General features: G+C 50.9%; 90 protein-coding genes and 3 tRNA genes (1 of these 93 running past the window's edge). 53 read left to right on the top strand and 40 right to left on the bottom strand.

The window, feature by feature from the left end:
• Nucleotides 1-1450, bottom strand: the 5' portion of a protein-coding gene (locus FMR86_RS12665; protein WP_163351773.1) for an acyltransferase. 1145 nt of this gene lie to the left of the window's left edge; the window shows 1450 of its 2595 coding nt (coding positions 1-1450); the start codon lies at nucleotides 1448-1450; its stop codon lies beyond the left edge, outside the window.
• A gap of 129 nt (nucleotides 1451-1579) precedes the next feature.
• Between FMR86_RS12665 and FMR86_RS20755 the strand changes: the two genes are divergently transcribed.
• The 11 genes from FMR86_RS20755 (at nucleotide 1580) to FMR86_RS12610 (ending at nucleotide 16218) form a co-directional block, all read left to right on the top strand.
• Nucleotides 1580-3181, top strand: a complete 1602-nt coding sequence (locus FMR86_RS20755) for a glycosyltransferase family 4 protein (RefSeq protein WP_163351772.1) — start codon at nucleotides 1580-1582, stop codon at nucleotides 3179-3181.
• On the top strand, nucleotides 3178-5508 hold the full coding sequence (locus FMR86_RS12655; protein WP_163351771.1) for a methyltransferase: 2331 nt from the start codon (nucleotides 3178-3180) through the stop codon (nucleotides 5506-5508). Before FMR86_RS20755 ends, FMR86_RS12655 begins: the two co-directional genes overlap by 4 nt.
• Nucleotides 5502-6479, top strand: coding sequence for a hypothetical protein (locus FMR86_RS12650; protein ID WP_163351770.1), 978 nt, complete (start codon nucleotides 5502-5504; stop codon nucleotides 6477-6479). The genes FMR86_RS12655 and FMR86_RS12650 overlap by 7 nt, the downstream gene beginning before the upstream one ends.
• On the top strand, nucleotides 6476-7291 hold the full coding sequence (locus FMR86_RS12645) for a hypothetical protein (protein WP_163351769.1): 816 nt from the start codon (nucleotides 6476-6478) through the stop codon (nucleotides 7289-7291). Before FMR86_RS12650 ends, FMR86_RS12645 begins: the two co-directional genes overlap by 4 nt.
• On the top strand, nucleotides 7237-8172 hold the full coding sequence (locus FMR86_RS12640) for a sulfotransferase (protein WP_163351768.1): 936 nt from the start codon (nucleotides 7237-7239) through the stop codon (nucleotides 8170-8172). The genes FMR86_RS12645 and FMR86_RS12640 overlap by 55 nt, the downstream gene beginning before the upstream one ends.
• Nucleotides 8173-8244: 72 nt before the next feature.
• Nucleotides 8245-10206, top strand: coding sequence for a radical SAM protein (locus tag FMR86_RS12635; protein WP_163351767.1), 1962 nt, complete (start codon nucleotides 8245-8247; stop codon nucleotides 10204-10206).
• Between the two features lie 12 nt (nucleotides 10207-10218).
• A complete protein-coding gene (locus tag FMR86_RS12630) occupies nucleotides 10219-11103 on the top strand; it encodes a glycosyltransferase (protein ID WP_163351766.1) in 885 nt (294 codons plus the stop codon).
• A gap of 8 nt (nucleotides 11104-11111) precedes the next feature.
• On the top strand, nucleotides 11112-12404 hold the full coding sequence (locus FMR86_RS12625; protein WP_163351765.1) for a hypothetical protein: 1293 nt from the start codon (nucleotides 11112-11114) through the stop codon (nucleotides 12402-12404).
• A 4-nt stretch (nucleotides 12405-12408) separates the two neighbouring features.
• Nucleotides 12409-14013, top strand: coding sequence for a hypothetical protein (locus tag FMR86_RS12620; protein WP_163351764.1), 1605 nt, complete (start codon nucleotides 12409-12411; stop codon nucleotides 14011-14013).
• Between the two features lie 99 nt (nucleotides 14014-14112).
• The gene (locus FMR86_RS12615; protein WP_163351763.1) at nucleotides 14113-15042 is read left to right on the top strand and encodes a GNAT family N-acetyltransferase; all 930 of its coding nucleotides are present in this window, start codon (nucleotides 14113-14115) and stop codon (nucleotides 15040-15042) included.
• A gap of 9 nt (nucleotides 15043-15051) precedes the next feature.
• Complete coding sequence (locus tag FMR86_RS12610; RefSeq protein WP_163351762.1) at nucleotides 15052-16218, top strand: radical SAM protein; 1167 nt, start codon at nucleotides 15052-15054, stop codon at nucleotides 16216-16218.
• A gap of 44 nt (nucleotides 16219-16262) precedes the next feature.
• Here FMR86_RS12610 and FMR86_RS12605 read toward each other — a convergent pair whose 3' ends face one another.
• Nucleotides 16263-17135 carry a class I SAM-dependent methyltransferase gene (locus FMR86_RS12605; protein ID WP_163351761.1) on the bottom strand — a complete coding sequence of 291 codons (873 nt, stop codon included), beginning with the start codon at nucleotides 17133-17135 and terminating at the stop codon, nucleotides 16263-16265.
• Between the two features lie 150 nt (nucleotides 17136-17285).
• Between FMR86_RS12605 and FMR86_RS12600 the strand changes: the two genes are divergently transcribed.
• Genes FMR86_RS12600 through FMR86_RS12580 form a run of 5 tightly spaced genes read left to right on the top strand, consistent with a single transcriptional unit; the run spans nucleotide 17286 to nucleotide 23759 of the window.
• Nucleotides 17286-18224, top strand: a complete 939-nt coding sequence (locus tag FMR86_RS12600) for a polysaccharide deacetylase family protein (protein ID WP_163351760.1) — start codon at nucleotides 17286-17288, stop codon at nucleotides 18222-18224.
• Nucleotides 18205-18966 carry a formyltransferase family protein gene (locus FMR86_RS12595; RefSeq protein WP_163351759.1) on the top strand — a complete coding sequence of 254 codons (762 nt, stop codon included), beginning with the start codon at nucleotides 18205-18207 and terminating at the stop codon, nucleotides 18964-18966. The genes FMR86_RS12600 and FMR86_RS12595 overlap by 20 nt, the downstream gene beginning before the upstream one ends.
• 21 nt (nucleotides 18967-18987) lie before the next feature.
• On the top strand, nucleotides 18988-21426 hold the full coding sequence (locus FMR86_RS12590) for a formyltransferase family protein (protein ID WP_163351758.1): 2439 nt from the start codon (nucleotides 18988-18990) through the stop codon (nucleotides 21424-21426).
• A complete protein-coding gene (locus FMR86_RS12585; RefSeq protein ID WP_163351757.1) occupies nucleotides 21426-22382 on the top strand; it encodes a methyltransferase domain-containing protein in 957 nt (318 codons plus the stop codon). The genes FMR86_RS12590 and FMR86_RS12585 overlap by 1 nt, the downstream gene beginning before the upstream one ends.
• A gap of 45 nt (nucleotides 22383-22427) precedes the next feature.
• Nucleotides 22428-23759 carry a class I SAM-dependent methyltransferase gene (locus FMR86_RS12580; RefSeq protein WP_163351756.1) on the top strand — a complete coding sequence of 444 codons (1332 nt, stop codon included), beginning with the start codon at nucleotides 22428-22430 and terminating at the stop codon, nucleotides 23757-23759.
• A gap of 30 nt (nucleotides 23760-23789) precedes the next feature.
• Here FMR86_RS12580 and FMR86_RS12575 read toward each other — a convergent pair whose 3' ends face one another.
• Nucleotides 23790-24554, bottom strand: coding sequence for a sialate O-acetylesterase (locus FMR86_RS12575; RefSeq protein ID WP_163351755.1), 765 nt, complete (start codon nucleotides 24552-24554; stop codon nucleotides 23790-23792).
• Nucleotides 24555-24771: 217 nt separating this feature from the next.
• Here FMR86_RS12575 and FMR86_RS12570 point away from each other — a divergent pair, with 217 nt between their 5' ends.
• Nucleotides 24772-25539 carry a sulfotransferase gene (locus tag FMR86_RS12570; RefSeq protein WP_163351754.1) on the top strand — a complete coding sequence of 256 codons (768 nt, stop codon included), beginning with the start codon at nucleotides 24772-24774 and terminating at the stop codon, nucleotides 25537-25539.
• A 7-nt stretch (nucleotides 25540-25546) separates the two neighbouring features.
• On the opposite strand, the gene FMR86_RS12565 is transcribed toward FMR86_RS12570, so the two are convergent.
• From FMR86_RS12565 to FMR86_RS12555, 3 genes are read right to left on the bottom strand one after another with little or no spacing between them, the layout of a single operon-like run.
• A complete protein-coding gene (locus FMR86_RS12565) occupies nucleotides 25547-27523 on the bottom strand; it encodes a glycosyltransferase family 2 protein (RefSeq protein ID WP_163351753.1) in 1977 nt (658 codons plus the stop codon).
• The gene (locus FMR86_RS12560; protein WP_163351752.1) at nucleotides 27520-28668 is read right to left on the bottom strand and encodes a glycosyltransferase family 4 protein; all 1149 of its coding nucleotides are present in this window, start codon (nucleotides 28666-28668) and stop codon (nucleotides 27520-27522) included. Before FMR86_RS12560 ends, FMR86_RS12565 begins: the two co-directional genes overlap by 4 nt.
• Complete coding sequence (locus FMR86_RS12555) at nucleotides 28665-29840, bottom strand: glycosyltransferase family 4 protein (protein ID WP_163351751.1); 1176 nt, start codon at nucleotides 29838-29840, stop codon at nucleotides 28665-28667. The genes FMR86_RS12560 and FMR86_RS12555 overlap by 4 nt, the downstream gene beginning before the upstream one ends.
• Before the next feature lie 323 nt (nucleotides 29841-30163).
• Here FMR86_RS12555 and FMR86_RS12550 point away from each other — a divergent pair, with 323 nt between their 5' ends.
• Both FMR86_RS12550 and asnB read left to right on the top strand, forming a co-directional pair.
• Nucleotides 30164-31114: a glycosyltransferase family 2 protein gene (locus FMR86_RS12550; protein ID WP_163351750.1), complete on the top strand. Its 951-nt coding sequence runs from the start codon at nucleotides 30164-30166 to the stop codon at nucleotides 31112-31114.
• A gap of 10 nt (nucleotides 31115-31124) precedes the next feature.
• Nucleotides 31125-33065 carry an asparagine synthase (glutamine-hydrolyzing) gene (asnB, locus tag FMR86_RS12545; RefSeq protein WP_163351749.1) on the top strand — a complete coding sequence of 647 codons (1941 nt, stop codon included), beginning with the start codon at nucleotides 31125-31127 and terminating at the stop codon, nucleotides 33063-33065.
• Here asnB and FMR86_RS12540 read toward each other — a convergent pair.
• The 3 genes from FMR86_RS12540 to FMR86_RS12530 all read right to left on the bottom strand — a co-directional run bounded on the left by FMR86_RS12540 (nucleotide 33052) and on the right by FMR86_RS12530 (nucleotide 36928).
• Nucleotides 33052-34218: a UDP-N-acetyl glucosamine 2-epimerase gene (locus FMR86_RS12540; protein ID WP_163351748.1), complete on the bottom strand. Its 1167-nt coding sequence runs from the start codon at nucleotides 34216-34218 to the stop codon at nucleotides 33052-33054. The genes asnB and FMR86_RS12540 overlap by 14 nt on opposite strands.
• 2 nt (nucleotides 34219-34220) lie before the next feature.
• Entirely contained in the window at nucleotides 34221-35792 is a 1572-nt protein-coding gene (locus tag FMR86_RS12535) for a Gfo/Idh/MocA family oxidoreductase (RefSeq protein WP_163351747.1), read from the bottom strand.
• An 89-nt stretch (nucleotides 35793-35881) separates the two neighbouring features.
• Entirely contained in the window at nucleotides 35882-36928 is a 1047-nt protein-coding gene (locus FMR86_RS12530; RefSeq protein ID WP_163351746.1) for a radical SAM protein, read from the bottom strand.
• A 234-nt stretch (nucleotides 36929-37162) separates the two neighbouring features.
• Here FMR86_RS12530 and FMR86_RS12525 point away from each other — a divergent pair, with 234 nt between their 5' ends.
• From FMR86_RS12525 to FMR86_RS12480, 10 genes are all read left to right on the top strand, one after another.
• Complete coding sequence (locus tag FMR86_RS12525) at nucleotides 37163-38176, top strand: glycosyltransferase (protein WP_163351745.1); 1014 nt, start codon at nucleotides 37163-37165, stop codon at nucleotides 38174-38176.
• Nucleotides 38177-38364: 188 nt separating this feature from the next.
• The gene (gene torT / locus FMR86_RS12520) at nucleotides 38365-39540 is read left to right on the top strand and encodes a TMAO reductase system periplasmic protein TorT (RefSeq protein WP_163351744.1); all 1176 of its coding nucleotides are present in this window, start codon (nucleotides 38365-38367) and stop codon (nucleotides 39538-39540) included.
• Complete coding sequence (locus FMR86_RS12515) at nucleotides 39541-43104, top strand: response regulator (RefSeq protein WP_163351743.1); 3564 nt, start codon at nucleotides 39541-39543, stop codon at nucleotides 43102-43104.
• Nucleotides 43105-43109: 5 nt separating this feature from the next.
• Complete coding sequence (locus tag FMR86_RS12510) at nucleotides 43110-44030, top strand: diguanylate cyclase (RefSeq protein ID WP_163351742.1); 921 nt, start codon at nucleotides 43110-43112, stop codon at nucleotides 44028-44030.
• Between the two features lie 171 nt (nucleotides 44031-44201).
• On the top strand, nucleotides 44202-45710 hold the full coding sequence (locus FMR86_RS12505) for a sodium-dependent transporter (protein WP_163351741.1): 1509 nt from the start codon (nucleotides 44202-44204) through the stop codon (nucleotides 45708-45710).
• A 2-nt stretch (nucleotides 45711-45712) separates the two neighbouring features.
• Nucleotides 45713-45808 (top strand): MetS family NSS transporter small subunit, encoded by a 96-nt coding sequence (locus FMR86_RS12500; protein ID WP_163351740.1) that lies wholly within the window; start codon nucleotides 45713-45715, stop codon nucleotides 45806-45808.
• 265 nt (nucleotides 45809-46073) lie between these two features.
• Entirely contained in the window at nucleotides 46074-47132 is a 1059-nt protein-coding gene (locus FMR86_RS12495) for an extracellular solute-binding protein (RefSeq protein ID WP_163351739.1), read from the top strand.
• A gap of 83 nt (nucleotides 47133-47215) precedes the next feature.
• Entirely contained in the window at nucleotides 47216-48298 is a 1083-nt protein-coding gene (locus FMR86_RS12490; RefSeq protein WP_163351738.1) for an ABC transporter ATP-binding protein, read from the top strand.
• Between the two features lie 2 nt (nucleotides 48299-48300).
• A complete protein-coding gene (locus FMR86_RS12485) occupies nucleotides 48301-49155 on the top strand; it encodes an ABC transporter permease (RefSeq protein ID WP_163351737.1) in 855 nt (284 codons plus the stop codon).
• Nucleotides 49152-50006 carry an ABC transporter permease gene (locus FMR86_RS12480; RefSeq protein WP_163351736.1) on the top strand — a complete coding sequence of 285 codons (855 nt, stop codon included), beginning with the start codon at nucleotides 49152-49154 and terminating at the stop codon, nucleotides 50004-50006. Before FMR86_RS12485 ends, FMR86_RS12480 begins: the two co-directional genes overlap by 4 nt.
• Before the next feature lie 546 nt (nucleotides 50007-50552).
• On the opposite strand, the gene alr is transcribed toward FMR86_RS12480, so the two are convergent.
• From alr to FMR86_RS12460, 4 genes are all read right to left on the bottom strand, one after another.
• On the bottom strand, nucleotides 50553-51698 hold the full coding sequence (alr, locus tag FMR86_RS12475; RefSeq protein ID WP_163351735.1) for an alanine racemase: 1146 nt from the start codon (nucleotides 51696-51698) through the stop codon (nucleotides 50553-50555).
• A gap of 144 nt (nucleotides 51699-51842) precedes the next feature.
• Complete coding sequence (locus tag FMR86_RS12470; RefSeq protein ID WP_163351734.1) at nucleotides 51843-53228, bottom strand: sodium:alanine symporter family protein; 1386 nt, start codon at nucleotides 53226-53228, stop codon at nucleotides 51843-51845.
• Nucleotides 53229-53469: 241 nt separating this feature from the next.
• Complete coding sequence (ald, locus tag FMR86_RS12465) at nucleotides 53470-54591, bottom strand: alanine dehydrogenase (protein ID WP_163351733.1); 1122 nt, start codon at nucleotides 54589-54591, stop codon at nucleotides 53470-53472.
• Nucleotides 54592-55072: 481 nt separating this feature from the next.
• Nucleotides 55073-56698, bottom strand: coding sequence for a sigma-54-dependent Fis family transcriptional regulator (locus FMR86_RS12460; RefSeq protein WP_163351732.1), 1626 nt, complete (start codon nucleotides 56696-56698; stop codon nucleotides 55073-55075).
• Between the two features lie 253 nt (nucleotides 56699-56951).
• Between FMR86_RS12460 and FMR86_RS12455 the strand changes: the two genes are divergently transcribed.
• Together FMR86_RS12455 and FMR86_RS12450 are read left to right on the top strand one after the other, a co-directional pair.
• Nucleotides 56952-61502: a response regulator gene (locus FMR86_RS12455; protein ID WP_163351731.1), complete on the top strand. Its 4551-nt coding sequence runs from the start codon at nucleotides 56952-56954 to the stop codon at nucleotides 61500-61502.
• The gene (locus FMR86_RS12450) at nucleotides 61502-62413 is read left to right on the top strand and encodes a diguanylate cyclase (protein ID WP_163351730.1); all 912 of its coding nucleotides are present in this window, start codon (nucleotides 61502-61504) and stop codon (nucleotides 62411-62413) included. The genes FMR86_RS12455 and FMR86_RS12450 overlap by 1 nt, the downstream gene beginning before the upstream one ends.
• A gap of 3 nt (nucleotides 62414-62416) precedes the next feature.
• On the opposite strand, the gene FMR86_RS12445 is transcribed toward FMR86_RS12450, so the two are convergent.
• The 3 genes from FMR86_RS12445 to FMR86_RS12435 all read right to left on the bottom strand — a co-directional run bounded on the left by FMR86_RS12445 (nucleotide 62417) and on the right by FMR86_RS12435 (nucleotide 66921).
• Nucleotides 62417-65092, bottom strand: coding sequence for a PAS domain S-box protein (locus tag FMR86_RS12445; RefSeq protein ID WP_163351729.1), 2676 nt, complete (start codon nucleotides 65090-65092; stop codon nucleotides 62417-62419).
• The gene (locus FMR86_RS12440; RefSeq protein WP_163351728.1) at nucleotides 65092-66204 is read right to left on the bottom strand and encodes a substrate-binding domain-containing protein; all 1113 of its coding nucleotides are present in this window, start codon (nucleotides 66202-66204) and stop codon (nucleotides 65092-65094) included. Before FMR86_RS12440 ends, FMR86_RS12445 begins: the two co-directional genes overlap by 1 nt.
• 72 nt (nucleotides 66205-66276) lie before the next feature.
• Nucleotides 66277-66921: a queuosine precursor transporter gene (locus FMR86_RS12435; RefSeq protein ID WP_163351727.1), complete on the bottom strand. Its 645-nt coding sequence runs from the start codon at nucleotides 66919-66921 to the stop codon at nucleotides 66277-66279.
• Nucleotides 66922-67196: 275 nt separating this feature from the next.
• On the opposite strand from FMR86_RS12435, the gene queF reads away from it, so the two are divergent.
• From queF to FMR86_RS12395, 8 genes are all read left to right on the top strand, one after another.
• On the top strand, nucleotides 67197-67700 hold the full coding sequence (gene queF / locus FMR86_RS12430) for a preQ(1) synthase (protein ID WP_163351726.1): 504 nt from the start codon (nucleotides 67197-67199) through the stop codon (nucleotides 67698-67700).
• 132 nt (nucleotides 67701-67832) lie between these two features.
• On the top strand, nucleotides 67833-68162 hold the full coding sequence (locus tag FMR86_RS12425) for a helix-turn-helix transcriptional regulator (protein WP_163351725.1): 330 nt from the start codon (nucleotides 67833-67835) through the stop codon (nucleotides 68160-68162).
• 87 nt (nucleotides 68163-68249) lie between these two features.
• Nucleotides 68250-69401, top strand: a complete 1152-nt coding sequence (locus FMR86_RS12420; protein ID WP_163351724.1) for a permease — start codon at nucleotides 68250-68252, stop codon at nucleotides 69399-69401.
• Nucleotides 69402-69531: 130 nt separating this feature from the next.
• A complete protein-coding gene (locus FMR86_RS12415) occupies nucleotides 69532-69948 on the top strand; it encodes a putative zinc-binding protein (protein ID WP_203544878.1) in 417 nt (138 codons plus the stop codon).
• A gap of 109 nt (nucleotides 69949-70057) precedes the next feature.
• Entirely contained in the window at nucleotides 70058-71296 is a 1239-nt protein-coding gene (locus FMR86_RS12410; RefSeq protein ID WP_163351723.1) for a diguanylate cyclase, read from the top strand.
• A gap of 154 nt (nucleotides 71297-71450) precedes the next feature.
• The gene (locus FMR86_RS12405; protein ID WP_163351722.1) at nucleotides 71451-71753 is read left to right on the top strand and encodes a late competence development ComFB family protein; all 303 of its coding nucleotides are present in this window, start codon (nucleotides 71451-71453) and stop codon (nucleotides 71751-71753) included.
• A gap of 145 nt (nucleotides 71754-71898) precedes the next feature.
• Complete coding sequence (locus tag FMR86_RS12400; RefSeq protein ID WP_163351721.1) at nucleotides 71899-73077, top strand: efflux RND transporter periplasmic adaptor subunit; 1179 nt, start codon at nucleotides 71899-71901, stop codon at nucleotides 73075-73077.
• A gap of 64 nt (nucleotides 73078-73141) precedes the next feature.
• Complete coding sequence (locus FMR86_RS12395) at nucleotides 73142-76279, top strand: efflux RND transporter permease subunit (protein WP_163351720.1); 3138 nt, start codon at nucleotides 73142-73144, stop codon at nucleotides 76277-76279.
• Nucleotides 76280-76396: 117 nt separating this feature from the next.
• Here FMR86_RS12395 and FMR86_RS12390 read toward each other — a convergent pair whose 3' ends face one another.
• From FMR86_RS12390 to greA, 4 genes are all read right to left on the bottom strand, one after another.
• On the bottom strand, nucleotides 76397-77584 hold the full coding sequence (locus FMR86_RS12390) for a PAS domain-containing sensor histidine kinase (RefSeq protein ID WP_163351719.1): 1188 nt from the start codon (nucleotides 77582-77584) through the stop codon (nucleotides 76397-76399).
• A 21-nt stretch (nucleotides 77585-77605) separates the two neighbouring features.
• On the bottom strand, nucleotides 77606-78040 hold the full coding sequence (locus tag FMR86_RS12385; protein ID WP_163351718.1) for an META domain-containing protein: 435 nt from the start codon (nucleotides 78038-78040) through the stop codon (nucleotides 77606-77608).
• Nucleotides 78041-78120: 80 nt separating this feature from the next.
• The gene (locus tag FMR86_RS12380; RefSeq protein ID WP_163351717.1) at nucleotides 78121-78879 is read right to left on the bottom strand and encodes a hypothetical protein; all 759 of its coding nucleotides are present in this window, start codon (nucleotides 78877-78879) and stop codon (nucleotides 78121-78123) included.
• Between the two features lie 113 nt (nucleotides 78880-78992).
• Entirely contained in the window at nucleotides 78993-79478 is a 486-nt protein-coding gene (gene greA / locus FMR86_RS12375) for a transcription elongation factor GreA (RefSeq protein WP_163351716.1), read from the bottom strand.
• Between the two features lie 408 nt (nucleotides 79479-79886).
• Between greA and FMR86_RS12370 the strand changes: the two genes are divergently transcribed.
• The 3 genes from FMR86_RS12370 (at nucleotide 79887) to FMR86_RS12360 (ending at nucleotide 82582) form a co-directional block, all read left to right on the top strand.
• Nucleotides 79887-81077, top strand: coding sequence for an HD-GYP domain-containing protein (locus tag FMR86_RS12370; RefSeq protein WP_163351715.1), 1191 nt, complete (start codon nucleotides 79887-79889; stop codon nucleotides 81075-81077).
• 230 nt (nucleotides 81078-81307) lie between these two features.
• On the top strand, nucleotides 81308-81826 hold the full coding sequence (locus FMR86_RS12365; RefSeq protein WP_163351714.1) for a class I SAM-dependent methyltransferase: 519 nt from the start codon (nucleotides 81308-81310) through the stop codon (nucleotides 81824-81826).
• 138 nt (nucleotides 81827-81964) lie between these two features.
• Nucleotides 81965-82582 (top strand): TetR/AcrR family transcriptional regulator, encoded by a 618-nt coding sequence (locus FMR86_RS12360; RefSeq protein WP_163351713.1) that lies wholly within the window; start codon nucleotides 81965-81967, stop codon nucleotides 82580-82582.
• Nucleotides 82583-82591: 9 nt separating this feature from the next.
• Here the strand turns inward: FMR86_RS12360 and FMR86_RS12355 are convergent, their stop codons facing one another.
• Nucleotides 82592-82891: a hypothetical protein gene (locus FMR86_RS12355; RefSeq protein ID WP_163351712.1), complete on the bottom strand. Its 300-nt coding sequence runs from the start codon at nucleotides 82889-82891 to the stop codon at nucleotides 82592-82594.
• An 896-nt stretch (nucleotides 82892-83787) separates the two neighbouring features.
• On the opposite strand from FMR86_RS12355, the gene FMR86_RS12350 reads away from it, so the two are divergent.
• The 3 genes from FMR86_RS12350 to FMR86_RS12340 are packed head-to-tail and all read left to right on the top strand — an operon-like array spanning nucleotide 83788 to nucleotide 88881.
• Entirely contained in the window at nucleotides 83788-84924 is a 1137-nt protein-coding gene (locus FMR86_RS12350) for a glutamate synthase (protein WP_163351711.1), read from the top strand.
• Complete coding sequence (locus FMR86_RS12345; RefSeq protein WP_163351710.1) at nucleotides 84888-86522, top strand: glutamate synthase-related protein; 1635 nt, start codon at nucleotides 84888-84890, stop codon at nucleotides 86520-86522. Before FMR86_RS12350 ends, FMR86_RS12345 begins: the two co-directional genes overlap by 37 nt.
• 31 nt (nucleotides 86523-86553) lie before the next feature.
• Nucleotides 86554-88881 carry an FAD-dependent oxidoreductase gene (locus tag FMR86_RS12340; protein ID WP_163351709.1) on the top strand — a complete coding sequence of 776 codons (2328 nt, stop codon included), beginning with the start codon at nucleotides 86554-86556 and terminating at the stop codon, nucleotides 88879-88881.
• A 280-nt stretch (nucleotides 88882-89161) separates the two neighbouring features.
• Here FMR86_RS12340 and FMR86_RS12335 read toward each other — a convergent pair whose 3' ends face one another.
• The gene (locus FMR86_RS12335; RefSeq protein WP_163351708.1) at nucleotides 89162-89806 is read right to left on the bottom strand and encodes an RluA family pseudouridine synthase; all 645 of its coding nucleotides are present in this window, start codon (nucleotides 89804-89806) and stop codon (nucleotides 89162-89164) included.
• Nucleotides 89807-90407: 601 nt separating this feature from the next.
• Between FMR86_RS12335 and FMR86_RS12330 the strand changes: the two genes are divergently transcribed.
• Nucleotides 90408-90740, top strand: coding sequence for a NirD/YgiW/YdeI family stress tolerance protein (locus tag FMR86_RS12330; RefSeq protein WP_163351707.1), 333 nt, complete (start codon nucleotides 90408-90410; stop codon nucleotides 90738-90740).
• A 161-nt stretch (nucleotides 90741-90901) separates the two neighbouring features.
• On the opposite strand, the gene FMR86_RS12325 is transcribed toward FMR86_RS12330, so the two are convergent.
• The 4 genes from FMR86_RS12325 to FMR86_RS12310 all read right to left on the bottom strand — a co-directional run bounded on the left by FMR86_RS12325 (nucleotide 90902) and on the right by FMR86_RS12310 (nucleotide 96284).
• On the bottom strand, nucleotides 90902-93223 hold the full coding sequence (locus FMR86_RS12325) for an ATP-binding protein (RefSeq protein WP_163351706.1): 2322 nt from the start codon (nucleotides 93221-93223) through the stop codon (nucleotides 90902-90904).
• Between the two features lie 51 nt (nucleotides 93224-93274).
• A complete protein-coding gene (locus FMR86_RS12320) occupies nucleotides 93275-94264 on the bottom strand; it encodes a BMP family protein (protein WP_163351705.1) in 990 nt (329 codons plus the stop codon).
• A gap of 195 nt (nucleotides 94265-94459) precedes the next feature.
• Entirely contained in the window at nucleotides 94460-95401 is a 942-nt protein-coding gene (locus FMR86_RS12315; RefSeq protein WP_163351704.1) for a DMT family transporter, read from the bottom strand.
• Between the two features lie 67 nt (nucleotides 95402-95468).
• On the bottom strand, nucleotides 95469-96284 hold the full coding sequence (locus FMR86_RS12310) for an AraC family transcriptional regulator (RefSeq protein ID WP_163351703.1): 816 nt from the start codon (nucleotides 96282-96284) through the stop codon (nucleotides 95469-95471).
• 160 nt (nucleotides 96285-96444) lie between these two features.
• Between FMR86_RS12310 and FMR86_RS12305 the strand changes: the two genes are divergently transcribed.
• Both FMR86_RS12305 and FMR86_RS12300 read left to right on the top strand, forming a co-directional pair.
• Nucleotides 96445-96768, top strand: coding sequence for an MGMT family protein (locus tag FMR86_RS12305; RefSeq protein ID WP_163351702.1), 324 nt, complete (start codon nucleotides 96445-96447; stop codon nucleotides 96766-96768).
• Nucleotides 96761-97606: an aldo/keto reductase gene (locus tag FMR86_RS12300; RefSeq protein WP_163351701.1), complete on the top strand. Its 846-nt coding sequence runs from the start codon at nucleotides 96761-96763 to the stop codon at nucleotides 97604-97606. Before FMR86_RS12305 ends, FMR86_RS12300 begins: the two co-directional genes overlap by 8 nt.
• Before the next feature lie 60 nt (nucleotides 97607-97666).
• Here FMR86_RS12300 and FMR86_RS12295 read toward each other — a convergent pair whose 3' ends face one another.
• The 4 genes from FMR86_RS12295 to FMR86_RS12280 form a co-directional block, all read right to left on the bottom strand.
• Complete coding sequence (locus FMR86_RS12295) at nucleotides 97667-99814, bottom strand: methyl-accepting chemotaxis protein (protein ID WP_163351700.1); 2148 nt, start codon at nucleotides 99812-99814, stop codon at nucleotides 97667-97669.
• 141 nt (nucleotides 99815-99955) lie between these two features.
• Nucleotides 99956-100258: a nucleotidyltransferase domain-containing protein gene (locus FMR86_RS12290; protein WP_163351699.1), complete on the bottom strand. Its 303-nt coding sequence runs from the start codon at nucleotides 100256-100258 to the stop codon at nucleotides 99956-99958.
• Complete coding sequence (locus FMR86_RS12285; RefSeq protein WP_239057230.1) at nucleotides 100258-100737, bottom strand: nucleotidyltransferase substrate binding protein; 480 nt, start codon at nucleotides 100735-100737, stop codon at nucleotides 100258-100260. Before FMR86_RS12285 ends, FMR86_RS12290 begins: the two co-directional genes overlap by 1 nt.
• Before the next feature lie 125 nt (nucleotides 100738-100862).
• Nucleotides 100863-100939: transfer RNA gene (locus FMR86_RS12280), tRNA-Asp, on the bottom strand.
• A gap of 262 nt (nucleotides 100940-101201) precedes the next feature.
• Here FMR86_RS12280 and FMR86_RS12275 point away from each other — a divergent pair.
• The gene (locus tag FMR86_RS12275; protein ID WP_163351698.1) at nucleotides 101202-101924 is read left to right on the top strand and encodes an acyltransferase; all 723 of its coding nucleotides are present in this window, start codon (nucleotides 101202-101204) and stop codon (nucleotides 101922-101924) included.
• Here FMR86_RS12275 and FMR86_RS12270 read toward each other — a convergent pair.
• Entirely contained in the window at nucleotides 101921-102757 is an 837-nt protein-coding gene (locus tag FMR86_RS12270) for an MBL fold metallo-hydrolase (RefSeq protein ID WP_163351697.1), read from the bottom strand. The two genes, FMR86_RS12275 and FMR86_RS12270, sit on opposite strands and share 4 nt — an antisense overlap.
• Nucleotides 102758-103039: 282 nt before the next feature.
• Here FMR86_RS12270 and FMR86_RS12265 point away from each other — a divergent pair, with 282 nt between their 5' ends.
• A complete protein-coding gene (locus FMR86_RS12265) occupies nucleotides 103040-105457 on the top strand; it encodes a PAS domain S-box protein (protein ID WP_163351696.1) in 2418 nt (805 codons plus the stop codon).
• Between the two features lie 71 nt (nucleotides 105458-105528).
• Here FMR86_RS12265 and FMR86_RS12260 read toward each other — a convergent pair whose 3' ends face one another.
• The 6 genes from FMR86_RS12260 to FMR86_RS12235 form a co-directional block, all read right to left on the bottom strand.
• A complete protein-coding gene (locus FMR86_RS12260) occupies nucleotides 105529-106323 on the bottom strand; it encodes a DUF3226 domain-containing protein (RefSeq protein WP_163351695.1) in 795 nt (264 codons plus the stop codon).
• A gap of 2 nt (nucleotides 106324-106325) precedes the next feature.
• Nucleotides 106326-107405, bottom strand: a complete 1080-nt coding sequence (locus FMR86_RS12255; protein WP_163351694.1) for an ATP/GTP-binding protein — start codon at nucleotides 107403-107405, stop codon at nucleotides 106326-106328.
• Nucleotides 107406-107536: 131 nt separating this feature from the next.
• Nucleotides 107537-107613 (bottom strand) — tRNA-Asp (locus tag FMR86_RS12250).
• A 42-nt stretch (nucleotides 107614-107655) separates the two neighbouring features.
• Nucleotides 107656-107731 (bottom strand) — tRNA-Val (locus tag FMR86_RS12245).
• 70 nt (nucleotides 107732-107801) lie between these two features.
• Nucleotides 107802-108158: an STAS/SEC14 domain-containing protein gene (locus tag FMR86_RS12240; RefSeq protein ID WP_163351693.1), complete on the bottom strand. Its 357-nt coding sequence runs from the start codon at nucleotides 108156-108158 to the stop codon at nucleotides 107802-107804.
• Between the two features lie 3 nt (nucleotides 108159-108161).
• A complete protein-coding gene (locus tag FMR86_RS12235) occupies nucleotides 108162-109310 on the bottom strand; it encodes an ATP-binding protein (RefSeq protein WP_163351692.1) in 1149 nt (382 codons plus the stop codon).
• A gap of 182 nt (nucleotides 109311-109492) precedes the next feature.
• Between FMR86_RS12235 and FMR86_RS12230 the strand changes: the two genes are divergently transcribed.
• Both FMR86_RS12230 and FMR86_RS12225 read left to right on the top strand, forming a co-directional pair.
• Nucleotides 109493-110569, top strand: coding sequence for a class I SAM-dependent methyltransferase (locus FMR86_RS12230; protein WP_163351691.1), 1077 nt, complete (start codon nucleotides 109493-109495; stop codon nucleotides 110567-110569).
• Between the two features lie 121 nt (nucleotides 110570-110690).
• Entirely contained in the window at nucleotides 110691-112808 is a 2118-nt protein-coding gene (locus tag FMR86_RS12225; RefSeq protein ID WP_163351690.1) for a heavy metal translocating P-type ATPase, read from the top strand.
• 60 nt (nucleotides 112809-112868) lie between these two features.
• Here the strand turns inward: FMR86_RS12225 and FMR86_RS12220 are convergent, their stop codons facing one another.
• On the bottom strand, nucleotides 112869-113387 hold the full coding sequence (locus tag FMR86_RS12220) for a DUF2087 domain-containing protein (RefSeq protein WP_163351689.1): 519 nt from the start codon (nucleotides 113385-113387) through the stop codon (nucleotides 112869-112871).
• A 252-nt stretch (nucleotides 113388-113639) separates the two neighbouring features.
• A complete protein-coding gene (locus FMR86_RS12215) occupies nucleotides 113640-114137 on the bottom strand; it encodes a lactoylglutathione lyase family protein (RefSeq protein WP_163351688.1) in 498 nt (165 codons plus the stop codon).
• Nucleotides 114138-114286: 149 nt separating this feature from the next.
• On the opposite strand from FMR86_RS12215, the gene FMR86_RS12210 reads away from it, so the two are divergent.
• The gene (locus FMR86_RS12210; RefSeq protein WP_163351687.1) at nucleotides 114287-114625 is read left to right on the top strand and encodes a helix-turn-helix domain-containing protein; all 339 of its coding nucleotides are present in this window, start codon (nucleotides 114287-114289) and stop codon (nucleotides 114623-114625) included.
• A 30-nt stretch (nucleotides 114626-114655) separates the two neighbouring features.
• Here FMR86_RS12210 and FMR86_RS12205 read toward each other — a convergent pair whose 3' ends face one another.
• Nucleotides 114656-115081 carry a hypothetical protein gene (locus FMR86_RS12205; RefSeq protein ID WP_163351686.1) on the bottom strand — a complete coding sequence of 142 codons (426 nt, stop codon included), beginning with the start codon at nucleotides 115079-115081 and terminating at the stop codon, nucleotides 114656-114658.
• Nucleotides 115082-115343: the final 262 nt, after the last annotated feature.

The raw sequence follows: 115343 nt of genomic DNA, 5'->3' as shown, positions 1-115343 counted from the left end.
TGATATCCTGATCAGCGGTCAAGGCCAGAAAGCCGCTCAACACGGGAGAATAACAATAGGATGCGCTGTTGCTGCGGTTGCGGATAAGGCCGGTCTCCGCATCATACATATCTTCGCTCAGCAGCCGGGACAGGATCTGCTGGTGGATTTCGGTTTCCCCATGCATAACAGCCGCAAGCCCGTACAGGCCGAGGACCGGCGGAACGGGAGTTTTCAACAGCCGCTGTGCCCGCTCTTTCCAGACTGCCCGGAGCAGGGTGCGGCAGCGCAGGCATAAGGCGAAAACAATTTCATGGCTGCTGGAAAAATATTTTTTGCAAATCCGGGCCGCTACGCTTGCGCCGCCGGGAAATCCTGCAGCGGTGAGAGTGGTTAAAAGCGTCCGTTTGAGTCTTTTTTCTCCATACGCTTTGTCCAGTATTTTCCGGATCAGGCTGTTTGTGGTCGGCTGTGTGTCCAGCCCGTGCGGTGCCGCAAGGCGGTCCAGAAACGGTTCCAGAGAAGTGGAGTGTTGTCTGGCAAAGGCCCAAAGGAGTATAAGCAGTTCCTCGGGAGCGTTTGCCGTGCCTTTTTCCGCGCGTTTGAGCACTGCCCGCAGGCTCAGGATCGCTGCCCGCGTTTCCGGGGCGGTGTTTTCGGGAATCGCCGGGTAGACAAGGTGCTGTCCCGTGGACGGCAGGGGCGTGTCCGCCATGGAAAATGGATGGGTCAACCGGGCGTCGCCGTCCAGAATACGGCCAGGCAAGGATATGCTCCACTGGTCGTCTTCAGCTTCGCTGCCGTCCAGCCGGAGTGTGGCATGGACGGAGTCGGGTATTGGGCTGTCCGGGGCGAAAACCCGGACCTGCGGCAACCCCAGCGAGGTGACGAGCAGGCGGGCGGCTTCTGCTTCGCGGCTTTCAGGGGCGGCGATGACGGCTATGGCGGGTGCTTCATGCCATTCCGGAGTGGGGCGGGGACGGGGTCTGGCCGGAACCCCTGTCAGGAAGGAGTTCTGTTCGTAAAGCCCTCTGGGTACGACCCCTCCGCAGGAGACAAAGCAGCCTGCCCCGAGACGCGCGCCGGGCAGTATGGAAACGTTGGCGGAAATCAGGCAGTTGTCGCCGATTTCAACCCGCTCGTATTCATATCCCCTTTCAAAGAAGGCTTCTGCAGAGGGAGAAATGTCATGGTTGGCACTGTGGATGAAGGTCCTCGGCCCGATTCGGCAATGCCGCCCCAGGCGGATGCCGCCGCTTCCGTAAATGAGCGCGCCCTGATTGATGCGGGTATCGTCGTCCAGAACGATGCGTCCGGGGTGGGAAAAACGGCAGCCTTCCTCAATGCGCACCCCCCGTCCGAAGCGCAGAAAATATGGTTTGTATGCTTTGGACCGTGCAAGAATTCCCGATTCTCCTGACTGGTCGGCAAGTTCTGTCTGAACCTCTTCCCATGAGCGTTCATTATGCATCAGCGACTCCGTATAACCGTTGAATAGATGACGATATGCCAAGGTCTTGTGGAAAATGGTATTTATTTTGCTTCATAAAAGGTGTAGGTACAATTTTCTGACATTTTCGGTTTAGGAGGTCACTTCTCTGTGATAAAAAATAACGCCATTGGGATGGTTGTTCTTAATTCTGTAAGCCATGACGCCCGAGTGATCAAGGAAGCAGAAACTCTTTCTGCGGCAGGGCACAAGGTTACCATCTACGGCATTCAGGATGTGCGGGACAGCCGGGCGGAAAATCTTCTGCCTGCAGGAACCCGGATTGTCCGCGTCCCATGGCAGGAAAAGAAGGACAAGCTTCTTCTGCTGCGGGGGGCGGCGTTCACCTTTGCTGCGGGAACCGGGTTATTCTGCCTGCTGCTTCTCGGCGTAATCCTTAACAGGGATTTCACTGCGGCCGTTCAGGATATCGTCTACCGGGCTGTAGGCTCTATCGGTCCGCTTTTCATACTGCTTTACGTTGTTGGCGTGCTTTTTTTTGCTCTGGCTACCGTCAAGGGAGCACATTTTATGCTCAACCGGTATGCCAGCTATGACCAGAGTAAACGAAACCGGAAAATCGGGGCCGCCACTGCCGCACAACCTTCCGCTTCCGCGCAGTCTTCCGAAGCTCCCAGGTCCTCCGCAGTAAAAAAAACTGCCGTTTCAAAACCTCCGAAAGTAAAGGCCGTTTCGAAGCCGTCCCGGCTGGCGGCTCTGATGAATGCTTTTCCCTTGCAGAAGTACCTTTCGCAATATGTCTTTTATCGCATTGTCGGACATGAAATCCGGGGTGCGTTGAAAAAAGATGCGCCCGGAATTGTGCACTGCCACGACCTCAACAGCATGCCTATCGGGGTGGCGCACAAGAGGGAGACCGGCTGTGAGCTTACCTATGACAGTCATGAGATTTATGAAGAGCTGAGTCTGTTCACTCCTTTTCAACGCTGGTATTACGCCCGTCTGCAACGGCAGATTGCGCCTTATGTTGACCGTTTTATAACGGTTAACGATCATATTGCTGATTTTCTGACCGCTAAATATCCGGCCCTGCCGGAGGCCGTAGTGATCAGGAATGCGACCTTCCCGGCCGAGGTTGTTCCAGCGGACGGACGGCTGCACCGTGCAGCGGGGCTTGAATCCGGCACCCGCATTCTGCTCTATCAGGGAGGGTTCGCCCGGTTTCGCGGGTTGGATGTTCTGGTGCGTTCCGGGCCGCTGCTGCCTGAAGGATGGGTGCTGGTCATGATGGGATGGGGTGCTTATGAATCCGCTTTGCGCTCCATTGCCCATGAAGTAGATCCGCAAGGAACCCGTATCCGTTTTATTCCTCCCGCTGCGCAGTCGGAGCTGCCTTTGTGGACCAGCGGTGCCTCGCTTGGGGCCATTCCTTATGAAAATGTCTGCCTCAATCACTGGTTTTGCTCCCCCAACAAATTGTGGGAATATCCCAATGCGGGTGTTCCTATTCTGGCCAGTCCTTTTCCCGTATTGAAAGACGCGGTGGAAGAGTGCGGCATAGGGATGCTGCTGGATGACCCGGTGACAGCGGAAGGTATCGCCGCAGCTGTGGCCCGCTTTGACGAAGGTGCAGAGCAGAAAATGGTTGCCAACTGCCGTGCCTTCATTGCCCGCGACAACTGGCATGTTTACGCCGAACGTCTGCTTAAAATGTATGAATTCCCTGAGGTTCAAAGGAGGGCCGGAGTATGACGGCAAACTCTGTCCCGGCTCTCATTCTGCCGTCCCGGCAGGAAATTTTGCGCCTTCAGGAGCATGAAAACGCATGGTATCTGAGCGGCGCGTTCGATCTGGTGGTCAGGAAGCATGGACTGTTGGGGGTTGACCCTTTTTATGGCGATCTTCGGGGGGCTGCGTATGGTTTTCTGGGGCGTAATACGGTGTGGCGGTCAGAATGGGAGAACTCTCCTTTAGTTATTGAAGCTCCGTTGGACGCGAGTGTCTGTGCGGCTTTGGATGTGAAATGCATTGAAACCAGCGCGGCAGATATTTTTCTGGAGGAGCTTAACATCGGTTGCGGTTATTCCAGCTGCAAAGTGCGTAAGATTCCTGCCAAAGGTAAGGATTATTCAGACCCGTTCTCATTTAGTCCCCAAGATTCACGTTGGTGCCGGGGTGAATTCTCCGTGAAGTTTTTCCAGCCCGATGAGAGATGGAAACCGTTGTTGCACGGGGTGACCCCGGACGGCAAAAAAGGCATCGTCGCCGTGACGGACGGAGTGCGGCTTGTTCTAGGATTTCCTTTTTTTGATATATCCGTGTACCAGCACAGCCTGCCTCCACTGGGAGATACGGGGTACTACTCCATGGAAGTCAACCGTCCCACATGGAAGCTGGAAGGCTGGCTCATGGATCAGGCTGAGCGTCTTTTTTCAGAGGCGGGATGTCCTGTACTGCGCGCTCATGACTGGCCTGAAGGATATACTGCTGCTTTTTCTGTTCGTCATGATATGGACAGGCCGGTCGGTGCGGATGATCTTGCGTCCATTTTACAAACCTATGACGAGCTGAAACTGCGGGCATCGTTCTTTTTCCTGACCCGGACGGCCAAGGCCGGACTTATATCTCTGCTTCGGGAGCGCGGGCATGAAATTGCGCTGCACACCGAGGCCTCTTCAGCGGTGGGGCTGGGTGAAGAGAAGCAACGTCTTGAAAATATCATGGGCGAGCCTGTGTCCGGTTTTACGACGCATGGGGGGCGCGGAGGTGTAGGATACCTGGGTGCGACCCATTATGCATGGGGAGAGGAAAACGGATTCGGTTACGGAGAATTGCTGGGCAAGGACAACAAATTGCCCCACTGCGGGTTTAATCTGGGGAGCGGGGTGCCGCGAGCCTCTGGAATTATGGTTCCCGGTGTTCACAGCAGTCTGGATACCGGCATGAAGCCGGAGGCGCATAACCTGGAGCTGCTGCTGCGTTATCTTCCGACCCGTTTGCGGGAAGGAGCGCACTGTGTGGTCATGAATCACCCTGATATCCACCTGCCGCAGTTGGCGGAACTGCTGGGTGAATTGGATTTTGGTTCCGTCTGGAAGGCACCGCTCGGCACTGTCTGCCAATGGAACGCAACCTTAAAAGCGAGCAGCCGGGTCAGCCATGACGGTGATCGAATCGTGCTGGAGTTCGAGCGGCCGCTGAGCCACGCTGCTGCAATAAGATTTTCTGACCGCGTCGGGAGCAAAAATTTTTCTATCCCGGAGGGAGCTGTAAGGTTTGAGGTGGATCGTAAAACAGGCAAGGGGCAGGTAATGCATGAAGAGGATCGGCTGCAGCGTTTTTTTCCGACCATTGAGCGGCTGATTGTTCAGGATTTCGAGGCTCAGGGTATGACGCGGGAGCAGGCAGCCGGAACATTGCGCGTGAATACTGAAATGCTAACGGGGCGAACCCGCATGCTTGTCGGAGGGCTTCGGTTGTCGTCCGGGCATCATGTGGCGGAGCTTGGCTGCGGTTTTGGATTTTGTGCTCTCGGCCTGCACCGGGTGAGTGGAGCGCGGGTGACCGGATTTGACATTAATCCACGTTTTTTGAAACTGGGTGACGCATTGCTGGAAACACATCCCGAATTGAACCGGTTTCTTTCTTTCCGGCAGTTGGATTATGTGGAGGATGCACCCGGCGAAAGGGAATATGATGCTGTAATCCTCAACAATACTTTTTGTTATATCGTAGGGCGCGAGCGTCAGCGGGCAGCCATTGAAAATATTCGCAAAAGTCTTGTGCCCGGCGGAGCGGTCTGCTTTTACCAGTTTAACCCGTGGTTTTTCCGCGAGCCGTTTACCAAGTTGCCCTTCGTGCATTGGCTGCCCAGAACAGCTGGGGATATGGTTGCCCGCAAGCTGGGGCGGCGACAGCTTTCCGATCTGGATTATGTTTCCCCGGTCCGGTTGCGCACCATGTTGCAAAAAGCCGGGTTCGGCAATGTCCGTTTTTTGCCGGGAGGATCACCTTTTTCATGGCGTCGCCCCAAGCGGTCCTTTTTTCCTTACTACGCAATGACGGCGAGATTATGTTAAAGAAATTTTTGCGATGTTTTTCCCGCTTGAACCAAAGAGCGGAGCGGTTGTTTTTTCTGCTGGAACAATTGCGGGATGAACGGGCCGAATTTATCTTATCCCGCTCTCTGGACAGGAAAGCAAGGGGTGAGGCCTCCCCCTTTGTCCTGCTGCGTTGTGATGTGCATGCCGTCGGACCGAAAGAGCTGATCTGTTTCGGGCGTGAGCTGGCTAAACGTTCACTGCCTGCGGCCTTCCTTTTTCTTGCTCCGGACCATCCTGCCAATCTGGGCAGACTGTCGCCGCAAGAGCAGTTAACGGCCATGCGCGAGCTGGAGGGCATGGGACATGAAACAGGTGTGCATCTGGATCCGCATTATCTCATCTCCGGACAGGAATGCTCATTGGAAGATATCCTCCGGGAAATGCTCTCGGTTTTTTCCGCCAATGGAATTAAGCCTGTCACGGGCAGCATTCACGGAAATTCCCGTTATAAGGGATTGGATGAGAATGGCTTCGGGACGGCCTTTGATTTTTTTGCGGAACTGGGGCGGCAGCCTGATTTTCCGAAGCTTTCCAATGTGCATCCCGAGCTTGCAGAGTCCATCCGCAGGAACCGGATCAGCCTGGAGTCTTTGAATTTTGACACCTGGATCGACCAGCCGCTATGGACCCGGAAAAACGGTTTCATGGTAACTAACTATATATCTGACAACGGGCTTGCCAAGAGCGGGACTTTGAGTGTGACCCTGCAGCCTGATTCCATGAAGCATTTGAAACTGGCCGATCATCAGCCTCCGGGGGCGTTGACCTGTACTGCGGCCCGTGAGCTGGTTCCGCTGAAAGGCGGTGGTATGCTGGAGCCTCCATTTACCGGGACCCGGAATCTGGATTTTTTTAGTGCTGGGCTGGATGGGCTCGTCAAGGTGCTGCCTTCGGTGCCTCTTCTTTTTCTGCTGCATCCACAGCATTATGTGGAGGGTGCTCCATGATCTGGAACCGTTTGTTTTCCCGTTTTAAAAAAAAGCCCCAACGTTTCCAGAAATTAACTGAAGATGATCTGGCCTTGTACGGCAAACCTGAGGTTATCGCATTGTCACCGCCGGAGACAGATGATCCCCGCTGCCGGGAAAAAGCAGACAACTGGATTGCGTGGAAGGGGGCACCGTATCCGGCGCAGCGACATTCCGAATATCTTGATGTTCCCGGGGCTTCGGATCGTATTTTGCTCTCGGCTATTTTACGCCCACCAGTGGATGTGCAAACCTATCTTGCCGGGGTTGACAGAAAAACCCGGTATCGTCTTCGAGGTGTAAAGGCTGAAAAAGAAGGGTATATCTGCCGCCGCATCAACCCTGCCGAACATGCCGAAGGCATCTGGGAAGTGGTGCAGTCCGCATCCGTCCGGCAGGGGCGGCCTATAGAGAGTGGGATTCTTGCCCGCGGCCCTGAACATGATTTTCCGGAATATGTGCCCTATTCCCAGCCCATGTATCAGGACATTTGTATAGGGGCCTTTTCTCCGGACGGAGTTCTCGCTGCGTATATTTTGGGTAAAAGGGTAGGTCAACATGTGCAGTATGATGAAATCATGGCTCATGCGGCGCATCGTAAATACGATGTCATGCATTTGTTGCATCTGTGTTTTCTTGATGCCTGCATGACGCTTTCCCTCCCGCCGGGTATACTGCATTACGGCCCATGGTACAGCGGTGCGAATCCGTTTTCCCCTGAAGGAGGACTCAATAAATGGAAACGAAAAGTGGGATTCCGGCCAGCCTATCTGGTACTCCGGTCCTCATAGGCGGCTGGCCGCGCTCCGGGACTTCTCTGCTCACAGCCATGCTCGGTTGCGCTCCCGGACATGTGCAGGGTTATGAATTGCATCTGCGCAAGCCGAGCTTTGTGACCGGACTTTCCGGGAGGTATACCCGGAATATTTTTTCCTCGCTGGGGCTTAACGGCGAAGAATACGACGCTGTCTGCGCCGGGATTGACCTGACTCCAATGAATCTGGGGGCGTGGACCGGGCCTGTTGACTTTGTTTCGGGTGAGGAAGCCACGGGGCTGGAAACAGGTAATTTCTCCGGCGAATTTTTCGCCCGCGCGTATCTGGCGGATCGGCTCATGAACAGGCTCGCTGAATTGCAACAGGCCGGTTCATGGGGCTTCAAGATTCTGGGCGATGCGGCATATGCAGAAGAATACTCCCGCGTTTGGCCAGAGGCCCGGTTTGTCATGATCCACCGGGACCCCCGGGATTCCCTGCCGTCAACACTCAAGCACCTCATGCCTCAGTTGTGCGCTGAGGACGGGGATAATTCTTCCGGGCTGCGCCGCTTGGCAGAAGATTGGCTTTTTACGGTCACCAGCTGGCTGAAATTCTCCGCCCGACCGGACGTACAGAGCATGGATATCCGGTATGAAGATCTGGTTACCCTTCCGGGGGAAATTCTCGAAGGCTTGGCTTCTTTTTTGCAGATGGATCTTTCAGGGGCACTTGATTTTTACTGCACGGATGACACCGCGCGTCAGGCCGGACGGTATGACCATCTTGCCGGATTGCGCCGCCCTCTGCATGCTGATGGTATCGGGAGCGGCAGGCGCGGGCTGAGCAGTGGAGAAGAAGCCGCCATACTGGATGTTTGCGCGGATACAATGAGCATCTTGGATTATGTGGATTGAGAGTTGATTTCGTGGTGCATGCATTTAGCGTGTTTTTGGTAGCGATTATATTTTTCGGAGGTTTTGCCGTTGTTGAACAGCCCCAGTATACCCATAATTTCCCGTATTGCGATTTTTGCGGCAGGCCGCTCTCCCGCATGCCGCCGCGCGCTTGAGGGGATGAGTGACAGTCTGCCTGTTCTGCCTCGTTGGGCGCGGGAAGGCCGGGAAATTTTGCATGGCTGGTTTAGGCGGAGCCTCAGCGCGGAACAGACTGAAAAGCGGGGCGGCGATCCCGAGACCATGGAACGAAATTGCCTGACCAGCTATTGTTCGGTGAGTGCCTTTGCAGCTTTGGATAAAAAAATGACCTATGTGGCGCAGAAACTCGGGCGGTCGCATGTCGGAGGACTGACGGGAGCGGTGCTCGGCTGTGACTGGGGATATGATGTGCTGTACGCGGCACATAGATGGAATCCCGCCTCCCTTCTGGGTTTGGATTCCAACGGCAAGTACGCCATGCATGCTCAGGATTTGCTACAACGCTGGCGCAAGAAAGGGCTTTTTCATAATGTGGAAATTGTTGCCGGAGGCGAAGATCATCTGGCGCTGCAGCCGGAATTTTTTGACTTTATCATCATAAAAAAAAGTTTTTCCCTGATGGACATAGGTTCCTCCCGGCAGGAGCTTTTCACTGCGTGTGCCGCACTGAAAAAGGGCGGCGTGCTTTTGATCCTCTGCGCAGATAAACAGGATATGGCGCAAGAGGATATTTTTCAAACGCTGGAGGTTGCCGGATGTCCGCATGCCGAGGTTGTTTCGGTTCCCGGAACTAAACACGCGATTGTGGTCGTCAAAGCCCGCCATGAAGAACTTGGCAGAATGGACGAATTGCTGGCAAAGGCCGGACAGGATGATTATTCACTTGTCAGTCGGCTTGATGACAGCGGTCTCCCGGATGATACGGCCGAAGAGCGTGAGCGGAAACTGCTTTCCCTGATAGATGCGAAGCAAAGCGTGCTGGAAACGCTGCCGCTGAATTATATGCTGAAGGTAACCAGCCGCTGCAATATACGCTGCCGTTTTTGTGATTATTCGGACATCAAAAGACATTATACGGTTTCACCCATCCACCTGCATCAGATAATGGCAACCCTTGGCGGAACAAAGAGTCTTTCGCTCAGCGGCGGAGAGCCGCTTTTGCACCCAACCACCAGACTGTTCATGGAAAAAGGGGCGGAGTTTCCGGACCTTAAGATTTCGCTGGCTTCCAACATGCTCTTGGCGTCCCGGGATATCGATGTGATGGCCGAGAGTCTGTACCATGTGGCCTGCTCGCTGGATGCCGCTACGAAAGGAAATTACGAGCTGGTCCGGACCAGAAGCAATTGGGAAACAGTTGTCGGCAACCTTTCCGCCCTTACGCAGCGCAGGGAGAAACTGGGGTATACCCATCCCACGCTTTCCCTCAGCTTTATTGTCATGGGACATAATATCGATGAGATGGCTGATTTTGTTTCTCTTGCCGGAGAACTGGGTGCTGGCGGGGTTACTTTTCACTGGCTCTGCTGGACTCTCACCCCACGCTCCTTTCACTCGATGATGGTCGATCTGACCGATGATGATGTTGCCCATCGGTTGTGTGCGGCAATAGTGGAAGCGGTGCAACGGGCTGCCCGGCTGGGGCTCGACTGCCTGATCGGCAAAGTTGCAACGAGGGTTCTCCGGGAAAGGCCGGAACTTTATGAAGAGTACGGGCTGGCAAAGCACTGCCCGCCCGCCGGATTAGCGTGGGGAGGCGGTGATATTGAACTGAAAGGTTACCCGTGCGCCATGCCTTTTACCTGGATGCGGATGACTTCGCCGATTAATGCCTGTTTTTGTCATAACAGTCTGCCGAAATTCCGCTACATTCCCATCAAGTCATCGGGATCATTACTGGAAAATTGGAACAATGATCTTTTCAGGGAAGCCAGAGAACATTTTTATGCCGGATCATTTGAACAGGTCTGTTCACCTGATTGCCTTTATTATCAGAAATTTTTGAAGAAATAAAAAGAGGTGAATATGGCTGAGTCTGCAATGAAAATTCCGGTTGTTTGGGTTTTACTGCCCGCCTTTAACGAGGAAAAATCTTTTGCCACTTTATTCAGTCAGCTTGATGATGTTTTTAAAGAGCTGAAGCAGGAATACCGGATTGTGGTGGTGAATGACGGAAGTACTGATGACAGCGCGCCCCTGCTTGAGCGGCTTTCCGGAGAATATCCTCTGGAAGTGCTTACCCATGTTATCAACAGGGGGCTAGGCGAGACTGAGCGGGACGGCTTTGAATTCATTGCGCAGAAGTCCGGGGCCGAGGATGTCATTGTCCGTCTGGACTGCGATGTTACCCACGATCCCATGTTCATTAAGGCTCTGCTCGACAAGATGGCTGAAGGGTACGACGCGGTCAATACTTCCCGCTTTCAACCGGGTGGAGGGCAGACCGGGGTAAGCGGCTACCGTGCTTTTATCAGCTATATGGCTAATCTTTTCATGCGCGTCATTTTTAACCTGCCGCAGGTAAAGGATTATTCCTGCGGGTTCAGGGCTTACCGGGCATCCATAATCAAGGATGCCATAGGGATTTTCGGTAATGGCTTTATTCAGCTCAAAGGGTTGGGGTTTACCTCTACACTGGAAATGATCGTCAAACTGAAACTGCTCGGTTGCCGTTTTGCGGAAGTGCCCTTCGTACTCCGCTACGATTTGAAACCGTCAGAGAGTAAAATGATCACCAGCCTGACCACTCTCGGCTATCTGGTCATGGCCTTTATATATCACTGGCCCTTTGGCGGCTGGAGAAGCTATTACAAAAAACTGGCACCAACATATAAAAAATCGCGCGAACAGGCATTTTCCCGGTATGCTGTTCCTTCGGACCGACCTGCGATTTGCCGTATCGGCGGATAGTCCGGAATATGCAACCGCGCGACGCAACCCTTTTGGCCCTTGAGCGTTACTGGTCTGCCATGAGCCGGGGGCCAGCTTCCCTGCCCATTCCTGATCGGTTGGAGCAGACGCTTGACGGCAGTGGTTTTCCTTTGCGCTATGTCGCGCTGCCCCAGTGGGCGAAAGGCCTTTCCCCGACGGGAACAATTCCCGTTCCCCAAGGATGTGTCGAGCCCGGAGAAGGGGAACCGTGGCGGCTGACGGACTGGATCGGAGCCTCTTTCTGGTATCTGCATTGTCAGGCGGAACGGCGTTTTGAGGATGATTTCGGTCCGGTCCATTCGCAAAGCTCACGGCTTGATACGATTGATCCGGTCATTTGGGAGCGTTGCTGGGTTAACCGCATGGCTCTTTTTCTGCGGCGGTGGCTTGCCCGTGAACTTGGCTGTGACGAGGAAAAACTCGGCCCGTTGCCGGATGTGGAGATTACGTTGACCTGCGATGTGGATGCTCTGGAAAAAACATGGGCTATTCGCGGTAAACAGACGGCATTCAGGCTTCTGTCCGCTTGCCGGTCTGCCGGGAAGAGCCGGGCGCGGGCATGCTTCTCACATCTTGGCGATGCGTTTTGTTTTGCTTTTTCAACGGGCAGCTACGATCTGTTTGAAATAATGGCAAAGGCGGCTGCTCCGCTTTCGTTACGCAAAATTTGTCATATTCATGCCCGGCAGGACGATACTTCATTTTTACAGCGCACCCTGTTCGACCCCGCGTACGGGCTGGACGATCCCCGGACACAGCGACTGCGGGAATTGTGTCGCACCTATGGCTGGGAAATCGGATTGCATCCTTCGTTCGGCAGCTGGGGAGATTTGCAAAAGTTGTTCCGGGAGCGGGAAGCGTTGGAAAAGTATGCCGGGGCACGGGTTGCCGCATGCCGTCAGCACTGGTTGAGATTTTCGTTTGCAGAGACATGGAAAGCACAGGAACAGGCAGGATTGCTTGAGGATTCCACCCTCGGCTTCAATGATCTCTCCGGTTTCCGCAATGGCGCGGCCCTGCGTTTCCATCCGTGGGATGAGAGTGGGGGGCGTTTACTTCGTCTCAAAGCTCAACCCCTTGTGTTGATGGATTCGCAGTTGTTTAGCGGGCGGTATGATAATGCTCAGGACAGACGTTCTCGTGTGGCGGAACTGGTGCAGGAAGTGCGCGATGTGCGTGGACAGGCTTCCTTTTTGTGGCATCCGCACACCCTCGGCAGTGATTTTAATTGGGGTGATGATTTTTTGTTTTTAATTGAACAGCTTGGAGTGGAAGGATAAAACGATGATTGGTCTCTTTACCCGGCTCCAGCCACATATAGGTGCGGCTAAAGCCCGCCGTCTATGCATGGTATTGGCCCCGCTCACGTCCCTGGTTACTACGCCATGGCAGTTGGCCCGTACTCTATGGAATTGCCGCGTCCTTCTGGACGGAAAGGTGGGCGAGTATAATCGTTTCAGTGTCCATGGCGGTCTCAACAGTCTTTATTATTTTACTCCGGCAGACGCCTTGCGTCTTTATGGGCGGACCGGGACCTGCCCCACCATGGGGTTGGGAGCCTATCCTCTGAGTTCCAATTTTCAATATTCTCTTCCGTCCCTGTACGCCTACCGCAGCGCATCGTGCATGGTAGTGCTTCTGGGGATGGGGATGTGGCTGCTGTCCCATCTGGCCTATGGCGATGCTCACGGCTGGGCATTTACCGGAATGGTCACGCTGCTGGCGGGGATTTCCACTACTTTTTATGCAAATACTTTTGCGCTCCAGCATTACAACGCCCTGTCATGGGCTTGGTTTCCGCTGGGGTTGTTCGGGTTGGTCTCCCAGCAATGGGGATTGGCAGCCCTTGCATGGCTGGGTGTTTCTCTGGGGGGGCCTAACGTGGCAGTTCTCGCCTATCCGCTTTCTCTGGTACAGGCCGTGGCTCTGGGCAGTATCGCGCCGCTTCTGGCTCTGATTCCGGTTACGGTAAAGCTTGCCTTGCACCTGCTGCCTTTATTTCACGCCCGTTCTCTCCGCGCCACATTAAAGGCCGTATTTCTTCTGGTCGGTTTTAATAAAAGCAAAGGGCAATACCGCAGGTCCGCCCACCTCACTTTTACTTCCCGGAATAAATACCAGTTCGCTATCTATGTTTTTTTTCTTGGAGGGCTTTTTTACACCACGGGTCACATAGGCATTTTTACTATCACTGCTTTGGTTCTATTTGTAATCAACCGCACCCGCTGCCGCGTTGGGGACGACCAGACCTTCCAGATGTTGCTTCTGTCCACAGCCACCATGGAAACGTTGGCTCTGGGGCAATTCTGGACCATTCCTTTCTATTGGATCGCGGCATCCCCTCTGGCCCGGACAGCCAATTTTCCTTCCATTCGTGGGGTACTCGATATGGTCCCGGCTCTTGCCCCTTTTGCTCTCAAAGAGCCGTTGCGCGAGATGGAAGCCTTTTTGGCTCCTGTCCGGACGGGCGAGCGTATTCTTATGGTCTTCAATGATCCTGACCACGATTTTGGCAGGATATTTGACGGCTTCCGCGTGCTTATCGAGCTGCCTTGTTTTGTTGCACAAAAAAAAGGTGTCCACTGTTTTCCTGACTGGTGGGCCGTAGTGGAGACCAATGTCGAGTCACCTCCTACTATATGGGGCAGGGACGTGAGCGTAGCTTCCGGCAATGCCGCTTACTGGAAAGCGGATTATCTGCTCATTTACCAAGTGGAAAATGCAACTCTGGATGTAGAGTGGACCCGGAAGGGGTACAGTCAGGCGGGCTATTTTTTCTGGGGTGACCGGAGTTGGATTCCCGAAGGTAATGAATCGTGGAACGGTCCGGCTCCGCACTGGTTCCTGCTTAAAACACCGGAAAGTGTGCTTTCCGAGACTAATACATAGTTACGGACAACACGAGCCATGCATGTTTTTCTCGTATCCCACATTAATCCCGGACAACGGGACGCGCTTCACGGTTTTTTAAAGGACCGGGAGGGTTTGTTGTCTCCCTATCATCTGCCATGCTACGCTGAGGCGGTGGGGTACGCCTTCGGGTTGGAAGACCTTTCTCTGGCTGCATTTGATGATCAGGGAAATGTCGTGGGGTATTTGCCGCAATGGCGCAAGGGAAACCGCATTGAATCCGTTCCGTGGCGGGATAAGGGCGGTCCTGTGCCGGATCACGGTCCTCATGTGTCGCTGTTTCTCAATAAAACCAGAGCCATGGTGCGGGAACAAAATCTTGCCGGGTTTATCTGGAAAGATTGCCGGGTGGACTCCTTGGATTGCCGGGAATGCGGGGTCAACGTGAATCTTCCTCTCAAGGGGCGGACCCGTGACGATCTGTGGGGTGCTGTTTCAAAGCGCAGGGCTGTGCGACAAGGAAAAAAAAACGGTCTTGTTTTCACGGTCCATCCTCCGGGGATGGATGCGGTGACCCGGTTTTATGAATTGTTTGTGCTTACGCGCAAACGTCTGGGCGTTCCAGCATATGCACAGGAGGTATTTGAAGCCTTGCTTCCCTGCATGGAACAGGGCCACGGCTCAATTCTCAGCGCGGACAAGGACGGCCGGATGCTTGCGGGCATGATCCTGCTTCATACCCGAAAAACAGCCATCTATGCCTATGGCGGGTCTTCGGATCAGGGCCGGGCATTGCGGGCCAATGATTTTCTTATGTGGAACGCTATCCTGCACAGTCTCAATCTTGGAGCGGAGAAATTTGAGTTCGGATCGGATTCACCCTGTCAGGAATCCCTGATCAGGTTCAAGTTGAAGTGGGGCGGCAGCAAGCGAATTGTTTCAGATGCGGTTGAAGGCGATATCAGCCATCTGGATCATACTACAGGCATCTACGCTCTTGCCGGAGCCGTTTTCCGCAGGCTCCCTCTTCCTTTATTTAAACTGGCATCCCGCCTTGTCATCAGATAGGATAGCACTATGTCCGATTCTTCTTTTATTCCCTATCAGGCTGTGGTCAACGCCTTCAGGCATGTGGGCGCGGGGCGCAATTTCAACCTGTTGACCATGGCCAGAAACGGCTTGCCCGCCTACCTGCCCATGAATGGTTTTGCTTTTTCGCCCTTGACCATCTTTCTGTCAGTCAATTCTGTGTGCAACCTGCGTTGTAAGATGTGCGATTTTGGTCAAAAAAACGAGGACAGCTCGTTTTTCCATAATCTCAATCCCGGTGGTGCTTCAGCTTCCCTTGATTTTGACAGGCTCAAAGATTTGTTGCAGGAGGCATCATCGTTCAGGCCCAAGCCGCGTATTTCCGTGACTACCACCGAGCCGTTTCTTTATCCCCGCCTTTTTGAATTGGCCCGCTTAACAACCGACCTTGGTATGGACTTTCAAACCACGACCAACGGGTTGCTCCTTGAAAAACGGATTCCGGAAATAATGGAGTCAGGAATCAGTGAACTGGGCGTTTCCATCGACGCTGCAGGCGCACTTCATGACGAGATTCGGGGTTTGCCCGGACTGTTTGACCGTATCATCAACGGGCTTAAGTTGTTGCATGAAGCCAAAAAGCGGGCTGGAACCAAATTTCCCACGGTGACTATTCTGACCACGATCAGCAATTTTAACTATCATGCCCTGGCCGACCTTTTTGCCGTTCTGCCGCAGCGTTTGTATGATCGGGCCATCATCAGCCATATGAATTTTGTCTCTCCGGCATCCGCAGAGGAACACAATACTCATTTCGCTGGAGTGGGTGAGGCACAGGTGGCAGGTCTTCCCGGTGATACCGATTTTTTACAGGTGGATGTGGGCATGCTGCACGAGCAGATCTCGCGCATCAAGAAAACAACTCCCGGTGCTCACTTTGCCCCTGATTTCAAACTGGCTGATCTAAAATGTTTCTATCGTGAGCCGGAAAGATTTGTCTGGCCCACCCGGTGTTATATACCATGGTTTGTGATGGAAATTCTTGCTGACGGGGGAGTTATTCCCATGACCCGGTGCATCCAGCTTCCTTTAGGCAATATCAATGAGCAGGGATTGGCAGAAATCTGGAACGGCCCGGCCTACCGTAAATTCCGCAGGCAACTGAAACAGCATAAACGTTTTCCGATCTGCCGCCGGTGCCGGGGACTTTTGTAGTCAAGTCCGTGTTGCTAATTGATTCTTCTATTGTTGTTGGGAAGTCAGGATGCCAACTTGCAGTGATAGGTTTTTATCAAAGAAAGAGAGTTGGGCATGTAAGGAAGAGGAAATCCTGTAGCCTTTTCAATTCTGAAGTGACGCTTTATAGCTTTTTCAAGTTGCCAGATACAATTGACATGTTCCAAAGAGGTAGCTTTCAGGTAATCAAAGTCAGCTTCACTAAAATTTTTAGCGGTGGATAGATATCTCCCAAAACTCCAGGCAAAGCCGCCTTCACAAGGAACGCTAATAAAGATATCGCCATCTTTTTTGGCGACTCTTGCCATTTCTTCAAGGCACAAGTCACAATATATCATGTGTTCAAGATTATAAACGTTGATAACAGCATCAAAACTGTTATCCGCGAATGGAAGATCGTAGCCGTCTGCTCTTATGGCGGGAATTTCCGGATATCTGTTTACCAGCGTCTCAAGAATATGCATATTGATATCTGCTGCCAGATAAATATCTGCTGGCAGCATGAACGGAATGTGGGCACCGTCTCCACACCCCAGATCAAGAACAAAAGAGGTTTTGTTTTGCGCTGTCGCCAGTTTTTGCCTGAAAGACCGGATGGTTTTGTGTCCAGATTCTTCCACTAAGGACACCAACGGGTGCTGATGGCTATAGTCAAAGACGGCCTGACGGTGTTGGTTGAATCTAATCAGATCAGGGTCTTTTGCAAAATTTGGTAATTTTAATCCCTCTGACGGCGTGAAGTCAGGTGTTGCTGTATCAGGAGAAATCCATGTGCAGGAGGTGCAGCGGTATTGGCGGGAAGGCTTTGTGTCTTGATCGCTTTGCAGCGTGACTTTGTTTTTGCATTCCGGGCACCGGAGAGTCTCCAAAATTTCTTTCCTAAACGGCTTGAACAATACCAACTCCTATTAATACACCAATCCAAATTATGGTGTATTGATTAGCATATTTGCTTTATACTTTATTGCAGGATATCGCTAGTGTAAAAAAATATATTTGGATTATTACTCATTGTTAACACTATGTAAATATGTAATCTCCTTAAGATGAAATCATCGCTTGCCATAGATCCTGTTTCTTGTTCCGCACTATCTGAATCTGCCGGGAATACCGTTTCATTTTCCGTGGATTGTGACGGGATACAGGATTACCGGAATTTCGCTCCGCCGGGGAGTGTTTTGCCGGAAGACCGCTGGACCTATCGCGTCTGGCTCCCCGCCATGGCTGATATTTTTTCCCGCCTCGGCATCCGGGCGACGTTTTTCTGTATTGCCGAGCGGCTGAACGATCCGCATGCCAGAGCATTTTTTGAAAGGGCTGTGGGGCAGGGGCATGTCATCGGCAACCATACGTTGACCCATCCTGTTATGGCTGCTCTTGATGATGACGGCATCCGCAAAGAAGTGGAAGCGGGGCACACGACCATTGAAAAAATTCTCGGCGTATCTCCTAAGGGTTACAGGGCTCCTGCATATCACGTGACCGGACAGACCCTTCAGGTGTTGTCAGAGCTAGGTTATTCCTATGATTCAAGCGTGTTCAACAGCCTGCTGGGGCGTTTGTCGCTTATAGGGCTGCGCCTTTTGCGCCGGGATTACCGGCACGGAGGGATCGGTGACCTGCATAATCGGTTTCACGGGCAGGGACCTTGGAATATAACGGTGAACGGCGGGAAACAGCTTTGGGAATGGGCCATCCCCAGTGCCTTGGGGTTGGGTTTTTACGGCACTCAGCATACTGTTCTGCCACGGGCTTTTTTTTATGCGCAGGCGGCATTGCTGTTGAGGCAGGGGAAGCATGTGCATTATGAACTGCATCCCATCGAACTGGCCGCAGCTGATGCAATGAGCACTGTTCCATGGTTGCCGACCGTATCCATGAAGTATTATTGCGGACACCGTGATCCCGTTGAGTGGCTGGAAGAGCGTTTGGGTGTGCTTGTCCGAAATAGAAAGGTGGTGACTCTTGAAGAACTCAGCACCTAGTATTTTTCTTTTCTGCTCCGGGGAGAGCCTTTTTCATCCGGCCATGTATGATCAGCTTTTGGAGCAGTGGGGTGGTGCTATTGTCGGTGCCGCTGTATTCCCTGTTTCCGGCAGGTCCGGGTTTAGGAATGCGTTGAAGCTTGACGGCCCTCCGGCCCTGCCCCGCATGGCTGCGCGTTGGGCACGAATTCGTGCCGGACAACTGGCGGCGGGACGGCCATGGCTTCTAAGCGTGCGCCGGACGTTTAAGCGTCACAACCTGTCTGTGGATTTTTTTGATTCTCCCAACGCGGGAGCTTGTACAGCCCTTGTCCGCAGGCTTGGGGTGGATATCGTATACAACAATCAGCCGATACGTTTAGGGGACGCAATCCTTTCTGAGCCACGCATGGGTTGCATCAACCGCCATTGCTCCGCGCTGCCGCAGTATCGGGGAGTGGAACCGGTTGTCCGGGCTTTGCTCAACCGAGACCGGAGCATAGGGGTGAGCATCCATACCATGACCCCTGAATATGATTGCGGACGCATCGTGGCCCAGGCCTCTGTTGAGGCCGTGCCCAACGTCTTTGAATGTTATGAGCGGGCTTTTGCCGTCAGTGTTGAACTTTTTGACCGGGCGGTGGATAATCTGATGTGCGCGAAAGATTTGGGCAGGGTGACGGCAGGGAACTCCCCGTACTACGGTCAACTGACCGGGGAAGAAGTGCTTTTGTTTAAAAAACTTGGTTTGCGGTACATCTGATTCGTGTTTTTGGGAGGAGGCATGTCCGGTTACGAACACACATACACTCAGGCAGGACTCACGGTTATTCCCCGGATTCTGGCCCATATGGACCGCAACGCCCTTTCCCGGACGCAGGGCGTCTTCAAGCGGGATTTCTGGGCGTGGAAAGTTGCGCCTTTTCCCGATGCCAGCATGCAGTACGCTTTGAGACTGTTTGCTCAGGCGTATATTTTTGATGTGGATGGAAACCGTTTCTTCCAAAGCTCCCGCCTGCTGTCTTATATTGAGCAGGGCTTGTCGGCGTGGGCTGATATGCAGCACCGTGACGGTTCGTTTGATCAGGTTTTTCCCCACGATCATTCCTTTGGCGCAACTGCATATACGGTTTCCGGGGTTCTGGACGTGCTCGACATGGTCGGCGAGTACCTGCCCGGGCAGGCCGTGAAACGTGTTGAAGCGGCTCTTTCACGGGCCGGAGAGTTCCTGCTGAAAAATGAAGAGGGATATGCCAGCATCGCCAATCATATGGCCTTGTTTGCGCTGGCTTTTGACCAGTTGTACCGCCATACCTCGGATGAGCGGTACAGGCAACGGGCGCGTGAATTTGTGCGGGAACTTCTGAAGATATTTTCGCCGGAAGGCTGGTTCGCGGAATACGAGGGTGCTGATCCCGGCTATCAGACGCAGTGTCTTCATTACCTCGCCCGGCTTGCGCATCGGGGCTATTCCGAACTGGAACCGGCCATGCTGGAGGCTGTGACCGGGTTCATGCCCTATTTTGTGCATCCGGACGGTTCACTGGGCGGACATTACGGAGCGCGGCTAACCTGCGTTGTGTATCCGGGAGGAGTGTCCCGGCTGGCAGCCAGCCATCAGGAAGCTTCGGCTATGCTGGACCTGCTGGCAAAGGGGGTTGAGAATGGAACCACCCCTATCCCGGAATGGCTTGATCTGCCTAATGCTGCAAGATTGGCTTCCAATTATCTGGATGCAGCCCGTTATCTCAGGGAACGTCCGGCAATGGATGTTGCGGGCTACACACTTCCGTGCCTGCGTGGTTCGGTCTGGAAGGAATTTTCCAAGGCCGGGTTACTTATAGCCGGAACGCCGTCTTACTACGCGGTTGTTTCAACTGGGGGCGGCGGGAATATCGTCGCCTTTGACAAGGCTACTGGAAAACGGGCCTACGAGGACCGGGGATACTGTGCCCTCATTCAGGAAAAGGAGCACTGCACTCAGGCTCCGGGCTGTTCATCCGGGCGGGTCAAAGAGAACAGCGTAACCATAACGGCACCTTTTTCGCGGCTTGCGATGCAACGCATGACTCCGGTTCGCCACCTGTGCCTGCTCATGGCCGGGCTGACCCTGTTTCGTTTCAAGTGGTTGCGGGAATCGGCCAAGAAGCTGCTTGTTAAGCTGCTTGTACGACCGGGACCGCAGAGCAGTGCCCACATGCTGCGGGAAATTTCGTTTTCAGAAAACAAAATTATTTTCCGGGACAGTTTTACAGGGCCTGCCGGAATGCAGACGGTGCGCCGGGTGGGTGAGGGAACGTCTATTCACATGGCCTCTGCTGATTTTTTCGATTTTTCACAGCTGGCGGCAAAATTTGATTCTGCCGTGCCTGCGCCCGGTTTTTCCGCTGAAACGGTCTGGAATTTTCCGGCGGCTGAAAAAGACCCGCAGGCTGCTGAATGCGGAAAAAAGGTTGTTGTTCTCTGCGATAACTCCACTCCATCGGTTGCGGCGGTGAATCATCTGGCGGAACGTCTTTCCGGTTGCAATCTGCTCATTGTGGAGGAGAGGCCGCTTACTCCTTCGCGAATGGTCCGCACGCTTGCGCGGACGGTTAAGCGGCGCGGTGTGCTGAAGACTCTGGATATAGTGGCTTTGCAACTGGTGTTGCCGCTGTACAATTCCCTTTGCGGACGGCATGAAGCACGAAAGTTTACTCCGGATTTCTCAACGACGGATGTCAACCGGCCGGAGGTTCTTGCCCGGGTCTCAGGGTTTAGCCCGGATTTGATCGTTACCTGTCGGTGCGCGATTTTAACTAGGGAAACTCTTGCGGCGTTAGGTTGCCCGATTATTAATGCCCATCCCGGCATCACACCCAGATTCCGGGGTGTGGGGAACCTGTTTGCTTTGGCGGAAAAGCGTTTTGATTGTTTGGGAGCCACTGTACATCGTGTGGATGCGGGAATTGATACCGGAGAGGTTCTTGTCAGGAAGGTTGTCGATCCTGCGGTCTGCGGCGTTCCGTTTGTCGCACAGGAAATTTTTATTATGAGAATGGCGGCAGAAATGGTGGCAGGCTACATCCTGTGCGATGAACCGGAGGATGTGGACGAAGCACCGGACTGTGAAAGCCGGATCTACCTACGGGCGGGATTAAACGATTGGCTTGCCGCCCGCCGGGGGTACCGGGAGCTTGTGAAGCAGTCTGCTTCAGCAAAAAATATTATGGAGAAGTTATAATGAAGTCGTTGTTAAGGCGCGTATTTCAGCAGAATAAAAAAGTGGATTCAGGCAAGGAAGATGAAGAACGGAAATTGCTGCAGAGTCCGCTGGTAAGCGACAAGCTTCAGGGATTACCCAAGGAGTATATCCAATTCATGACCTGGTCGTGTTTTCAGCCGGTGTCAGGGTTTCTGAATTATGCCAAGACCAGAGCGTTTGCTTCGCTGGACATGACTGGGCCGAGCATAGATATCAGTTGCGGTGATGGATCCACATCGTTCATAGCCCTCGGTGGGGAACTTGCTGTGGATGGTAAAACTCCTGTCCGGTTTCCGCAAACTACATTTACCCATGGGACGGACTACAATCCCAGATCCCTTGAAGTGGCTTCTTCATTTAGGGCTCATGATGCATTGACTTTACATGACAATGACGCTGCCGATTTTCCTTTTGATGATGGGGCCTTTCGTACAGTGTATCATAATGCCCTTTATTTTGTTAAAGATCCGGTGGCATTTTTGCGTAATGTTTACGCGAGCATGCACGAGGACGGGATCGGCCTGTTCCAAGTGTGGACAGATAAATTTTATGCGGCTTATGATGAAATGGGGGAATGTTTCTCTTCTGAAATGATTCATGAATCGTCTCCTTTTTCTATTACTGACACCTTTCATACCCGCTGGGACGTGAAACAATGGGAGGATGTTTTTTTACAGGCGGGATTTAAGGTTCAGCAAATAGAGTCTGCTTTTCCGCATGCAGATATATTTAAACAGAATGTCATCGAACGTACTTTGTGCCTCCGAAACGACTACTGGCGGTTATTGAATGAAGTTTCTCCCAGAACACAGAGAGAAATCCGCACGGAGTGGATCGAAAAGCAAGCCCGTTTTTATTATTCTTGTGTGACTGAAGAAGCACTGAAGGTCCCGGTTGAGGATGCCGTTTATTTAAGCATCTATGTGACTAAGTAAAAAAGCAAGCGCGTCTATCATGTTCGTAGGATGAGGGAATAACTATTGATCGAATTACTGCGCATTATTGTCAATAAACTGAGAAAACAACATAACCGTTTCAGTGCCCGTGGCGAGCTGAAGCGGTTGTGTTCTTACACCGGGCCGACCGCATGTGTGTTTGAAAGGGCTGAGGAAAGCCTTGTGACGAATTTTTCTGCACTTAGTGCGGCGGAAAAAGAGACGCTGCTGCGGTTGTGTCCCATGTCGAAATCCCTTCTTCCGGATCTTTACGCAGCTGAGCGGGAAAACTTCCGGTTTTATCTTTCTCCCGTAGTTCCGCACTCCCTGAACCGTCTTGTTTTTTCCAGAGGGATTACCTCGTTCAGGACCAACTGGTGGAAAGGAGTGCTGCATGCGCAGGGGAATACTGTGTGTTCTGATGGCGTGATGACATTGCCTTTTTGGGATGAACGGTCCGCGAAGGATAAAGGCCGGTGGTCTCTGGAATGGTTGAGCAGTTTCATGGGCGAGCCGGTGGCTGTGTATGCGGAAAGCGGGTATGCTGATTTCAATCCTCCTGTGCCTGCCCCGGACCTGCGCTCTGTGGCTGCGTGGTATGCAGAGTGGATCGGGGAAGGCGGGGATTTGCCGCATCTTTTTCTAAATGGGTATTCAGGGGTGATCGATACAGCAATCGCGCAAGATATAGTGTGTCTTCCGGCTCAATCCCAGCATGCCGACATGACCGTGCATCTTGAGAAACTGTATGCTCCTGAACGTTTTGATACGGAGCGTTTTTTTGACTACTTCGACTACAACCTGCGTCCCGTGGCTTCGCGAAGCGGACTGTTGAGCCATTTCGTGAAGACCTACTTTCCCGGCAGGCAGGATCTGCGGATTGTGGATTGCGGCGGAGGGGCCGGGTTCAATCTCATGGAATTGGATTTCGATTCCGGGCGCATCGGGCGGACACTGAACGTTGATGTCTCATTCAACAACATCCTTCCTTTTCTTCGCTGCCGCAACGCATTTTTCAAGGCCGGCGACACCCGGCACCGCATGCGTATAGAAGCTGCGCAGGATCATGCCTTTGCTGAAGAATGTGATGCCGTGCTTTTTTTGACCTCGTTGTTGTATGTTCCCAGAGAACTTCTTGAGGCGACTCTGGACCGGGCGTGGGAAAGTCTGAGTCCCGGAGGAATGCTGGTGGTCCTTGAACATGCCAAGTCTCCATCATTCACGCGGGACAGCCATTGCATGTTCACGGTAGACGAGCTGGACGGAGTTCTCGGGCGGTACGGTAGAATTGACCGCTGGCATTGTCAGGCGACTCTGCCTCTGACTGCGGAGCAGGCACATGGAAAAACCGTGTACAGGGTTGTGGTTAAAGGGTAATCGGATCCGATTTTGTTGTGGGAATGATCGTCATAGGATCACGGAAAGCGATTCCAGCCACAGCCGGGCAACTTCAGTCAGTCCCTGATCTGAGAAATGAACACCGTCATGACGCAAGTCTCCGGTCAGGGGATCTGTCTCCGGACCGGGAAATATGGCCTTGGCGGGGTCCGTGATTTGTCGTTGGGCCGCTTGGATCGGGGGGCTGAGCAGCTCCCGGGAGCGGGTGGTCACTGAAACGAAGAACGGAAGCTGTCCGGCTTCGGCGCGGAGGTCGCTGATCAGCGTTCTGAGACGGAGGCTGTATTCGTCCGGCGGGGTCTCGCGGTCTGCCTCGCCCTGATGCCAGAGCACGGCGTTTACCGGAAGATTGTTTTTGGCGAGAAACTGCATTTGGAAAATCGCCGCTGCCAGCAGGCCACTCCCTTTTTCCCAGAACCGGATACTGGTGCCTCCGGGAGCCACGGGAGCGATGACTACGTGTTCATAGTCGGTTTTTTCGAGCAGCAGATCGCCCAGACGGGTCCAGACGCTGCCGCCAGTGTTGGCCCCGCCCAGCAGGGGATCTCTGGCCGGGTATATTTTTGCATTAAAGGCGTTGTAGACTCCGGGGCCGCAGGTTCGGCGGGTTTCCCCGAAATTAGCAGCGTTGGATTGGCCGAGGCAGAGCAGGACGAGTGTTTTTTCTCCGCTAAGGTCGCGCGGCTTAATGCGGGGCCTTCCGTTGGGGTTAACGTTGAAACCCAGCCGTTCGGCCCTTCTCAAAAAGGGTGATTTGAAGATTCTATCCAGCATGGTAATGAATATGGTTTTTCCTGTCGTAATTGCTAAGCCGACCATTAACATGTAATGTTTTCAGGGTAGTGCGGATTAGAACACTTTTGTTCTAAATAGTCTATTGCCGGATCAGTTTAGCGTATTTCAAGTTTGAAAAAATCTTCAGAGCCTTTAAACATTTTCAATGTTGGCATGCTCTGACGATATAACCCCTTTGATTTCAGGAGCAGACCTGATGACGGAAATCTTGCCCCGTTTCCCTTTTATCGTTCTGGGCGGCGCACGCTGCGGCACAACTCTGCTTAAAAACCTGCTTCGTTCTCATCCTGACCTGATCAGTTACAGTGAACTTTTCTGTCCGGGCCGTATCTACTGGGATTATCCTGACATGGAGCGTCTCAATGCTCCGGATACCATCGCCTGGCGGGATGCCCATCCTGTCCCGTTCATTCAGTCCGTATTCGGCTCGGATTATGACCCGAATGTCCGGGCCGTGGGTTTCAAGCTTCTCTATAACCAGCTTTTCAGTCCCGACCTTAAACCTTTGGCTCGTTACCTTTTTGCTTTGGACGGTTTGCGCGTGGTTCATATACGAAGAACCAACCTGTTCAAAATGTATGTCTCCCGGCTCATTGCCGCCAAACGCAAGGAGCGTGGAGCCACTCTTAATGCAGCCAGTGCCGCGGATGTGGAAACCGATATCCGTGTCCGGGCAGACGTTGATGAGTGTGCGGTTTTTTTTCGCTCCACGCGTGATCTTGAAAAACGGGCCCGTGAATTTTTCGCCATGAAACCGATCATTGAAGTCTCATACGAAAACATCACCCAAAATATGCAGCAGGAAATGGCGAAAGTGCTTGAATTCCTGAATGTGCGGGAAGCGGAGCTGACAACCACATCCCACAAGGTCCGCAGCCGGCCTGTTGCCGAGGTTGTGGAAAATTACGCTGAAATCCGCGAATCTTTTTCCGGCAGCGAGTACGCGGAGTTTTTTACTGATTAGTGAACCGTCACTGGCCCAGCCATTTTTCCCGCACTTTGGCCAGAGCGGCTAGCACGGCGCGTACCTGATCCGGGTCGTGCTTGTAGAGCATTTTTATCTGGTTGCCGAGCACGTTTCCTAAGCGGGCCGGAGTCATGGGCTGTCCGCCGCCGGACCTGAGGTGTCCGATCTCAATAAAACCGTTGTAGATAATCTGTCTGCCGCTCAGGCGGACACGCAGATGATGATCCACATCCACGCGTTGACAGGGGGATAGGCCCGGATCGAACATGCCGATCTCACCGAAGAGGACGTCGCTGCGATAGATGTGCAGGCAGCCGATGACGTGGTCCACCATGTCGATGTAATCCATCTGGCCGTAATCCAGTTCATCCTTGCCGCCGCTCAGGACCAGATCCTCGCGGTCCATCCAGATAATATTGCGTACGCCGCCGTGGATGGTTCTGTACTGTTCCGGGCCGTAGGCCTTGCCGCCCACCACTCCTGCTTCCGGGAATAGCTGCATGGTTTTGACCATATCGGTCAGCCAGCCCGGTTCCATGGCAAAGAGATCATCGTCAGCAATGCATATGTATTCAGCGGCGGAATGATCGTGATCCGCCAACAGCCAGTTATGGCCGATGGGACGGCCTATGTTTACGGGAAAGCGTTGCAGGTGCGTTTCTATGTGCTCCGGGAATTCAGCCAACACTGTTTCGCAACGGGCATAGGTCGCATCCGAGGAGCCGTTGTCCGCCACGTAGATGGCGTAGTTGCTGTAATCAGTTTTGGCCAGTTCGCGCAGGGCCGGACCGACTTCTTTCTCCCGGTCGCAGGCCAGCAGAAGCACATGCACGCGGGGTTCTTTTTCAAGAGGAGCTTCCATGGCGGAGAGGAGCTCTGCAGACTTGCGTTTGAGGCGGACCTCTTCGTTTTCCGGCATTTGTTCAAGATATGTTTTGGCCTCGGCGTAGCGGCCTGTCTTCAGGAGCGCGGCACTGACCATGCTTGTGAAGACGGGCTGGCGGGCATCTTTGAAATGTTCCAGCAGCACCGGGAGGTTGCCCTTGGCCTTGAGCATGAGGCCGAGGTCCAGCTCTTTGTTCCCAAGCCGGATGGTGTTTCGTGCCGGCAGTTCCAGCCCGGAGCGCAGTCCTTTGACGCGGTCGTTTTCCGCCATGGCCTGCCGGGCCTGCACAGTGGGCCATGCCTGTGCGGTGGCTTTGAGGTATGCGCTGTCCAGCTGCATGAGTGCTTCACGTTCTGCCCATTGATTTTCCGATGCGGCCCAGTCGCGCCGGATCACAACATCGGGACGGTAGGCCATGCGGTTTTCGGCTCCTGCGTTGCTCAAGGCGCAGGCCAGCCCAAGCCCGGCTCCTTCGCTCAGCAGCGGATTGAATCCGCCCAGTTGCACAAATGCTTCCCGGAGCACGGCCAGATTGACCGGCACTTCCAAAGCCGAAGCGCAGTCTGCCGGGCCGAGGTCCAGATGGTCAGCCAGTTCATTGAATTTACAAGCTCCCCTGGCCGGAATTCTGCCGCGCAAGGCATAGATGTCCAGTTCAGTGAAAGCGGCGGCCAGCCGTTCCAGATAATCGGGCGGTACGCTGCATCCAGTATCGAGAAAGGTCAGGATGGTGCTTCGGGCCATGCTGGCGGCAGCATTGAATTGTTCGGCCATGGTGAAGGCGGGGGGACAGAGCAGCATGCATGTTTTGGATGCCGGGGTGATGTCAGTGTTCGAAGCAGCCATGATGATCTCGAAGTCCTGCACGGTCTGGGCTGTGATATCCCTGAGCAGCAGGGCGGGATCGTGTCCCGGTGCGAGAGTGACGATGATACTGAACAGCGGAGTGCCGGGCTCCCGGTTGTCTCCTGCTGTCAGTGACTGGAAGTCGCGGTTGGCCGTGTATGCGTTCAAGGCTTCGGCGGCCTCGGAAAATGCGCCTTTGCGGTGCAGAGTGACGGCATGACTGAGCTGGTCTGGGCTGTTTCGGGTCATCCTGTGCTCCTTGGTAGAAGATTTGTCAGCAGAGAACGGTATCGGCTGTTGACCTTGGTCCAGGAAAATTCTCGTATCATAAGTTCGCGGCCTGCGTGGCCCATGGCCCGTGCGCGGTCCGGCGCGGAAAGAAGCGTACTCAATGCGTGTGCCAGCTCTTTGGAATTGTCCGGTTCCACGAGCAGGCCGGTCTCCCGGTCCCTGATCGCATCCGGGCATCCTCCGGCTCTTGTCGTCAGCACTGGCAGCCCGCTGGCCGCAGCCTCAAGCAGAACATTGGGGAGACCTTCGTCCCGTGACGGCAACACAAAGATGTCAGCCTTTTGATATTGCCTGCGCAGGGCTTCACCACGCAGATAGGAATGGAACGTGACCCGGTCCGCCAGCCCAAGCTGCTTTGCCTGCGCTTCCAGAGCAGCCCGTTCGTCGCCATTCCCCACAATATCGAGCCGCACATCCCTGCTTATGTTGGAATATGACAATGCTTCCAACAGAATATCCACTCCTTTTTGCCGGGTCAGGCGTCCTACTAAAAGGAGTTGCGGCGGGCCATCCGCGCGCTGCGGGGCCGGATGGTGGGAGTCTGTGTCCACACCGTTGGGAATAATGTTGACGGGCAGGCCGGGCTCGGTGCGTTGTGTCAGGTCGGCCAGCCAGCGGCAATTGGTCGTTACGAAGGCGGCCCGTTTCCAGAGAAAGCGTATAAGGGGCGTGGTCAGCCTGTGGTAGCCGGCCAGATCGTCCGGAAGAAAGCCCGGCACGTCACCGCCTCGCAGGGAGAGGGCATAAGGCACTCCGGTCAGACGGTTTAACAACCAGGCCACGGGCGCACCCGGGATGGAGAAAAAAGCCAGTGCCGCATCCGGTTTCCAGGTGCGGAAAAGTTTCAGCGCCGAGTATGCGCCGCCCGCCATGAAGGTGCTCATCTCCAGCGGGGTGCAGCGGTCTGCTCGCTTTCGGCGTGACGGCACCCGGATGATCTCATATCCGTCCCGCCATTCCCGCGCGGGGAGGTCTCCGTGGGCCATGGTCAGCACCTTGACCTCGTCGCCCATGGTTGTCAGGTCTGCGGCCAGATGACGGGTCGCGTTGCCAGCACCGCCGCCCAGCGGGGGAAATTCGTAATTGACCAGCAGTACTTTCATGGTTGTTCTGTCCTGATCTGTTGTATAAATTCAGTGACCTTTTGTGCCGCTTTGTCCCATGAAAAATGGGTTTCGGCATACTGTCTGGCCGTTGTACCCATGGCTGCCAGCCTGTCCGGTCCGCTGAGCAGTTCGTCCAGAAGATTAGCCAGCCCATCGGGTTCATCGGGGGACCATGTGACCAGCCAGCCGTGTTCTTCCAGCTCGGTCAGACCACGAACCCGTGTGGCCGCCACAGCCAGCCCGGCAGCAGCGCAGTCGCGAACCTTGAGGGGCGAATATCCGATATGGGCGAGAGAGACGCTTTTGGGTACCACAGCCAGATCAAACAGGTTGAGCCAGTCGTTCATCTTTTCGTACGGCACATCCCCGGCAAAACGGATGCGTTCACCCTGTCCGGTCTGCTTGGCCATGGCCTTCAGTTCCGTAAGATAGGGGCCGTCCCCTGCAATGATCAGCTTGGCATCGGGATGATTTCCGGCAATGGCGGCAAATGCCCTGATGAGGTCATCCACGCCCTGCCAGCGGGATATGTTGCCCGTAAAGCCGATGATCGGTCCTCCTCCTTTGCCGAGCAGGCTGCGTTGTAATGATTGTTTTCTTCCCATGGGGTGAAAGCGGTCCAGATTGGTACCGTTGTCCACCACTACGGTTTTGTGCCGGACATCTTCGGGCAACCGTTCTGCAATGCCGTCCACCACGGCCACCACTCCGTGGGCTGAGCGTCCGTCCGCAATCTGCAGGAGCCGTGCAATCCGTTCCATCCAGCCTTGACCGTGCTGGACGCGGACTTCGTCTTCCACCCAGCCGTTATGCTCAGTAATAACAACGGGGGATAATCCCTTGAGTCTATTGATAAGTCGAAAACATATGGCCGGGAACATGCGCCAGCGCACATATACGGCATCGGTTTCAGGTGTGACCGTGCGCGCGTACCAGAGGATCTGGATCAGGGAGAGCAGGAATACGTGCCACAGGCTTTCACGATATTGAAACGGCAGGGTTGTCAGTGAAAGCCCCGGTGTCAGGGGAAGGTCTCCGGTCCGGCATGCGGGTACCAGCATGGTTACCCGGTGTCCTTGTCGGGCAAGAGAACGGGCCACTTCGTAAAAATGGATTTTGCAGGCGTCATTTTTGGCCGGGTCGAACAGGCCCGGCATGAGGATGTTCATGCTGTTTCTTTCTCTTATTTCGCCATGATGGCACATATTTTCGAGCGTGGTTCTGGTGATACATATATGTCAGCACTCGGTTTATAGGCAAGTCATTTTATTGAATGGCGGAGAGGGGCAGCACCACGTTTTTGCCGGAACTGCCGGGACCGCTCAGGATCACAAAGAAGTGGACCTCAAAATAATATCCATGTAAGGTCGTTGGGTAATATATTGTCCACCTTGAATTTTTTATACAGGTCTTGCACATGGAATCCCGAAACAACGCTTCGAATATCAATCCCGGTCCGGAGGGTTCCGGCTCACATGACAAAGAGCCACAGTTGGATCTTTCTATTATCATACCCATGCGCAATGAGGAAAAGAACGTGGCTATCCTGCATCAGGAGATTACGGAAGCCGTGTTCGACATGGGGCTGACATATGAGGTCATCTATATCAATGACGGCAGTACCGACAAGACCGGAGCTAGACTTCAGGAGCTGGAGGAGTCGGACAAGCATGTTCTAGTCATCGAATTCAAGAAAAATTACGGACAGACGGCAGCTCTCAGGGCCGGTTTCAATTTTTGCAAGGGAGAAAAGGTCATCACATTGGATGGTGATCTGCAAAATGATCCTGCAGATATCCCCATGATGCTGGACAAACTGGACGAAGGATATGATCTGGTCAATGGCTGGAGAAAAGATCGGCATGACGATCTTTTTACACGCAAAATTCCGTCCATGGCAGCAAACAAGATTATTAACCGGCTTATCGAAGGTACCGGGGTCAGGATTAATGATTACGGCTGCTCACTCAAGGCATACAGGCATGAAATTGTGAAAGATCTCAACCTGTATGGCGAAATGCACCGCTTCATTCCTGTGTTCGCCGCATGGTTCGGCAGCAGGATCGTGGAAATTCCGGTCAATCATCGTCCCCGGCTGTATGGGACAACAAAGTACAATCTTTCGCGGGTGAGCACTGTCTTGCTTGATCTGCTTGTGGTTCGTTTTTTCTCTGATTTTCTGACTCGGCCGATTCAGTTTTTCGGCAAGATAGCCAGCAAGGTGTTCTTGTTGGGAGTGATTCTGACCATGATTCTGGGTATGCTCAATTCTTTCTCCATTATGGACATCGACTGGGGAATGCTGACCATGATCATGATTCTGACAGGACTGGGGTCCTTCCAGATAGTGGTCATGGGTTTGGTCGGCGAGATGCAGATTCGTTCATATTTCGAGATGAGCCGGCAGGATACATACGTTATCCGAAGAGTCACCCGACGCTGACAGGCATAGTATGTGCGGAATTGCAGGTATCGTCAGTTTTGATTACGTCCCGGACTTGGAGCTTACTGTCCGTCGTATGACCGATTCGCTGGCCCACCGCGGGCCGGATGCTTCCGGTTTGCACGTGCGTGAAACAAGAGGGGCATGGGTCGGTCTCGGTCATCGCCGCCTTTCCATCATTGACCTCAGCGAAAATGCCAACCAGCCTCTCGGAAATGAAACCGGTGACATCCAGCTGGTTTTCAATGGTGAGATCTACAATTACAAATCCGTAAGGGCGGAGCTGGAAAGAGCCGGGCATAGGTTCAGGACCAATACTGATTCAGAAGTTATTGTCCACGGTTATGAACAGTGGGGGGATGCGCTCCTGTCCCATCTCGACGGCATGTTCGCCTTTGCCGTCTGGGATGGTTCGAATCAACGGTTGTTCCTTGCCCGGGACAGGTTCGGTAAAAAGCCTTTGTATTGGTTTCGAACCTCCAGAGGGATTGCTTTTTCTTCCGAGATAAAGGGGCTTCTCAAGCACCCTGAATGTCCGCGTGAGATAGACCGCAACAGCGTCTGTCGATATCTTTTGCATGAATATGTCCCGGCTCCATATACTCTCCTTGAAAATGTTTTTAAAGTGATGCCTGCCCATTATGCGTCGTTTGATCGGTCCGGGTACAGCGAAACCCGGTATTGGGACATCTCTTTCGGCTCCACTATCGAGTATTCAAAGGATCGTGAACCCGAAGTGGCCCGTAGGGTCGGTGAACTGCTGCAGCAGGCAACCGAACGGCGTTTGATATCGGATGTGCCTCTGGGGCTTTTCCTTAGCGGCGGAGTGGACTCGACAGCCATCCTGTCCATGATGAGTGATTTGCCGCATACAGACAGGATACGGACTTTTTCCATCGGATTCGAGGAAAGTTCTTTTGACGAGTCGCGATTTGCCGATATGGCAGCCAACCATTTTGGCAGCGACCATTCGAGTTATATACTCAGCAGCAGCGACCTTGGAGCCGTATTGGACGAGATATGGGATTTTATGGATGATCCCATTGCGGACGGTTCTCTTGTTCCGACCTATATTCTTTCCAGATTCACCAGTGAGAGTGTAACTGTGGCCCTGAGCGGTGAGGGTGGGGATGAATTGTTTGCCGGCTACGATCCTTTTGTAGCTGACATTGCCGCCGACTGGTACAGCAGAATACCGGGATTCATCCGCCATGGGATTCAGTCAGTGGCAAAACGGCTGCCTGTTTCCCGGAAGAATATGAGCTTTGACTTTCGGGTTAAGCATTTTCTCAAGGGTATGGCATACCCGGAAGACGTCAGGCATCAGATATGGCTGGGGTCATTTTCTCCAGCGCAGCAGCAAGCCCTGTTGTCGCAAGAGACCCGTGATATGCTGGGTGATTTTGACACCACAAATGAACTCCGTTGCGTGCTGGCTCAATTGGGTGAACGTGACCGCGTAGACAGAACTACCGGTTTTTATTGTAAATTTTATATGGCGGACTGTCTGCTTCCAAAAGTTGACCGGGCAAGCATGGCCACATCGCTGGAGGTTCGATCCCCGTTTCTTGATAAGGATCTGGCCGAATATGTTAACCGTTTGGATTCACGATACAAGCTCAACGGTTTGAAGCAAAAGTATATCCTCAAAAGAATGCTCCGGGGACGGGTTCCGACCCCCATACTGAACCGCGGAAAAAAAGGGTTCGGCATGCCCGTTGCGAAGTTGTTGCGCGGGGAGTTGCGTCCGCTTCTTCTGGAAAGGCTGTCACCTGAAAATGTCAGGCAAGGCGGACTTTTTGATCCTGATGCGGTTTCCGGACTGGTCAACTCCCACCTGAAGGGCACACAGGATAACCGCAAGCTGTTATGGACACTTATCGTTTTCGAGAGCTGGCGGAAACGGTTGCTTGAAGACAGCTTTCAGGGTCCGACGATCAGGAGAAAGTAAGCCTGTTCAGGATACTGACGATGTGTTCAGCTGTTTTTCCATCGCCATAGACGCGCGTCGGTCCGGGGGTGCGCATCCGGGCACCGCCCCATGCGGCTGCCACGGATTCTGCACTGGCGTCTTCGCCTCCTGCCAATACGCAGGCTCCGCTGTCTACCAGTTCCATCCATTCCGAGGTCGGGCGCAGGACCACACACGGTTTACCGAGGAATGCTGCTTCCTTTTGCAGGCCGCCGCTGTCGGTCAGGACGCCGGTGCATTCTTTCAAGGCTGCCAGAAAATTGTTGCGGCCCAACGGAGATGTCGGCACGACCCCTTTCGGAAGTTCCAGAGAAAATTGTTTTATGCGTTCCTTGAGCCGGGGGTGGACAGGCAGCAATATCGGTATCTCTGCTCCGATTAATCCCAGACCTGCCAGCAGGTCTGCAAGTGTTTCCCTGTTATCTACATTTGCGGCACGGTGCATAGTGCACAGTGCAAACGGGGTGTCAGCCAGTTCCTCGACAACCTGCGGTTTTTCCGCGGGAAGGTTTTCCACATCATAGCGCAGGGCATCAAGCATGATATCGCCTGTGTCACAGATCAGCGGGGTATTTCCGAAATGGATGGACATGCCCTGCTCCGGAAGCGCGTCCCTTGTGAGGGTTACTCCTTTGATGTCTTCTTGCCCGAGGTTCTCGATAGATGACATGCTGGGACAGGCCAGAATTGAGGAAAGACGGTCAGTAACGATTCTGTTTTGTTCTTCGGGCATTGTCAGGTCGCCGGATCGAAGCCCCGCTTCCACGTGGATGAGCGGGATGGAGAAATCCGCTGCCACCAGAGCTGTGGCAATGGTGGAGTTGGTGTCGCCGAAGACGAGAATGGCGTCCGGGGTTGCTGTTTTGAAATGGAGAGCCAGAGCTTCAAGCATTCGCCCGATCATGACCGAATTTGAGCCTCCGGAAATACCCAGATCGGCAACAGGGACTGGCAGGCCGCCTTCCTTGAAGAAAACCTGACTCATCTGGTGGTCGTAATGCTGGCCGGTGTGAATCAGGTCCGCTTTAATGCGTCCGGCAGGGTGTGTGCCATTGTGCTTTTTCAATGCACGAAACAGAGGGGCGGCCTTGATAAACTGGGGCCGTGCGCCGACTATGACTGCCAACTTCATCTTTAACTCCCTGCAATCCTGTTTAAGCCTTGAGATTTTTGCTCATATTGTTTTCCGCAAACTTCGCAGGTCATATCTTCGGGTAATTTTTCGCCGCATTCGCACATCCAGCCGGCCTGCCGGGCCGGGTTCCCCAGCACCAAAGCGTGATCAGCTACATTTTGCGTGACTACAGCCCCGGCTGCCACAAAGGCGTACCTGCCAATGGTGTTGCCGCAGACGATGGTGGAATTGGCTCCCAGAGTCGCTCCTTTCTTGACAAGGGTGGAACGGATCTGGTCCATGCGCGGAACTTCACATCTTGGATTAAAAACGTTGGTAAAGACCATTGAGGGACCGCAAAATACATCGTCTTCCAATGTTACGCCGGTATATACGGAGATGTTGTTTTGAATTTTGCAGCGGTTGCCGATAAATACGTCCGGTCCGATGACCACATTCTGCCCGATGCGGCAGTCGGTGCCAATTCTGGATTTGCCGAGAACCCGTGAGAAATTCCAGATCATCGTGCCTTTGCCGATTTCGGCATCAGGATCGACATTGGAACTTTCATGCACAAAAACGTCAGAAGAATCATCCACATTGGGTGAAACTGCCTGTCCGTCAAGGTCAAGGGAACGTTGTCCGGAATTGAGGATGCTGAGAACCCGTAATCCTTCCAAGCCGTCTGTCCTTGGAGTTTCGCCGGTTTGAATACAGGTCAGGAAATGGCTGCATTCGTCGCGCAGGGGTTCGCTCTCTTCAAGGACAACCAACTCTGCATCAGCTTTTACGGGGATCGGCTGGCCTGTTTCCCAATGTATCTTGTGCGGATAGAGTTTGAGCTTTTCATCCCAGGGCAGGGTGTCGTCGAAGACAGCCATTTTCTTGTCTGCCACAACAACGAATTTCTGTTCTTTAAAGGGATGCAGCCATGACACGAATATGTGTGCCCTGAGGCCGGACGGGAAGGTCATATCCGTCATGGTCGTGTCTGCAATGCTGTTGTGGAGGTAATTGCCGCCGCTGGTGCGGACGGACTCCGGCATTTCCCCGGCAAGTGAAAGAAGCATGGATATGTCGTGCGGTGCAAAGGACCAGAATATGTTCTCTTCACGTCTGATTTTACCCAGATTCAACCGATGGGAATAAATGTAGTTGATGCGTCCCAGCTCCCCGGAATCGACGAGTTCTTTGAGTTTGATGAATGCCGGATGATATTGGAGCAGATGGCCGACCATCAAGGTGAGATTTTTTTCTTCGGCAATATTGATGAGCTCGCGGGCCTCGGATTCAGAGAGGACCAAAGGTTTTTCCACAAAAGCGTGTTTCCCGGCCAGCAGAGCTTCTTTGGCAATGGAGAAGTGGGTTTCCGCGGGGGTGGCTATGGCGACGGCGTCAATGGCTTCGTTGGAAAGGACTTCGCTTAAGGAATTGCACCCTTGCACGTCTTCGTACATGGAGCAAAAGCTGGCGACTGCTTCCGTGTCCTTGTCGCAGATCATGGACAGGCTGCCGAGGTTATTAAAATTGCGGATCAGGTTTTTGCCCCAGTATCCGGAGCCGATTACACATATTTTTGGCGAATGGCCCATTAGAATTCTCCGTGGTTATCTGAATTCATAAAATGTTCTGTATATGTCGTTGTACTGTTCAGGGTGAGTGATTTCGGTCCATTTCTGAATTATGCGGTATTCTTATTCGGTCCTAATTCAGGGATGATGTATTTAGGCAACACCAGATCTGCGCCGCAAAAACATTGTTCAAACGGGCATTTGACCGGGCTGCCCAGATGGTCGAGAATATTCGGGTCAGTGTAAATATTAAGCTGTGACAGCCCGCTCCCCCTGAAGCAGACGGCCCTGTCCACCAGACCGTTCTGGTCGATTGCGATACTGTCCACTCCGGCATTGCATAACAACCCTTTGAAGTTGTTCTGCTGCGATGCGATGAGGGTGTTTCTGTCGAACAATTCCCTGTGCAGAACAAGTTCAGGTGTTGTTGTTTTGATCCTGTCCACAAAAAGATTTTGTACTGTTTTGGCGGAGCCTTGTCCTATGCCGAGCCAGAGGGAGTCTTCTTGTGTGAAAACCGGTGGGGAAGGTCTGTTGCCGCTGAAAATGACTACCTTTGGAGGGCGTGCCCGAAAATTTTCCAGTTCAAAACCACAGATGTGCTCGTGAGTCTTTCTGACGATTTTCATATAGCGAGGATGCGCCAGAACATAGGCGACAACCACGAATCCGGCATCGGAAAGAATGGTGGCAGCCTGCTCAAAGCCGGACATGTCCACCTGTTCCAGATGGATCGATGCGTCAAAGTCTATCTGTGATGTATAATTTTTGAATTTTTCGGCAAAGTCGGAGAAAAATTGAGGCGACTGACTCAGGTTGGTCATTATATGAATGAAAACCCGGTCTCCAAGGGTCTCGAGGATGTACTGCACCAGTTCGACAAAGTCGGGGTGTATGGTCGGCTCGCCGCCTGTTAATGTGAATTTGACCTTTGTCCGGTCAAGGGCGGCTATGGCGTTGACACTTTTTTTCAAATCTTCCATGCGCGGCACATTGTACTTTGTGACGCTTGCTTCGGAGCAGTATGAACAAGAGAAGTTGCACGCATTTGATACGACCCAGTTAACCACGAACGGTGTCTCTGCATCATACCTGTTGATGTCTCCGGCTCGGACTGGGGTTCCGGGTGGCAGGGAGTGGAGTGAGCTAATTGCCATAAAATTATTTTCCTTGATAAACGTATGGACTAGCATACGCGGCTGTAGTGTCAAATATTATAATCCCTGAATTTAATGCGAAAAACGTACCATTTAATGCGTTGTGTTGAAATCAGTTACATAAACGTGTACTTTCGATCTGCTGTCGCTTAATCTACTCTTTTCCCTGCGCAAAGTCCCGTACGAAGGTAGATTTTCCTGTGTATCATCAATTGTTAAAGGTGGATAATCCGGATGAGCCATTTCACGAACTCCCCTCTTTCCCAGCTGAAGGTTGCCTGGATAGGTGGACGTTTTTTTCTTGATGCCTTCCGCAATCATGTTGGCGAACTTGCCCATATATTCGTTGGCAAACAGCCCAGGAATTGGGATTGGATAGTTGAAAGGTGCGGGTTTGTCCCGGATATTCTTATTTATGCAGATCGAAGCCAGCCGCCGATGCTGCTCGGCCTTGAATCCTACCCCTGCCTGACGGTTTTTTTGAGTGTGGATAGCCATATTCATGGCTGGTATCCCATTTACGCTCAGGCTTTTGATCTGTGCACCGTCAGTCTGAAAGACCACATTGATGAATATCGCGGCAAACGTTTGCCGGATGACCGGGTCCTCTGGCTGCCCGCCTTTGCCAAGGATGAAGATCGTCCGCTGGAATTGCAGAAGAAATGGGGTCTGCTTTTTGTCGGCAATGTCAAGGAAGACATTTTTCCTGTCAGGGCCAGGATGCTTAGGGAATTGCAGAAAAAAATTCCCAATATGCACGTCACGCAGGGAGATTACCGGGAACTTTTTTCACAGGCCCGACTGGTGCTTAATATAGCCGAGCGGGGCGACATGAACTATCGGTTGTTCGAAGCGTTAGGATGCGGTGCCTGTCTTGTCACGCCGGAGATAGGGCATGGGCAGAGCGAATTATTTACCGATGGTGAGGACATCTTCACCTACGAACAGAGTGATCTGGACGGGCTTGTAAAACTGGTGGCAGAACTCACCGCGAATGGCGATCGTTGTAAGCAGGTGGCAAAAAGCGGGTTTAACAAGGTGGACAGACTGCACAGGGCCAGCCACAGGGCAGCAGCATTTGCGGAGTGGATTGCAGGCTATAACCGGGAGACCTTAGTCCAAAACAGGCTGGACAACAGCAAAGCCATTTTGGACGGCTCACTCAAGCTCCTTTATCTTCACTTTGCGGAAACTATTGAACATGAAGGTTTGCGCAGTGCCTATCTTCAGGCCTTGAAAGGTTCCTGACAGTAGACTGTGCGCATGCCTGACTCTTTTTGTTATAAATACAATTTATAAAACTATAGTTGTTAACAAAAGGTCTCTATTAGCTTATGTTCAAGCTTGAGGTGGAAATTTTGTTGGTCCATTCAGGGGAATGGTCGGGCAAAATTTAAGTATATCCAAGTGGCTATGAACATGAGGACAGGGGCCTGATGTATTCTTCCGAGATCAAGTTTTATTCTTCGATAAATAATCTGTTTGTCATATTCGGGCTTGCCGTCCTTGTTCTGCTCGCTGCCGGGACTTCTGCTGTTGCAGCTGAAGATAGCTGGTGGCCCATACAGGTAAAGAGCTATTACGGCAGTTATGATGCGCAAAGTAAAGTCCCCGGTCAGGCCAGCACAAATCTGAAAGGTCCCAAACTGGAAGAATGGAACGGACCGCAAAAAGTGAACCGCCCATACACCATTGGCGTATCATTTCCCCATATTAAAGATTCTTACTGGATTGCAGTTAATTACGGCATTATTGAGGAGGCCCGGAGGCTGGGCATAGGTATCAAGCTGCTTGAGGCCGGGGGGTATGATCATCTGGAAAAGCAGATTGAGCAGCTTCAGGAACTCAGCCGGGCTGATGTGGACGGGATTGTTCTCGGTTCCATCAGCTACAGCGGCGTGGATTCAATTGTTGCTGAACTTTCGGCCAAGGGAATCCCGGTGGTGGAAGTTATCAACGATGTCCATGCTCCGCAGATTACGGCCAAGGCTTTGGTCTCCTTCTACGATATGGGCTATTATGCAGGCGAATTCCTTGCCGAGCAGGCCGAGAAGTCCGGGCGTGACAATCTTAAAATCGCATTTTTCCCCGGCCCCAAGGCTTCCGGCTGGGCCCCTGAAACCCTGCACGGGTTCGAGGATGCCATGCAGTATTTTCCGGGCAGTGTCGAGATTGTTTCCGTGAAGTGGGGTGATACCGGGCGGGTTCAGCAGAGCAGGCTTGTGCATGAGGCCCTGGCTGAACATACGGATGTAGACTACCTGGTGGGAAATGCCGTGGCTGCAGATGTAGCTCCGGGGATACTTGAGCTGACGGGCAGGAGTGCCGAAACCGGAGTTGTCTCCACTTACATAATTCCCGACCTTTACGATAAAATAGTTAAAGGGCAGGTCATGGGTTCTCCTTCTGATCTCACTGTTTTTCAGGGTCGAATGGCCGTTGACATGATGGTGCGTATCCTGAATGGGGAAAAGCCGGGCCGTGATTTTCCTTTCCGCTCCGGTCCTTTTATTCCCACTGTGACCACTGAAAATATTGACAGTTACCCATATGACGGGTTGTTCGGACCCCGTGATTACAAGCCTGTATTTGAATTGGGGCCGGAGAAATAAATGTTTCAGGCTTTACGCAGCATGCGCATACGCAACAAACTTTTTATAGCGTATTCATTGGCTTTTCTGCTGGCCTTCGGGGTTGGCGGGGGGCTGATCTACATGCAGGCCAAGAAAATTCTGCAGCAGACTATTGAAGATGACCTGCAGGTAGCGACAAAAGCCATTCTCAATATGGTCCGCAGCACTGCGGACGCCTCAATCAAGAATTACATGCGGGCAGTGGCGGAAAAAAATTATGAAATAGTCCGTCAGCTGCACCGTCAGGTACGCAGGGGAGTCATAACTGAAGCAGAAGCCAAGAAACGTGCGACACAGGCTTTCCGCAGTCAGCATATCGGCAGAACCGGAAGAGTCTACTGTCTGAACAGCGAAGGCGTAATGGTGGTTCATCCCAAGCGCAGCCTGCTCGGGGTGGATTTAAGCGGTTTGTCTTTTGTGAAAGAGCAGATCAAGCAGAAGAATGGATATCTTGAGTATGACTGGAAAGAGCCTCTTGAGAAGGAGGTCCGGCCTAAAGCAGTCTCCATGACCTATTTCCAGCCTTGGGACTGGATCATAACCGCCTCTTCCTATCGTGATGAATTTAACCAACTGATCAACCTTGATGATTTGCAGGACAATTTTCTGAGCCTGGGATTCGGTAAAACCGGGTATCCCAGTATACTTGATTATAAAGGAAATTTTTTGATTCATCCCAAGCTGGCAGGGACCAGCTATAAGGAAATCGATGATTCCGGCCAAAGGGAGATTATCGAGAAGATTATTGGCTTGAAAAACGGGCATTTCGAATATGAATGGAAGAATCCCGGCGAAGAATCTTTTAGGGATAAGGTTATTTATTTTAATGACATACCGGAGCTGGGATGGGTTGTGACCTCCTCCGGCTATAAATCCGATTTTTACCAGCCCCTTGATGATATCGGGCTGGTCATCATGATTGTCATGGGGGCCGCCCTGCTGATGGTGATGATTATTTCGGGGTTTATCGGTAATGCCCTGTCCCGGCCAATTCATGAGTTGCAGGAGAAATTTGATCAGGCTGAAGAAGGTGATTTCTCCATACGTATGCGACGTGAAGAAAGGGATGAGCTTGGTCTGCTGGCCGATCATTTCAATAACTTCATGAAGAAACTGAAGGAGTATAACTACTCCTTGCGTGAAGAGATTGTAATCCGCAGAAAAGCGGAGGAGGAGATAAAAAGTTATCAGGCCACCCTTGAGCAGAAGGTTGATGAGCGTACCCGTGAGTTGCTCAAGGCCCGTGATGAACAAAAGGAGAATGCACAGCGGCTTTCTGAAACGGTCATTGAGCTTGGACAGGCCAAGCGCGAAGCTGATGAAGCCAACCGTTCCAAAAGCGAATTTCTGGCCAATATGAGTCATGAGATCAGGACGCCCATGAACGGCGTTCTGGGCATGACCGACCTTGCCCTGCGTTCGGAACTGACTCCCAAGCAGCGGGATTATCTGCATAAAATTAAGCAGTCGGCAAGGTCCCTGTTGACTATCATCAATGATATTCTGGATTTTTCCAAGATTGAAGCCGGTAAGCTGGACCTCGAAACAACCGAATTCGAACTGGCCGATGTTATGGAAAATCTTTCGGACCTCTTTGCCAATAATGCTTCGGATAAAGGGATAGAGCTGGTGGTTTCCGTGGCACCAAAGGTTCCGCCCCGTTTGGTCGGGGACCCGCTCCGGTTGGGGCAGGTTCTGATCAATCTGACCAACAACGCCATAAAATTTACTGATGCCGGGGAAGTTGTTGTCCGAGCCAATCCGGGACCGGTCAATAAAGATAGAACCTTATTGACCTTTTCGATCAGTGATTCCGGCATGGGTATTGATGAAGAAATGCTGCCCAAGCTTTTTGAGCCTTTTACGCAGGCGGACGGTTCCACCACCCGTAAGTTCGGCGGCACCGGACTGGGGCTGGCCATTACCAGACAGCTGGTAGAAGCAATGGGCGGAAAAGTCTGGGCCGAGAGTTCTTCAGACAAGGGCACAACTTTTTATTTTTCCATTGAGTTCGGCATAAGTGCCACTCCTTCATCCCGTCTGGTGCAGACCCCTCCGGATCTGCGCGGACTTAAGGTTCTGATTGTGGATGACAATGACTCGGCCCGTGAAATCATGCGCGAAACCCTTGAATCGTTAAGTTTTAATGTTACTGCTGCGAATTCAGGGGAAGAAGCTTTGAGCATATTGTCCGCCAATGGTGGTGATCCGTACAAGCTGCTTATTCTGGACTGGAAGATGCCCGGCATGGACGGTATCGATTTGACCGTCAATATCCGCAAGAACCCCTTTGTGCGCAAGATTCCTATCATCATGATGACCGCTTTCGGCCGGGAGGAAATTATGATCCGGGCGGAAAAAGCAGGTGTGAACGCTTTTCTGATCAAGCCGGTAAAGCAGTCCATGCTTTTTGATATGATCATGAATGTTTTTGACCGCAAGCGTGATGACGTTCCGGCTTTGCCCGTGGTTTCCTGTGATACCGAAGAGTTCAGCAGGAAATTGGCCGGGGCATCCGTTCTGCTGGTGGAGGACAATGCCATTAACCGTAATGTGGCCCGGGAAATTCTGGAATGTGTCGGCATTAATGTAAAAACTGTAGTCAACGGCCTTGAGGCTGTGGTGGAGGCCAAGGAACATCCTTACGATGCCGTACTTATGGATGTGCAGATGCCGGTTATGGACGGGCTGGAATCCACTGCTGAAATGCGTAAGCTTGAGAAGCTTTGTAACCTGCCCATTATTGCCATGACCGCCCATGCCATGAAAGGTGACCGGGAGAAATGCATTGCTGCGGGCATGGACGACTATGTTTCCAAGCCCATTGATACGGATCAGCTTTTCGAGACGCTGAGCCGCTGGATCGCTCCACGGGAAAGTGAATCAGGAACGGAAACAGTAACGGCGAATTTGGATTCCGGAGAAAAGGATGTTCTTCCCGATTCCCTGCCGGGCATAGATATTCAATCCGCTTTACAGCGGATGCTGGGCCGCACAAAGCTGCTGCGGACCATGTTGGGTGATTTCGAAGCCGACTATTCCGATTCGGCAGAACGATTGCGCTGGTTGCTTGAGTCCGGCAAGGAAAGACAGGCAGCGGTACTGGCTCATACAATAAAAGGCGTGAGCGGGAATTTTTCCGCCTATTCACTGCACAGGGTCTGCGGGGAATTGGAGCGGGCCATAACGGACAATAATTTATACGCCGTACGTCCTTTGCTGGATTCGTATGAAACCGAATTGCAGATAGTCCTCGGTTCCATCGCCAACCTGCCGGAAGAGACTGCATTGCCTGATCCGGAAGATTTTGCGAAAGCAGGTGGTGAGAATATCGAAGATTTATTTACGGAACTTAGGACGCTGCTGGGCCGGAATGATTTTGAAGCTGAAAGTGTGTTTGAAAAAATATCCCCGCAGCTATATGATGATAAGTATCAACCCGGACTGGAAAGGCTTAAAAAGGCCATCGGCGGTTTTGATTTCAAGGGTGCCGTGGTTGAGTTGGATGATCTGGAAATGCAGTTCAAGGGTATTCGGGAATAACATCAATGAGCATTGAACATTTAAAATATAAGATTCTCATCGTGGATGATGCCCCGGCAAACATCAAATTACTGGGGGCGGCACTTAGCGGGGAATACCGGGTTGCTGTTGCTTTGGACGGTCCCGGGACACTTGATATTGCCGCGTCTGAAGATCCCCCGGATCTGATCCTGCTTGATATTGTCATGCCCGGAATGGACGGTTATGAAGTCTGTCGTGCGTTGCAGGAGAATAAGGGCACCAGAGATATTCCGGTAATTTTTATAAGTTCCAGAAATCAGGTTGAAGACGAGGCCAAAGGGCTGGAAATCGGTGCTGTGGACTACATCACCAAACCTTTCAGCCTGCCCATTGTCAAAGTGCGGGTCAAAACCCAGCTGGAATTAAAAAAACAGCGTGACATGCTTAAAGAACTTTCCATGATCGACGCCCTGACCGGACTGCCCAACCGCAGACAGCTCGAAAACCGTCTGGATGTTGAATGGCAGCGGGCCCGCAGGCATGGCAGTCCTCTTAGCGCCGCGTTTATCGATATTGATTTTTTCAAGGCATATAATGATACCAAAGGGCATGCCATGGGCGACGAATGTCTGCGTCTGGTGGCCCGGGAACTGGCCGGAAGCCTGAAGCGGTCCACCGATCTTGTTGTGCGTTACGGCGGTGAGGAGTTTGTTGCCCTGCTCCCGGATACCGACCTTGAAGGGGGAACCAGGATTGCCGAGGTGCTGCGTTCAAATATTGAGAAACTGGCAATCTCCCACAACGGTTCCCATGCTCCGGTCGTCACGGTGAGCGTAGGAGTCGCAAGTATGATCCCTGATAATGGCGACGGTTCCGATGTATTGCTGGATCTGGCGGATAAAGCCCTTTATCTGGCCAAGGAAAACGGACGCAACCGCATTGAACAATTTACAATTTCTTCGTAGTTAAAATTTGTGTTTTTTGAGTCTGTTTGCAAAAATGTGTGTATTTGGTTTTTGAAAAAGTAAATTTTCTGTGTTGTTTTTGCTGAATTCGTAAAATCACTTCGTTGTTTTGTTGACCCCGTACTCCTTCTGGACTACTACTCCGCTTAGTCTTTTAAGGAGTATAGTAATATGCAGAATAGAGAAACATGGGGCTCCCGCACCGGATTTATCATGGCTGCGGTGGGTTCTGCGATTGGTTTGGGAAACATCTGGCGTTTTCCGTATATGGTTTATGAAAACGGCGGCGGGGCATTTCTTATCCCTTACTTTGTAGCCATGCTGGCTGCGGGTATGCCGTTTATGATTCTTGAGTTCGGTCTGGGGCAGAAATTCAAAGGTTCCGCACCGAAGGTTTTTTCCTCCATTTCCAAGAAATGGGAATGGCTGGGCTGGTGGCAGGTCATGGTTTCCTTCATTATCACCACCTATTACGTGGTGGTTGTGGCCTGGGCCATCAACTATTTTCTGCTTGCTTTCAATCAGGGCTGGACAGCCGCACCCAAGGATTTCTTTTTCGGGGAATTCCTCGGCCTGACTGATTCACCCATGAATATGGGCGGAGTGCAGACTTCCATTCTTGCCGCCACTGCAGCTGCGTGGCTGATGACTTTTGTGGCTGTGTTCACCGGGGTAAAAAGCGGTATTGAACGGGTCAGCAAAATTTTCATGCCTCTGCTTTTTCTGCTGGTATTCATCTTTATCGGCCGGGGGCTGATGCTTCCCGGTGCTGCTGACGGTCTGCAGTGGCTCTTCAAGCCTGACTTCCATGCCCTCATGGACGGCAAGGTCTGGGCCGATGCTTTCGGACAGATTTTCTACAGCCTGTCCATCGGCTTTGCCATCATGCTTTCCTATGCCAGTTACCTGCCCAAAGATTCCGACATCAACAACAATGCTTGCATGACCGTGTTTATCAACTGCGGTTTCAGCATCATTTCCGGGATCATGATTTTTAGTGTGCTCGGCTACATGGCCCACCAGCAGGGGGTACCGGTCAGCGAAGTTGCCGGTTCCGGTGTCGGACTGGCCTTCATCACCCTGCCCACAGCCATCAACCTGATGCCGGCTCCCGCGTTCTTCGGAACCCTGTTCTTCCTCGCACTCACTGTTGCAGGGCTGTCCTCCATGATCTCTCTTGCGGAGGTTGTTGTTTCCGCGCTTATCGATAAGATCAACATGTCCCGTAAGGTTGCAGCCACTGTGTTCTGCGGTCTTGGCTTTCTGGTCAGCATCGCTTTCACCACCGGCGGCGGACTGCTCCTGCTGGATATCGTGGATCACTTTATCAACAATTTCGGTATCCTCATGGGCGGATTCATTGAGATTATCTTCATCGCATGGTTCTGCAGACTCGATGACCTGCGCAACCACGTGAACCTGACCTCTGAAATTAAGGTCGGTGCGCTCTGGATTAACAGCCTGCGCTTCGTTGTTCCGGCCATGCTCGGTTTCATGCTGGTTTCAAACTTTATCGGCGATCTTTCCAAGAACTACGGCGGTTATTCCACCCCGGCAACCATTGCCTTCGGCTGGTCCACAATCGCAATCTGCCTTGTGTTCGGCCTGATCTGCGCCCGCAGCGGTCAGGGATTCGCCAATATCAGCGGAATAAACAGAAGCTTTTTGAAAAGGAGCTAATCATGGAATTCTCAGCAATCATCATGATGATTTTCGGACTGGGCATTACCTGGGGCGGGGCCTGGGCCTGCTTTCGTATAGCCTTCAAGAACAGCTAAGCCTGAATTGAATATAAATTGATCAAGCCCTTCCGTGCTTTGCGCGGGAGGGCTTAATTTTTGCTCAGGATTAATCCAGATGTTCGTAAGTGTTCAAAATGTTTTCACTATGAGTAATTTCTTAAAAATCTTGCCTTGAATTCATTTATAACTGTAACGTGACCTTTGCTGTTTTGTGACGGAGTGGTGTTGTTAGAGTTTGTATGTGCCTGTAACAACTTGCGTAATTTTTAAGTCTGTTTGTTACATAAACATGGAGTGTGTCATGAAAAGGATTCTTGTATTTGCTTTGCTCACAGTGTTCGCCCTGGCCGGAACCGCGCAAGCGGAGACCCTGAAACTGTTAACCTGGAAAGGGTATGCTCATCAGAAGTTGATTGATGATTTTGAGAAGGAAACCGGAATCAAAGTCGAAGTTACTTTTTCCAACAACGAAGAAATGATCGCCAAGCTGCGGGCCACCCGTGGTGCAGGATTCGACCTTGCCCAGCCTTCTCAGGACCGTATTTCCTCCGTACAGGCAAAATACAAATTGTATCAGCCCATGGACTATTCCAAGCTTGATTCCAGCCTGTTCATCCCGTCAATGCTTACAGCGGTCAAGGCCAATACCCTTGTTAAGGATAAATCATACGCAGCACCTTTCTGCTGGGGAACTTCCGGACTGATTATCAACAGTGACAAGGCTCCGGGTGTTGATTCCTTTAAGGCTCTTATTGATCCCAAATACAAAGGCCGTGTAAGTTACCGTCTCAAGAGACCCACTCTTATCGCCATGGGCTTTGCTCTCGGCTATGATCCTTTCGCCCTCTATAATAAACCCAAAGAATACAAAGCCATGCTCGATGAGATTGCTGAGGTTCTGATCAAGGGCAAAGCCATCGTAAAGAACTACTATGCCAACGGCGACGCCCTGCTGGAATCCATGCGTTCCGGTGAGGTTTTTGTTGCCATGGCCTGGGATAACGGTGGTTGGAAACTCCACGCAGAGAATAAGGCTATTGACTTCAAGGCTCCCAAAGAAGGTGCTCTTGGCTGGATCGATACTTTCGTCATCCCGGCTAAAGCCAAGAATGTTGAAGCTGCCTACAAGTGGATCAACTTTGCTATGAGGCCTGAAAACGCAGGCTACTTCTCATCCAAAGAAAAATACGCCACTGCTTCCGCGGATGCTCTGAAGTACACCGAGAAGGCTGTTGCAGCCAACTTTGCCCGCTCCTTCCCTCAGTCGGTTATCGACAACATTAAGTGGTATCCGCCGGTACCTGCCAAGCTGGAAAGCATGGAAGGCAAGATTCTCGATAAAATCAAGGCAGCCAACTAGTCACTGCTGCTATATCGTTTTTCTGTGGCGGAGGGTCTTTGGGCCCTCCGCCTGTGTTCAATTTCCAGCCCGGGCGATGTTTTATGATCAATGATCTTTCTGTTTCTGATATGGTGAAGAAATTCGGCGACTTCACCGCTGTCGACCATGTCTCTTTCGATGTGCCTGCCGGATCGTTTTTTTCAATTCTCGGACCTTCCGGGTGCGGCAAGACCACCCTGCTGCGTATGATTGCCGGATTTGAGGAGCCCACTTCCGGGGATATTGAAATCCGGGGCGGGTCCATGCTCGGTGTGCCGCCCAACAAGCGTCCGGTTAATCTTGTGTTTCAGCATCTTGCCTTGTTTCCCATGATGAATGTTGCGGAGAACATTGCTTTCGGCCTGAAGCGTCGCGGAGTCGGTGCTGCTGAAATCGCAAAGAAGACCGAGACCATTCTGGAGCGGGTCGGGCTGCCCGGTTACGGAGCCAAGCAGATCAATCAGCTTTCCGGAGGCCAGAAGCAGAGGGTGGCTATTGCCCGTTGTCTGGTGTTGGAGCCTTCGGTGCTGCTCCTTGATGAACCTCTGGGCGCGCTGGACCTGAAGTTGCGCGAGCAGATGAAAGTGGAACTGAAGAAGCTGCAGGCCAAGGTGGGGACTACTTTTATCTACATCACCCACGACCAGTCCGAAGCTTTGGTCATGTCTGACCGGGTAGCGGTCATGAATAACGGCCGTTTCGAGCAGGTTGGCAGTCCGCAGGAACTTTACGGCAAACCCGCGACTCCTTTTGTGGCCCAGTTTGTGGGTGACAACAACAAGTGGAGCGGCAAGGTTGTTGAGAGCGACAGCGAGAAAGTCAGTATTGTCACTGATGAAGGGTACTCCTTTCAGACCAAGCCCCATGGTGCGTGTTCCACCGGAGGGCGGGCCGATCTTTTTCTGCGTCCGGAGGCCATGCTCATTGAGCCGAAAGACCGCAGCGGGCTGAATGTTTTTGAGGTCACCGTGAAAAGCATCCTTTTTGACGGGGCCAACAGCCGTTTGCTGACCGTGACTAAAGAGGAGCACGAGCTTATCGTCAGCCTGCCCCAGAACCGGAGGTTCGATCACATTGAACCGGGTAATGAAATTTCCGTGGGCTGGCATCCTGATTCCGGTATCTGTTTCGGAGCAGGGGAGTAGTCATGGTCCGTTCACGAATGGTTTTCTGGATATTTTTCGCCCCGGTGATCATGTGGCTGATGCTCCTCATCGTGCTGCCGCTCTGTGATTTGCTGACCATGAGTTTTCGCGGTGAGAACGATTACGGCGACATGGTCTGGACCCTGCAGAATTATGCTAATTTTTTTGGTGAACCCATTTACTGGCTTACCTTTGTGCGTACCTGTCTCTACGCCATTGTGACTACGTTTATCGTCTTTCTGCTCTCCATGCCTGTGTCATTTTATATTGCCAAGCTGGCTAGGGCGCGGGTGCAGGGGGCGTTGATGATTCTGCTTCTGCTGCCTTTCTGGGTCAGTGAACTGGTCCGCATTTACGGCTGGATGATTCTGCTGCGCGAGTCCGGAGTGCTTAATTTTTTCATGCTCAAGATCGGAGTGATTCATAAGCCCGTTGAGATGCTCTACAACGACGCGACCATGATCATGGGGCTGGTTTATACTTCCATGCTGTTCATGGTGGTGCCGCTGGTTTCGGTCATGGAGAGCCTTGACGACTCACTCATCGAAGCGGCCCATGATCTGGGGGCCGGGCAGTGGACCATCTGGCGGACGATCATCATTCCCCACTGTAAGCCGGGCATCACTTCCGGCTCCATCGTGGTCTTCATGCTCGTGCTCGGTAACTACCTGACCCCGAACCTCATGGGCGGCAAGAACTCCCTCTGGTTTACGGAGCAGATATACAACCAGTTCATTGCCAGTTTCAACTGGAATCAGGGTTCGGCCTTCGGCTTCCTGCTGCTGATACTTAGTTCTTTGATCATCTGGGTCGGGCTTAAATTGACCCGCCAGAAACTCGGGGAGGTGGCCTCATGATCCGTTCCTTGCCGCGCAGCAAAGCCTACAATTGGTCTTTCAATTGTTTCATCCTTTTGTATTTTGTATTTCTGTTCGCCCCGCTGGTGGTCACCTGTGTGCTGGCTTTTAACGATTCCAACTTTCCGGCTCTGCCGTGGAAGGGTTTTACTCTGGACTGGTTTTTATCCAGCGGACCGGAGCGTATCGGGCTGTTTCATGATGACCAGAACCTGCGCTCCATTGTGACCAGTTTCCAGACCGCGTTCTTTGTATCCATTTTCAGTGTCATCGTGGGCACCTGCGCCAGCTTCCTTTTCGAGAAGGAGGAGTTCCGATTCAAGGGATTGCTCTATTTTCTGATGCTGGCTCCGCTGGTCATTCCCGGTGTCATCCTCGGTATCTCCCTGCTGCTGGCATCCAATACCGCCGGGTTGTATTTCGATGAAACTTTCGGGCTTGATTTTGAACTCTTCCGGCCCAGCTTCTGGCTGGTGGTGCTGGGACAGTTTTCCTTTATCACCACCTTCGTGACTCTTGTGGTTTCGGCAAGGCTGCGCAAGTTCGACCATTCCCTTGAAGAGGCGGCCCTGAATCTCGGTGCTACCCAGTTGGAAGTAATCTGGTACATCACCCTGAAGTTCCTGCGTCCGGCTATTATAGGGGCCGGGGCAGTGGCATTTCTGATGAGTTTTGAGAACTTCAACACCACCCTCTTTCTGGTGGGATCGGAACCGACTCTGCCCATCAACCTTTATCTGCAGGTGCGTGACGGCAGTACCCCGGTGATCAATGCGGTTTCGCTGCTGCTGATTGTTGGTACTTCACTGCTGGCACTTTGTAATTTGTATTTCTCCAAGCGCGGGGAGTAGATTTAACTTTGCCAAAACAATAGCCCGGCCCCGGAAACCCGGGGCCGGGCTTTACTAATGCACACCTTAGCCATGGGCCCGGACAACAACGTCCGGGTAAGAATCCATTAACTCTGTTTTTACTTTCAGCTTAGTAACTGTTTTGCCGCCAGAGTCGGACGGCATGCTTCCGGTGGTTCGGCTGTGTCTAGCTTTGGGCCGACCGGAATTTTCTGGTTTCTGTTTACGTACTTCTGAGTTGATAGTACCTCCATTCGCCGCTGTCATGCATGGGGTTGATGCATATTTGCGACGGTGTCTCAGATCGCGAGTGGCAGAAGTATTTCAAGGGGTAATATTCTGCCGCCGATCATGGTCCATTTTCATGGGCCTCCTGATGTTCCCGGTTTCATGGCGTTTTTCCATGATGCGGATTGGAAAGACGCTCCAGGCACCGGGAGTTGTTCCGACCACTCCTTTTTATGTCCCGGGAGTGTGGACTGGGACATTACGCACTTTGTTTGAGGGATTGCGTATTAAAGGTTGCGGCCGGAAAATTATGAAATTTTAAATCCCCTTGTAGATTCTGGTTACCCGGGCCATGAGTGTGGAGACTATCTCGTAATTGATGGTTCCCAGCTCACAGGCCATCCGTTCTGCGGAAAGCTCCGCCTTTTCCTGCTTTCCAATGATGACCACTTCATCTCCGGCCTGAACATCTTTAATTTTTCCGACATCAATGACGCTCTGATCCATGCAGACCCGGCCCACAATCGGAGCCTGTATTCCGTGGACCAGCACCTTCCCGGCTGAGGAAAGCTGTCGTCTGTAGCCGTCGGCATAGCCCAGCGGGATTGTGGCCAGTCTGGTGGGAGCGGTGGTGGTGTAAGTGTGCCCGTAGCTGATCCTGAATCCTGCGGGAACTTCCTTGACCTGAGCAATGCGGGCTTTGATCTGCATGGCCGGTTTCAAGTCGGCATTGATCTGGTGCACGCCGCTTGAAGGGTATAGCCCGTAAAGCATGATTCCGGGGCGGACCATATCCAGATAGGATTCCGGGAGATCTATAATCGCCGCGCTGTTGGCCGCATGCTTGAGGGGGATATGGATGCCGCGTTGTTCCAGCTCGGCCAGAGTGTTTTTGAACAGTCTAAGCTGGGCCAGAGCACTGGTTTTATCCGCTTCATCGCTGGCCGCGAAATGGGTGAAAATTCCTTCTGTCTCCAGATGGGGAAGCTGGTGGATTACGGCTACTGATTCCGGGAGCATGCCGTTCATGGTTTCCTGCACCAGCCCCAGACGGCCCATGCCGGTGTCGATTTTAATATGGATTTTAATTTTCCCGCCGGTACGGGCCTGCTCATTGAGCCGCAATCCGTAATCCGTAGAGAAAACGGTCTGGATGATGTCGTGTTTCTGCAATTGTGCAGCAGCTTCCGGGGGAGTATACCCGAGGACCAGAATAGGTTTATCAATCCCCTGACTGCGCAGGGTGATTGCTTCGTCCAGCCGTGCCACACCGAAATAATCCGCTCCGGCACTGCTTAAATTCTTGGCTACTTCAGGCAGCCCGTGTCCGTACGCATCCGCCTTGACCACAGCCATGATTTTTGACTGCTTTTTTACCAGACGCTGTACTTCCGAAAAATTGTGTTTAATGGCTTGCAGGTCAATTTCAGCCCAGACCGGGGCAAAGCTGGCCGGATTATTCATAACTTACCTCGCGGCTCCTGTGTGTCTGTAATCAGTGCAGACTGGTACGTGGAATTTAAGAGGCTTATTTCAGCCCCCCTTCCGGGCGGTGGTACTCCCGGAAGGGGGACATGTGAGGCCGTATGTCTTTTTGCTTCTACGAAACTACTTTTCAGTTTCAGTAGCAGCGGAGGTTTTTGCTGTGGAACCCTGCTTTGCAAAGTACTTCTTGGTTTCAGTCACAACAACCGGAGTCAGCAGCAGGAGGCCGACAAGGTTGGGGATAGCCATGAGACCGTTGAAGGTGTCGGAAAGGTTCCATACGAAGCTGAGCTTGGCGATGGCACCTACACCTACGAAGCAGATGAATACAAGACGGTAGGGCAGTACTGCTTTTACACCGAACAGGTATTCTATGGATTTTTCACCGTAGTAGCACCAGCCGAGGATGGTGGAGTAGGCGAAAAGAATCAGGCCGATGGTAACGATATGTTCACCGCCGCTGAAACCTGCGCCGAAACCGATGGTGGTCAGCTCAGCACCTGTGGCACCGCTGGACCAGGTACCGGTAAGGATCAGTACGAGACCGGTCATGGTACAGACGATGATGGTATCGATGAAGGTCTGGGTCATGGAGACCAGAGCCTGAGTTACAGGTTCTTTGGTCTGTGCTGCTGCTGCTGCGATAGGAGCACTACCGAGACCGGATTCGTTGGAGAATACGCCGCGGGCAACACCCATGCGTACTGCGAGCATGATGGTTGATCCGGCAAATCCGCCGACTGCTGCGGTGGGGTTGAATGCCTGCTCTACGATGAAAGCGAGGGCTGCGGGAACTTCAGCGATGTTGATCAGAATGATGTAGGATGCGCCGACCATGTAGAAAACGATCATGACAGGCACGAGCAGTCCGGTAACTTTACCGATCTTTTTGATACCGCCGAGGATAACGGCAGCGGTCAGGATAGTCAGCAGTGCACCAGTGATGTAGGGGGAAACGCCGTAAGTGGCTTCAACTGCATCGGCAACGGAGTTGGACTGAACCATGTTACCGATACCGAAAGCGGCGATGGATGCGAAGATGGCGAAGAGGGTACCCAGCCAGGGCATGTTGAGGCCCTTGGAAATGTAGTACATGGGACCACCGCTCATTTCGCCGTTTTCGTCCACAACGCGGTATTTAACGGCCAGTACTGCTTCCGCGTACTTGGTGGCCATGCCTACGAGGCCTGTCATCCACATCCAGAACAGTGCGCCGGGACCACCGACAGCGATGGCGGTTGCCACACCTGCGATGTTACCGGTACCCACTGTTGCGGAAAGGGCGGTCATCAGGGCCTGAAAGTGAGTGATATCACCGGGTTCGTCAGTATCTTCTTTGCGTTTAATAAGAGCGAGGTAGAGGGCGTACCACAGTTTTCTGAATTGCAGTCCGCGTAGAGAAAAAGTAAGCCAGATTCCGGTTCCGACGAGCAGGACAAGCATGGGCGGTCCCCATGCAAATGCGCCGATTTTACCAACTATTCCGTCCAGTAAGGTCAAGAATTCCATATCATCCCCTTGTAAGTTTACAGGTTACTCCCAGACTGCCGAGAAAAACTCCAGCTGTGGCGTAAAGATCTCCGGTGAGCAGACCGGTTCTCTTTCCTGTGGGGTTTCAGGAAAGCACTGAAGCCTGCGCAGAGGGACTTGCGCAATGCTTCAGTGCTTATTGTGATTATTTCTAATTCATTTCTGGGCAGTCTTCCTGATTTGACTTGATAATCTGAATTGTCAGCAGATTTTTCGTTTTCTAGTTGTCGTAAAGAACGGATTCAACCGGGGTGAATTCGAGGTCGAATGCCTCGGCAACGCCCTTGTAGGTAACTTTGCCGCCGACCATGTTCAGACCGGTCTTGATGGCATTGCTGTCCTGAGCTGCCTGTTTCCAGCCTTTGTTGGCGATCTGGAGAGCGTAGGGCAGGGTGGCGTTGGTCAGGGCCATGGTGGAAGTCATGGGCACTGCACCGGGCATGTTGGCAACGCAGTAGTGGATAACGCCTTCAACATCGTAGACGGGATCACCGTGGGTGGTGGGCTTGGAAGTTTCAAAGCAACCGCCCTGGTCGATGGCAACGTCGACGATTACGGAGCCGTCTTTCATGGTTTTGAGCATTTCGCGGGTAACCAGCTTGGGAGCTTTTGCACCGGCAACCAGAACTGCGCCGATAACAACATCAGCTTCCTGAACCAGTTCACGGAGAAGTGCGGGGCTGCTCATCATGGGGAAGCAGTTCTTGGGCATGATTTCAGAGAGGTAACGCAGTCTTTCGAGGTTCATGTCGAGAATGGTTACTTTGGCACCCAGACCGCAGGCCATCTGTGCTGCGTTGGTACCTACAACACCGCCGCCGATAACAACGACGTTTGCGGGAGTAACACCGGTAACGCCGCCCATGAGCATGCCGCGTCCACCGTAGTAGCGTTCGAGGTATTTGGCACCTTCCTGAACGGACATACGTCCTGCAACTTCAGACATGGGAGTCAGCAGGGGCAGGTCGCCTTTGCCGCCTTCAACGGTTTCGTAAGCGATGGCAATGGATTTGTTTTTGACGAATGCGCGGGTCAGGGGCTCGTCAGGAGCAAAGTGGAAATAGGTGAAAACGATCTGGCCTTCACGAACCATGTCGTACTCAGAAGCCTGAGGTTCTTTAACATGCATGACCATTTCGCATTCCGCATAAATTTCAGCGGGAGTGTCGATGATTTTGGCACCGGCTGCAATGTAGTCTTCATCGGAGAAACCGCTGCCCACACCTGCGGTTTTTTCAACCCACAGCTCGTGACCGTTTGCGATCATGACTTCAACACCGGAGGGTGTCATGGATACTCTGTTCTCTTCTGCCTTGATTTCTTTCAAGATACCAACTCTCATTTCCACTTCTCCTGATTTGTTTTGTTTGTGCCCTGCAATCACAACAGGGCTGGCGTTTTTAAAAAAAGAGTCTGAACTCTTGGTTGGTTTTCCCTATGGCAATCCGTATGCCAAAGTTGGCTGAAAGAGCTGAATTAGTTTTTGCGAAACGTTAAAAATCCATGAAAACGGAAGTTTAAGAGAAGAAATTAAAGATTGTGCTAATATTCACGAAATCATTGCGCATTAAAATTGAATTTTAGGAAATGTGATGCGGTCTGATAAGTTGCCAGTTGATTTATTGGAGAGCGTTCAAGACTTTGAAATAGTATACTTTTGCTATGGCGGTACCAAAAGTTTCCATTTTTTGATTTAGATGCAGAATCAGGTTTGAGTGGCGAAAACAAAAGGGAATGAGTGGTAATAAAAGATACCAAAGCGAAGCCCCGCACTCCGGTCTGGTGGAGCTGCGGGGCTGGTGTGGAGTGTGTTTCTGTCCGGTTTAATCGGCAGAGACTGCCGCTTGCCACGGTTGATCTTTTTCTTGGTTATATAGTTGATGTTTTTGTATTTTTTTGAGCAGTGCCGTGTGGGATATGCTCAGTCTCCGGGCGGCCTTGCGGATGCTGGGAGTAGAGTTGAGGGTGTCGAGCAGTATTTTCATTTCGTATTTGCCGACCATGTCCTTGAGCGACGCTCCGCTTTGAAGTGTGAGCGGGACGGCTCTGCACTGCTGGCCGCAGTTTGATTCCTGCTTGGCATTAATATGAATGGATTCAGCTGAAATTTCATTGGAATTGCTGAAGATGGAAGCTCGTTCAATGACATTTTGCAGTTCACGGACATTGCCCGGCCAGCTGTAGGCCAGCAATTTGTCCTGTCCTGACCTGCTGATGGTCTGTTCCTTTTTTTCCAGCTTGCGGTTGAAGCGGTTCAGGAAGGACTCGGCCATGAGTGTTATATCAAATCCTCTTTCGCGAAGAGGAGGAATCTGGATGCTCAGGACGTTGATGCGGTAAAAAAGGTCTTCGCGGAAATCTCCGGCGGCAACCATGTCGTTCAGGTTTTTGTTGGTTGCGGTGATCACTCTGGCATTGACCGGAATCTCCTCAACCCCGCCGATGCGGCGTACACATCCTTCCTGCAGCACGCGCAGGATTTTGGCCTGCGGTCCGGGAGGCATGTCACCTATTTCATCAAGAAAGATGGTTCCGTTCTGAGCAGCTTCAAAAAGGCCGGGTTTGCCTTTTTTCTTGGCTCCGGTGAAGGCTCCGTCAATGTATCCGAAGAGTTCGCTTTCAATAAGCTGTTCGGGCAGGGCTGCACAGTTGATGGGGATGAACGGACCGGGTCTGCCGCTTTCAAAGTGGATGGCCCGGGCGAATAGTTCCTTACCTGTGCCGCTTTCTCCGGTGATGGATACAATGGTGTCCAGCTCGGCAATGCGCTTGGCAAAAGTAATCAGGTTCTTGATGGCCGGGCTTTCGCCGATGAAGTCGTCGAATTTGAAATCAATGGGGGTCATGACCGCATCGACCATGGCTTTCACTTCCTGCAGGTCCTTCATGAGCAGGACTGCGCCGACGAAATCGCCCTGTGAATCATGGATGGGTTTTGCCGAGCCGTAAAAATCCACCCGTCCAGTGCTGGTCACTGCGGATTTTCGCCTGTTGACCGGAATGCGTTTCTGCATGCATTCCATGAGCAGGTTGTTTTTTGGCGTAATTTCGCCGACATAGGTGTTGACCAGGCTTTCGTAGGGGGTGTTCAGGATGCGGCAGGCAACGCTGTTGGCGGTGTTGATAATCCCTTTGGAATTGACCGAAACGATGCCTTCGCTCATGCCGTCAAAAAGGATGCGGAACCATTTTTCCCTTTTTTCCTGCGGCAACCGCTTGAGCTCGCTCTGGCTGTCAATGCCGGGCAGGGTGGAGAAAAGGGCAAGTATTTCTTCTGGTTTAAAGGAATGTCCGTTTTCCACTTCCAGTGAAATCTGGGCAAAACCGTCCTTTTGCTCCACTTCCATGCTGATAATGTTCAGCTTGTGCTCCAGCATCAATTTGGTGATGTCGAATACAATTCCGATACGGTCCTTAAACAGAAGCTTGTATTTTTTATTATCACTCATCCGGCTTCCCCCTCTTTCTTGAAGTGAAGGTAGCGGCTTCCGGTGGTAAAATAAAGTTCTTTGTGGTAACTTTTTGAACCATACGGTCATAAATGTTTGTGATGGAGTCTACGGGTACTTAGTCCTAAATTCAATTGGTTCGTATTGTTACCGCTGGGTGGTGATTGCTGAATGCTCCATTCTCTTGTCCATTGTGCATGCAGGTGCTAATCTGGCTCGTATTCCGCAACCTGAATATATTCATGAGGAAGCAGTGATTTCATTTTCAGATACTGACCGCACCGTCGGATCAGGTTTTGCCCGCATTGCCTGTTTCTGCGCTTTTATTTTCTTTCTTGTTTTCCAGACTTTTTTCGTTGGCCCTGTTGTTGCGGACGATTCCCCTCTGAGTCTTACTCCCGAAGAACAGGCCTTCATCGATAGCGGTGTCAAGTTACGTATCAGTGAGGTTGACTGGGAGCCTTTATCCATAATTGATGATGACGGTCAGTTCCGGGGAATTATCGCGGACTACATGAACATGATCAGTGCTCTCTCCGGTTTGGAGTTCGAATTTGTTGCCAGCAGTTCGTGGGCGGATGTGCTGGATAAATATACTGTGGACAAGTTGGATATCATACCGGCCTTGAGCGATGACGATATGGTCGGGCGAAAGGTGCTTTTTTCCGATGTTTATGTCTCATTTCCGCTGGTTGTAGTTACAGGCGATGAACGCAGATCAATCCAGAATCTGCAGCAGTTGAGAGGGATGAAGGTCGCCGCCGGGCAGTCCTATACCAGCTACCATTATGTTCAGGAAAATTTTCCGGATATTAAGCTTGTGGGAACCCTTGATGTGGAGGAGGGATTGCTGCTGCTGACCAAGGGCAAGGTCGATGCATTCGTGGGGCATCTCGCGGTTGTGGTTGATAATATGAACAGGCTCGGTCTGAAAAACCTTAAAATTGCGGGGACAGCCGGGTTTGATTTTGAGCACCGTATCGGAGTTTCCCCGGATTATCCGTTAGCTCTCTCCATCATCAACAAGTCTCTTGCGGCTATTGATGATGATTCCCACCGTGAAATCCGTCAGAAATGGTTTGATGTCCGTTACGAGCAGCCGGTTAATTACGGCGAAATTGTACTGTTGTTCGCTTGTCTGGTTATCGCGCTGGCCATGATTATTTTCTGGAACCGCAAGCTGTTCAGGCTGAATGAATCCCTGAATAAAGAAGTTGCCCGGCGGCGCAGAATGGAAAAGGTCCATAACATTCTTTATGAACTTGCCCTTTCCGTTTCTCAGGTTTCAGGCATTGATGAATTTTATTCCCTTGTGCAGGGGCAGGTCAACAAACTCATGCATGCGCGCAATTTTTACATAGCCGCATATGACCGGGAAGCAGAGGTGATCAGTTTTCCGTATTTTTCTGATGAAAAGGAGTCTGCTCCTGCACCGAGAAAGATGGGAATCGGGCTTACCGATTATGTTGTCAAAACCGGAGAGCCTCTTTACGGGGACAGTGTAACCCGAAGCAGGTTGCGCGATAAAGGTGAGTACAAGTTGCTGGGGCCCGGCTGTGAGATATGGCTGGGTGTTCCTTTGAAACTGCATGGGGATGTGGTCGGTGTTATGGCTGTCCAGTCATACAGTGCCGAGCAGACCCTTGATGAAAGGGATTTTGAGGTCCTGCTTTTTCTCTCAACTTATGTGGGACTGGCTCTGGAACGTTTATCTCTCATGGAAAAAGGCCGGGAACAGACCCTTGCCCTGAAGGAAAGGGAGATCAAATACCGCTCAATTTTTGATAATGCCAGCGATGCCATTCTGTTGATAGATCTTGATTACAATATCATCAGTGCCAACCCGGAAGCTGTGTCCATGTTCCGCTGCAAATCAGAAGAAGAACTGCTTTTTTATCGTCCGGAGAATCTCATTGCCCCAAACCAGACTGAAGGTGTGCCGACCGATGTGTTGTTGGATAAATGGGTCAGGACTACTGTCGAAAGTGGAGAACTTGATTTCGATGTTATCTGCAGACGTCTGGATGGAGAGGAATTTTTTGCCAGCGTGCGTGCCCGTAAGATGGATATCAGCGGCAGACCCTTGCTGCAGGCGACTTTAAGTGATGTCACTGAGCAGCGCAGGACCAAGAAGGAATTGGAGGACGCCTACCACCGTTTGAATGATATTGTTGAATTCCTGCCCGACCCGACCATTGTTATTGACAGCAAAGGGGTGGTGCTGGCCTGGAACAGGGCAGTTGAAGAAGCTACCGGGGTCAGTAAGGAAGATATAATCGGCAAAGCAGACTATGAATACGCCCTGCCCTTTTACGGGGAACGCAGGCCTATCCTTATTGATTTCGCTTTGCGGGATGATCTGGAGCCGCTTACCGATAAGTATGAATCGCTGGAACGCCGACGGGGCATGCTTTACGGGGAGGTTTACACCCCCCACGCATTTGACGGAGAGGGTGCTTATTTCTGGGGGGTAGCCGGACCGCTGCGCAATCGTTCCGGACAAATCGTCGGTGCGGTGGAATGCATGCGTAATGTCACGGAGCGCAGGCAGGTGGAAAAGGAACTCAACCGGGCAAGGCTGGCAGCTGAAGCAGCAACCCGGGCCAAATCTGAATTTCTTGCCAATATGAGTCACGAAATACGTACCCCCATGAACAGCATTATCGGGTTTGGTCATTTGATGCAGAACGCAGATCTCGATACCGCACAACAGGGATATCTGGATAAAATGATGTCTTCGGCGGACTCCCTGTTATCCATCATCGGTGATATTCTGGACTTTTCAAAGATTGAAGCCGGTAAATTTGTGCTTGAAGATGTTAAATTCGGGCTGGACAGTGTGCTGGAAAAAATCTGCAACATGGTTGCGGTGAAAGCCGAATTGAAGGGGATCGATTTTGTCCTTTCCGTAGATCCGGATGTCCCTTTTTATTTGCAGGGCGATCCTTTGCGCCTTGAACAGGTGTTGACCAATCTTGTCAATAATGCAGTGAAATTTACAGATTCCGGGGAAGTAAATCTGATTGTTGCCTGTGAGTATGATTGTGAGGGCGACCCGCGGATCAGGTTTACGGTCAGGGACAGCGGTATCGGCCTGAGCAGTGACGAGATTTCACAGCTTTTTAATTCTTTTACCCAAGCGGACGCATCAACCACCCGTAAGTACGGTGGAACCGGTCTGGGGCTGGCTATCGCCCGTTCACTTGTGGAATTGATGGGCGGCAGTGTCAGTGTGGAAAGTAAACCGGGAATGGGCAGCTCGTTTTATTTTACCGTGCCGTTGCCTGCTGTTGTTGCAGACAAAGAGATACCCATGCCTGTTGTAAAAGAGGAAACGAAGGCACTGGTTGTGGAAAGCAACATGCTGGCCCGCGAGTTTGTGCGTTCAGCCATGGAAAAAGCAGGCTTCAGGGTTGCGGTGGACAGTTCGGCTTCCGGTGCGCTTGCACGGCTGGAAAAGCATAGCTCCGATGAGGCTTTGGGGCTTATTCTGCTTTCAGGTAAACTGTCCGATCTTCCCGTTCTGGATGGCGTTGCCCTGATTAGAGGGCTGCCAGGGCTTGAGGATGTTCCTATAATCATGATGGCTCCCGTGAATGTGGATGAATCTTTTCGCAAGGAAGCAGCGCAGGTCGGTGTGGATGGTTTTGTATCCCGTCCGGTGACGCGTCTTTCCTTGTATGAAGCCCTGCACAATGAGCTTAACAGCCCGGATGACACTGCTTTATCCGCAGCTGTCTGCGAAACTGATTTTGATCTGGATTTTGCGGGCAAAGTTCCGAAGGTGCTGGTTGTTGAAGATAACGAACTCAACCAGCAGGTCGCCCGGAGGATGCTTGAGGGGCTTGGTTTGGAAGTGGATGTTGCCGGGAACGGGCGCAAGGCTCTGGATGTTCTTGCGGAGGAAGCATATAATCTTGTGCTCATGGATATCCAGATGCCGGAGATGGACGGTCTTACCGCTGCCAGGATTATCCGTTCGGATGACCGCTACAGCAATCTGCCGATTCTGGCTATGACCGCCCATGCCATGCCCGGTGACCGGGAAAAAAGCCTTGAGGCCGGTATGGATGAGCATTTAACCAAGCCCATTGATCCTGATGAGTTGAAAAAGGCACTGGGTAAGTATCTTAATATGGAAGAGGCGGCCTATGTCCCGGATGTCGGTGCAACCGAGGATGAAGAGCCGTTTGCCCTGAGATTGCCCGGAATAGACACTGCGCGGGGACTGCGTAACATAGGCGGGAACCGGGAAGGGTATCTGAAGGTCCTGCTGGGATTCAGGGAAAGCTATGCCGATTTAGCTGAAGAACTGGAAGAACTGCTTTCCGGAGAGAGGTTGGAACAGGCTTTGATGAAGATTCATTCCTTGAAAGGTATTGCCGGGAACATAGGGGCAGATAGACTTTACGGGTTCTGCCGAACTCTTGAGGGGAACCTGCGCGGCGACGCTCAGGATGGTTATGGCGATGACCTGAATGCTCTTGTTTCGGAACTGGATACAGTGATTAACGGGCTGGAAGAAATAGATTCTTTCGAGACGCCGCAAAGACGTGAATATGTGTTTGATAAAGAAAAGAGTTTTAATCTTATAAGCAAATTGTATATTATGCTCGCTGAAGGTGATGCTGAGTCCGGCGATGTGCTGAATGACTTGCGTGTTCATTTCAATCTTGAAAAGTACGCAGAGCAGCTTGAAGAATTGACCCGGCATATAGAGAATTTTGATTTTGATGACGGGCTGGCTGTGCTGGAACTGATTGCGGATAAACTCGGAATTAAGTTGGAAAGCAGGTATAAATAATGGAAGAGAAAGCTAAAATTCTGATTGTTGATGATGAGCGGTTGAATCTTAATGTCCTTTCGGATTTGCTGCGGCAGGATTATAAGGTTGTGCTGGCTAAAAACGGCAATCAGGCCCTTGACCGGATAAATTCCGAAAATCCTCCTGATCTGGTTCTGCTTGATGTGCTGATGCCGGAAATGGACGGTTATGAAGTCCTGCGCAAAATCAAATCCCGTGACGAAACCAAGGCTATCCCGATTGTTTTCATCACCGCCCTTGATTCCGAGCATGATGAGGCCAGAGGGCTTGAGATGGGCGCAGTGGATTATATACGCAAGCCTTTTCATCCTCCCATTGTAAAAGCGAGGGTCAAGAACCATCTTATAATCGCCCGTCAGCGCAAACTGCTGGAAGGGCTTGCCAATCTCGACGGGCTGACCGAGATGCCCAACCGCAGGAGTTTTGAGCTGGCACTGGAAAGGGAGTGGCGTCGTTGCAGCCGTTCCGGGGATTACATGTCCCTTGCCATGCTCGATGTGGATTGCTTCAAACAGTACAATGACAACTACGGTCACACTGCCGGGGACGAGGTTCTCAAAAAGGTCGCAGATGTTTTGCAGGCTGAGGTCGGACGTCCTTCAGATGTGGCTGCCCGCTACGGTGGAGAGGAGTTTGTTCTCCTGTTGCCGGAGACTGATTCCGACGGGGGCAGGTATCTTGCCGAAAAGATTAGGGTGCTGATTGCAGAGCTTGAAATTAAGCACGAATTTTCATCTGTAAGCAATGTGCTCACTGTTAGCCTCGGCGGGGTGACTGTGGTTCCATCCACCTTTGCCAAAGCGCAGGATTTGACTGTGGGTGCAGATTCCATGCTTTATGAAGCCAAACGCAGGGGCAGGAATATGGTCCTCTGGACCGACCTCAGCTGATTTTTATTTCCCTTCCGGAAACCATATTTCGTAGCTTGTCCCCTCGCCGGGTATGCTTTTGCATTCAATGGTTCCGCCAAGTGCCCGGGTCACGATGTTGTACACAAGGTGCATGCCCAGCCCGGTGTTCCCTGAGCTTCTGGCCGTGGTATAAAAAGGTTCAAATACTTTCAGCATCTGTTCGGTCCCCATGCCGATGCCGTTGTCGGCAAAAGTCAGCTTTACCCCGTTTCTGCTGGCGGCAGCGGTGATGGATATCTTGCCTTGGTCAGTGTCCGGGAAGGCATGGGTCAGGGAATTGGTCACAATATGGGTGATGACCTGCATGAGCGATCCCGGCGAAATATTGATCTCCATACCTTTGGGGCAATCGACAGTAAGCTCGTGTCTGTATTGTTTGAATCTGGGCTTCAGCGAGAGCAGAATTCCCTGTATGTACTCATAAAGATTGACCTGCCTGACATCATCCGAAGCCTGGTCCACGGCAAGCTGTTTGAAGTTGCTGATCAGCGTGGCCGAGCGTTCCAGATTTTTCATGATATTATCAAGTGCTTCGCTGCTGGTGTTCAGGAATTTATCAAGATCCGACCTTTTCATGGAACCTGATTCAAAGCTGTGCTGCAGGGTCTCGGTCAATTCCCTGATAAAAGACGCGCTGGTCACACTGATGCCCAGCGGAGTATTGATCTCATGAGCCACTCCGGCCACCAGTTCCCCGAGGGAGGCCATCTTTTCTGTTTCAACCAGCTTGTCCTGAGTCTGGCGCAGTTCATCCATGGATTTGAGCAGGGCACTGTTGGCGTTTTCCAGTTCCGTGGTGCGCATGGCCACCCTTTCCACCAGTTCCCGGTTCAGTGATTTCATTTCCTGTTCCACTTCCTTGATGCGGGAAATGTCCGAAGAAATGGTCAGGATGGCCGGATTGTTGTTTTCTGCTGAAATATAAGGAACTCTGGTGGTTTCAATCCAGTGGGTGTTGCGTTCTTCGTCCCGGAAGCTTTCTTCGGTGAGCAGCTTTTCATTGCGATCAATGACCATGCGGTCATCTTCCAGGATCCGGGTGACCTCCACGGGATTATCAATTACCTCCGGCAGGTATTTTCCGGTAATTTCTTCAGCCGGAATACCCATTTTTTCCGCTTTAATGCTGTTGACCAGCAGGAATTTACCTTCAAGGTCGTTGGCGAAAATTTCCTGCGGAAGCAGGTCGATGATCTGGCGCAGCCTTGCTTCGCTTTCGTGTGCTTTCTTTACCGCATCCCTGCTTTCGGTAACATCCAGTCCCTGCAGGAGAATAAAATCCGGGTCTCTGTCCGGGGTCATGCGTACAGGGGAAAAGGTCCAGATGAAGTATTTTATTTTTCCGTCACCGGAGTGGAGCGGCAGTTCCAGAACAGGGGTCTGGTTGCCCTGCACAGCCTGATGAAGGGCCTTGTCGACAGTTTCATGAAAGTCCTTGTGGAAAAAAGCGGTCAGTGTTTTGTTCCAGACTTTGGTACTGTCTACGCCGACAATATCCTCTGCAGCAGGGTTCATATCAAGGATGGTTCCGGTAATATCGCAGTTGATGATGGGTGCTTTTGCGGATGAAAACAGCTTGGATATATAGGCACTGTTTTCATCCAGCATTGAGACCATATCTTCCAGCATCCGGCCGAGCTGGTTGAATTCCTTGACCTGACCGGGGATAAAATTGGTGTTTCTCTCGCCGGAACCGACGTTCCGGGCGTAATTGGTGAGCATCTTCAGGGCTTTGAGGATTCTTTTCTGCAATCCCCATGCTGTGAATATAGCCAGCAGTGCGGCAAAGGTGAGCAGGATTCCCAGATTCTGCATGTAGTTTTTTTTAAGGGATTGGAAGGAGGGATTTCTCCGGGAAAAGCTGAACAGCAGCGGGCTGTCCGACTGCTGGGGGAGCAGCTGGATTGTGGAGTAGATCAGCTCTTCGTCTATCTTGAATTCTCCCGGCTGAATGTCCAGAGTCCAATCGATGAGCTTTTTCATTGCGACCTTGGATGGATTGGAGGTGCTTATGATCAGCCTGTGTCTGCTGACCAGTGCGCCGTTGATGGCTGAGGAGACTTTTTTCAACCTATCGATGAAAGATACATTGGAGTTGAGATCAATACCGCCGTACAGAACCCCGGAAACTTCCCCTGTGTGTTCATTGAAAACCGGGACGGCGCAGACCAGCATGGTCCTGATGTTGTTCAGGGATCTGAAGGAGAGATAGCCCCAGGCCGGGGATGTGGACATGGTGTTCTTGAATTTATTGCGCAGCTGCACGATGGGCAGTTCGATCACCCCTGCTTCAATCCAGTTTCGTCCGTCGCGGTAGATGGTCAGCACGTCCAGCAGGTAGCCCTGCCTTGAGTTCATGAATTCGTAAAGTTTCTGATCAAGTGTTTCACTGTCCCCGGTGATAATGGCCCCGCGGAAATCAGCGTCAAGGGTCATTTCTATGAGATCATCCTTGATGTCTTCCAAGGTGTTGTTCAGAGAAAGTGAAACAATGCTTTCGGTTTTATCAATATCTATGGAAAGTTCGTTTTCAAGGGTGGTTTTGGACAGGTAAAAAGACCATGCGAATATGAAAATTCCCATGACCACCACTAATGCTAACATGGGGGTCAGCAATTGTGTTGTTAATCCGGGTGGTTCCTTGAAAATGCGTTTCATTAGTTATCCTTTTGGCTGCCGGAATAACGGAAGCTTTCCCGCTGCAGCAGTTGCAGCCGTTCGGGCGAAACTCCTTTTTCCAGTATTTCAAACCTGCCGGAAAAAACAAGGGGGATCTGTGATTTTTTTTCAAGAATATCAAGAATTATTGCATCGGCCATGGCTACGCCATTGTCGTCATTGATACGCATGAGCGTGACGTCAAGCTCCCCTTTTTGGATGGCTTCTATTTCAGGTGAACCGCCTCCCCAGCCGTTGACCATGATTTTGCCAAGTTGTCCGGTTTCTCGTAAACCTTCGATGGCTCCGAGGGCGATATCCGTGGAGCAGGCGTATATGAATTTAATCTCCGGGTGTTTTTCCGCGATATTTATGGTCGCCAGTCGGGCTTTTTCCTTGTTGATTCCTGTCTGGAACAGCGAGACAAGTTTGAGAGAAGTCTTTTCATCCATATAAGATATGAATGTTTTGCCGCGGGCTTCATTCAGGTAGCCGGGGTCAGGGAGGAGTATGGCGTATTTTCCGTTGCCCCCTGTTTTGTCTGCAAAATACTGTGCAAGTATTTTTGCCCCTGTGGCGTGGTCGAAACCCACGTACATGAACGGCTGTTTGTCTTCCCATTCTTTCAGGGGGGTGGTTATATTCTGGAGTATTATCTTGGGGTGTCCGGCAACGAGTGCTGATTCGATCATGCGCTGGTGCCGCAGGGCATCAAGGGTGAAAATAAGGTAATCCGGGTTGGCCTGTACTGCTTTCCGGAAGGTTGAGGCGTGTTTGGCCGGAGTTTCCGACGGTTTGATGGGAAACTTAACGATGATGGGTTCAAGGCCGTAGTGTTTCAGCCGGTTTGTAAAGGATTTGATGCTTCTTCGCCAATAATCGGAAATCTGCCCGGAAGGGTATATAATAGCGATTTTGGGATTTGGAATTTGGCGCGCTTTCCGGACAGCGTTATTTTTGACAATTTTCCTGAAGTTGTCTTCCCGGATTTTTTCCTGCGGATGGGCCGTAATGTATTCATCAAGAGTGAAGTATTTCCCGGCTTCTGCCGGAAGGGCGAGAAGCAGGCTGGTGAGGATTATTATGAGGGGGAGGAGCGGATTTATTTTCATACTGTCTCCATATTTCAGTTTTCACACGGGAAATATGGAGACAGTATACCAGAATCAGAATTAAATGTAAGTTTAAGCTTGGGAGGCCGTACCCAGCGGGGTGCGCTGGCGGAGCAGGGATACCCCGGCGTAAACCAGAGGCGTGTCCAGAAAGGCGATAGCCACTTTGGCCACCCACTGGCCGATGATTATGTCGGTTACCGGCATTACTCCGTAAAAGGCTACAGTGACAAAGATTGTGGAATCAATGAGCTGTGATACAATGGTGGAAAGGTTGTTGCGCAGCCAGAGGTGTTTGCCTCCGGTCATCCTGCGCAGCAGGTGGAAAATGCGCACATCATTTGTCTGGCTGACCAGATAGGCCAGCAGCGAGGCCAGTACGATCCGCGGAGTGCTTGCAAGTACGCTGGCAAAGCCTTCCTGTCCGTGCCAGAACGGTGCCGGGGTCCAGTAAAGGGCAGCCCATGAAAGGGCGATGGCGGTTAGGAGGGCGATAAATCCGCAGTGGATGACCTCGTTGGCCCGTTCTTTTCCCCATATCTCGCTGATGATGTCGGAGACAATAAAGGTGATGGAGTAGGCAAGAACCCCTGCGGGGGCGTAGAAGCCGAAGATGTTGATTATCTTGGTTGATACAACTGCGGCCATGACCAGCGAGCCGATAAAAAGGCTCGTCAGAAGGGTGAACGCTTTGCGTTCAAAGGTTGAAGAGAGCATTGGATTCCCTTGTGTTGAATATTATTGTTTTGAAACGGATTCTGCCCGACACGAGCAAAAGGGAGAAAGTCCCGCGCCTCGACAGGTCCGTTCCGGGGCAAAGTTAAAGAGCAGGGGTGCCACCGTTCGGGGGAAAAGTCAAAGCCCAAATTGACCGGAAAATGGCTGGGGGCGGGCATGAATCAGAACTTGCTTTTGCCGGGCAAGCTGCTAAGTGCTTTGGACCGTTTGAGGAACTTTTCAGATTAGACTGTTTATCTATGGAGAAGATTTAAATGAAAACAACCAAAAGTCAGGACAAGACCGAATCCCTTGTCTCTCTGGGGCAGGCCGGAGCTACGAAATACAATTATGATACTCCCGGCCCTGAAATTCTTGAGACCTTTCCCAATAACTTTCCGGGCAGGCCCTACATTATCAGCATTGAATTCCCGGAGTACACCTCTCTTTGCCCGGTGACCGGACAGCCGGATTTCGCCACCATTATCGTTGAGTATATCCCCGATGAACTTTGTGTGGAGTCCAAAAGCTTCAAGCTGTACATGGGGGCCTACCGCAACCACCAGTCTTTCATGGAAACCATCACCAATAATATTCTCGATCATTTCACAGGGCGGCTTTCTCCTTTGTGGATGCGGGTTAAGGGGATCTTTTCTCCCCGTGGCGGAACCGCTTTGCATGTTTTTGCCGAGCATTACAAAAAGGAGAGTGCGCAGTATGAAGATGTCCGCGAAACTGTCCGGGAATGGAAAATGGAATCCGGTAGACATTCTGCCTAGTTTTATTTACGTGCAATATTAGCTGTTTATCCGGAGTATGTTTTTGCCGGATAAAAAAATGAACAGCAGCAGCTTGACAGGCTGGGATAAATTTTATATTTTGCCAAACAGGAAAGTTTGGAGGCGTAAAAAATGACAGCAAATATCGAAACAAAATCCAAGGTGTTTAAAGCACTGGGCCATCCCAGCAGGCTTGCCATAGTTGAGGCCCTCTGCGAAGGGGAACTCTGCGTGTGTGATATTGTTCCGATTGTGGGCCGGGATATATCCACTGTGTCCAAGCACCTCTCCTTACTCAAGGATGCAGGGGTGCTCAAGGACAGCAAGCGTGGGACCAATGTGTATTACAGTCTCAATATGGATTGTGTACCCGGCTTCCTGAATTGTCTGGAAAATTTTTTCGCCGCCCAGTTTGAGGAGCAGGCCAAGGCCTACGCCGCAAGTTCCATTAAAAAGTTGTAAGGTGAGAACAGCTGCAGCTTGGTTGTAGCTGTTCTTTTTTAAATATAAGTTTTCGTATTTGGCAAAATATAAACATGGAGAGCTGAAATGGAAGAATTGAATATCAAACCCTGCGCCTGTTCTGCGGAGCCTAAAAAGAAAGAACCCATAGGGCTTGAACCTATCGGCATGAATCCCGAAACCGAAACCGCTGCAGAAGAACAGAGCGAATCTTCACTGCCCATAAAAGGCAATGCCCTCTGGGCGGCAATGGGTGGAGGGCTGCTGCTCTGGTACGCAATCTATTCACAGCTGCTGGGTTTTTCCAAATATGCGGCTTTTGAGCTATTCGGGCTTGTTCCGGGCAGTCATCTCGGTGAAACTGTGCAGTTCTTCATCTATGATACCCCCAAGGTGCTGATGCTGCTGGTGCTGGTTGTTTTCGGTATCGGCATCATCCGTTCTTACGTCACCGTGGAATGGACCCGCAAGGTGCTGGCCGGAAAGCGTGAATCCTACGGTAACGTTCTGGCCGCCCTGCTCGGCGTGGTCACTCCTTTCTGCTCCTGTTCCGCAGTGCCGCTTTTCATCGGTTTTGTGGCCGGGGAAGTTCCGCTGGGCGTGACTTTCTCTTTCCTGATCTCCGCTCCCATGGTTAACGAGGTGGCACTTGTGCTGCTTTACGGCCTCATGGGCTGGAAGGTTGCGGCCCTTTATTTTATTACCGGAATTTCCATAGCCATTGTGGCCGGTTGGATTATCGGCAGGCTGGGTATGGAAAAGCATGTGGAAGGCTGGGTCAAACTTGCCAGTGCCCAGAACAACGGTCCGCAGTCCGGCATGACTGTTGAAGACCGGGTGGTTTTCGGCATTGATTCGGTCAAGGATATTGTGGGCAAGGTCTGGCTGTATGTTGTGGTCGGTATTGCAGCCGGTGCAGCCATTCATGGCTATGTGCCCGAAGACATGATGGCTTCCATCATGGGTAAAGGTGTCTGGTGGGCGGTTCCTGCTTCCGTTCTGCTGGGTATTCCCATGTATACCAATGCCGCCGGGGTGATCCCCATTGTGGACGCCCTGCTGGGTAAGGGGGCGGCACTGGGGACCGTACTGGCCTTCATGATGAGCGTCATCGCCCTTTCTTTCCCGGAAATGGTCATCCTGCGCAAGGTGCTCAAGCCCAAGCTTATCGCAGTCTTTGTCGGGGTGGTCGGTTGCGGAATCCTTATGGTCGGCTATCTCTTCAATATGATCATATAAATATTCTCTGCAATGAACCTAAGCAGCCGCATTTCCTTTGGGGAAATGCGGCTGTTTCCATTTTGGCGTTTTTCTCAGCTTGTAAATGTGTTAGGTTGTAATTGAGTTATATTTTTGGGAGGTATGCATTATGACTGAAGAATATGAAACTGGTTTTATGGTTGTCAGTTGCTCCGGCGGTTCCGGTTCCGGCCAGGCGGCGAACAGTCTTGCGGTGGAACTCAACAGGAGCGGGTTTGCGAAAATGGTCTGTCTTGCCGGGATTGGTGCCGGTCTGGATGAATATATTGATGAAGCGGATAAGGTTCGTGATCTTATTGTGATTGACGGCTGTTCAAAGGGATGCTCGCAGATTATGTTGAAGAAGATGGGCATTGAGCCGGTGCATAATTTCTGTCTTACTGAGATGGGTGTGGAGTGTCCCGTCACAGAGGTTGATCCTGCAATGTTGGAAGAGCTGCGTAAGAAGATCAAGCTGTTGTTCGGTCAGCGTAGGGCTGATTCAAAGTATGCAGTATGCGGGTGCGATACTTGCGTAAGAGAATAACAGTGCAGGTTTACAAAATAATAATAGATTGTAATTGTTGGTGTGTTAAGTATAAGGTTAGGCTGTAGCTTAACCTTTTTTGTTATTATAACGATGTTTGGGGAGTTTTGTGAGCAGAGTTCTTATCTTGGAGCCAAGCAAGGCTGCGGCCATGTTTATCCAGACGACTTTACAAAAGGCCGGTTTTGATTGCGACCATGCCAATACTTACGGAAGGGCCCAGGAGTTCATTGCCGCAAATGATTATTTTGCCGGGTTGAGCAGTATGGTCCTTGATGGAGTGGAGTACGGCAGCGGGATCAATCTTCTGCTTGAACACAGAATTCCGGCTATTGCTGTTACCGCCTCCCTTGATGAACAGGTTCTAAAGACCCTGTCCACCAAAAACATTGTCGATTACGTGCTTAAAAAGCCTGATCAGGCGGACTATATTGCCCGCATCGTCAGCCGGGTTTACAAGAATCAGGACGTCAAGGTTTTGGTGGTGGATGATTCGGCTTCTGTGCGGGACTGGATATCCAGAATCCTCAAGCGGCAGGGGCTGAAAGTCCTGCAGGCGGAGGACGGTAAGGCCGCGACAAAGATTTTTTACAGAAACAGTGACATCAAACTGGTCCTGACCGATTACAACATGCCGGAAATGGACGGGCTCAGACTTACCGCCCACCTGCGTACCATTCGATCAATGGATGAGTTGAGCATAATTGTTCTTTCCTCCGACACAAAATCCCGCACCGCGCCGCTTTTTCTAAAGCAGGGAGCCAATGATTTTATCCAGAAGGGTGCTTCGGTTGAGGAAATTCTCTGCCGGGTCAACTCCAACCTTGAATTTCTTGAACTCATACAAGCCTCCCGGGACCGGGCCAACAAGGATTTTCTTACCGGGCTGTGGAATAGAAGGTATTTTTTCGAATACGGGGAACCTCTTTACTCTCAGTCGTTTTCCGCAGACAGGGAATTGTGTGTGGTTATGCTCGACATAGATCATTTTAAGAAAATTAACGATACATTCGGGCATGATGCCGGGGATCAGGTTCTGATAGATTTCTCGGCTCTTCTGGCTGAGTTCGTGGGTGATCTGGGTCTTGTTTCAAGGTTCGGAGGGGAAGAGTTCACCATTATTCTCGATGGTGTTCAGGCGGACGGCCTTATGGATTTTCTGGAGGAATTCAGGGCGCAGGTGGAGAATTTTGCTGTGGAATTTAAAGGAAAGATAATTAATATGACAGTCTCCATCGGAGCTACTGCCAATATGGATGAATCTCTTACTGCCATGATAGGCCGAGCGGATGATAAACTTTATGAGGCCAAGAGATCCGGCAGGAATAGAATCCTTTGTGACTGGTAGCGGTCTTTGATGTTCATTTTGCGGTCCGGTACGTTTTGGCGTGCCGGATTTTTTTGTTCAAGGGATTTAAGAATTGGCTTTGAAGAGCTGTTTTTATACGCTATACTTTGAATAATACCTGGTGCCGTTAATGTCTCAAGCCAAGGGGGAGAGTATGCTGCCAAAGGAAGAATTTTTCAGGACCGGTGAAATTGTCAATCTGGCCGAAGAGATAGTCTATGAAGAACTGAAGACTCTTATCGGGCGGGCGGAGATTGAATTTTGTCAGTGTGATAAATGTCTGTTCGATATTGCCTGTGTGGTTTTGAATAAAATTCCCAGCCTGTATTCATCAAGTATTGCAGACCGGACTTATCCCAGCCCGGAGTTCAAGGCTGAATATGAAAGACTGAAGCTGTTGGCCGCTGCCGAGATTCCGCAGGCCATTGAACGCATCAGGGACAGGCTGCATCATTAGCCGTTTCTATATGATAATCTGCAATAATTTACTTTTTTTTGAAATGGTAATCGGTTAGTGTCTCATTACTTATAGATGGGATAGAGGGCGGATTGCTGTTTCTAAAGCAATCTCCGGCTTTTAAATATTATTCAGGGGGAAATTCGTGAAATTTCTTTTTCATGCGGTTACCGGGCGGAAGGTTTCCGCAGCGTTGTTTTTTGTTTTGTTGTCCATGTCTTTCGTCTTCTCCGGATGTTTTGGCGAAGAGAAGAAAGAGCAGGCGGCTGCAGAGCCCATTCCTGTTAAAGTAATTAAAATCAGCGAACAGTCTTTTCCGGTGATGGGGGAGTATGTAGCCCAGATTGAAGCTCTGAAAACTGTGGATATCAAAGCCCGTGTAGAGGGGCATATTAAGGAAAGAACCTTCACTGAAGGGCAGGCCGTGAAAGAAGGCCAGCTTCTTTTTGTTATTGATTCCCGCCCTTATCAGGAGGCTTTGAAAAAAGCCAAAGCGGAGCTGGCCAGCACCAGAGCCAGTCTTGCCAAAGCCAGCAAGGATTACAAACGGTTCAAAGCCCTTTTTGATCAGGGCGCGGTCAGCCGTGAAGAGTTCGATTCCAAGATCACCGACAAGCAGGTTCTGGAAGCCAACGTCAGCAATGCCAAGGCCGAGGTGGAGCAGGCCAACCTGAATCTTGGGTTTACGAAAATTGTTTCGCCTATGGACGGTATCATCGGGCGTACGCAGGTGGAGCCGGGAACACTGGTTGCCGCAGAATCCACCGTGCTGGTTACTGTCTCGGCAGTTGATCCGGTTTATGTGAATTTCAGCATTCCCGAAAAAGAATATCTGGTGGCTATCCGTGAAATGGAATCCCTCAGAAAGCAAGGCAAGCCGGACAAGCCTTCCGATCTGCGCATCATCCTTGCCGATGGCGGTTTCTATGAATACAACGGGACTTTCAATATGGCAGACCGGGCAGTTGACTCCTCCACCGGAACGCTGGGTATCAGGGCCGAATTTCCCAACCCTGACAGAATCCTGCGTGATGGACAGTATGCCAAGGTGGTGGTTGAACTTAAGAATTATCCCAACGTTCTGGTGGTACCCACACGGGCAATGCTGGATGTTCAGGGTCGCAAATCCCTGCTGACAGTAAGCAACGGCACTGTCGTCGAAAAGCCGATTACCATTGATTATACCGATGACCGCAACACCGTGATCAAATCCGGAATCGAAAATGACACCCTGATCATTGCCGACGGAGTGAATAAGATCCGTCCCGGAACCCCGGTCACTCCCCAGATCGTTCAGGACCAGCCCGAAGCAGCCAAACAGTAATATTAATTAAATAGATCTCCCCGTTTTTTCGGGGAGATCATTTTTCGCATCGCAGGAAGCAGCCATGGTCAATTTCTTTATCGACAGACCCATTTTTTCGTCCGTTATCTCCATCATTATTACACTGGTGGGCTTGCTGAGTATTTTTACTTTGCCCATTGCCCAGTATCCGGAAATCGCGCCGCCCACGGTGCAGATTGCGGCCCAGTACACCGGAGCCAGTGCGGATGTTGTGGAAGAAACCGTTGCCGCTCCCATTGAAGAGCAGGTCAACGGTGCACAGGATATGCTCTACATGAGTTCCATCAGTTCCAATGACGGACGCATGGTGCTCAACGTAACTTTTGATCTGGGGCGCGATCTCGAACTGGCTACGGTTGACGTCCAGAACAGGGTCAGTCTTGCCACACCGCAGCTGCCTTCCGAAGTAACCAAATCCGGGGTCAGCGTTAAGAAACAGTCTTCTAGCATGATCTGTGTGATCAGTCTGCTTTCCCCGGATGGAACGTATGATTCCCTGTTCCTGAACAACTACGCCAAAATCAATCTTTTTGATGCTGTTTCCCGTATTCCCGGTGTTGGTAGTGTTTCCCTGTTCGGTGATCAGGACTACGGCATGCGTATCTGGCTGGACCCCGACAAAATGGCCCGGCTGGCAATTACCGCCGATGACATTATCTCCGCTGTGCAGGAGCAGAACCTGCAGGCTCCTGCCGGACAGGTGGGGCAGCCCCCGGCTACTTCAGGGCAGCAGTTCCAGCTGACCGTGCGGGTCAAAGGGCGTCTCAGCGAACCGGAAGAGTTCGGTAATATCATCGTCAAAGCCAACCCGGACGGCAGCACCGTGCATATCCGCGATGTGGCCCGGGTTGAGATGGGGTCCAAATCCTATTCCGCTTTCGGCAGGCAGGGCGAGATTGATTCCGCAATGCTGCTGGTTTACCAGCTGCCCGGAGCAAACGCCCTTGATATCGTGGAAAATGTCCGTGCCACCATGAAGCATCTTTCGCAGGATTTTCCGACTGGAATGAAATACGACATTCCCTACGATACCACCCTGTTTGTTACCGCTTCAATTGAAGAGGTTATGGATACCCTGTACGAGGCCATGGCTCTCGTGTTCATCGTTGTGTTCATTTTTCTCCAGAACCTGCGGGCGACCATCGTGCCCATGATTGCGGTTCCGGTTTCTCTGGTGGGAACATTCGCATTCTTTCAGGTGCTCGGATTTTCCATCAACACCCTGACCCTGTTCGGTATGGTATTGGCCATCGGTATTGTTGTTGATGACGCCATTGTTGTGGTCGAGGCGGTGCAATCCAAGATTGACGAAGAAGGACTGGACCCCAAGACGGCCACCAAGGAGGCCATGAAAGAGGTTTCCGGGCCGATTATGGCGACCACTGCGGTGCTTATTGCCGTGTTTGTGCCTGTAGCCTTCATGGGCGGGATTACCGGGCAGCTTTATAAGCAGTTCGCACTGACCCTTGCGGTTTCGGTGGCAATTTCATCCGTTAACGCTTTGACCTTTTCTCCGGCCATGTCGGCCCTGCTGCTGCGGCCGCAGAAAGACATGCGCGGCCCGTTGGGCTGGTTTTTCAAGCAGTTCAACAAATATTTCAGCAAGATCACTTCCGGATATACTTCCGGGGTCAGGATAATCATCCGCAAGTCAGTCATCGCGCTGGGAATTTTCGGGGTGCTGATGTTCGGGGCCTATACCCTGTTCAAGACTGTACCCACCGGGTTCGTGCCCAATGAGGATCAGGGTTACTTCATGATCAACGTGCAGCTGCCCGAAGGTGCCTCTCTTGAGCGTTCAGATGCGGTGGTGCAGCAGGTGGAGGAAATCCTGAAGAATGAGCCGGGCGTGAAAACATATTTCGCACTGGGCGGATTCAACCTGATTACCGGTGCTTATTCTTCCTACACTTCAACCTTGTTCGCCACCCTTGATCCATGGGATGAGCGCACTGCCCCCCAGCTGCATGTGGAAGCCATTCTCGGTAAGGTGCAGCAGAAGGTGTTTGGTATTCAGGAGGCCATGGTTATCTGCTTTAACCCGCCGCCCATCAACGGTATCGGGTCCACTGGCGGTTTGCAGTTTGAGCTGCAGGACCGTTCCGGCGGAACTGTAAAGGAACTGGCACAGGTGGCTCAGGATTACATGGCCGAGCTGCGCAAGCATCCGGAGCTGACCGGAATATTCTCCACTTTCAGTGCTGATGTGCCGCAGCTGTTTGTTGACGTTGACCGCGATAAGGTGCGTAAGCTGGGTATCCCGCTCAATGAAGTGTTCACCGCCATGCAGACTTTTCTCGGCGGTTATTACATCAACGATTTCAATAAATACGGCAGGACCTACCGGGTTATGGCTCAGGCGGATTCCGAGTTCAGGACCAGCCCGGAAGATGTGTCCAAGTTCTACGTGCGCGGGGATACCGGGAAGATGATCCCGCTTTCCACCCTGCTTAATCAGGAGAAGATATTCGGACCGGAATACATTCAGCGTTACAACCTGTTCCGGACCATTGAGATAACCGCGGCCAACGCTCCGGGCTACAGTACCGGGCAGGCCATGGCATTGATGGAAAAAATCGCCCGCGACACCCTGCCGCGCGGCTACGGTTTCGACTGGACCAACATCGCGTATCAGGAAAAGAAATCCGGCGGGGAAATCATCATTATCTTCGCTCTTGCGGTGCTCATGGTCTTCCTTGTGCTGGCAGCACAATACGAGAGCTGGATTATTCCGCTGGCTATTGTTTTTGCGGTTCCGCTGGGTGTGTTCGGGGCTATCTCCGGGCAGTTCCTGCGTGGTCTGGATAACAACGTTTATGCCCAGATCGGTCTGATTATGCTGGTTGGTCTGGCGGCCAAGAATGCCATTTTAATCGTGGAATTTGCCAAGGCCAAGTATGAGCAGGGATCATCCCTTGTAGAGGCCGCAGTTGAGGCCGCCAAGATCCGTTTCCGGCCCATCCTGATGACTTCGTTTGCGTTCATCCTCGGTGTTGTGCCGCTGGTCATAGCACAGGGGGCAGGTTCGGCCAGCCGTCACGCGCTTGGTACTTCGGTGTTTTCGGGTATGATCGCGGCCACTGTTCTCGGGGTGCTCTTTGTACCGCTTTTTTATGTGATTCTGATGAAAATAAAGAGCGTGAAGGGCGGTGACGGGGGCTCTGATTCCGCAAAAGAGTAATTTGTTTTAAATAGCTAAAACTAAACCGCCCTGCTGGATCTTCAGCAGGGCGGTTTTTTTCTGTGGTTTACACTACGGGGTGTGACGCATGGAGGCGAAGCGCATCAAATTATTTGCTTAAGCCTGCAAGGTGCTGGGGCACGGCGTTTCACCCAGAGGTCGCTCGGAAGGAGATAGCGGAATTTCCACGTAAAAATTGGTGCCGTCATCCTTTGATGAATCGAACCAGACCCTTCCGCGAAGGTAGTTCTCGGTGAACATTTTTACGCTGTATGTGCCGAGGCCGCGGCCAGGTCCTTTGGTGGAGAAAGATCGTTTGAATATCTGGTGGGCCACGGTCATGGGAATGGTGCCCTGATTGGAGATTGTGAAAAGGGCTCTGTTGTTTTCTTCGCGGGCTTCCACAGACACGGTGCCGTTTTCCGGTGAGGCTTCAAAGGCGTTTTTGACCAGATTTTCAAGAATGCGGTAGAGAATGCGTTTGTCAGTAGTCAGCTTGAACTCATTTATTTTTGAGTTGATGCTGATGTTTTTTTCTTTTGCCAGTTGGCTGTTCTCGTAAAAAGCACAGATGGATTCAATAAATGAAACGACTGCCACTGGTTCATCATCGGTTTCGAGCTGCTTGGCTTCCGCGGATATGAACAAGCGGTGGGCATTGATTTCATTAGCCATGTAATGGGCGCGTTCTACGATCATTCCGGCCAGTTCCTGCTGTTCTTTTTTTATGGCGTCAATTTTAATCAAAGTCCCGGCATTGGCGATTCCGTTTACCGCATTGAGCAGGTCGTGCAGGAATACCCGTTCCATCATTTCCTTGTGTTTGCTGTCGGAAATGTCCGTCAGATGGATTATATAATACTCATCACCTTTGATCTTTATAGGCGAACTGTTGACCATGAATGTGTAAGCTTTTATTTTGCCGTCCACATTGGCCAGCAGCATGCATTCCTCTTCGCTTTTTTGTCCGGACATGGCAGTCTGGATAGCCCTTAATGCTCCACACTGGACGCAGGGGGTGGCGTCACCGCACCAGTTGCTCCTTGTGTTGCAGCAGCGGAGCAGTTCCCCGGGACGGCGGCCCAGAATCATATTTTCCCGTTTTTCTCCCACAGCTTTGGCCAGAGACTGGTTGTAGAAGATGATCCGTCTGTCCTTGTTTAAAATAAAGGCGGGGTTCGGAACGGTATCAATTAATTCCGGAGCAAGTTCGGCTTTTATATGATCGTGCTGGTCCAGAATATCCGGACTGCACGGATTGTCGTCATTTCCCGGAGTGTCTGGGTAGTATGTTGTTTCGCTCATGCAAGATCTCTGATGTTCTGATTAATGGCCTTTATAAAAAAGCAGGGAGTTACCTTGTCCTTCCATGTGAAGCATGCCGTTTCTTTCCTGCATTGTCTCGACTCTGTCCAGAGCCTGCATGAATTTGAATTCCTGCAGGTTCATGCCTTTGGAGCAGCTTTTGCGTGTAGTGGCCAGAGGCCCGGTCCTGAATATTCCATTGTTGTAGGAGTAATTCCCGCGAAAGCTGTTGCAGCCTCCTGAACCGTATATTTTACCGTTACTGTCCAGTCGCATCCAGATGTGGGCAAATCCCTGCACGGGTTTGCCGTCAATGTCTTCAGCGATCCATTTGGTTTCAGTTGGATTTTCGTAGGTGGGATAATTGGTCTGCTTGGGTGCGCAACCGGCCGCGAAAAGGATTGCACAGGCTGTCAGGGCCAGCAGTGAATATTGTTTCAGGGTGCTGAATTTCATAAATTAATCCTCCGTCAGGACAGTATACTTACATACTGCTCTTTTTGATAGGGAAATGTTAGTGAAATCAGCTGAAATTTTTAGAGGCCGCAGAGCATGTAGCCGAGGATGAGTCCGCACTTGTCGGTGCAGGAAGGGTAGAATTGTTTGTGGGCGCGTGTTGCGGAACGGTTTTCCCGGCCATAGTAGAATTCGGCAATACCCAGCGGGGTGTAGCCGTTGCGGGCGGCGAAATTGAGCAGTTTGGGTGCGCAGCAGTCTCCGGTTCCGGTGGGGATGCCTCTTTGCCCGTGTATTATTTCAGGCATGGGCAGTTTTTCTGCTCGGAAGTTGTGCATGGTGTAGATGGCGTGGATTTTACGCATCAAACCCTGAGACATTTTTTTTCGGCGGGACCCGAGTTCAGCATGGCCGGGGGAACCGGGCACGTGTTTTTCCATTTCCCGGCCGATTCTTTTTATTTCCCTTTCCGTTGTTTCGGTAAGGGACTGGAATTCCTGCGGGTCGATGATCGGCGCTGTCCAGCCGGGGATCTCCCAATGTCCGTTGTACTGCCCGGAAAAAGCCTTGGCGGTTTTTTCGTTTTTGTCACGGTCCAGATAGGTCATGATTCCGAACATCTGGCCCCGTGCTTTGCCGAAGAGGTAGTTAGTGGAAAATTCAGGGTCGGCCTGATCGGTCGGAACGTCAAAATCAGCACGTCCGCATGCGTCCAGCTTGTCCATCAATTCGTGGCAGTGCTGCACGGCTTTACCGGGGCCGAGGGTATGGACGGTGTTACAACGGGCGCAGAAGCCGGAGCAGGAGGTGTTATGGGGAAATATTTCCGTGCCATGCATGGTGAACGCTCACTGATGATTATAAAAACGGGGATATGCCTTGGCACACCCCCGTTTGAATTTTTATATCCAGAACCTGCGGCCCTGTTTACTGGCTGACGGAAAACCTGTTTTTACTGGGAAATAGGTCCGTTAAAATTTATTGAGACAATGCCGTATTCGATCTTGCCTTTGGGGGCGTTGACCACTACTTCGTCGCCTTCCTCTTTGCCGAGCAGGGCTTTACCCACCGGGGATTCAATGGAGATGATTCCTTTTTTGAAATCGCTCTCGTCCGGTCCCATGATGGTGTATTTTTTTTCATCGCCGGTCTCAATATCTTCCAGTTCGACAGTTGCGCCGAAAGTGATTTTCGGTCCGCCGAGGGTGGTCATGTCCACCACATTAAACTGGGGGATACGGGATTCGATGTAGTTGATCTTGGCTTCAAGCATTCCCTGTCTTTCACGGGCTGCGTGGTAACCGCCGTTTTCTTTCAGGTCGCCTTCTTCGCGGGCTTCCGCAATGGCCTTGATTACCTCAGGGCGTTCTTTTTTCAGAGCTGCGAGCTCTTCTTTGATTTTTGCAAATCCTTCTTTTGAAATGGGTATATTGCTCATTCCATAAACCTCAAAATATTTCCGTCGTTGTCAATAAAAATGCAGCCACTGCCGATAAGTCATTAACGGAAGTGAAGCTGCTTCGGGTTCAGGTTGCGTGGCAACCGTTCATTTGCTGAAAGTCCTGCGTAGAACATCCTATGGAGTAGGTCAAGCAGCTTTTGGTAATAGATAAAGGGTTTTTCTTTTTTTATAATATTAATAGGTCTTTGCTTCTGAAAAAAATTTTTTAAAGGGACACGCATGGCATTTTTGAGTATAATTTCATGATTATAATTGTATGGTCAATGAATCGGTTTTAGTAAATATTATGTTTTTGCTAAAGTTTAATTTTTATAGAAATTTAGCGATAAAGTTTTATTTCCGGGTAAAATATTGCGGATAGCTTAATTTTTGAGGGGTTTTCAGGTGGCTGACGAAGTCAGGGTTATAAAGAAAAAGGATGTAAAGCCGGGTATGTATGTGCGTACATACGGCACCGGATCTTTTAGCGATCCTCATGTGGAGGTTGGAAGAGTTATCGAGTCGCTGGATGATATTGCCAAATATCTCCCCGACGACACCGAACGGGTGGAAATTCTGACCGGTAAGTCCCTGCCAGCGATGGATCCTTCAGGAAATAAAAAGGCGAAAAATGCCGAAGAGGCCGCACGTAATCTTGCTGACGCTCTGCCGGAAGCCCGCCGGGTGCATGAAGAAGCCCTCGACTATGCCCATAAGTTTATAGAAGACGTGCGCAAGGGTAAGACTGTTGAGGTCGAAGAAGCTGCTCCCATTGTTGGGGAGGTGATTGACAGTCTGACCACAAACGAGCCTGCAGCCCTCACTCTGGCCTTTCTGAAAAGATATGACGAGTATACCTACACCCACAGTATTAACGTAAACCTCTATTCCCTGTTGCTGGGCAAGGCACTCGGTCTTACGCGTGAAGAACTGGAGATGCTCGGTATTGCCGCTCTTTTTCATGATGTGGGCAAGGGGCGCATTCCCAACAAGGTGCTTAATAAGCCCGGCAAGCTTACTGATGCTGAATACGGTATTATGAAGACCCATTCCCAAAAGGGACTTGAGGTTCTCCGTGATGTTGAGGGTCTTGATCAGGCTGTGCTGCGTGGTGTTGTTGAACATCATGAACGTTATGACGGCAACGGGTATCCAAGCGGGGTCAAGGGGGAGAATATCCATCCTTTCGGGCGGATTATCGCTATCAGCGACGTCTATGATGCCCTGACCAGTGTGCGGGTTTATAAAAAAGCGGTAACCCCGGCCAAGACCCTTAGCCAGATGTACAAGTGGAAAGGCACGGATTTCGATCCTGCCTATCTCAATCGTTTTATCAGGGTTATGGGTATTTACCCTCCGGGTACCATGGTCCAGCTGGACGATCTGCGTTTCGGTATTGTGTTGGAGACCAATGAGTCCAAACCGCGTCATCCGAAGGTCAAGGTCCTGTTTAACGACAAAATGCAGCCTGTGGTTTCCGAGTGTGTCGATCTGGCCACCTATAAGAAAAACGGTCAGGGTGTTATGGTTATGCGCCAGCCTGATCCCAGTTCTCTGGGTGTTGATATGCAGCAGCTTTCCCGTTTTCTGGTTTAAGATAAATTAAATTTCGAGTTTATAGGCCGGAATCAGTTTTTCTGATTCCGGCTTTTTTTTATGTTATATTTTAGTGGCTAATAAGTTTTTTGGGACAAAAGTGAACTTTTGTTCGGTTTTTCTTCTTGACCAAAAGTGAACTTTAGTTCATTTTACAAAAAACATGGAGGAAAACTGTTATGCCTAAAACAGAACAAAACAATGGTGGAATGCATGTCTGCCCGTGGTGAGTGGCTTATACTTTTGATAATAAATTGCGCCGCATGATTGATCCGGCTGATAAGGCTCTTGAAAAATGGGTCCGTCCGGGCATGAAGGTCTTGGATTTCGGCTGCGGACTGGGTCACTATTCAATAGGTGCGGCCCGTCTCGTTGGGGAGAGCGGTGAAGTTGTAGCGGTTGACCTGCAGAAGAAAATGCTTGAAATTGCCATTAAAAGAGCTGCAAAGGCCGGGCTGGCCGGTAGGATTGCCTTTCACCAGTGCCGTCATGACGGGATCGGCTATCCGGGAAAGGTTGATTTTGTGGTTGCAGGAAATGTTATCCATGAAACGCCGGACTATCGCAAAGCCTTGCAGGATATATACGATGTACTGCTGCCGGGCGGAGGTTTTCTCTTTACTGAACCGCGTCATCATGTAAGGGCTGGATTTTTCGATGAAGAGTTGAAAGCTGCAATTGAAATTGGTTTTGCTGTTGAGCAGCTGCCGACTTCATTTATGGCCCGCAAGGCTTATCTGAGTAAGTAAGTTTTTAAGAAAAGTTTCGACTAAGCCCCGGTAAAAGTTTTTGGGATTCTTAAACCCTTTTTTCAAAAAGGGTTTAAGCCGCCGGAGGCGAAATCAAATAATAAGAGCGTGAAGCGCAACCACTTTTTAAGGATTCTTATGATTCGTAAGCATGGAAACTTCGAGCCGGTGCAGGAGCGAGCCGATGTTACCAGGAATGATATTTTGGAGGGGGCCCTGCGCGTATTTTCTGAAAAGGGATACGCGCGGGCCAACACCAAAAATATCGCAGCCGCAGCCGGAGTCTCCACCGGGTCGGTCTACCGCTACTTCAAGAATAAAAAGGTGATCTTCATTGAAGTGATCAACATGCTTCAGGCCCGAATGAGCTTTGATATTTTCGCCAAGGCCCGGGCCAGCCTTGAAGAGGGAAAGTCGTTCCGGGAGTCCATGCGCATGGTGGGTGTGTATTCTGTTGAATCTCATCGCAGCAACCGGATGTTTTTTCGTGAAGTGATGGCCCTTGAAGCTACGGACGAAGAAATCTCGGCCATCGGCAGGGAGAGGGACCGCAGGATCAGGGGGAAGCTGCTGGAGTTTTTGCAGGAACAGAAGGAGCATCTCAAAGTGGATGACCTTGAGGCTGCGGCGGAGTTGGTTCATCTTGTGGTGGAAGAGGTTTCCCATCATGCCGTTATTTTTGATTCCGACGCAGGGGAAGACCGTCTGGTCTACCAGATGGTTATGATGCTTGAGAGTTATCTGCTTGGCCCGTAGCTGCCGTCTTTAAATTACAAATTCCATTTCCTCGAAAATCCGTTTTTCATCGTAGAGTCCGGGGTATCTGGCGGATATCCCGGCCATTATTGCGAAATACGCATCCCAGCCCAGAACCTGCGCCTCTTTCTTTTTGTTTACGAAAATTTTGAACGTGGTCCCTTTGGGGCATTTGGTCATGTTCAGCTCCAGCACTCCGGCTTTGCCGCTTTCCAGCCAGACCGCCGACCAGGCAGTGCGGTCTCCTTCCGTTTTTTTGTACTTCTCAAAGTAGGCTTCAAAGATTCTTTCCATGTCCGCACGATCCATCTGTATGCTCCTTTATATATAGATTGCGTTTTGAGTATAACTATTTTGTCTGAAATTGAGCAAGCGGCATGCTTTGATAAGGGGGCGGTTTGTTTGTTCGGTCAGATGGGGGGGAAGGTGTTGCTTGAGACTACATATTTGTAGGTGGAGACGAATCTGTTCGGTGTGTTTTGTCAAAAATGTAATTTTTGCCCTTTTGGGTGGCCTGCTGAAATTGGTTCAAGCTGGTGCTTTTTCAGGCTGCTATCCACACGCTTGATTTATGGCTGCATAATTACGCATTCAATAACTATGAAAAGGCCGTCTTTAGTGTCGATTATCAATTTTAGCCAAAAAGGGAACTGTGATTGTGTGCGAATTGTCACTTTGGTGTAATTGTCGGTCGGTGTAATTGTTTTGAGTTTAAAAAGATAAAAATATCAGTGTTTTGTGCTTGAGCGGTGCTGGGTGTTTTTGTCATGTTCAGTCGTGTTTTGAGCTGTAAATGTTCCGTGTGGGGTGTTGGTATGTCCCTTTTTGGCAATTAAAAACTTCATTTTCGTATTTTTGTTTGCCAAAATTGTTTTTTTCTGACATTGTCAAATCTCCAAATCGCTCTAGTCGTCAAAAAATGATCTTTTTTATCCTGATTTCGATTCAATTTCAGATTCCTGAAAAAACTATTGTGCCAATTTTGAGAGGTGGAAAAGCTCAAAATGTTATAAAGAACCGGGCACAAATTACTTAATTCGAAATAGTAACAGATTAGAGCCGTACCGGCTGATACATTTTTCTAAAAACATGTCAGCGGCCCCACCGGAAAGAACCTCCTGAACTACGGAACTATCCGGATCAATAATAACCTGCCGGGCTGCTGCACCTGTTGAACCCTAAAAATCATGGAGTGAGCTGACAATATGTGCCGTTTATTTGCGCTTACAAGTCGCGATCCGATTTCACCCATGCTGGCCATCAATGCCCTCAATACAATGAAAGAAGGTCATGACGGCTCCGGCGTTGGTCTCTGTCTCAGGGGACTGGGCGGTCGTTTTGAAGAAGAACTGCAGGGCTGTCCCATCCTTTCCGGAATTTTTACTGAAGCCGGTCTGCGCAGACTGGAACAGTACGCCATGGACCACGGTTTCAAATCCCAGTACAGCATTCTGTACACCCCGGAAACCGAACCTCCGGAAGGCACTCCCGTCCGCGGGACATACGCTGCTATCGCATACAAGGTTCCCAGAGGCTGGAAAGACCTTACTCCGGCTCAGCAGGGAAAGAAGCTGGTTGAAATGCGCCTTGAGCTGCGCAAGATGGGCGAAGAGGACGGAGACATCATGGTCTTCTCTTTCTGGCCCGACACCATCGTTGTAAAGGAAGTCGGTGATCCCCTTGAGATCGGCGAATGGCTCCAGCTCGGTGCCAACCGTAACCTGTATGCCCGCCGCATTCTCGCGCAGGGCCGCCAGAACACCAACTACGCCATCAACCTTTACGCCTGCCACCCCTTCTTTATAGAAGGCGTCGCTTCCATGACCAACGGCGAGAACACCGCATTTATTCCCATTAAAGAATACCTGCAGTCCAGAGACGTTACCGGCTATCAGGGCTATCAGTCCGACTCCGAGGTCTTCACTCACATCGCTCATTACACCACCAAGCGTCTGGGACTGGATATCCGTGCCTATAAGCATATCATCACCCCGCTTATGGATCATGAAATGGCCGACCATCCGGACCGCGAATTCCTCGCGACCCTGAAGCGTTCCTGCCGCAAGATGATTATCGACGGCCCCAACTGTGTTATTGGAACCCTTGATGACGGTTCCATGTTCATGGTTCAGGACCGCAAGAAGCTTCGTCCCGGCATTGTGGGCGGTAAAGACGGCATCTACGCCTTCTCTTCCGAAGTCTGCGGTATCGACGCTGTCATTCCCGACCGCGACAGATCAAAAGACTTCCAGCCCATGCACCTCGATACAGTAATCGTCGGACCCGACTGCAAGGAGATAGAGACATGCTCACAGAAAGACCAATTACCCCGTCAACTTTAGGCGTTAAAGACCTGAACTGGCAGATCGAGTGGGACAAGAATCTCTGTACCCAGTGCGGTCGCTGCACCTCTGTCTGTCCGGTCAACGCTATTGAACTCGGCGTATTCCGCAAGCGCGAGATCAAAACTCCCGCCAGCCTGATGAAAAAGGCCGAGAACGAATACACAGTATTTTACGGCATCCGCCAGAAGACCGACCCGGCTTACGCCTGTATCGGCTGCTCCATGTGCAACATGGTTTGCCCCAACAACGCCATCGGTCCCAAGCGTGAAGAAGGTTCCACAACCCAGAAATTCCACAATGACCGCGGCGGTAACCCCCGCACCCGTGGTGGACGCCGCAACTCCGGTGAATCCCTGCTGGATCAGATCAAGTTCATGCGTATCTCCATGCTCACCGACCCCGCGCTGGACGCAGGTCGCCATGAGTTCCGTTTGAACACCCTGCTCGGTCGCGTGCAGTCTCCCGAAGAAAGCCTGAAGACTTATTCCGAACACGGCTGGAAGCCCCCCGTTCGTGAAATCTACCCGCTGGTTATCGGCGGCATGTCCTTCGGGGCCATGTCTCCCAACATGTGGGAAGGTCTGCAGATGGGTGTTGCTTACCTGAACGAAGAGCTGAACATGCCTGTGCGTATTTCCACAGGTGAGGGCGGTTGTCCTCCCAGGCTGCTCCGTTCCCGTTTCCTCAAATATGTAATTCTCCAGATCGCATCCGGTTATTTCGGCTGGGATGAAATCATCCATGCCATTCCGGAAATGAAGGTCGATCCCTGCGCCATCGAGATCAAATACGGTCAGGGCGCAAAGCCCGGTGATGGCGGACTGCTCATGTGGTACAAGGTTAACAAGCTCATCGCCGCAATCCGCGGTGTTCCGGAGCGGGTCAGCCTGCCCAGCCCCCCAACCCACCAGACCCAGTATTCCATTGAGGAATCCGTAGCCAAGATGATCCAGTCCATGAGTATGGCCTGGGGATTCAGGGTCCCGGTTTACCCGAAGATTTCCGCCTCATCCACTTCTCTGGCGGTTCTCAACAACCTGACCCGTAACCCTTATGCCGCAGGCCTTGCCATCGACGGTGAAGACGGCGGTACCGGGGCGGCATACAACGTCTCCATGAACCACATGGGACACCCCATCGCCAGTAACCTGCGCGATTGTTACAACGCACTGGTTGTTACCGGTAAGCAGAACGAACTGCCCCTCATCGCGGGCGGCGGTATCGGTAAATCCGGCAACCTCGCGGCCAACGCTGCGGCACTGATTATGCTCGGCGCAAGTGCCGTTCAGGTCGGTAAATACGTCATGCAGGCCGGAGCAGGCTGTCTCGGTTCCGAAAAAGACCGCTGCAACGTCTGTAACATCGGCGTATGTCCCAAGGGTATCACCTCTCAGGATCCCAGACTTTACCGTCGCCTTGACCCTGAAAAAGTAGCCGAAAGGGTTGTTGACTTCTATCTGAGCTTTGACACTGAAATCAAAAAGATTATCGCCCCTCTGGGCCGCTCCACATCACTGCCCATCGGCATGTCGGACGCGCTTGGTATCAGTGACCGTGATGCTGCTGACAGACTCGGCATCAAGTACGTGGTTTAACTAGCAGCTCACGATTTACGGAGATTGAAAAATGGCAACAGAAAAAATATGCATCAGCGGTCTTGAAGAAGGTGCCCGTATTGAATCCCGCATCCTTGAGGAGCGGATTCAGAAAGCGGTTGCCGATGGAGCCCGCAAGCTTGAAATAGACGCCATGGGCCAGCACGGCATTGGCGGACGGCTTTGGATTTCCAAGGAAGAACCCATCGAGATCGACGTTATCGGTACTTCCGGTCAGCGTCTCGGTTCCAAGGGCTTCCCCGGTACTGTAATCAACGTCCACGGTTCGGCTTCCGATGACGTGGGCTGGCTTAACGCCGGTGCGGAAATCATCGTCCACGGCAATGCTTCCAACGGCGCATGTAACGCCATGGCGCAGGGTAAGGTTATCGTTAACGGCGATATCGGTGCCCGCGGCATGACCATGACCAAAACCAACCCTCGCTTTGATGAACCGGAGCTCTGGATTCTCGGCGGAGTTGGTGACTATTTTGCAGAATTCATGGCTGGCGGTACCGCTGTAGTCTGTGGTTACGAAGCCCAGAATCCTGAGAACGTTCTCGCTTTCCGTCCCTGTGTCGGAATGGTTGGCGGTCGTATTTTCGTACGCGGACCCCACGGCGAATTCTCCACAGCAGACGCCATCCTCGAACCCATCACCGATGCGGATTGGGAATGGCTGACCACTAATCTTAAAGAGAACCTCGCCAAGATTGGCCGTGAAGAAGTTTATGATTCCCTGACCGAGCGCAAGGAATGGCAGCTTATCCGCGCCAAGTCTCCCTTTGAGAAGACCGGGCGTAAGCGTCGTTCCATGTCCGAATTCCGTTCCGATGTCTGGGACGGCGAACTCGGACAGGGCGGTCTTATCGGCGACCTGACCGACCTTGACCGTTCCCCCATTCCGCTGATCACCCACGGTGAGCTGCGCAGATTCGTTCCGGTCTGGGAAAACCGTAAATATCAGGCTCCCTGCCAGTCTGCATGTCCCACCGGCATGCCGGTACAGAAACGCTGGCAGCTGGTCCGTGACGGTCTTGTCGACGAAGCCGTGGACCTCGCCCTTGCATATACTCCTTTTCCCGCAACAGTCTGCGGTTACCTCTGTCCCAACCTCTGTATGGAAGGTTGTACCCGCGGCGTGAAAGACATGCTCTCCGTGGACATCACCAAGCTGGGCCGCGACGGCGTGAACAGCCCCGCACCTGAACTGCCGCCCCTTTCCGGTAAGAAAGTAGCGGTTATCGGCGGCGGTCCCGCAGGTATTTCCGTTGCATGGCAGATTCGTCGCAAGGGCCATGAAGCCGTGGTCTACGACATGTCCGACAAGCTCGGCGGTAAGATCACCTCCGCCATTCCTTCCAGCCGTATTCCCAAGGAAGTGTTGGATGCTGAGCTTGAGCGTGTTGCCAAGGTTATCCCCCACGTACACATGCAGAAGAAGCTTACTGCCGATGATTTCGCCGAACTGCGCCAGAACAACGACGCTGTCGTGCTGGCCATCGGTGCCCAGAAGCCGCGCATCATTCCCATCCCCGGCCATGAGCGCATCACCCCGGCCCTTGATTTCCTCAAGGATGCCATGAAGGGCAAGGCTGAAGTGGGTGAGAAAGTGGTCATCATCGGTGCGGGTAACGTCGGTTGTGACGTTGCCACTGAATGTTCCCGTCTCGGCGCAAAAGATATTCTGCTTATCGATATTCAGAAGCCTGCCGCGTTCGGTAAGGAGCGTGAAGAGGCCGAACATGTCGGTGCCAAGTTCCGCTACCCCTGCTTCACTCAGGAAGTTACCGAGGAAGGCGTGGTGCTCAAGTCCGGCGAAGTTCTTCCGGCTGACACTGTGATCATGTCCATCGGTGATACTCCGGATATCGAGTTCCTGCCCGACACCATCGCGCTTGATCGCGGTCACATCGTGGTTAACGAAGATTACCAGACCACCGAACCCGGTGTTTACGCCATCGGTGACGCTGTGCGTCCCGGTCTGCTGACCCACGCCATCGGCCATGGTCGTGAAACCGCCGAGACCCTCGATGAAATCTTCTGCGGTAAGCGTCCGCATGCAGAACCTAAAGACGTCATCGACTACAAGCGCATGACCCTTGAATACTTTGATCCGCGCATCACCCACTTCAAGGATGTTCAGGAATGTGCGCAGGAATGTTCTTCCTGCGGTTCCTGCCGTGATTGCGGTCTTTGCGAAACCGTCTGCCCGCAGGCGGCCATCTCCCGCAAGGCCGGAGAAGGCAAGGATTTCGAAATGGCCTGTGATTCCGATAAATGCATCGGCTGCGGCTTCTGCGCCAATGTCTGTCCCTGCGGTATCTGGAATTTAATTGAAAACAGCCCTCTGGGTTAACTATACAGTCTTAAAGAATAGGTGAGCCGGGCGGTCCGGTGAACCTGTATGGATTCTAAAGATGAAAGCCCTGCTGATTTGGTTCAGCAGGGCTTTTATTCATGGTGCCTCCGGCGGCTCTCCGAGGGCCAAAGAAACTTTTGGGAAAAGTTTCTCTGGACTCTTCAAAACTTTTTATTAGGGCTTCGCCGTTTGTGTTTACGAAGAATGGCTTATGAAGTTAGATGCGAAGCAAACTAAAAGGTTTTGAAAGGGATGGGGCCTGGGGAGGCATTCTTATCTAAAACAAAGGCTCGATTTCAAATTCCATTTTCTCTTTTGTCTTGGGATGCTCGAAACATAAATACCCGGCATGCAGCTTGAGCTGTCCGGGGGCTGTGCCGGAACCGTAAAGCCTGTCTCCCACGATGGGGCAGCCCAGCCCCTGCGGATGTGCTGAATGTACTCTTAATTGATGGGTGCGCCCGGTATGAGGGGTGAATTCCACGCGGGTCTTGCCATTCTCAATACCCAGCTTGCGCCAGTGGGTGATACCCAGCTTGCCGTGGATGGGATCGTAGACCTGATATGGACGGTTGTAGGGATCAAGGCGGAAAGCCATCTCAATGACTCCGCTGTCTTCCTTGACGATACCGTCCAGCAGGGCGATGTAACGTTTTTTTACCTGCCTTTTCTGAAACTGTTCCACCAGTTCGCGCACAGCCCGTGCAGTCAGCCCCAGCACCAGCAGGCCGGAGGTATCCATATCCAACCGATGTACAGTGGGAAACTTGCGGCATTCCGGGAACATCTTCTGCACCCTTGTGACCACGCAATCCTGATTCTCCGGTCCACGTCCGGGCACGGAAAGAAGTCCGCTCGGTTTGTTGACCACCACGATTTTGCGGTCCGCATAGACTATATCGAGTAATTTTTCGTCGCTCATGGCTACTTAATCCTTTTTTTGGTCCGAAAATGCAACTATCAATTTTTCTGATAAGTTTAATCAGGAATGTTTTGTCGTAATGGATTGGTGAAGGGAAGCACTTAATTGCATGTTTCTGAGTTGTAACACTGATTCTAGGTCTGAATTGAGGTTGTATAGTCTTGCTTGCTTGGAAATGGCCGTAATAACAGGGCTTGCGGCTTGGGCGGTAAAATTGTCGGAATTCTTTCTGTTTGAGGTATGAAAAACAGGGCTGTTGAACCCGGATTCAGTGCCGTTTGAATGCTAATTCTAGGTAGCACGAAAGGTGAATTGTTATCCATATGTCAAAAAAATGGTTGTGAAAAAAATATCTATAAGCAATATGAGGGGTTAAGGGGTGTTTTGTACAAAATTTCACAAACGGCTTATTTTTTTGATTGCATAATCAAACAGAGGGGTCTATTACTTGATCAACGGATCAAGAACAGGTCCTCTTAGAAAAAATGGCCGCACAAAAGTTCGGACGTTTTCATAAAGGTTAAAAAATAATTTTCATAAATAAGGTTTCAAATCTTTAACTTCCACCTGCGGGTGGGACGGGTAATAAGAGATGAAAAAAATGAGCGTACTTTTTCTTTTACTTCTGGTGATCGTGGCTGCTGCAGCAACTTCCGAAACTCTGGATTTCAAATCCAAGGACGTAACCACCGTTGCTGAAGCGCGTGTATCCGGTGCTGACACCAAAGCAGTTGTAAAGGGTCACATCGTAAGAAAGATCAACGACAATAAATACGTATTTCAGGACAAGACCGGTGAGATCATCATCGACCTCAGCCCGAAAGCGGGATCCCTCCCCGTTGACGCTAACGCTGAGGTAGAGATTGAAGGCAGGGTCGAGCAGGACCTCGTCTTCGCCGGAATCGAAGCCCAGAAAATATCCGTTATCAACTAAACGGACCTCACAGGAATAATTATTCCTAACCAGAAAGGTCGCTAATCCGACTCTCTTGAATCTGAATTGTCAGCAGTTTTCAAAGCCGCGTCCGAGGACGCGGCCTTTCTGTTTTTTAGGCCCCGGAATTGAGTTTGCGCTCGGTTCCGGGGTTTTACTATTTAACTAAAATACGGATTGCAGAGTTCGTTGATGGTGCTGATAATCTTGTCTTTTGAGATAGGTTTGGTCAGGAATGAATCGCAACCTGCTTCAAGGATTTTTTCTTTGGCTTCAGTCAGGGCGTGGGCGGTCAGGGCTACGATAATGCTCGGTTTTATTTCAGTCTGGGCTTCCCATGATCTAATTTTGCGAGTGCATTCATAGCCGTCCATGACCGGCATTTCAATATCCATGAAGACAAGGTCGAAGTGATTGCTGCGGGCCTGCTCCAAGCCTTCTTCTCCGTTGTGGGCTATTTTCAGGTTGTGGGGCAGATCTTTGAAAAAAAGCTGGATCAGCATGCAGTTGGCCTTATTGTCTTCCACCAGAAGAATATCAAGGGGGCGGATTCGTCCGCTGGGCTGGGACGGGGCCGGATGCAGTTCCGGTTTTTTGCTAAGTGCTTTTTGGGATGCGTTTTCAAGGGAGTGCATGTCAATGGGAGCCAGCAGGACACTGCCGTTGAACTTCTCAATGTAATCCTGTCCCACAGTGGTGATGAGGACGATCTTTTCTTCATCAATATCCATGGAACGCAGTTCATTGAGGGTCTTCTGACGTTTCCAGCCATGGATTCCTCCCCGGACAATGATCAGGTCATAGGGCGAGTTGGATTTGATGCTGTTTTCAATGAAGCTGCGCCCTTCTTCCATGTTCTGGGCTTTACTGATCCGCTTGGTTCTTGTGCTCATGCGGATTGCCAGTGCCTGCCGGGAATAATCCTGATCATTGACAATAAGAACGGATTTGCCGCGCAGGGGAGAGCTTTCCACAGAGCTGCGCGGGTCTTTCTCAAGGGGCAGTTCCAGATGGACGGTGGTGCCGAATCCTTTGCGGCTTTCGATCCATATTTTCCCGCCCATGGCTTCACAGAGTGATTTGCAGATGGAAAGGCCCAGACCGGTGCCGCCGTATTTACGGGTGGTGGAAGAGTCGGCCTGAGTGAAGCGGTCGAAAATCGAATCAAGTTTATCTTTATCAATACCGATACCGCTGTCCTTGACCGCGAAATGGATATTCAGGCTGTTGCCGCTCTCTCCGTTGCTCGTTTGTGTGAGTGCTGTTTCCACAACAACAAAACCCCGCTCGGTGAATTTGATGGCGTTACCGATGAGGTTTACGAAAATCTGCTGCAATCTTGTGGGGTCGCCCAGCAGGTGTTCAGGTACATCCCGGTTTATGTTGTAGGCCAGTTCCAGTCCTTTTCCATGCCCGGCATGGGCTGTGACTTTGAACGCCTTGCCGATGAGCCGGTCCAGATTGAGATCTTTTTTCTCAAAGGGGATCTCCCCTGCTTCAATCTTGCTCAAGTCGAGGATTTCATTGATCAGGTGCAGCAGTGATTCTCCGGATTCCTGAAGGATTTCCACAAACCTTTTCTGCTCGTCATCAAGATTGGAGTCCCCGAGGATTTCGGCCATGCCCAGAATAGCGTTCATGGGCGTCCTGATTTCATGGCTCATGGCGGCCAGAAACTGGGATTTTGCCAGAGTTCCCTTGGCGGCTTCCACGGCCATGGCTTCTGATTTGGCAATAGCCTTGACCAGTTTCCGGTTGGCGGTTTCCAGTTCGTGGGTCCGTTCCTGTACGTTTACTTCAAGATTTTTGTACAGGCTTTCCAGATTGCGGCTCATATGGTTGAAATTCAAGGCCAGAATTCCGATTTCATCCATGCGCGAGCCCACGTCAACAGTAACGAATTTACGGCGGGCGATTTTTCTGGTGTTGTTGGCCAGTATGCGCAGCGGAGAGATGAGAATGCGCTGAAAAAAAGCATCAAGGGCGATGATGGTGCAGAGCATGCAGGCACTGAAAAGGAGTATCAGACTGTACGTGTTTTCCTGAATTTCCTTACGGACTTTATCCAGCCTCATGCCGATTTCAACGCGGCCGATATGTTCATTGCCGCTGATGATGGGCGTGGAGACGATGAGCACGTCATCTCCGTAGGAGGGCTTGTTTTTCGGAGTGTGGGATTTGGATACAATATTGCCCGATTGCAGGATGGGCGTGCCTTCACGGTTATATATTTCGCAGAAAGCGACCTGCTGGGACTGCTCAATGGAAAGGGCAAGGTCTTCAATAAGGAAGAAGCTGAATCGCGGCAGGTATTCAGCGCAGGAGCGGGCAGCCAGCGAGGCAATGCGGTTGCCGTGCTCATAGAGGCTGTCCTCAAGCATCCTTTTCTGGGAATCCACAATGTAGTACCCCAGTAAGAAAAAGAAGAGCAACAGGATCAGCCCGGTGCCTATGGATATTTTAAACCGTAAGCTATCTTTCATTACAGTGCGTAAACCATTCTCATTGAGTGTTCTGCCGTGTTTTGTTGTTTGCTATTGAGCATCTTCCCTGAATTCAAATTTTATTTCGCCGTTAATTATTTTTTTTCTGATATCTTCAACTTTCTCCAGAACTCCTGCAGGAATTTTATCGCGGGTATATTTCATTTCACTTAAGGATACACCGCCTTCTTTGATCCCGTAGCTGGTGGGGCCGGGAGTGAATTTGCCCTGCATGATTGCCTTTAATTCATTGTAGGCGGTGATATCCATTTTTTTTATCATGCTGGTCAGCACAAATCCTTTGGCCAGTGAATCCTGATCGGAATCAACACCGATTGCGTACTTACCGCTTCGTCTTGCGGCTTCGATTACTCCGTTTCCGGTCAGCCCGGCCACGGTGAAGATCACGTCAGCCCCGTCATTGTACTGGCCCATGGCCATATTGTAACCTTTGGCCGGGGCATTGAATCCGGAAAAGTCTCCCAAGGGGCTGACATAAGCAGTTTTTACTTCAATACCCGGCACAGCATATTTGGCTCCGGCAACATATCCCTGTTCAAACTCGCGAACCTGCGGAACCGGGGTTCCTCCTATGTAGCCGATTATTCCAGTCTTGCTGCACATGGCGGCCAAAGCTCCGGCCAGAAATGACCCTTCACCCTGTTTAAAGGAAACGGAGGAGACATTGTTCAGGCCATCAACCGGAACTTCACTGATGATAAATTTTTTGTCCGGGAATTTTGGGGCAGTTGTTTTTACCAGTTTAGCATGCTGGGCTCCGATCAAGATGAGGATGTCGGACTGATTGATCAGTTTGGTGAAATCTTCAATTGTGGACTCGCCGTCTTTTTCCGGTTCCATGACAATCAGTTTGAAATTGAATTCCTGCTGTGCCTTGCGGATTCCGCCATAGGACATGTCATTATAAGAAAGATCTCCAAGTCCGGAAGCACCGGTGACAAAGCCGACAACTGGTTGTTCTGCACAGGCGGTGCCTATAGTGAAAGAGAGGAATAGAATGACGGCAAGTAATTTTTTCATGGGTACCCCGGATTAATGAAAAGCTTGTTTCAAAAATAATATTTTGATTCTGCAATATTTAAATGAACTTACTATAAAAGTGTAATTTATTAAAGGTTCTTCGGGCAAGTTTGTGGGTGTGTATTTTTTGCAAAAAAAATCCCGGTAAGATTTTTCTTACCGGGATTTTTGCTTGAATTTTACGTAAGTAAGCGTTCAATTATTCTGGTTTGGTGCCAGTTTAAGAAACGGAATTCTATTCCATTCAATCTTGCCGCCGTATTGGGCCAGTGCCACTCCTGCAAAGATTACAGCCGAGGCCAGCAGCTGGACGGAGTTCAGGGTTTCGCCAAGCAGGAACCAGCCGAAAAATGCGGCAATGGCCGGAACAAGATTGATGAAGGCCGAGGCTTTGCCCGCCGGGAGTTTGCACATGCCTATATTGTAGAGCAGAAAGGCCCCGAGGGTGACAAATATTCCAAGGTATCCGGCCATGATGAGAATCTGAACCGGGGCTGCCCCCAGTCCGTCTCTGAAAAGCAGGTACAGTCCGGGCAGGAAGAAGATGCAGCCGGCCGCATTTTGTACTGTGGTCAGGGTCCATGCTCCGTAGTTGGCGGAGAGCCTTTTGACCAGCAGCATGTATCCGGCGGCACATCCCATGGCGATAAGTTCCAGCAGGTTGCCGAGAGCGGGGTTGCTGGCATTGCCGGAAGGATTACCGCTCAGGGTCAGGGCTGCTACCCCCAGCATGGACAGGGCCAGTCCGATCCATCCTGCAAGAGTTGTTTTTTCCTTGAAGAAGAATCCCGCGCCCACTGAAACCATCAGCGGCAACGAGGCGGATATAAGTCCGGCCTGCGTGGCTGTGGTATAAGTCAGGGCATATGATTCAAAAAGGAAATACAGGCAGGGCATGAACAGGGCCATGAATGCCAGAGCCAGTCGGTCTTTACCCTTTTTTACCGGCCCGGCCAGACGGCCCATGAAAGGGGTCAGGATAAGGGTGGCAAAGCCCACGCGCATCCACATGACCGCCCACGGGTTCAATGTTCCCACCAGATGTTTCATGGCCGCAAATGAACTGCCCCAGAGCAGCACGGCGGCGAGTATGGCAAGCACGGGAAGTATGTTTTTATTGGAATTGGTAGCGTTCATAAATTTCTCCTTAATGAGAAAGCTACCTGCTGATTGAATTGCGGTCTTGGAAAATATTGCTGCGGGACTAAATATTCGTATACTGCGAGGGAGTCGCGCCCGTGTAGCGGCGGAAGGTATTGGTGAAGTGGCTCTGATCTGAAAAACCGCTTTGCAGAGCTGTTTCGGCAAAGGGCAAGCCGGATCGGAGCAGCCGCTTAGCGTGTTCAATGCGCAGTTGCAGATGGTAGCTGTGGGGCGGAAGCCCTGTAGTTTTCCTGAATACACGCAGCAGGTGGTAGCGGGAAAGTCCGGTGGCCTGAGCCAGTTCTTCCAGGGCTACCTTTTCAGAAAGATTTTCATGCAGATATTCGCGGGCTTTTTTTACCGCTCCGGGTTCTGCTGTTTTGGGCACTTTGGACTGTGTTTCACAGTGGCGGGTCAAAAGGGCTGCTGCGGCACGGGCAAGGGCGGTATCAATGGCCAGCCTGCTTTTGACCCCGGATGCTGCGTAGTTCAGGTCGGTCAGGGTGGAGCTGGTCAGCTTATCTTCAGTTACCACGGAGTTGAATTCCGGCAGGCCGTCTTTTTCGTTCAGATCGCGCAGGGCCTTTTCAAACAACCGGTTGTCAAAGCTGAAGACCCGGTAGGTGATGCGGGTATCGGAATCGGTTATGACTCCGGAATGAACGAGGCCGGGGTTGAAAAGGGCAATTTCCCCGCCACGCACAAAAGAGCTTCCCGAACCGGGCTGACGGCAATAGCAGCCGCCTGCCTCCATTACGCCGACAGAGTGGAATCCGTGGGTGTGGTTGGGGAAGGAGTGGTTGGAATTGATGACTTCCTGTATTTCAAGGCCCTCTATTGCAGCGGGCCGCAGGTATCTGATTGTCCCTTTATTCATATGTGTCACCGTGTATCCGGAAGTTTTGCATAAACATCCGTGGAACACAAGTTAGCGGGTGGTTACTCGACAGTCTTGTAAAATATTGCTCTCAGGTATTACTTGCGTGGAAAATACATTTTGTTTCTAATTGGTGCATATAAGTTAAGAGGTATTCAAAGTGGGCAGGACTGTTTTTACTGAAAAAGTTATCGAAGTAATCAAGGCTATTCCCGAGGGGAAAATATGTTCTTACGGCAAAGTTGCCGCCATGGCCGGCAATTCCCGCGGGGCGCGGCAGGTTGTGCGTATTCTCCACACCTCTTCGCAAAAAGAAGGTTTGCCGTGGCAGCGGGTGGTCAATCGTGAGGGATGCATATCTCTGAAAAAAGGGCAGGGCTACGAAAGGCAGCGCGAACTGCTTGAGCGCGAAGGCGTTGTTTTTGAACTGGACGGACACATTGATATTGAAACCTACCTCTGGACAGGAGAGTTTTATGAATAATATTTCCATACCTTATCTGCAGATGAATGACGGTCATACCGTCCCCTCACTGGGATTCGGAACTTACAAGCTGAACGGTTCTTCCGGGGTGGAAACCATGGTTAAGGCCCTCAAAGCCGGATACCGGTTGCTGGATTCAGCTTTCAAATATGAAAATGAAGGTGCGGTGGGCGAGGCTGTCCGGCGCAGCGGGATTCCCCGTGAGCAGATTCAGGTGACCTCCAAGGTCCCCGGACTGCGCCACCGCTACAATGAAGCCCTGTATTCAGTGGAGGAATCCTTATACCGGGCCGGGCTGGATTATTACGATTTCTATCTCATTCATTGGCCCAACCCCAGTCAGGATTTGTATGTGGAAGCATGGCAGGCCCTGATCGAGGCCCGAAAAAGGGGGCTGGTCCGTTCTATCGGCTGCAGCAATTTCCTGCCCGAGCACATGCAGCGTCTGATTGATGAAACCGGGGTTGTTCCGGCGGTGAACCAGATTGAGCTGTATCCGTATTTCATTCAGCAGGGCCAGCGTGAATGGCATGATCAGCACGGTATTATCACCCAATCATGGAGCCCTCTCGGAAGGGACAGTTCAGCCATGCGGGAGCCTGTTATCAATACCATTGCCGAGAAGCACGGCAGGAGTGCGGCGCAGGTAATCCTGCGCTGGCACATCCAATTGGGAGCACTGCCCATACCCAAGGCTACTTCTCCGTCCCGGCAGCTGGAAAATCTCAGTGTTTTTGATTTTGAACTGAGCAGCGATGAAATGTCCGTCATCAGCGCGCTGGACAGACCGGACGGCAGGCGCAAGGATCAGCATCCTGCTTATTATGAGGAGTATTAAAAACAAAGCCCGGAACGTAAAACGCTCCGGGCTTTGTAGTTTCTAACTTGTTTGTAGCGATTATTCCGCCTTCAAATCCTCAACAATTTTCTGCAGTTCGGACACCTGTTCGGCCATTGATTCAAGGGCCATGGCGAATTCACGGGCTCCACTGGCTGTCTCAGCGGTGATGCGGCTGATTTCCTCTACTGAGCTGTTTATTTCTTCGGATGTGGCGGACTGCTGCTCGGCTGCGGTGGCGATGCTCTGGATCTGGACCGCGCTTTCCTCGGCTCCGCTTACGATTTCCTGTAATACTACACCGGAGCTTTCCGAGAATTCGTTGGCTTCCTCAATGCGTTTGTAGACTGTTTCCATGGAGCGGATGTTTTCACCGGCCACGCGCTGGATAGCACCGATGGAATTGGATACTTCCCCGGTGGCGGTCATGGTGCTTTCCGCCAGCTTGCGCACTTCATCAGCGACAACCGCGAATCCGCGTCCTGCCTCACCTGCACGGGCCGCTTCGATGGCGGCGTTCAGGGCCAGCAGGTTGGTCTGGTCGGCAATATCGGTAATGGTGCCTATGATGGCTTCAGTGCCCTTGGCCTGCTTGTCCAGTTCTTCCATGTTACCCTTGAGGTTGTTGACCTCTTCTACGGTCTGTCCGAGGGCGGATTTGGATTTATCCACAACGGATGCTCCGTCTTTGGCCTTGTCCTGAGCTTCGGTACTTGCTCCGGCGGCATCCCCGGCATTGCGGGCGATTTCCAGTACGGTGGCATTCATTTCTTCCATGGCCGTGGCAGTGGAGGAAATGCGGTCGCTCTGGATTTCAGAACCCTGCAGCATTTCATTGGACTGCACGGACATCTGCTCGGATGCGGAAACCACGTGCTGCAAAACCTGCTCCACCCGGTCGGCGGCAAGATGCAGACCTTCGGTGCGGGCCATGTCCGCTTTGGCTCGTGCTTTTTCCGCCTCGGCAGTGGCTTCACGGGCCTTGGCGGATTCATCCTCTGCTTTGCGGGTTTCATCTTCTGCCTTGATGATAGTCTTCTTCAGTTCCCCGACCATATCACGCATGGAGTCAGCCATGCGTCCGATTTCATCCTTCTGGTGGATGTCGAGGTCCGCATCAAGGTCACCGTCTGCCACTTTAGTGGTGTAGTCGGCAGTCTTGAGGATCGGTTTGCTGATCACCCCGGCCAGTACAAATAGGATTCCCAGCAGTAAAAGTACGGCAACCACGCTGATAATTATACTTTTCTGGGCAATTGCATTGGCCTGCGCTTTAACTTTATCCATGGGGATAACCAGTGCGATGGACCACGGATAAGAGGTCTTGCCCACCTTGATGGGGGCGTAGGTGATATATTCAAGCACTCCGGTAACCGGAGATTTGCCTACATAAGAATATGTTTTTCCATTCCTGATGGCGTTTTCAATGTTGCTTTTCTCTTTGCTGTCGACCGACTCTGAAATGTTTTTGGTCTGCAGGTCAGGGTCGGGGTGAGCCACTATGGTTCCTTCGTTGGTCATCAGGAAAGCATAGCCGGTTTCAAAGGGCTTAATTTTCGAGACAGTTTCCAGTAGGTCGTTGAGATAGAAATCAACTCCGACAATGCCTATGTTGAGACCTTTCTTCTTTACCGGGTAACCTGTGGAGCAGAGCCAGAATGTTTTGCCGTCCACTTCCCAGGGATAGGGTTCGGAGAGAGTTTCAACATTTCCGGCCATGGGTTTTTCAAACCATGCCTGTCCGGTGAGGTCTTCATCACCTACGAAGGATTCTGCAATTTTTCCGCCGTCCCGGTAGTACCAGTTGCGGTACGCTCCCTTATACTTATCCATATATTCTTCTTCCCGGTCATCATAGCTAGTTTTACCGGGAAAGGTGCACCATGCGCCGGAAAGACCGGGGTGGCGCTTGAGGACTTTGATCAGGACTGCATCAAGAGCTTCGCGGTCCGGTGTATATTTATAGTTCGCCCCAACTTCGAACATGGAGGCTAGGGTTCTGGTTACGGTGAGGGCTTTACTAAGGGTTTCAGAAATTCCGTTGCCGTAGCCTTGGGCTTCAATATCTGCGGCATGGGTGGCCTGCTTTACAGCCAGAGTTCTGGCCTGATCGGTCATTACCCAGGTGCTGGCGGCAAGAATCAATGCCACCACGCAGAATGTGGGTATGATAATTTTGTTTTTCAGGCTCCAGTCCTTGAACTTCATAAACTCCTCCCTCTTTGGACAATGGCTTTATTTACATATGCTGGTTGTTTACCGGCGGTGAAAGTGCGGTCACCGAGTTCTGTTACTTATCGGAAGATATAACTATAAACTTGACGGATATGTAAAGAAAACTCTTGCTTTTTAGCATGTACAAAATTCAATACCAACACGTTCGATATGTTCACGTAATTCTTTATGGTTTATCTTGCTAAGTAGATTGAGATCAATGGAGTACGGCAGGAAAAGATCATCAAGTTCTATAAGAATGCGGTCACGTTCTGTGGCAGTGATGCTGTCTCCAGCAAGACTGAGGTCGATATCTGACCCGGGCTTATGGTTGCCTTTGGCCCGTGATCCATACAGGATTACCTTTTCTACTGATGGGCAGCTATGAATCACAATGCATATTTTTTGAATGACTTCTTCGCTGAGTCCAAAACGCATTACTCGTCTCCGGCTTCATCACGAATTGTTTTGAATCTTTCAGCTATCTGCTGAAATGCGGGGTGGTAATCTTCCAGAATTCTTGTGGCAATTTCCTTTGCTGTTTCTTCATTATATGTGTGAGAAGAGCGGTTCCGGTCCAGAATCATGGTCATCCATACTTCACCGTTGTCTATCAGTCCGTTTTGGAAAGCTGAACGGACAGCATCCTTGGGTCCAATGAGATTGCTGATTCCCTGATGCTGTAAATAGTCTTTTAAAACGTTCCAAGCCAGTTCGTGAGTGAATTCGAACCCTTGGATCATGCCTTGTTCTTCAAGGTCGGAAAGCTCACGTTCTCCGGCAAGGTCAACTGCTTTAGTAAGTCTTTCCAGTGCTCTTAAGTAGTTGCTGAAACGTTGTTTCCAGCGGATGTCTTTATGCATATATTTCCCCTGTTCATCAGGCAGGTGCGTTTGCTGTGCAACAATCCAGCTCATTACCAGGCTCAGTAGCCCAAATTTCAGTCTTTTGATCTTGCTTATAGCAAGCAGGGGGGGAGTGTCTATGTTCTGGAAAAAGAAAAAGCCACCAATCTTACGATTGATGGCTTCTCCGCAAAAAGTGGCGGAGCCGACGAGACTCGAACTCGCGGCCTCCGGCGTGACAGGCCGGCGTTATAACCAGCTTAACTACGGCTCCGCATATATATTTAAGCGTGTTAAGCAACGCTTAAGTGCGTTTCGTGAAGAAGTTTCTATGTAAAACTACAACTGCTCGCAATTATAAAGTTTAAAAAATATTATAAAAACGAAAACAGGGGAGCGGTGGGCACCGCCAAAGCCGCTCCGACCATCCCGCTTTCGGAAAAGAGTGAAAAGGTATACGTCAAAAATCAGTAGAATGGGCAGCTTCAGCCGTTACAAAGCTTTCAGAGTCCTTCTTTTTGTTATAAAACAAGGCTATGAAAAAAATATTTAAATATAAACTGGACGCAATTGAGGAACTTGTCGAAAGCGGACTTACTCCGGAAAAAGTCAATGATATCCTGTTTCAGTTTGGGACGAACCCCATGGAGAGTGAGGTTCTGGAGAATCTTCTGCTCTACAACGAGACCCTGCCAATGGCTGAAGAATATCCGTTCACGGAGCATGAGCGGTTCATGCATTTTTTGTGGGATACTTTTGACAAACTGCCCATGTGTCTGGTGGTGCCGTTTGCCATTCCGTTTCGGCGTATGATGGCCGAACATATGTTCAAATCATGCGGAGAGGGATTGATTGTGGAAGAAAATGTCCGGTTCAATTTTTTCAAGCGGATTGAAGTGGGGGAGCACAGTTTTCTCAACCGCAATATTTTTCTGGACAGCAAAGGCGGCATTTCCATTGGGGATTATGTGGGCATAGCAGAAAATGTTAATATTTTTACGCACAGCCACAGCGAATCATCTCACATGGAGCGAACTTACATGCCTGTGCGTATTGATAGCTACGCCAAAGTTTATTCCGGGGCTTCCATTCTGCCCGGCGTTACCATCGGCCGGGAGGCAATTGTCGCTTCAGGAGCTACGGTCACCCATGATGTCCCGGCAGGGATGGTGGTTGCCGGGATTCCGGCAAAAGTTATCCGCGAACGCAGTACATCCGGCAAACATGGCGAGGAGCTGGACCATCTCTGGCTGTACTAGTAATCCAGCTTCAGTCCCACGCCCACCTCGCAGATATTGGTTACTGCGGAAAGCTTGATTTTTGATTTCAGGTCAGTGCAATGGCAGGCAAAGACCCTTTCTGCATTTAGTCTGCTGAAGTATTCCAGCGTGCCTTCCATCTGCTCCTCCGGCGGATTAAGCAGGTGGAATCCGCCGATGACATCCTTGATGCGTTCTTCGCCGCAGATCTCGCGGGCATGTTCGATGATGTTGCAGATTCCTGCGTGGGAGCATCCGGTGATGATGACCAGTCCTTCATCGGTGCGGTAGGCCATGGCCGAGTCGTCCTGAATGTAGCAGTCGGCAATTCCGTCCGATGTCCTGATTTTTCCCATGGGAGCAAGGTTTTCAAAGTTGTTGCTGCGTGGAATTTCTCCCAAAAAGACAAGACGGTCGGTTGTCCGGACAGGAGTTTTGGACAGTTGCATGGAGCAGAAGTTGGCTACACTTGCTTCGGTGAGGAATGAGCCGATTTCCGGCAGCCCGTCCACTGTGCGGCTGAGAAAAACATCAGGGTGGGCTGTGAATTCAGGTTTCGGGGTACCCAGTCCTTCAATCATAGCTTCGGTGAAAAGCCGGAATAGCGGGGCCAGCCCCCAGCTGTGGTCCATGTGGGAGTGGGAGAGTACGATGGAGTCAAGTTTCAGCAGATCGATGCCCATTCTGGATGCGTTGTGGATGAATGCATCGCTGTATCCGGCATCAAAGAGGATGTTTTTCTGTTTGGTCGCAATATGAAAGCTGAGTCCGGGTTCCCCCAGCAGATATCTGTCGATGATGGTGTTGTTGTCCATTAAAACTGTCAGTTGCATGGTCGCTCCCTGCTGTTCCGTGTTTTGGGGGTCGTTGGAGGTTTTTACCGGATAGTGTGGAGGTTGTAAAAAATAAAAGCATGTAAAATTGCAGGGGCTATGAAAATTACAGGGAATATTGTAGAGTTGGTTGTAATGTTTTTCAATACGGGCAATTCAGCTTTACCGTTTTTTTTGACTTTAAGGAGATGGGTTTTGTCCAGTCTTTTGTTGTTTGCCGCATTATTCCCTCAGACAGCTTCTGCTGTTGATTTTAATATACCGACAGATGATCATTTCTTGATGTTTTCTTACGAAATGCTTGCAGTGTTTACGCTGCTGGTGCTTCTTGCGGGTGTTTATCTTATTCTGCGCCTTAAGAATGAAATCAATGAAAGAAAAGCAGTGGAAGCTGCACTTTCCGCAAGTGAAAAGAAATTTCGTATGGCTTTTGATACCAGCCCCAACGCCTTTAGTATTACCACTCTGCCTGGTGGTGTTTATGTGGATATTAACCGGAATTTCACAGTATTTTCAGGTTATGAGCCTGAAGATGTTTTGGGTAAATCTGTTCTTGAGTTGAATATGTGGCGGGATGAGGCCAAAAGGAATGAGCTTCTCTCCGGATTGCAGGAGAAAGGCTATGTTAAGGAGCTGGAAGCTGAGTTTGTAGCTAAAGACGGGAGCATCGTATACGGTTCTTTGACCGCCAGTATTGTTAAGCTTGACGGAGTTCCGCATGTGATGGCCATGGTCAGGGACATTACAGCACAGGTGATGGCGGAAAGGAAAAGCAGGGAGCTGGAAGAGGTACTGGCTAACCATGTGGAAACCCAGAGACTTATTGTGGAAACTTCTACCAACCTTTTTTATTCACACGACATAGATAATAAATTTACCTACGTAAGTCCGCAGTCTGATGTCTATCTGGAGTGCTCTCCGGAAGAAGCGCAGGTCAGCTGGTTTGATTTTGCCAGCAATAATCCGATTAACCGGAAAGCGCATGAATATACCGAGAAGGCTATTGCCACAGGTGAACGGCAGCCTCCCTATGAGTTTGAGGTGAAGGGGAGAAACGGTAAAATTACCCTGATGGAGGTCCGCGAAGCTCCGGTGGTGAAAGATGGCCGCACTGTGGCCATTGTCGGCTCACTGGCAGACATAACTGAGCGGAAACGGATGGAAAAAATCCTCAATGAAGAGAACCGTTTTCTTGATGATCTTTTAAAAGCGATTCCCGTTTCCATCGGGGTAAAAAATGAAGAAGGCGTCTTTATCAGTTGTAACCCGGCCTATGCCAAGGCTGCCGGACTGCCCATGGAGCAGATTATAGGTTCGACGACCTATGATATCTACTCTGCGGAGGTGGCAGAGATATTTGCAGAAGAGGATCGGCTGGCCCTTGAAAGCGGGGAGGGACGTAGTTTTGATTTAAGCGGAATGAACTATATGGGTGAGCAGAAAACCTATCAGTTCGTGAAAACCCCATTTCTGGGTATTGAAGGGAAGCATCCCGGAGTGATCAGTGTCGGAATTGACATGACCGAGCGTAAGCAGACTGAAATGGACTTGATTGAGGCTCAGAAGTCGGCGGAAAAGGCCAATGAAGCCAAGTCCGCTTTTCTGGCTAATATGAGTCATGAAATCCGCACCCCGATTAATGGGTTGATGGGGGTATTGCAGCTCATGGAGATTTCCAATGATCAGGATGAATTGCATTCGTATGTCAACACTGCGCTCCAATCAACGCGGCGTCTTAATCGTCTGCTTTCCGATATTCTGGACCTCTCCAAGGTGGAAGCCGGTAAATTTTCCATTAATAATGAAAATTTCGAGCCTGCCGGGTGTTTAAGCGAGATTATACAGCTGTTTGAACCCATGGCGGCAGCTAAGGGCATCGCACTTGAACTGGTTGTAGATCCAGAGGTCCCGTATAGCCTTGTGGGGGATTACCAGCGTTTGCAGCAGATTCTCAGTAACCTTGCCGGGAATGCCATCAAGTTTACAAATCAAGGCAGCGTGAAGGTGGAAGTCAGTGCCCTCAGTTCCGTAAGAGATGGGTGGTGCAGGCTTCTTTTTGCGGTTTCGGATACCGGGGTGGGAATTCCGGTCGAGGCGCAGGATAAATTGTTCAATGCTTTTGTTCAGGGACATGATGAGCAGCAACGTTTCGGAGGAACCGGGCTTGGGCTGGTGATTTCCCGGCGCATAGCGGAATTAATGGGCGGCAGCATGGCTCTTGAAAGCGAGGAAAATGTCGGCTCTACTTTTTATGTCCAGCTTTCCTTCGAAATTGCGGAGGCTTCTGAATACTGTCCTGAAGGGCAGAATGAGTTTTCACCTGCGGGACTCAAGGTACTGCTGGCGGATGATGATCCTGTGTCCCGGCAGATTGCTTCCCTGTTGCTGGAAAAAATGGGCTGCCACGTCTTGGCTGTTGAGGACGGCAAAAAGGTTCTTTCCGCACTGAATATCGGCGATTTTGATCTGCTGCTGATCGATATCCAGATGCCTGTTATGGACGGTCCCGAAGCCGCAAAACAGATTCGTTCCGGCTGTTGCGGTGAGCAGCATCGGGATATTCCCATAATTGCCCTTACAGCCTGCGCCATGGCCGGAGACAGGGAGCGTTTCATGGAGGCCGGCATGAGCGGATACGTGGAAAAACCACTGGAAGTGAAGTTGTTGGGTAAGGAATTGCAGAGGGTTTATAAAAAATAATCTCCCAAAAAAGAAAAATCCACCAAGGTTACGATTGATGGCTTCTGTGCGAAAAGTGGCGGAGCTTTAATTTACAAGGTAAATAAGTTTTTGATGAATTGATCAAATGCTGAAACCTGAGGTATCTTTCGTGTTTTTTCACAGATCCATCGATTGTCCTGAATCGATACTTGGATTGCTTTCCCCGGCTTAAGTATGCTGCTGATAATATTAATGGTGGCTTTCTTCTTGCCTGCTGGTTTTTTGAATTCTTTTCTGTCGTCCTTATTAAAATCTTTTGTGTTAAGGTTCAAAGTTTCGACTAGTTCAGATGCAGGAGTCAGTATGCTTGGGTACGCTTTTTCTGCACAGAGGATGAGTATGTCTTCCAGAGTCCCCTCTGTGGAGTTATCCGGTAGAATAAATATGCCTGTATTGGGAGAGCCTTCAGTTACTTTTCCCGCTATGTTCGGACGGGGAATTTTAAGTGTTTCAAATCCGGCGGCAAATTTGTCGAATCTATCTTCAGCCGATGTGGGGCTGTCCATGTCAGCAATGATTCCAATTCCGGCGAATTCTTCAATCCCCTTCATGTTTTCAGGGAGGAGGCTTTCTATCATTTCTGTGATGTCATTGACCAACTGGTCATCTGAATTTGCGCAGCTAACGGCAATCAGCATTTCGTCTTTGTTTTTGTAAAATGTCGGAACTGGTATTCTTTTGTATAAATCTCCATCAACCGGATAACTGATTATTGTCAGTTCTTCGAATAATGTTCCTTTAATGCCGTCAATCTCACGTATTGGCGAGAAACCGTAAAATTTTAAAAAGCGTCCCACAAAAGCACTGTCGTGTGGTCCTTCTACTGCGAGATATCCATATTTCATGTCTACCTCACATCAAGGCCGCGTTTGTGACGGATACGGTAAAGCATGTCGTGGGAATACCTTCTGAAAAGCGTACCGCCCTGATCCAGTTTATATACCGCAAGCTCTTCATCTGTAGTGCCAATAAACGCATCAACAGCTTCAAGGCTGTGAGTGGATGCAAAAATCTGGACGTTCAGTTTATTTGCTGCTTTCACAATCCATGCTGCAGTTTCTTTGAGAACCGAAGTGTGGATGGAGTTGTCTATTTCATCAAGTATGCAGACTCCGTCTTTAGCTGCGATCATCTGCATGGCGATGAAGAGGACTCGACGTAGACCATCGCCAAAGGTCATTATTGGAGCGGTGCCTGTTTTTTCGTGTTCAATGTGGAGAGTGCTGGTGAAACCTTCTCCAAGAATCATCAGGTCTTTTATGTATGGGTCAAATTTTTGTAGTAATCCAATCAAATCATTTCTCATACCTAACTTGTGCGTTTGACTGTATAGTTGGGCATATATTCCATGAATACGGTGTGCATGCGGCTCAATGAATTGCGTAATGAATTTGTGTTCCTTGGTTTCATATGATTGAATGGGAGGGAATTGCCATTCAATAATTGAACCTTCTTGTAATGAATTTAAGCCACTTTTTTTGTCTCGTTTGGTGCTTTTAATTTTAACTAGTAAACCTTGTTGCTCAATTGCTTTTTGTGCTTGCTCCAGTGCTAAATGAACTTCTGGCTTTCCAAAAATATTTTCTGTGTTCGCGGTGTATTCTTGTTGTGAGTTGTCCATATCTCCAGAAATAGATATGGGCATTAGTATATTGGTTTTATTTTCGTATGTGGTTGGGAATAGCCATTTTACTTTATCAATATTTGACGTGTTTGGGTCGAAGAACATGCTGCTTTCTCTTAGTTTGGCTATCCTTGTAAGGATAAATGCATCAGCTGGACAGCAAAACGCATAAATGGCTTCCAGCACAGATGTCTTCCCGCAATTGTTATCCCCGACAAAGAGGTTGATCCTGCTGAAGTCTTTCAGTTCCAGTTCTTTCAAGCCTCTGAATGCGTGAATCGTGATGTTGTCTATATGCGGCATTTTTTATCCTGTGTCAGATTTAGTTGTGTGGGGAGGATAACGGTGAATTGTAAAAAATTCCAGACTTGTTTTGTCGTGCCCAAAAAAGAAAAAGCCACCAATCTTACGATTGATGGCTTCTCCGCGAAAAGTGGCGGAGCCGACGAGACTCGAACTCGCGGCCTCCGGCGTGACAGGCCGGCGTTATAACCAGCTTAACTACGGCTCCGCTATATATTAAACGTGTTAAGCAACGTTTAAATATCTGAGGTGGTAGGCGGAACAGGGCTCGAACCTGTGACCCTCGGCTTGTAAGGCCGATGCTCTCCCAACTGAGCTATCCGCCCTCAGTGAGGAATCAGTTCTAAAGATACTCGCTCCAGTTGTCAACAGAATTTTTCAGAAAGTTATAAAAAATTATTCCTGCACCCATTTGAGGGCTTCATCTTTTTGTTCAGGGCTGAAATGGCGCACCTCTATGGACGGAAAAAGCTTGTCGCCGATTTTGATCAGCGGCTCGTGCCATTTGTTTTCCGAGACCACGGCTTTCTTAAAGAAGCGTTTCAGGTTGGGCAGGGCGAATTTAAGGTCTTCGATGAGGGCGTCAAAGGTGATCCCTCCCATTTCCACAACCTCCACATAAACGGCGATCCTTTCTTCGCTTTCCATCTTTTTTTCACAGACGGAGATCATATTCTGCATGTCTTCTTCGCGGATTTTGCCTTTGATCTTGAGGCCCAGAACTTTGGGGGCGATCTCGATGATTTCAATCATGGCTTACTCCGTGTCTTGTTCCTGTTTTTCAGGAAGTGAAATGATAAAAACAGTTCCTTTCTCAGGGGTGGATTCAAAACGAACCTGACCCTTGAGGTATTTTTCCACCAGCAGTTTCATGCTGTAGGTCCCAAGCCCTCTGCCTGTTCCTTTGGTGGAAAAGGATCGTTTGAAAATCTGTCTTTGGATTTTTGAGGGTATATAAAAATTGTTGTGTACCCAAAAATGAATGCTCCCGTCTTTTTTTTCGCAGCCTATGGTGACGGTCTCATCCTGTTCGGAGGCTTCAAGGCCGTTTTTTACCATGTTGCCCAGTGCCCTGATCAGGATTGTTGACTCCGTATCGAAGTACAGTTCATCGCAGTCATTGGAGATGGATATCTGACGGTCAACGCAGAGAGGATGGGTGCTGTACATGGCCCGTATTTTTTTCAGCGTTCCTGTGCTTGATACCGGCTTGAACGGGATTTTGAGGCTTCCGTCTTCTGCTCTGGAAACATCTCTTTGGGCTTGAATTTCTTCCACCATCTGCGAAATGGTGTTGTCCATTTTAAGGCATTGTTTGCGTGTGTCGCTTGAAGATGTGTTGCGGCAGAGCATCTGTGATGCATATCTTAAGCCTGTGGCGAGATTTAAAATGTCATGGAAAAACAGGCGCTCAAGATTCTTTTTTCTTTTTTCACTGCTGATATCGAGAACAGTAAATATTATGAGATCTTCGTCTTCGTATTCAAAGGGAGAAGTGAATACCTGCAGGTCCAGTGCTTCGTCACACTCCGGGGAATGTCTCAAAATACGGCATTCCTCAGAATGGACAGTACCGGCAAGTGATTTGATGATGGAAGCTGCTGCTCCGCAGTCCCGGCAGAATTTGCTTGTTCCGCAACCTGCTTCATTGGCAAAGGCATGGATACAGCCCAGTGCTTCTCCCGGACGGAGTCCCACTGTCTGTTGCGGGTTTTCAGTTTTGGTTATGGATTGGAACACGGAGTTACAGAATACAATCTGCCGATATGAATTGATAATTATTATGGGAATGGGCAAAGCATGCAGGATTGCCGTATGCGGTCCGGTGCTCAGGCTGTCAGCCATCTCCTGAAGGTTTATCACCGGAGCGCGTTCAGCAGGAGCAAAATCTGTGGTCAAGTGCATGAATACCTCATTAAGCAGTTGTTCTCATTTTATTTCTAGTCCAGATCAAGTATTAACTTATTTTTGATATTATGCAAATAATCTCTGTCGGTGTGTTTTATAATAATATTGCAGTGATGGGGCATGAAATACTAAGAGGGATCAGTTTATTTTGAAAATTAATCATAAATGGAGAAAATATAATGGGTGCTAAGGCTGAACTCTTCAGCAAAAAAATGTGCGATATCCTGAACTACGGGGCACTTAACCTGGCCATGGGTATAGGTTATGAGACCGGTCTTTTTGAAGCTTTGTCCCGCATTGACGGACCTGCCTCGTGCACTGAAATCGCTGCTGAAGCAGGTGTCAGCGAGCGTTATCTGCGTGAGTGGGTGGGAGTCATGGTTTGCGGAGGGATTGTTGAGGTCAGCGCGGACGGGCAGGGAAATGAGTTGTTTGAACTGCCTGAAGAGTACATCCCTTTTCTTTGCCGCTCCGGGGGCAATTCCAATCTCGGAGTTTATACACAGGAAATCCCCCTGCTCACTGATTGCGCCCGGCAGGGAGTGCTGGAAGGCATGAAGGACGGGGCGGGGATACCATATGCACGCTACCCTAAATTTTATTCATTCATGGAAGAGCTGGCTGATGCAAAACACCGGGAGGTGCTGGTGCGGACCTTTTTGCCCTCGGTGCTGGGCGGGGAAATGGTCCGGCGTATGAAAAAGGGGATTTCCGTCTGTGACATCGGATGTGCCGAGGGTGTCGCCCTTGAGGTTATGGCACAGGCTTTTCCTGCTTCACAATTCACCGGGACCGATATTTCTGAAGAGTCACTGGAAAACGGGCGCAAGCGGGTGGCCGATTTGGGGTTGGAGAATATTACTTTCAAGCTTCAGGATGCCGCCGGAGATAATGTTGAACCGGAACAGTTTGATTACATCACCGCCTTTGATTCCATCCACGATCAGACCCGTCCCTTTGCTGCTTTGCAGAACATACATAATCAGCTCAAGCCCGGCGGGATTTTTTCCATGATCGACATCAAGGCCGATTCTTCAATTAGCGGGAATATGGAACACCCCATGGGTCCGTTTCTTTATGCGGTGAGTCTGATGCACTGCATGCCTGTAGGACTCATGGGCGGCGGGACCGGGCTGGGCATGATGTGGGGCCGTGAAAAAGCCGTTTCCATGTGCCGGGATGCCGGGTTCAGCCGGATTGAGGTGACTGATATTCCTGAAGACGGTTTCAACAGCCATTACCTGTGTTTTAAATAGCGGAAACAGAGGGAATGAGGCCGGCTTTGGTTCATTGACACCGGAATGGATGTTGGTTATCTGATGACTTTGAAATTGAAAGTCAATATTAATGGCAATCGGTTTGTCCGGGAGTTAATAAATGAATCAAATGATCAGCACGCGTACATTCTTTCCTGAGGAAGATTTGCGCGTGGTGCACTGTATTCAGGGACGCATACGGGTGCGCTGCAGCGGTTTCAGCAAAGTGATCCTGAACCCGGATTATGTGGAGGCCCATGTGGCTTCATTTCCGGGTATAACCAAGGTCCGTTTGAATTTGTATGCGGGGAGCCTGATTGTACGCCATGATCGCCTTGAAGACATTTTTGCTCAGCTGGTGCATGCCCTGAATACCCTCCCTGTGGAAAGTTTCACTGCTGCCTCGAACAGGGGTGAGCCCATAACCAGAATTGCTGTGGGAACCCATCTGCTCATGGCTGCGGCAACTCCTTTTTTGCCTTCGTTACTACAGATGCATGTCGCTTTTTCTGTTGGAATACCGATTCTTTGGGAGGGGCTGAAGAATTTGTTTTCACACGGAATCAGTGCCAAATCTCTTGACGGGTTCAGTGCGGGGCTTTGTCTGGTTTTGAAAAATTACCCGGCTGTTGCCGTGATCGGATTCATGCGTATTCTGGGGGATTTTCTCAAGCAACGTAACGATATCCGCTCCAATGAACTTTTGGTAAAGCTGTTCCGCAGCCGCAGGAAAGCTGTCTGGGTTGAGCGGGACGGTGTTGAAGTGGAAATTTCTTTTGATTGTGTGCGTTGCGGTGATATTGCTGTTTTCGGTGCCGGGGAATTGGTGGCTGTGGACGGTGAAGTTGTCGGCGGTTCTGCCGTGGTCAACAAAAGCATGATTACCGGGGAGTCCATTCCGGTCTGTCTGGAAATAGGCGGCCATGCCGTTTCCGGTTCAGTGGTGGAGAGCGGGCGTCTCCGCGTCCGGGCGGACAAGGTGGGGGCGGAAACATCCATGTCCCGGATCAACCGTTTTCTGGAGCAGGCTATTCAGGATAAATCCCTGCCGGAACTGAAAGGCGACCGTCTTGCGGACAAACTTGTTCCGGTGACTCTCGGTCTCAGCGGTGCGACCTATGCCCTGACCGGGGATTTGTCCCGCACAGCTTCCATGGCTTCCATTGATTACGTCTGCTCGGTGAAATTTCCGGCCTGCTTTTCGGTGAAAAGCAGTATCTATGCCGCCGCCCGTTCCGGCATGCTGTTGGCGGGAGGGCGTCCTCTTGATGCCTTTGCCAAGGTGGATACCGTTGTTTTCGATAAAACCGGGACCCTGACCCGGAACCTTATGCAGGTCACCGATGTTGCCCCTTTCGGCAACCGGGACAGCTTGGAAGTATTGAATCTTGCCGCCCGCATTGAGCAGCACTATGAACATCCGCTGGCAAAGGCGGTGGTGCAGGAAGCTCTATCACAGGGATTGCAGTTAAGCCCGGTCAGCGATGTGGAATTTGTCGTTTCAAAGGGAATCCGGGCCATGGCTGACGGCCATGAAATTCTGGTCGGCAGCAGAGGGTTTGTCTTACAGTACTGCGCTCCGGAGTGTCCTGATATCGATCGGCGTGCAGATCAGTTGCGCTCTCAGGGCAAGATTGTTTTATATGTTGCCCGTGGCGGAGAAGTTATAGGTCTTGTCGCCATGCGCGATACCCTCCGTCCTGAATCCAGTGAAGTAATCGCGGAATTGAAGCGCACAGGAATTAAAAAAGTGGTGGTACTCACCGGGGATCACTGTACGACAGCCAGCAGGTTAAAGGAACGTCTTGACGGGATTGATGAGTTGCATTGGGAGCTGGCTCCCGAAGACAAGGCCAGTATTGTTCAGGATTTGAAAGCGCAGGGAGCAGTGGTTGCCGTGGTCGGCGACGGTGTGAATGATGCCCCGGCCTTAATAGCCGCTGATCTGGGAATCTGCATGGGTCACGGCGGGGAACTGGCCCGCCTGAGTGCTCAGGCTGTGATTATGAATAATGATTTGCGTTCCATATGCGCTGCGCGGAGCATAGCTTTGCGCCAGCACCGTATTCTGGATCACTGCTACCGTCAGGGGGCTGTTGTGAATACATCTCTGTTCGCCCTTGCTTCTGCCGGCTTGCTGGCCCCGCTTGCATCCACTGTACTTCACAACCTGAACACTTTCGGATTAGTGGGCTATTCCATGTTCCGCGCCGGGCGGCTTGAAAGCAGTAAAGCTTGATCTGAAATATTGATGAAATTTGAAAAGGGTGCCGGATTGTTAAGTCCGGCACCCTTTTGTTTATTGGTTTACCTGTCTGATCAGTTCCACGGCCTCAAGGGGAGGGCGGGCTTCAATTCGTTTGTATTCGCGTCCGTCCGGCGTGCGCGAAACCAGTTCTTCGTCCACCAGCCAGCGTCGAAGCATGGCATGGTCGCAGAAGCTGTGAGCCAGAATAAGTTTTTCATCCAGTTCCAGCTCGGTCATTGCAGTGCGGGCGGGAAGACGCGACCACAGAACCCAGAGGCAGAGTATGCGCTGGTTATATTTCTTGGGCCAGCAGCGGAGTTGGCTGTTGAGGTCAAAATAGCGGGTCGCCTTGGTTACCCGTTTCATGTCGATGGAAAGCGGCTGCTGTTTTTGCGGTTTTGCCTGTTCAGCCTTGAGGTGCTGGAAGTTTTTGTAACCCCCGGCCTTGGCCAGCAGGTTCATCATTTCCACATGACCGGGCACCTGCCCGGCATCTTCCAGCTGTCGGCGCAGGCTGCGCGACAATGCGGATACATCGTTGATGATGAGGGGAAGTTGAGTACGGGACATGTCTTATCCTTGCTTTTGTGCCTACCGCAAAGAAAAGGGATTGCCGGTGGCCGTCCTTCCGACTCGGCACGGGATAAGTGTCGAACGGGATAATGGTGTGGCAGGTTTAGCTCCCCGATAAGGGGCGACGGCGCCTTGGTGAACTGCCGACCGGGAGACAAATTACAGCAGTGTGGTGATATAATCAATATAAAAAAGAGTGCCGACCTATAGCGGGCAGCACTCTTTTCAGAATAAATATTCCGGGTTGGACTAGTCCTGATAAGCTCCGGCGGAGTAAGTCAGTTCGTAGCTGTGGCTGTATACTTCCACGATGTTGCCGAAGGGATCTTCGCAATAGACCATGCGGTAGGGCTTTTCGCCGGGGTAGTATTCGCGTACGGGCATGCGCTGCTTGCCGCCGTGTTCCACAATTTTGGCTGCAAGGCCTTCCACATCGGGGTCCTGCACGCTATAGTGGAATACTCCTGTTTTCCAGAATTCGAAGTTGTTTTCACGGCGTTCAGAGTTGGGGAATTCGAAAAGTTCAATGCCGATTTTATCACCGGTGGAAAGGTGGGCTATTTTAAAGCTGGACCAGCCTTCACCGAAAACATCGTTACACATGATGCCGATGGCGGATTCGTCCTGGGTGATTTCTGTGGGTTCCATAATCAGATACCAGCCCATGACTTCTGTGTAGAATTTGACTGCCTGCTCAAGGTTTGTCACGGTAATGCCGATATGGGAAAAGTTTCTTGGATAATTCATGTTGTTCTCCTTGGTTTTTGTTTGAACTGAGGAGATAGTAACCTGTTAAAATACTTGTGCAAGAAGGCACTATTTTGTAGGTGGCGAACCTATTGGTAAGAATTGCGTGATTTGTGGGTATTGCGCGCGAAATTTTTTTTGAGGTTTGTATGATTAAGTACAAAGGCAAGCCGTTCAGGTGCCCGGTTGAGGTCGGCATGGGCATAATCAGCGGTAAGTGGAAGAGCCTGATTCTGTGGCATCTGCATGAAAAGCCGATCCGGTATAAGGAATTGGAACGTATTGTTCCCGGCGTAAGTCAGAAGATGCTGACCCAGCAGTTGAAGGAGATGGAAGCTGACGGGTTGCTGTTGCGTAAAGTTTACCCCGAAGTTCCGCCGAGGGTTGAGTACGCGTTGACCGGGCTGGGGCACAGCGTTTTTCCCCTGCTGGAAGCGATCCACAAGTGGACGGTGGATAATCTGGAGCTGGAACAGATTGAAGAGTAGACTGAATCGCCGCAGCGATTCAGTTCTATATTAATGGAACCATTTATATCCTCCCGGTCCGATTCCATCCCAACTGAAATTTGAGATGGTCTTTGTAGAAGAAGTCCCGGCATACGGTGGTTTATTGAATTGAACTTTGATCGTGTTTTGCCCCGGTGAAAGTAAATGGGCTCCATTGTGAAGGGCTTTATCATTGAAAAAGTTCTGTGCGTGCCCGGCATATCTGTCGTTGATGTACCATACGGGTCTTTCTGAGGACTTCGGAAGGATGGGGAACGATCCCTTGATCCACAATGTTGCTTTCTGTTTGCCGTTTCCCCATTTGCCGACACCGATTTGTGCAATTCGCCATGGGCATGACTTGCTGTCTTCGGCCAGAGCTTTTTCGGGCGAAATTGTAAGCAATAAAGAGCAGGCAAGACAGATTATGATTATTGAAAAGAGATTTTTTTTCATGATTGCCTCCCTGTATTTTTTTGTTGTTAATTATAATGTATATTTTCGAAAAAAACCAGTTTCGGCATTACATGCGCGCAATAAAAAAGGATAGCAGTCAATATGACTGCTATCCTCAGATTGCTGACAAAGTCCTCGCCTTTTGGTGAGGACTTTTTTATATTGTTTGCATGTTAAAAAAGCCTGAGCAAAAGCAAGTCACTGTTGAGTTGGTTACGATTGAAGAATTGGTTCCTGAGAACCATTTACTTCGAAAGATAAA

The sequence above is a fragment of the Desulfovibrio sp. JC010 genome (genome assembly GCF_010470675.1).
GTDB lineage: Bacteria > Desulfobacterota > Desulfovibrionia > Desulfovibrionales > Desulfovibrionaceae > Maridesulfovibrio.
The sequence above is the reverse complement of the archived record's forward strand: the minus strand, read 5'-3'. Positions and strand labels throughout refer to the sequence as shown.

Coding starts and splice junctions, on each gene's coding strand:
- FMR86_RS12655 (WP_163351771.1), top strand. CDS start 3,178: ATGACGGCAAACTCTGTCCCGGCTCTCATTCTGCCGTCCCGGCAGGAA.
- FMR86_RS12650 (WP_163351770.1), top strand. CDS start 5,502: ATGTTAAAGAAATTTTTGCGATGTTTTTCCCGCTTGAACCAAAGAGCG.
- FMR86_RS12645 (WP_163351769.1), top strand. CDS start 6,476: ATGATCTGGAACCGTTTGTTTTCCCGTTTTAAAAAAAAGCCCCAACGT.
- FMR86_RS12640 (WP_163351768.1), top strand. CDS start 7,237: ATGGAAACGAAAAGTGGGATTCCGGCCAGCCTATCTGGTACTCCGGTC.
- FMR86_RS12630 (WP_163351766.1), top strand. CDS start 10,219: ATGGCTGAGTCTGCAATGAAAATTCCGGTTGTTTGGGTTTTACTGCCC.
- FMR86_RS12625 (WP_163351765.1), top strand. CDS start 11,112: ATGCAACCGCGCGACGCAACCCTTTTGGCCCTTGAGCGTTACTGGTCT.
- FMR86_RS12620 (WP_163351764.1), top strand. CDS start 12,409: ATGATTGGTCTCTTTACCCGGCTCCAGCCACATATAGGTGCGGCTAAA.
- FMR86_RS12610 (WP_163351762.1), top strand. CDS start 15,052: ATGTCCGATTCTTCTTTTATTCCCTATCAGGCTGTGGTCAACGCCTTC.
- FMR86_RS12600 (WP_163351760.1), top strand. CDS start 17,286: ATGAAATCATCGCTTGCCATAGATCCTGTTTCTTGTTCCGCACTATCT.
- FMR86_RS12590 (WP_163351758.1), top strand. CDS start 18,988: ATGTCCGGTTACGAACACACATACACTCAGGCAGGACTCACGGTTATT.
- FMR86_RS12585 (WP_163351757.1), top strand. CDS start 21,426: ATGAAGTCGTTGTTAAGGCGCGTATTTCAGCAGAATAAAAAAGTGGAT.
- FMR86_RS12575 (WP_163351755.1), bottom strand. CDS start 24,554: ATGCTGGATAGAATCTTCAAATCACCCTTTTTGAGAAGGGCCGAACGG.
- FMR86_RS12570 (WP_163351754.1), top strand. CDS start 24,772: ATGACGGAAATCTTGCCCCGTTTCCCTTTTATCGTTCTGGGCGGCGCA.
- FMR86_RS12565 (WP_163351753.1), bottom strand. CDS start 27,523: ATGACCCGAAACAGCCCAGACCAGCTCAGTCATGCCGTCACTCTGCAC.
- FMR86_RS12560 (WP_163351752.1), bottom strand. CDS start 28,668: ATGAAAGTACTGCTGGTCAATTACGAATTTCCCCCGCTGGGCGGCGGT.
- FMR86_RS12555 (WP_163351751.1), bottom strand. CDS start 29,840: ATGAACATCCTCATGCCGGGCCTGTTCGACCCGGCCAAAAATGACGCC.
- asnB (WP_163351749.1), top strand. CDS start 31,125: ATGTGCGGAATTGCAGGTATCGTCAGTTTTGATTACGTCCCGGACTTG.
- FMR86_RS12540 (WP_163351748.1), bottom strand. CDS start 34,218: ATGAAGTTGGCAGTCATAGTCGGCGCACGGCCCCAGTTTATCAAGGCC.
- FMR86_RS12535 (WP_163351747.1), bottom strand. CDS start 35,792: ATGGGCCATTCGCCAAAAATATGTGTAATCGGCTCCGGATACTGGGGC.
- FMR86_RS12530 (WP_163351746.1), bottom strand. CDS start 36,928: ATGGCAATTAGCTCACTCCACTCCCTGCCACCCGGAACCCCAGTCCGA.
- FMR86_RS12525 (WP_163351745.1), top strand. CDS start 37,163: ATGAGCCATTTCACGAACTCCCCTCTTTCCCAGCTGAAGGTTGCCTGG.
- torT (WP_163351744.1), top strand. CDS start 38,365: ATGTATTCTTCCGAGATCAAGTTTTATTCTTCGATAAATAATCTGTTT.
- FMR86_RS12515 (WP_163351743.1), top strand. CDS start 39,541: ATGTTTCAGGCTTTACGCAGCATGCGCATACGCAACAAACTTTTTATA.
- FMR86_RS12510 (WP_163351742.1), top strand. CDS start 43,110: ATGAGCATTGAACATTTAAAATATAAGATTCTCATCGTGGATGATGCC.
- FMR86_RS12505 (WP_163351741.1), top strand. CDS start 44,202: ATGCAGAATAGAGAAACATGGGGCTCCCGCACCGGATTTATCATGGCT.
- FMR86_RS12500 (WP_163351740.1), top strand. CDS start 45,713: ATGGAATTCTCAGCAATCATCATGATGATTTTCGGACTGGGCATTACC.
- FMR86_RS12495 (WP_163351739.1), top strand. CDS start 46,074: ATGAAAAGGATTCTTGTATTTGCTTTGCTCACAGTGTTCGCCCTGGCC.
- FMR86_RS12490 (WP_163351738.1), top strand. CDS start 47,216: ATGATCAATGATCTTTCTGTTTCTGATATGGTGAAGAAATTCGGCGAC.
- FMR86_RS12485 (WP_163351737.1), top strand. CDS start 48,301: ATGGTCCGTTCACGAATGGTTTTCTGGATATTTTTCGCCCCGGTGATC.
- FMR86_RS12480 (WP_163351736.1), top strand. CDS start 49,152: ATGATCCGTTCCTTGCCGCGCAGCAAAGCCTACAATTGGTCTTTCAAT.
- alr (WP_163351735.1), bottom strand. CDS start 51,698: ATGAATAATCCGGCCAGCTTTGCCCCGGTCTGGGCTGAAATTGACCTG.
- FMR86_RS12470 (WP_163351734.1), bottom strand. CDS start 53,228: ATGGAATTCTTGACCTTACTGGACGGAATAGTTGGTAAAATCGGCGCA.
- ald (WP_163351733.1), bottom strand. CDS start 54,591: ATGAGAGTTGGTATCTTGAAAGAAATCAAGGCAGAAGAGAACAGAGTA.
- FMR86_RS12460 (WP_163351732.1), bottom strand. CDS start 56,698: ATGAGTGATAATAAAAAATACAAGCTTCTGTTTAAGGACCGTATCGGA.
- FMR86_RS12450 (WP_163351730.1), top strand. CDS start 61,502: ATGGAAGAGAAAGCTAAAATTCTGATTGTTGATGATGAGCGGTTGAAT.
- FMR86_RS12445 (WP_163351729.1), bottom strand. CDS start 65,092: ATGAAACGCATTTTCAAGGAACCACCCGGATTAACAACACAATTGCTG.
- FMR86_RS12440 (WP_163351728.1), bottom strand. CDS start 66,204: ATGAAAATAAATCCGCTCCTCCCCCTCATAATAATCCTCACCAGCCTG.
- FMR86_RS12435 (WP_163351727.1), bottom strand. CDS start 66,921: ATGCTCTCTTCAACCTTTGAACGCAAAGCGTTCACCCTTCTGACGAGC.
- queF (WP_163351726.1), top strand. CDS start 67,197: ATGAAAACAACCAAAAGTCAGGACAAGACCGAATCCCTTGTCTCTCTG.
- FMR86_RS12425 (WP_163351725.1), top strand. CDS start 67,833: ATGACAGCAAATATCGAAACAAAATCCAAGGTGTTTAAAGCACTGGGC.
- FMR86_RS12420 (WP_163351724.1), top strand. CDS start 68,250: ATGGAAGAATTGAATATCAAACCCTGCGCCTGTTCTGCGGAGCCTAAA.
- FMR86_RS12415 (WP_203544878.1), top strand. CDS start 69,532: ATGACTGAAGAATATGAAACTGGTTTTATGGTTGTCAGTTGCTCCGGC.
- FMR86_RS12405 (WP_163351722.1), top strand. CDS start 71,451: ATGCTGCCAAAGGAAGAATTTTTCAGGACCGGTGAAATTGTCAATCTG.
- FMR86_RS12395 (WP_163351720.1), top strand. CDS start 73,142: ATGGTCAATTTCTTTATCGACAGACCCATTTTTTCGTCCGTTATCTCC.
- FMR86_RS12390 (WP_163351719.1), bottom strand. CDS start 77,584: ATGAGCGAAACAACATACTACCCAGACACTCCGGGAAATGACGACAAT.
- FMR86_RS12385 (WP_163351718.1), bottom strand. CDS start 78,040: ATGAAATTCAGCACCCTGAAACAATATTCACTGCTGGCCCTGACAGCC.
- FMR86_RS12380 (WP_163351717.1), bottom strand. CDS start 78,879: ATGCATGGCACGGAAATATTTCCCCATAACACCTCCTGCTCCGGCTTC.
- greA (WP_163351716.1), bottom strand. CDS start 79,478: ATGAGCAATATACCCATTTCAAAAGAAGGATTTGCAAAAATCAAAGAA.
- FMR86_RS12360 (WP_163351713.1), top strand. CDS start 81,965: ATGATTCGTAAGCATGGAAACTTCGAGCCGGTGCAGGAGCGAGCCGAT.
- FMR86_RS12355 (WP_163351712.1), bottom strand. CDS start 82,891: ATGGATCGTGCGGACATGGAAAGAATCTTTGAAGCCTACTTTGAGAAG.
- FMR86_RS12350 (WP_163351711.1), top strand. CDS start 83,788: ATGTGCCGTTTATTTGCGCTTACAAGTCGCGATCCGATTTCACCCATG.
- FMR86_RS12345 (WP_163351710.1), top strand. CDS start 84,888: ATGCTCACAGAAAGACCAATTACCCCGTCAACTTTAGGCGTTAAAGAC.
- FMR86_RS12340 (WP_163351709.1), top strand. CDS start 86,554: ATGGCAACAGAAAAAATATGCATCAGCGGTCTTGAAGAAGGTGCCCGT.
- FMR86_RS12335 (WP_163351708.1), bottom strand. CDS start 89,806: ATGAGCGACGAAAAATTACTCGATATAGTCTATGCGGACCGCAAAATC.
- FMR86_RS12330 (WP_163351707.1), top strand. CDS start 90,408: ATGAGCGTACTTTTTCTTTTACTTCTGGTGATCGTGGCTGCTGCAGCA.
- FMR86_RS12325 (WP_163351706.1), bottom strand. CDS start 93,223: ATGAAAGATAGCTTACGGTTTAAAATATCCATAGGCACCGGGCTGATC.
- FMR86_RS12320 (WP_163351705.1), bottom strand. CDS start 94,264: ATGAAAAAATTACTTGCCGTCATTCTATTCCTCTCTTTCACTATAGGC.
- FMR86_RS12315 (WP_163351704.1), bottom strand. CDS start 95,401: ATGAACGCTACCAATTCCAATAAAAACATACTTCCCGTGCTTGCCATA.
- FMR86_RS12310 (WP_163351703.1), bottom strand. CDS start 96,284: ATGAATAAAGGGACAATCAGATACCTGCGGCCCGCTGCAATAGAGGGC.
- FMR86_RS12300 (WP_163351701.1), top strand. CDS start 96,761: ATGAATAATATTTCCATACCTTATCTGCAGATGAATGACGGTCATACC.
- FMR86_RS12295 (WP_163351700.1), bottom strand. CDS start 99,814: ATGAAGTTCAAGGACTGGAGCCTGAAAAACAAAATTATCATACCCACA.
- FMR86_RS12290 (WP_163351699.1), bottom strand. CDS start 100,258: ATGCGTTTTGGACTCAGCGAAGAAGTCATTCAAAAAATATGCATTGTG.
- FMR86_RS12285 (WP_239057230.1), bottom strand. CDS start 100,737: ATGAGCTGGATTGTTGCACAGCAAACGCACCTGCCTGATGAACAGGGG.
- FMR86_RS12275 (WP_163351698.1), top strand. CDS start 101,202: ATGAAAAAAATATTTAAATATAAACTGGACGCAATTGAGGAACTTGTC.
- FMR86_RS12270 (WP_163351697.1), bottom strand. CDS start 102,757: ATGCAACTGACAGTTTTAATGGACAACAACACCATCATCGACAGATAT.
- FMR86_RS12265 (WP_163351696.1), top strand. CDS start 103,040: ATGTTTTCTTACGAAATGCTTGCAGTGTTTACGCTGCTGGTGCTTCTT.
- FMR86_RS12260 (WP_163351695.1), bottom strand. CDS start 106,323: ATGAAATATGGATATCTCGCAGTAGAAGGACCACACGACAGTGCTTTT.
- FMR86_RS12255 (WP_163351694.1), bottom strand. CDS start 107,405: ATGCCGCATATAGACAACATCACGATTCACGCATTCAGAGGCTTGAAA.
- FMR86_RS12240 (WP_163351693.1), bottom strand. CDS start 108,158: ATGATTGAAATCATCGAGATCGCCCCCAAAGTTCTGGGCCTCAAGATC.
- FMR86_RS12235 (WP_163351692.1), bottom strand. CDS start 109,310: ATGCACTTGACCACAGATTTTGCTCCTGCTGAACGCGCTCCGGTGATA.
- FMR86_RS12230 (WP_163351691.1), top strand. CDS start 109,493: ATGGGTGCTAAGGCTGAACTCTTCAGCAAAAAAATGTGCGATATCCTG.
- FMR86_RS12225 (WP_163351690.1), top strand. CDS start 110,691: ATGAATCAAATGATCAGCACGCGTACATTCTTTCCTGAGGAAGATTTG.
- FMR86_RS12220 (WP_163351689.1), bottom strand. CDS start 113,387: ATGTCCCGTACTCAACTTCCCCTCATCATCAACGATGTATCCGCATTG.
- FMR86_RS12215 (WP_163351688.1), bottom strand. CDS start 114,137: ATGAATTATCCAAGAAACTTTTCCCATATCGGCATTACCGTGACAAAC.
- FMR86_RS12210 (WP_163351687.1), top strand. CDS start 114,287: ATGATTAAGTACAAAGGCAAGCCGTTCAGGTGCCCGGTTGAGGTCGGC.
- FMR86_RS12205 (WP_163351686.1), bottom strand. CDS start 115,081: ATGAAAAAAAATCTCTTTTCAATAATCATAATCTGTCTTGCCTGCTCT.